The sequence below is a fragment of the Sulfitobacter sp. F26169L genome, from assembly GCF_026410285.1.
Lineage (GTDB): Bacteria > Pseudomonadota > Alphaproteobacteria > Rhodobacterales > Rhodobacteraceae > Sulfitobacter.
In genome coordinates this window covers 1-111,605 of record NZ_JAPMLP010000003.1, presented here as the reverse complement: position 1 = coordinate 111,605, position 111,605 = coordinate 1, and the positions used below count along the sequence as shown (strand labels likewise).

General features: G+C 58.0%; 116 protein-coding genes, 2 tRNA genes and 2 pseudogenes (1 of these 120 running past the window's edge). 58 read left to right on the top strand and 62 right to left on the bottom strand.

Annotated features, from left to right (window positions below; genetic code table 11):
* The 8 genes in view from OS189_RS07365 to OS189_RS07330 are tightly spaced (at most 18 nt apart) and all read right to left on the bottom strand, a layout consistent with a single transcriptional unit that may run on beyond the window.
* Window positions 1-727: the 5' portion of an NnrS family protein gene (locus OS189_RS07365; protein ID WP_267166652.1), read on the bottom strand. 482 nt of this gene lie to the left of the window's left edge; only the first 727 of its 1,209 coding nucleotides appear in the window; its start codon is at window positions 725-727; the stop codon falls past the left edge of the window.
* Window positions 724-969 (bottom strand): DUF6522 family protein, encoded by a 246-nt coding sequence (locus tag OS189_RS07360; RefSeq protein ID WP_267166651.1) that lies wholly within the window; start codon window positions 967-969, stop codon window positions 724-726. The genes OS189_RS07365 and OS189_RS07360 overlap by 4 nt, the downstream gene beginning before the upstream one ends.
* An 8-nt stretch (window positions 970-977) precedes the next feature.
* Entirely contained in the window at window positions 978-1,217 is a 240-nt protein-coding gene (locus OS189_RS07355) for an NnrT protein (RefSeq protein ID WP_267166650.1), read from the bottom strand.
* The gene (locus OS189_RS07350; protein ID WP_267166649.1) at window positions 1,214-1,387 is read right to left on the bottom strand and encodes a protein NnrT; all 174 of its coding nucleotides are present in this window, start codon (window positions 1,385-1,387) and stop codon (window positions 1,214-1,216) included. Before OS189_RS07350 ends, OS189_RS07355 begins: the two co-directional genes overlap by 4 nt.
* Before the next feature lies 1 nt (window position 1,388).
* On the bottom strand, window positions 1,389-3,272 hold the full coding sequence (locus tag OS189_RS07345) for a nitric oxide reductase activation protein NorD (protein ID WP_267166648.1): 1,884 nt from the start codon (window positions 3,270-3,272) through the stop codon (window positions 1,389-1,391).
* 12 nt (window positions 3,273-3,284) lie between these two features.
* Window positions 3,285-4,082 (bottom strand): CbbQ/NirQ/NorQ/GpvN family protein, encoded by a 798-nt coding sequence (locus OS189_RS07340; RefSeq protein ID WP_267166647.1) that lies wholly within the window; start codon window positions 4,080-4,082, stop codon window positions 3,285-3,287.
* Between the two features lie 2 nt (window positions 4,083-4,084).
* Window positions 4,085-5,434 (bottom strand): cbb3-type cytochrome c oxidase subunit I, encoded by a 1,350-nt coding sequence (locus OS189_RS07335; RefSeq protein WP_267166646.1) that lies wholly within the window; start codon window positions 5,432-5,434, stop codon window positions 4,085-4,087.
* Window positions 5,435-5,452: 18 nt separating this feature from the next.
* Complete coding sequence (locus OS189_RS07330; RefSeq protein WP_267166645.1) at window positions 5,453-5,905, bottom strand: c-type cytochrome; 453 nt, start codon at window positions 5,903-5,905, stop codon at window positions 5,453-5,455.
* A 123-nt stretch (window positions 5,906-6,028) separates the two neighbouring features.
* Here OS189_RS07330 and OS189_RS07325 point away from each other — a divergent pair, with 123 nt between their 5' ends.
* Window positions 6,029-6,238 (top strand): DUF1858 domain-containing protein, encoded by a 210-nt coding sequence (locus OS189_RS07325; protein ID WP_267166644.1) that lies wholly within the window; start codon window positions 6,029-6,031, stop codon window positions 6,236-6,238.
* On the opposite strand, the gene OS189_RS07320 is transcribed toward OS189_RS07325, so the two are convergent.
* Entirely contained in the window at window positions 6,228-6,950 is a 723-nt protein-coding gene (locus OS189_RS07320; protein WP_267166643.1) for a Crp/Fnr family transcriptional regulator, read from the bottom strand. The genes OS189_RS07325 and OS189_RS07320 overlap by 11 nt on opposite strands.
* 142 nt (window positions 6,951-7,092) lie before the next feature.
* Between OS189_RS07320 and OS189_RS07315 the strand changes: the two genes are divergently transcribed.
* The 3 genes from OS189_RS07315 to OS189_RS07305 all read left to right on the top strand — a co-directional run bounded on the left by OS189_RS07315 (window position 7,093) and on the right by OS189_RS07305 (window position 9,632).
* Complete coding sequence (locus OS189_RS07315) at window positions 7,093-7,524, top strand: pseudoazurin (protein WP_267166642.1); 432 nt, start codon at window positions 7,093-7,095, stop codon at window positions 7,522-7,524.
* Between the two features lie 68 nt (window positions 7,525-7,592).
* Window positions 7,593-8,810: a copper-containing nitrite reductase gene (nirK, locus tag OS189_RS07310; RefSeq protein ID WP_267166641.1), complete on the top strand. Its 1,218-nt coding sequence runs from the start codon at window positions 7,593-7,595 to the stop codon at window positions 8,808-8,810.
* Window positions 8,811-8,828: 18 nt separating this feature from the next.
* The gene (locus OS189_RS07305; RefSeq protein WP_267166640.1) at window positions 8,829-9,632 is read left to right on the top strand and encodes a formylglycine-generating enzyme family protein; all 804 of its coding nucleotides are present in this window, start codon (window positions 8,829-8,831) and stop codon (window positions 9,630-9,632) included.
* On the opposite strand, the gene OS189_RS07300 is transcribed toward OS189_RS07305, so the two are convergent.
* The 3 genes from OS189_RS07300 to OS189_RS07290 all read right to left on the bottom strand — a co-directional run bounded on the left by OS189_RS07300 (window position 9,599) and on the right by OS189_RS07290 (window position 11,529).
* On the bottom strand, window positions 9,599-10,654 hold the full coding sequence (locus OS189_RS07300; RefSeq protein WP_267166639.1) for a YeeE/YedE family protein: 1,056 nt from the start codon (window positions 10,652-10,654) through the stop codon (window positions 9,599-9,601). The genes OS189_RS07305 and OS189_RS07300 overlap by 34 nt on opposite strands.
* 50 nt (window positions 10,655-10,704) lie before the next feature.
* On the bottom strand, window positions 10,705-11,013 hold the full coding sequence (locus tag OS189_RS07295) for an ArsR/SmtB family transcription factor (protein WP_267167006.1): 309 nt from the start codon (window positions 11,011-11,013) through the stop codon (window positions 10,705-10,707).
* A 135-nt stretch (window positions 11,014-11,148) separates the two neighbouring features.
* Window positions 11,149-11,529, bottom strand: a complete 381-nt coding sequence (locus tag OS189_RS07290) for a thioredoxin domain-containing protein (RefSeq protein WP_267166638.1) — start codon at window positions 11,527-11,529, stop codon at window positions 11,149-11,151.
* 69 nt (window positions 11,530-11,598) lie between these two features.
* On the opposite strand from OS189_RS07290, the gene OS189_RS07285 reads away from it, so the two are divergent.
* The 14 genes from OS189_RS07285 (at window position 11,599) to OS189_RS07220 (ending at window position 24,230) form a co-directional block, all read left to right on the top strand.
* Window positions 11,599-12,339, top strand: coding sequence for a cytochrome c biogenesis CcdA family protein (locus OS189_RS07285; protein WP_267167005.1), 741 nt, complete (start codon window positions 11,599-11,601; stop codon window positions 12,337-12,339).
* A gap of 14 nt (window positions 12,340-12,353) precedes the next feature.
* Window positions 12,354-12,917 (top strand): thioredoxin family protein, encoded by a 564-nt coding sequence (locus OS189_RS07280; protein ID WP_267166637.1) that lies wholly within the window; start codon window positions 12,354-12,356, stop codon window positions 12,915-12,917.
* 119 nt (window positions 12,918-13,036) lie between these two features.
* Window positions 13,037-13,513, top strand: a complete 477-nt coding sequence (soxX, locus tag OS189_RS07275) for a sulfur oxidation c-type cytochrome SoxX (RefSeq protein ID WP_267166636.1) — start codon at window positions 13,037-13,039, stop codon at window positions 13,511-13,513.
* Between the two features lie 33 nt (window positions 13,514-13,546).
* Window positions 13,547-13,963, top strand: coding sequence for a thiosulfate oxidation carrier protein SoxY (gene soxY / locus OS189_RS07270; protein WP_267166635.1), 417 nt, complete (start codon window positions 13,547-13,549; stop codon window positions 13,961-13,963).
* 20 nt (window positions 13,964-13,983) lie between these two features.
* Window positions 13,984-14,313, top strand: a complete 330-nt coding sequence (gene soxZ, locus OS189_RS07265) for a thiosulfate oxidation carrier complex protein SoxZ (RefSeq protein WP_267166634.1) — start codon at window positions 13,984-13,986, stop codon at window positions 14,311-14,313.
* 25 nt (window positions 14,314-14,338) lie between these two features.
* Window positions 14,339-15,184 (top strand): sulfur oxidation c-type cytochrome SoxA, encoded by an 846-nt coding sequence (soxA, locus tag OS189_RS07260; RefSeq protein ID WP_267166633.1) that lies wholly within the window; start codon window positions 14,339-14,341, stop codon window positions 15,182-15,184.
* A gap of 96 nt (window positions 15,185-15,280) precedes the next feature.
* Complete coding sequence (gene soxB / locus OS189_RS07255) at window positions 15,281-16,984, top strand: thiosulfohydrolase SoxB (protein ID WP_267166632.1); 1,704 nt, start codon at window positions 15,281-15,283, stop codon at window positions 16,982-16,984.
* Between the two features lie 29 nt (window positions 16,985-17,013).
* Entirely contained in the window at window positions 17,014-18,297 is a 1,284-nt protein-coding gene (soxC, locus tag OS189_RS07250; protein WP_267166631.1) for a sulfite dehydrogenase, read from the top strand.
* On the top strand, window positions 18,281-19,363 hold the full coding sequence (locus OS189_RS07245) for a c-type cytochrome (RefSeq protein ID WP_267166630.1): 1,083 nt from the start codon (window positions 18,281-18,283) through the stop codon (window positions 19,361-19,363). The genes soxC and OS189_RS07245 overlap by 17 nt, the downstream gene beginning before the upstream one ends.
* 46 nt (window positions 19,364-19,409) lie before the next feature.
* Window positions 19,410-20,072, top strand: coding sequence for a c-type cytochrome (locus OS189_RS07240; protein WP_267167004.1), 663 nt, complete (start codon window positions 19,410-19,412; stop codon window positions 20,070-20,072).
* A 27-nt stretch (window positions 20,073-20,099) separates the two neighbouring features.
* Window positions 20,100-21,368: an NAD(P)/FAD-dependent oxidoreductase gene (locus OS189_RS07235; protein WP_267166629.1), complete on the top strand. Its 1,269-nt coding sequence runs from the start codon at window positions 20,100-20,102 to the stop codon at window positions 21,366-21,368.
* Between the two features lie 99 nt (window positions 21,369-21,467).
* Entirely contained in the window at window positions 21,468-21,905 is a 438-nt protein-coding gene (locus tag OS189_RS07230) for a DUF302 domain-containing protein (RefSeq protein ID WP_267166628.1), read from the top strand.
* Complete coding sequence (hemA, locus tag OS189_RS07225; RefSeq protein ID WP_267166627.1) at window positions 21,905-23,125, top strand: 5-aminolevulinate synthase; 1,221 nt, start codon at window positions 21,905-21,907, stop codon at window positions 23,123-23,125. The genes OS189_RS07230 and hemA overlap by 1 nt, the downstream gene beginning before the upstream one ends.
* 37 nt (window positions 23,126-23,162) lie before the next feature.
* The gene (locus OS189_RS07220) at window positions 23,163-24,230 is read left to right on the top strand and encodes a YeeE/YedE family protein (protein WP_267166626.1); all 1,068 of its coding nucleotides are present in this window, start codon (window positions 23,163-23,165) and stop codon (window positions 24,228-24,230) included.
* A 6-nt stretch (window positions 24,231-24,236) separates the two neighbouring features.
* Here the strand turns inward: OS189_RS07220 and OS189_RS07215 are convergent, their stop codons facing one another.
* The 3 genes from OS189_RS07215 to OS189_RS07205 all read right to left on the bottom strand — a co-directional run bounded on the left by OS189_RS07215 (window position 24,237) and on the right by OS189_RS07205 (window position 26,683).
* Complete coding sequence (locus OS189_RS07215) at window positions 24,237-25,181, bottom strand: MBL fold metallo-hydrolase (protein ID WP_267166625.1); 945 nt, start codon at window positions 25,179-25,181, stop codon at window positions 24,237-24,239.
* 2 nt (window positions 25,182-25,183) lie between these two features.
* The gene (locus OS189_RS07210) at window positions 25,184-26,104 is read right to left on the bottom strand and encodes an MBL fold metallo-hydrolase (protein WP_267166624.1); all 921 of its coding nucleotides are present in this window, start codon (window positions 26,102-26,104) and stop codon (window positions 25,184-25,186) included.
* A 78-nt stretch (window positions 26,105-26,182) separates the two neighbouring features.
* Window positions 26,183-26,683, bottom strand: a complete 501-nt coding sequence (locus tag OS189_RS07205) for an RNA polymerase sigma factor (protein WP_267166623.1) — start codon at window positions 26,681-26,683, stop codon at window positions 26,183-26,185.
* Between the two features lie 261 nt (window positions 26,684-26,944).
* Here OS189_RS07205 and OS189_RS07200 point away from each other — a divergent pair, with 261 nt between their 5' ends.
* Window positions 26,945-27,193: an EF-hand domain-containing protein gene (locus tag OS189_RS07200; protein ID WP_267166622.1), complete on the top strand. Its 249-nt coding sequence runs from the start codon at window positions 26,945-26,947 to the stop codon at window positions 27,191-27,193.
* A gap of 182 nt (window positions 27,194-27,375) precedes the next feature.
* Here the strand turns inward: OS189_RS07200 and OS189_RS07195 are convergent, their stop codons facing one another.
* Window positions 27,376-28,914 (bottom strand): trimethylamine methyltransferase family protein, encoded by a 1,539-nt coding sequence (locus OS189_RS07195; RefSeq protein ID WP_267166621.1) that lies wholly within the window; start codon window positions 28,912-28,914, stop codon window positions 27,376-27,378.
* A gap of 378 nt (window positions 28,915-29,292) precedes the next feature.
* Here OS189_RS07195 and OS189_RS07190 point away from each other — a divergent pair, with 378 nt between their 5' ends.
* Window positions 29,293-29,880, top strand: a complete 588-nt coding sequence (locus tag OS189_RS07190) for an outer membrane protein (protein WP_267166620.1) — start codon at window positions 29,293-29,295, stop codon at window positions 29,878-29,880.
* A 66-nt stretch (window positions 29,881-29,946) separates the two neighbouring features.
* Here OS189_RS07190 and OS189_RS07185 read toward each other — a convergent pair whose 3' ends face one another.
* Window positions 29,947-31,125 carry a pyridoxal phosphate-dependent aminotransferase gene (locus OS189_RS07185; protein WP_267166619.1) on the bottom strand — a complete coding sequence of 393 codons (1,179 nt, stop codon included), beginning with the start codon at window positions 31,123-31,125 and terminating at the stop codon, window positions 29,947-29,949.
* A 231-nt stretch (window positions 31,126-31,356) separates the two neighbouring features.
* Between OS189_RS07185 and cysS the strand changes: the two genes are divergently transcribed.
* From cysS to OS189_RS07160, 5 genes are all read left to right on the top strand, one after another.
* Window positions 31,357-32,808 carry a cysteine--tRNA ligase gene (gene cysS, locus OS189_RS07180; protein WP_267166618.1) on the top strand — a complete coding sequence of 484 codons (1,452 nt, stop codon included), beginning with the start codon at window positions 31,357-31,359 and terminating at the stop codon, window positions 32,806-32,808.
* A 120-nt stretch (window positions 32,809-32,928) separates the two neighbouring features.
* On the top strand, window positions 32,929-34,542 hold the full coding sequence (gene cimA, locus OS189_RS07175) for a citramalate synthase (protein WP_267166617.1): 1,614 nt from the start codon (window positions 32,929-32,931) through the stop codon (window positions 34,540-34,542).
* A 3-nt stretch (window positions 34,543-34,545) separates the two neighbouring features.
* The gene (locus OS189_RS07170) at window positions 34,546-35,523 is read left to right on the top strand and encodes an alpha/beta hydrolase (protein ID WP_267166616.1); all 978 of its coding nucleotides are present in this window, start codon (window positions 34,546-34,548) and stop codon (window positions 35,521-35,523) included.
* Window positions 35,513-36,241 carry a class I SAM-dependent methyltransferase gene (locus OS189_RS07165; RefSeq protein WP_267166615.1) on the top strand — a complete coding sequence of 243 codons (729 nt, stop codon included), beginning with the start codon at window positions 35,513-35,515 and terminating at the stop codon, window positions 36,239-36,241. Before OS189_RS07170 ends, OS189_RS07165 begins: the two co-directional genes overlap by 11 nt.
* A complete protein-coding gene (locus OS189_RS07160) occupies window positions 36,238-37,002 on the top strand; it encodes a phytoene/squalene synthase family protein (RefSeq protein WP_267166614.1) in 765 nt (254 codons plus the stop codon). The genes OS189_RS07165 and OS189_RS07160 overlap by 4 nt, the downstream gene beginning before the upstream one ends.
* 5 nt (window positions 37,003-37,007) lie before the next feature.
* On the opposite strand, the gene OS189_RS07155 is transcribed toward OS189_RS07160, so the two are convergent.
* Entirely contained in the window at window positions 37,008-38,213 is a 1,206-nt protein-coding gene (locus tag OS189_RS07155; protein ID WP_267167003.1) for an MFS transporter, read from the bottom strand.
* 105 nt (window positions 38,214-38,318) lie between these two features.
* On the opposite strand from OS189_RS07155, the gene OS189_RS07150 reads away from it, so the two are divergent.
* The 5 genes from OS189_RS07150 (at window position 38,319) to OS189_RS07130 (ending at window position 42,381) form a co-directional block, all read left to right on the top strand.
* The gene (locus tag OS189_RS07150) at window positions 38,319-39,077 is read left to right on the top strand and encodes a precorrin-6A/cobalt-precorrin-6A reductase (RefSeq protein WP_267166613.1); all 759 of its coding nucleotides are present in this window, start codon (window positions 38,319-38,321) and stop codon (window positions 39,075-39,077) included.
* Entirely contained in the window at window positions 39,074-39,700 is a 627-nt protein-coding gene (locus tag OS189_RS07145; RefSeq protein WP_267166612.1) for a DNA-3-methyladenine glycosylase family protein, read from the top strand. The genes OS189_RS07150 and OS189_RS07145 overlap by 4 nt, the downstream gene beginning before the upstream one ends.
* Complete coding sequence (locus OS189_RS07140) at window positions 39,697-40,362, top strand: alpha/beta hydrolase (RefSeq protein WP_267166611.1); 666 nt, start codon at window positions 39,697-39,699, stop codon at window positions 40,360-40,362. Before OS189_RS07145 ends, OS189_RS07140 begins: the two co-directional genes overlap by 4 nt.
* 113 nt (window positions 40,363-40,475) lie before the next feature.
* Window positions 40,476-41,060 (top strand): HNH endonuclease, encoded by a 585-nt coding sequence (locus tag OS189_RS07135; RefSeq protein WP_267166610.1) that lies wholly within the window; start codon window positions 40,476-40,478, stop codon window positions 41,058-41,060.
* A gap of 130 nt (window positions 41,061-41,190) precedes the next feature.
* A complete protein-coding gene (locus OS189_RS07130; protein WP_267166609.1) occupies window positions 41,191-42,381 on the top strand; it encodes a DegT/DnrJ/EryC1/StrS family aminotransferase in 1,191 nt (396 codons plus the stop codon).
* Here OS189_RS07130 and xth read toward each other — a convergent pair.
* Both xth and OS189_RS07120 read right to left on the bottom strand, forming a co-directional pair.
* A complete protein-coding gene (xth, locus tag OS189_RS07125; protein WP_267166608.1) occupies window positions 42,378-43,187 on the bottom strand; it encodes an exodeoxyribonuclease III in 810 nt (269 codons plus the stop codon). The two genes, OS189_RS07130 and xth, sit on opposite strands and share 4 nt — an antisense overlap.
* Before the next feature lie 72 nt (window positions 43,188-43,259).
* On the bottom strand, window positions 43,260-43,583 hold the full coding sequence (locus OS189_RS07120) for a HesB/IscA family protein (protein ID WP_267166607.1): 324 nt from the start codon (window positions 43,581-43,583) through the stop codon (window positions 43,260-43,262).
* A 56-nt stretch (window positions 43,584-43,639) separates the two neighbouring features.
* On the opposite strand from OS189_RS07120, the gene OS189_RS07115 reads away from it, so the two are divergent.
* From OS189_RS07115 to OS189_RS07080, 8 genes are all read left to right on the top strand, one after another.
* Entirely contained in the window at window positions 43,640-44,857 is a 1,218-nt protein-coding gene (locus tag OS189_RS07115; RefSeq protein WP_267166606.1) for a deoxyguanosinetriphosphate triphosphohydrolase, read from the top strand.
* A gap of 3 nt (window positions 44,858-44,860) precedes the next feature.
* Entirely contained in the window at window positions 44,861-45,466 is a 606-nt protein-coding gene (locus OS189_RS07110; protein ID WP_267166605.1) for an SDR family oxidoreductase, read from the top strand.
* Between the two features lie 68 nt (window positions 45,467-45,534).
* A complete protein-coding gene (gene argS, locus OS189_RS07105; RefSeq protein WP_267166604.1) occupies window positions 45,535-47,280 on the top strand; it encodes an arginine--tRNA ligase in 1,746 nt (581 codons plus the stop codon).
* 73 nt (window positions 47,281-47,353) lie between these two features.
* On the top strand, window positions 47,354-48,325 hold the full coding sequence (locus tag OS189_RS07100) for an SPOR domain-containing protein (protein ID WP_267166603.1): 972 nt from the start codon (window positions 47,354-47,356) through the stop codon (window positions 48,323-48,325).
* Window positions 48,322-49,341 (top strand): beta-N-acetylhexosaminidase, encoded by a 1,020-nt coding sequence (nagZ, locus tag OS189_RS07095; RefSeq protein WP_267166602.1) that lies wholly within the window; start codon window positions 48,322-48,324, stop codon window positions 49,339-49,341. Before OS189_RS07100 ends, nagZ begins: the two co-directional genes overlap by 4 nt.
* Window positions 49,334-50,116, top strand: a complete 783-nt coding sequence (locus OS189_RS07090) for a segregation and condensation protein A (RefSeq protein WP_267166601.1) — start codon at window positions 49,334-49,336, stop codon at window positions 50,114-50,116. Before nagZ ends, OS189_RS07090 begins: the two co-directional genes overlap by 8 nt.
* A 4-nt stretch (window positions 50,117-50,120) precedes the next feature.
* Window positions 50,121-50,777 (top strand): SMC-Scp complex subunit ScpB, encoded by a 657-nt coding sequence (gene scpB, locus OS189_RS07085; RefSeq protein ID WP_267166600.1) that lies wholly within the window; start codon window positions 50,121-50,123, stop codon window positions 50,775-50,777.
* A 62-nt stretch (window positions 50,778-50,839) separates the two neighbouring features.
* Window positions 50,840-51,112 carry a hypothetical protein gene (locus OS189_RS07080; RefSeq protein ID WP_267166599.1) on the top strand — a complete coding sequence of 91 codons (273 nt, stop codon included), beginning with the start codon at window positions 50,840-50,842 and terminating at the stop codon, window positions 51,110-51,112.
* 66 nt (window positions 51,113-51,178) lie between these two features.
* Here the strand turns inward: OS189_RS07080 and OS189_RS07075 are convergent, their stop codons facing one another.
* From OS189_RS07075 to OS189_RS07040, 8 genes are all read right to left on the bottom strand, one after another.
* Window positions 51,179-52,255: a 2'-deoxycytidine 5'-triphosphate deaminase gene (locus OS189_RS07075; protein WP_267166598.1), complete on the bottom strand. Its 1,077-nt coding sequence runs from the start codon at window positions 52,253-52,255 to the stop codon at window positions 51,179-51,181.
* Between the two features lie 79 nt (window positions 52,256-52,334).
* Window positions 52,335-52,411: transfer RNA gene (locus tag OS189_RS07070), tRNA-Pro, on the bottom strand.
* 67 nt (window positions 52,412-52,478) lie between these two features.
* On the bottom strand, window positions 52,479-54,128 hold the full coding sequence (locus OS189_RS18700) for a MerR family transcriptional regulator (protein WP_267166597.1): 1,650 nt from the start codon (window positions 54,126-54,128) through the stop codon (window positions 52,479-52,481).
* 4 nt (window positions 54,129-54,132) lie between these two features.
* Window positions 54,133-54,435 carry an integration host factor subunit alpha gene (ihfA, locus tag OS189_RS07060; RefSeq protein ID WP_260000780.1) on the bottom strand — a complete coding sequence of 101 codons (303 nt, stop codon included), beginning with the start codon at window positions 54,433-54,435 and terminating at the stop codon, window positions 54,133-54,135.
* A gap of 96 nt (window positions 54,436-54,531) precedes the next feature.
* Window positions 54,532-55,503, bottom strand: a complete 972-nt coding sequence (locus OS189_RS07055; RefSeq protein WP_267166596.1) for a beta-ketoacyl-ACP synthase III — start codon at window positions 55,501-55,503, stop codon at window positions 54,532-54,534.
* Window positions 55,500-56,576, bottom strand: a complete 1,077-nt coding sequence (gene plsX / locus OS189_RS07050; protein WP_267166595.1) for a phosphate acyltransferase PlsX — start codon at window positions 56,574-56,576, stop codon at window positions 55,500-55,502. The genes OS189_RS07055 and plsX overlap by 4 nt, the downstream gene beginning before the upstream one ends.
* A gap of 39 nt (window positions 56,577-56,615) precedes the next feature.
* A complete protein-coding gene (rpmF, locus tag OS189_RS07045) occupies window positions 56,616-56,822 on the bottom strand; it encodes a 50S ribosomal protein L32 (protein WP_267167002.1) in 207 nt (68 codons plus the stop codon).
* 203 nt (window positions 56,823-57,025) lie between these two features.
* Window positions 57,026-57,580, bottom strand: a complete 555-nt coding sequence (locus tag OS189_RS07040) for a YceD family protein (RefSeq protein WP_267166594.1) — start codon at window positions 57,578-57,580, stop codon at window positions 57,026-57,028.
* A 98-nt stretch (window positions 57,581-57,678) separates the two neighbouring features.
* On the opposite strand from OS189_RS07040, the gene OS189_RS07035 reads away from it, so the two are divergent.
* From OS189_RS07035 to OS189_RS07025, 3 genes are all read left to right on the top strand, one after another.
* A complete protein-coding gene (locus OS189_RS07035; protein WP_267167001.1) occupies window positions 57,679-58,134 on the top strand; it encodes an outer membrane protein assembly factor BamE in 456 nt (151 codons plus the stop codon).
* Between the two features lie 64 nt (window positions 58,135-58,198).
* Complete coding sequence (locus OS189_RS07030; RefSeq protein ID WP_267167000.1) at window positions 58,199-58,921, top strand: GNAT family N-acetyltransferase; 723 nt, start codon at window positions 58,199-58,201, stop codon at window positions 58,919-58,921.
* Between the two features lie 35 nt (window positions 58,922-58,956).
* A complete protein-coding gene (locus OS189_RS07025; protein ID WP_267166593.1) occupies window positions 58,957-60,765 on the top strand; it encodes an ABC-F family ATP-binding cassette domain-containing protein in 1,809 nt (602 codons plus the stop codon).
* Window positions 60,766-60,816: 51 nt separating this feature from the next.
* Here OS189_RS07025 and OS189_RS07020 read toward each other — a convergent pair whose 3' ends face one another.
* From OS189_RS07020 to tyrS, 3 genes are all read right to left on the bottom strand, one after another.
* The gene (locus OS189_RS07020) at window positions 60,817-61,572 is read right to left on the bottom strand and encodes a 3-hydroxyacyl-CoA dehydrogenase (protein WP_267166592.1); all 756 of its coding nucleotides are present in this window, start codon (window positions 61,570-61,572) and stop codon (window positions 60,817-60,819) included.
* A 36-nt stretch (window positions 61,573-61,608) separates the two neighbouring features.
* Entirely contained in the window at window positions 61,609-62,394 is a 786-nt protein-coding gene (locus tag OS189_RS07015) for a GNAT family N-acetyltransferase (RefSeq protein ID WP_267166591.1), read from the bottom strand.
* Between the two features lie 89 nt (window positions 62,395-62,483).
* Window positions 62,484-63,734: a tyrosine--tRNA ligase gene (gene tyrS, locus OS189_RS07010; protein WP_267166590.1), complete on the bottom strand. Its 1,251-nt coding sequence runs from the start codon at window positions 63,732-63,734 to the stop codon at window positions 62,484-62,486.
* Window positions 63,735-63,803: 69 nt separating this feature from the next.
* Between tyrS and OS189_RS07005 the strand changes: the two genes are divergently transcribed.
* On the top strand, window positions 63,804-64,931 hold the full coding sequence (locus OS189_RS07005) for an anhydro-N-acetylmuramic acid kinase (RefSeq protein WP_267166589.1): 1,128 nt from the start codon (window positions 63,804-63,806) through the stop codon (window positions 64,929-64,931).
* Window positions 64,932-65,294: 363 nt separating this feature from the next.
* Here the strand turns inward: OS189_RS07005 and OS189_RS07000 are convergent, their stop codons facing one another.
* On the bottom strand, window positions 65,295-65,807 hold the full coding sequence (locus tag OS189_RS07000; RefSeq protein WP_267166588.1) for a GNAT family N-acetyltransferase: 513 nt from the start codon (window positions 65,805-65,807) through the stop codon (window positions 65,295-65,297).
* A gap of 180 nt (window positions 65,808-65,987) precedes the next feature.
* Here OS189_RS07000 and OS189_RS06995 point away from each other — a divergent pair, with 180 nt between their 5' ends.
* On the top strand, window positions 65,988-66,416 hold the full coding sequence (locus tag OS189_RS06995; protein ID WP_267166587.1) for a PRC-barrel domain-containing protein: 429 nt from the start codon (window positions 65,988-65,990) through the stop codon (window positions 66,414-66,416).
* Between the two features lie 47 nt (window positions 66,417-66,463).
* On the opposite strand, the gene eno is transcribed toward OS189_RS06995, so the two are convergent.
* From eno to OS189_RS06980, 3 genes are all read right to left on the bottom strand, one after another.
* Entirely contained in the window at window positions 66,464-67,738 is a 1,275-nt protein-coding gene (gene eno, locus OS189_RS06990) for a phosphopyruvate hydratase (RefSeq protein WP_267166586.1), read from the bottom strand.
* Window positions 67,739-67,793: 55 nt separating this feature from the next.
* Window positions 67,794-68,684, bottom strand: coding sequence for a DMT family transporter (locus OS189_RS06985; protein ID WP_267166585.1), 891 nt, complete (start codon window positions 68,682-68,684; stop codon window positions 67,794-67,796).
* Between the two features lie 66 nt (window positions 68,685-68,750).
* Window positions 68,751-69,455: an NYN domain-containing protein gene (locus tag OS189_RS06980; protein WP_267166584.1), complete on the bottom strand. Its 705-nt coding sequence runs from the start codon at window positions 69,453-69,455 to the stop codon at window positions 68,751-68,753.
* Window positions 69,456-69,747: 292 nt separating this feature from the next.
* Between OS189_RS06980 and OS189_RS06975 the strand changes: the two genes are divergently transcribed.
* Complete coding sequence (locus OS189_RS06975; RefSeq protein ID WP_267166583.1) at window positions 69,748-71,070, top strand: DEAD/DEAH box helicase; 1,323 nt, start codon at window positions 69,748-69,750, stop codon at window positions 71,068-71,070.
* A 66-nt stretch (window positions 71,071-71,136) separates the two neighbouring features.
* Here OS189_RS06975 and OS189_RS06970 read toward each other — a convergent pair whose 3' ends face one another.
* The gene (locus tag OS189_RS06970) at window positions 71,137-71,958 is read right to left on the bottom strand and encodes a DUF533 domain-containing protein (protein ID WP_267166582.1); all 822 of its coding nucleotides are present in this window, start codon (window positions 71,956-71,958) and stop codon (window positions 71,137-71,139) included.
* Window positions 71,959-72,083: 125 nt separating this feature from the next.
* Here OS189_RS06970 and OS189_RS06965 point away from each other — a divergent pair, with 125 nt between their 5' ends.
* On the top strand, window positions 72,084-72,971 hold the full coding sequence (locus OS189_RS06965) for a DMT family transporter (protein WP_267166581.1): 888 nt from the start codon (window positions 72,084-72,086) through the stop codon (window positions 72,969-72,971).
* On the opposite strand, the gene OS189_RS06960 is transcribed toward OS189_RS06965, so the two are convergent.
* The 3 genes from OS189_RS06960 to OS189_RS06950 are packed head-to-tail and all read right to left on the bottom strand — an operon-like array spanning window position 72,968 to window position 75,776.
* Complete coding sequence (locus tag OS189_RS06960) at window positions 72,968-74,383, bottom strand: protein adenylyltransferase SelO (protein WP_267166999.1); 1,416 nt, start codon at window positions 74,381-74,383, stop codon at window positions 72,968-72,970. The genes OS189_RS06965 and OS189_RS06960 overlap by 4 nt on opposite strands.
* 5 nt (window positions 74,384-74,388) lie before the next feature.
* A complete protein-coding gene (locus OS189_RS06955) occupies window positions 74,389-74,838 on the bottom strand; it encodes a GNAT family N-acetyltransferase (RefSeq protein ID WP_267166580.1) in 450 nt (149 codons plus the stop codon).
* On the bottom strand, window positions 74,835-75,776 hold the full coding sequence (locus tag OS189_RS06950; protein WP_267166579.1) for a nucleoside hydrolase: 942 nt from the start codon (window positions 75,774-75,776) through the stop codon (window positions 74,835-74,837). Before OS189_RS06950 ends, OS189_RS06955 begins: the two co-directional genes overlap by 4 nt.
* Before the next feature lie 109 nt (window positions 75,777-75,885).
* Between OS189_RS06950 and OS189_RS06945 the strand changes: the two genes are divergently transcribed.
* Entirely contained in the window at window positions 75,886-76,773 is an 888-nt protein-coding gene (locus OS189_RS06945; protein WP_267166578.1) for a hypothetical protein, read from the top strand.
* Here the strand turns inward: OS189_RS06945 and mazG are convergent.
* The gene (gene mazG, locus OS189_RS06940) at window positions 76,770-77,582 is read right to left on the bottom strand and encodes a nucleoside triphosphate pyrophosphohydrolase (RefSeq protein ID WP_267166577.1); all 813 of its coding nucleotides are present in this window, start codon (window positions 77,580-77,582) and stop codon (window positions 76,770-76,772) included. The two genes, OS189_RS06945 and mazG, sit on opposite strands and share 4 nt — an antisense overlap.
* 56 nt (window positions 77,583-77,638) lie before the next feature.
* Between mazG and OS189_RS06935 the strand changes: the two genes are divergently transcribed.
* From OS189_RS06935 to OS189_RS06920, 4 genes are read left to right on the top strand one after another with little or no spacing between them, the layout of a single operon-like run.
* Window positions 77,639-78,805 carry a M20 aminoacylase family protein gene (locus OS189_RS06935; RefSeq protein ID WP_267166576.1) on the top strand — a complete coding sequence of 389 codons (1,167 nt, stop codon included), beginning with the start codon at window positions 77,639-77,641 and terminating at the stop codon, window positions 78,803-78,805.
* Entirely contained in the window at window positions 78,805-79,770 is a 966-nt protein-coding gene (speB, locus tag OS189_RS06930) for an agmatinase (protein WP_267166575.1), read from the top strand. The genes OS189_RS06935 and speB (OS189_RS06930) overlap by 1 nt, the downstream gene beginning before the upstream one ends.
* Window positions 79,767-80,714, top strand: coding sequence for an agmatinase (gene speB / locus OS189_RS06925; protein WP_267166574.1), 948 nt, complete (start codon window positions 79,767-79,769; stop codon window positions 80,712-80,714). Before speB (OS189_RS06930) ends, speB (OS189_RS06925) begins: the two co-directional genes overlap by 4 nt.
* A gap of 41 nt (window positions 80,715-80,755) precedes the next feature.
* The gene (locus OS189_RS06920) at window positions 80,756-81,169 is read left to right on the top strand and encodes a DUF1499 domain-containing protein (RefSeq protein WP_267166573.1); all 414 of its coding nucleotides are present in this window, start codon (window positions 80,756-80,758) and stop codon (window positions 81,167-81,169) included.
* Here OS189_RS06920 and OS189_RS06915 read toward each other — a convergent pair.
* Window positions 81,095-81,409: a hypothetical protein gene (locus OS189_RS06915; protein ID WP_267166572.1), complete on the bottom strand. Its 315-nt coding sequence runs from the start codon at window positions 81,407-81,409 to the stop codon at window positions 81,095-81,097. The two genes, OS189_RS06920 and OS189_RS06915, sit on opposite strands and share 75 nt — an antisense overlap.
* A gap of 63 nt (window positions 81,410-81,472) precedes the next feature.
* Here OS189_RS06915 and prfA point away from each other — a divergent pair, with 63 nt between their 5' ends.
* From prfA to OS189_RS06900, 3 genes are all read left to right on the top strand, one after another.
* On the top strand, window positions 81,473-82,522 hold the full coding sequence (gene prfA, locus OS189_RS06910; RefSeq protein ID WP_267166571.1) for a peptide chain release factor 1: 1,050 nt from the start codon (window positions 81,473-81,475) through the stop codon (window positions 82,520-82,522).
* Window positions 82,519-83,355, top strand: a complete 837-nt coding sequence (prmC, locus tag OS189_RS06905) for a peptide chain release factor N(5)-glutamine methyltransferase (RefSeq protein ID WP_267166570.1) — start codon at window positions 82,519-82,521, stop codon at window positions 83,353-83,355. The genes prfA and prmC overlap by 4 nt, the downstream gene beginning before the upstream one ends.
* Before the next feature lie 197 nt (window positions 83,356-83,552).
* Window positions 83,553-84,158 carry a DUF4167 domain-containing protein gene (locus OS189_RS06900; protein ID WP_267166569.1) on the top strand — a complete coding sequence of 202 codons (606 nt, stop codon included), beginning with the start codon at window positions 83,553-83,555 and terminating at the stop codon, window positions 84,156-84,158.
* 135 nt (window positions 84,159-84,293) lie between these two features.
* Here OS189_RS06900 and rsmA read toward each other — a convergent pair whose 3' ends face one another.
* The 6 genes from rsmA to lptF are packed head-to-tail and all read right to left on the bottom strand — an operon-like array spanning window position 84,294 to window position 91,659.
* A complete protein-coding gene (rsmA, locus tag OS189_RS06895) occupies window positions 84,294-85,136 on the bottom strand; it encodes a 16S rRNA (adenine(1518)-N(6)/adenine(1519)-N(6))-dimethyltransferase RsmA (protein WP_267166568.1) in 843 nt (280 codons plus the stop codon).
* Window positions 85,133-86,092 (bottom strand): 4-hydroxythreonine-4-phosphate dehydrogenase PdxA, encoded by a 960-nt coding sequence (pdxA, locus tag OS189_RS06890; RefSeq protein WP_267166567.1) that lies wholly within the window; start codon window positions 86,090-86,092, stop codon window positions 85,133-85,135. Before pdxA ends, rsmA begins: the two co-directional genes overlap by 4 nt.
* The gene (locus OS189_RS06885; RefSeq protein WP_267166566.1) at window positions 86,089-87,306 is read right to left on the bottom strand and encodes a peptidylprolyl isomerase; all 1,218 of its coding nucleotides are present in this window, start codon (window positions 87,304-87,306) and stop codon (window positions 86,089-86,091) included. The genes pdxA and OS189_RS06885 overlap by 4 nt, the downstream gene beginning before the upstream one ends.
* Window positions 87,294-89,435, bottom strand: a complete 2,142-nt coding sequence (locus OS189_RS06880) for an LPS-assembly protein LptD (RefSeq protein WP_267166565.1) — start codon at window positions 89,433-89,435, stop codon at window positions 87,294-87,296. Before OS189_RS06880 ends, OS189_RS06885 begins: the two co-directional genes overlap by 13 nt.
* Entirely contained in the window at window positions 89,435-90,532 is a 1,098-nt protein-coding gene (gene lptG, locus OS189_RS06875) for an LPS export ABC transporter permease LptG (RefSeq protein ID WP_267166564.1), read from the bottom strand. Before lptG ends, OS189_RS06880 begins: the two co-directional genes overlap by 1 nt.
* Complete coding sequence (lptF, locus tag OS189_RS06870; protein ID WP_267166563.1) at window positions 90,529-91,659, bottom strand: LPS export ABC transporter permease LptF; 1,131 nt, start codon at window positions 91,657-91,659, stop codon at window positions 90,529-90,531. The genes lptG and lptF overlap by 4 nt, the downstream gene beginning before the upstream one ends.
* 140 nt (window positions 91,660-91,799) lie before the next feature.
* Between lptF and OS189_RS06865 the strand changes: the two genes are divergently transcribed.
* On the top strand, window positions 91,800-93,275 hold the full coding sequence (locus OS189_RS06865; protein WP_267166562.1) for a leucyl aminopeptidase: 1,476 nt from the start codon (window positions 91,800-91,802) through the stop codon (window positions 93,273-93,275).
* A 4-nt stretch (window positions 93,276-93,279) separates the two neighbouring features.
* Window positions 93,280-93,738 carry a DNA polymerase III subunit chi gene (locus tag OS189_RS06860; protein WP_267166561.1) on the top strand — a complete coding sequence of 153 codons (459 nt, stop codon included), beginning with the start codon at window positions 93,280-93,282 and terminating at the stop codon, window positions 93,736-93,738.
* Between the two features lie 36 nt (window positions 93,739-93,774).
* On the opposite strand, the gene OS189_RS06855 is transcribed toward OS189_RS06860, so the two are convergent.
* From OS189_RS06855 to OS189_RS06840, 4 genes are all read right to left on the bottom strand, one after another.
* Entirely contained in the window at window positions 93,775-94,449 is a 675-nt protein-coding gene (locus tag OS189_RS06855; protein ID WP_267166560.1) for an MgtC/SapB family protein, read from the bottom strand.
* Between the two features lie 173 nt (window positions 94,450-94,622).
* Window positions 94,623-95,204 (bottom strand): retropepsin-like aspartic protease family protein, encoded by a 582-nt coding sequence (locus OS189_RS06850; RefSeq protein ID WP_267166559.1) that lies wholly within the window; start codon window positions 95,202-95,204, stop codon window positions 94,623-94,625.
* Window positions 95,205-95,249: 45 nt separating this feature from the next.
* Window positions 95,250-95,888, bottom strand: coding sequence for a MarC family protein (locus OS189_RS06845; RefSeq protein WP_267166558.1), 639 nt, complete (start codon window positions 95,886-95,888; stop codon window positions 95,250-95,252).
* Entirely contained in the window at window positions 95,885-97,747 is a 1,863-nt protein-coding gene (locus tag OS189_RS06840; protein ID WP_267166557.1) for an ABC-F family ATP-binding cassette domain-containing protein, read from the bottom strand. The genes OS189_RS06845 and OS189_RS06840 overlap by 4 nt, the downstream gene beginning before the upstream one ends.
* A 104-nt stretch (window positions 97,748-97,851) precedes the next feature.
* Here OS189_RS06840 and ndk point away from each other — a divergent pair, with 104 nt between their 5' ends.
* The gene (ndk, locus tag OS189_RS06835; RefSeq protein WP_267166556.1) at window positions 97,852-98,274 is read left to right on the top strand and encodes a nucleoside-diphosphate kinase; all 423 of its coding nucleotides are present in this window, start codon (window positions 97,852-97,854) and stop codon (window positions 98,272-98,274) included.
* Between the two features lie 69 nt (window positions 98,275-98,343).
* Here ndk and OS189_RS06830 read toward each other — a convergent pair whose 3' ends face one another.
* The 10 genes from OS189_RS06830 to OS189_RS06785 form a co-directional block, all read right to left on the bottom strand.
* Window positions 98,344-99,585 (bottom strand): DUF1501 domain-containing protein, encoded by a 1,242-nt coding sequence (locus OS189_RS06830; RefSeq protein ID WP_267166555.1) that lies wholly within the window; start codon window positions 99,583-99,585, stop codon window positions 98,344-98,346.
* A gap of 4 nt (window positions 99,586-99,589) precedes the next feature.
* Window positions 99,590-100,975 carry a DUF1800 domain-containing protein gene (locus OS189_RS06825; RefSeq protein ID WP_267166554.1) on the bottom strand — a complete coding sequence of 462 codons (1,386 nt, stop codon included), beginning with the start codon at window positions 100,973-100,975 and terminating at the stop codon, window positions 99,590-99,592.
* 124 nt (window positions 100,976-101,099) lie between these two features.
* Window positions 101,100-102,047, bottom strand: coding sequence for a ribosome small subunit-dependent GTPase A (gene rsgA, locus OS189_RS06820; RefSeq protein ID WP_267166553.1), 948 nt, complete (start codon window positions 102,045-102,047; stop codon window positions 101,100-101,102).
* 183 nt (window positions 102,048-102,230) lie between these two features.
* A complete protein-coding gene (locus OS189_RS06815) occupies window positions 102,231-103,160 on the bottom strand; it encodes an AEC family transporter (RefSeq protein WP_267166552.1) in 930 nt (309 codons plus the stop codon).
* 68 nt (window positions 103,161-103,228) lie between these two features.
* Entirely contained in the window at window positions 103,229-104,032 is an 804-nt protein-coding gene (locus OS189_RS06810) for an MBL fold metallo-hydrolase (protein ID WP_267166551.1), read from the bottom strand.
* Entirely contained in the window at window positions 104,029-104,835 is an 807-nt protein-coding gene (locus OS189_RS06805) for a TatD family hydrolase (RefSeq protein ID WP_267166550.1), read from the bottom strand. The genes OS189_RS06810 and OS189_RS06805 overlap by 4 nt, the downstream gene beginning before the upstream one ends.
* A 16-nt stretch (window positions 104,836-104,851) precedes the next feature.
* Window positions 104,852-105,967, bottom strand: coding sequence for a DNA polymerase III subunit delta' (locus OS189_RS06800; protein ID WP_267166549.1), 1,116 nt, complete (start codon window positions 105,965-105,967; stop codon window positions 104,852-104,854).
* Window positions 105,968-106,055: 88 nt separating this feature from the next.
* Window positions 106,056-106,691 carry a dTMP kinase gene (gene tmk / locus OS189_RS06795; protein WP_416237463.1) on the bottom strand — a complete coding sequence of 212 codons (636 nt, stop codon included), beginning with the start codon at window positions 106,689-106,691 and terminating at the stop codon, window positions 106,056-106,058.
* On the bottom strand, window positions 106,688-107,866 hold the full coding sequence (locus tag OS189_RS06790) for a D-alanyl-D-alanine carboxypeptidase family protein (RefSeq protein WP_267166548.1): 1,179 nt from the start codon (window positions 107,864-107,866) through the stop codon (window positions 106,688-106,690). The genes tmk and OS189_RS06790 overlap by 4 nt, the downstream gene beginning before the upstream one ends.
* Before the next feature lie 17 nt (window positions 107,867-107,883).
* The gene (locus OS189_RS06785) at window positions 107,884-108,810 is read right to left on the bottom strand and encodes an SPOR domain-containing protein (protein WP_267166547.1); all 927 of its coding nucleotides are present in this window, start codon (window positions 108,808-108,810) and stop codon (window positions 107,884-107,886) included.
* A 152-nt stretch (window positions 108,811-108,962) separates the two neighbouring features.
* Between OS189_RS06785 and OS189_RS06780 the strand changes: the two genes are divergently transcribed.
* A tRNA-Ser gene (locus tag OS189_RS06780) sits at window positions 108,963-109,052 on the top strand.
* Window positions 109,053-109,621: 569 nt separating this feature from the next.
* A pseudogene (locus tag OS189_RS18695) lies at window positions 109,622-109,777 on the top strand (HGGxSTG domain-containing protein); the annotation flags it as partial.
* Window positions 109,778-110,076: 299 nt separating this feature from the next.
* Here the strand turns inward: OS189_RS18695 and OS189_RS06775 are convergent.
* A pseudogene (locus OS189_RS06775) lies at window positions 110,077-111,044 on the bottom strand (IS5 family transposase).
* Window positions 111,045-111,605: the final 561 nt, after the last annotated feature.

The window sequence follows — 111,605 nt, the reverse complement described above, 5'->3', positions numbered from 1 at the left end:
GGGCCGCAACGCTCCACCCCAGCAGGGCAGCAAGGGTGACCAGAACGGTCGCTTTGTCAAACCTCTGCATAGGAGGTGTGGGTAGCTTGCTCACCTGTCGTTTGACCAGCCAGTTGCGGGTAAATGACGGGATGATCCTGCCACCGATCAGCGAAATCAGCACCAGAACCAGCGACAGTCCCAGACGCATCCCAAGCCCTTGGGCGGCGCCACCGCCCTGTGCGGCTTCCAGATGGAATAAAAGGTTCGCGATAATCAAGGCGCTAACCAATGCCAGCACGGGCAGGTTGCGCCAGTTTTTTCCGGCGATGATTTCACGTAGAATAATCAGGCTCAGCACCGCTAGAAAGGCCAGATCAAGCGTGCTCATCAGCCAGACGGGAAGGTAACCGGATACGGCAACCGCTAGCCGCCCCAGCAGCCAGAGTGCGGCCAGCCCGCCAAGCGGCCAGCCGACCACCGGCAGGCGGCCTGTCCAGTTGGGCACTGCAGTCAGTAGAAATCCGGCGATCACGGCGCTTAGGTATCCGAACAGGAATTCATGGGCATGCCATGTCACGGGATCAAATCGGGTCGGCAGGTCCAGCAGCCCCGACAGCATCGCAATCCAGATTACCATCGCGCAAGCAGCCCAGACAGCAGCAAAAAGGAACATCGGGCGGAACCCGAAACTGAGAAGGGCAGGGCCACGCCACTGGCGCATTTGTTCGGCGGTTGAAAGGGTCATGTCTGTTTTCCAACGGGTGTACGAATTGTCGAGAGCACAGTGCCATCCGCTGCGCATGTCAGCCGGATGCGTCTGTTATCGTAAAAAAAGGTCAGCCGGTAACGGCCTGCATCTTCATCAATGCCTGTTTCGAAAAGGCTGGTGATCTGGCCGCTGCGCATCTTCTGCGGCACCGCTGCGGGCTCAATCCCCAGCAATGGCCCCAGATCCTCTGCGTCAACAGTGGCTTGACCGTCTGTCATTGTAATTTTCACTGACCTGCCTCACCTTCTGCCTGATCCATCAGCCGCCGGATATGTCGTGCAAATGCAATCGATGCAGGCACGCCGATGACGCATCCAAGCGCAAATGACCAGCCCGTTGCCAACACAGGGCCACCCATCCAGCTGCCGATAAGGGCGGCGAAGAATACATTTACCCCCGCAGCCCCAGCGGCAAACGGGTAAAGCACCAGCGCAATCTTGCGCGAGGACCAGCCTTCTTGGGTCATTTTCGCATCACCAGGTAGTTCACCAGCGCCAGCGCGGCAATCAGCATGATTGATGCAAGTGCGAACCACATCTCGGCAGTGGCGGATTGGGCCTGAGGGATGGGACGTTCAAATCCGGCAGCCCAGACGGGTGAAGCGATAACCATGAGGAAGGGAGTAAGATAGCGCATTTCAGGTCTCCTGAGTGAGTGTGCGGTAAATATCGGGGAGGGCGCGGGGCAGGCGGGCGGGATCGGGCAGCAGGCTGAAGCCGCCCCGCCCGAATATACGCGCAAACCAGTCCTGGCCGTCTTCATCGATGATGACGCCGTGCAAGCTCTGCCCCGCGCTGCGTGCTTCGCGCACCGCCATACGGCTGTCTTCGACACCGTGCTGGCCCTCGTAGTGGTCCAGATCGTTGGGTTTGCCGTCTGTGAGAACGATCAACAGCTTGCGGGTGGCGGATTGCTCGGCCAGCATGGCAGAGGTGTGGCGGATCGCAGCCCCCAGACGGGTGTAATGCCCGGGGATAAGGGCGCAAATGTTTGCCGTGATCGCCGGTGACATCTTGGTTTCAAACCCTTTGCATCGGGTCAGGAACACGCGGTCACGGCGCAAAGAGGAAAATCCCCAGATGCCCAGACTGTCACCGGCTGCGTCAATGCCAGTGGCAAGCGCGGCCAGCGCCTCGCGCGCCACATCGATGACGCAGGTATCGCCCACCGCCGCCTCGGTCGAGCGGGATGTGTCAATCAGAAAGGCAACAGCCAGATCGCGTTCTATCTGACGTGCGGATTGCCAGATGCGGTCGCTGCCGTGTCCGGTGGCCTTCAGGTTGGCCTGCGCGCTGATCAGCGCGTCAAGATCCAGCTCGCTGCCGTCAATCTGGCGCGGACGCAGGATGCGTCGGGGGCGCAGTGTTTCGAACTGGCGACGCACCTCACGGATGCGCGCGGCGTTCGGGGTGAATGTGTTCTTTTCATCAGGCACCGCAGGAGCATCAAGAACGCGGCAATGTGCATCCATATAGCTGCGGCTGCGATGGTTCCACTCGGGGTAGGTAAACTCGCCAGCGAGCTTTTCATGGTCTGCGTCAGAGGGCGACAGATCAAGGTGCAGGCGCAGACGGGTTGCCGCTTTCTTGTCGACCTTCGACAGGGTGATATTGTCCTGATCGTCTGCCGCTTTCTGGGCGTTTTCGTCATCGTCATCGTCAACGCTGCGGTTGAGATTCATGGATTCAACCCATGACAGGATCGATTCAAAGCGGTGCAGGATGAAGCTGTCCTTGCGGTTCACCTCGTCGCGGTCCTTACGCTCGCCCAGTTTACGGCTGGTTGTGGCGGCGGTGGGGGGCGGTGCTGCGGCTTCTTCTGCTTCCTCGACACTGGCGGATACACCCGATCCTGCCGCATCAAAACGTAGCCAGAACGGGACGGGGGCAAATGGCATATATTGGCGGTCACTCGCGACATCCTGCACATCTGCTCCGGCGCCGCTCAACCAGTCGCGCACCGCTTGTTCGATTGCCGCTTCGGGCGCGGGCAGGCGCGGTGTGCTGCGTGCTGCAAGGGTCAGTTCAACCATCCGGCGATAGGCGTCACGCAATCCTGCGCATGCGGCCAGCGCCTTTACGGTGGCCAACCCGTTCGCGCGGATGTTGTCGCAATCGGCGGCGTGGGGCGTGGGGGCGGCCGCGGGAATATGCGCATGTGCCGCCAATGCAACCAGCCAGAAATAGGTTGCACGATTTAGTGCACGTTCGGGATAGGTTGCGATGAACGGGGGCAGGCGCAGGCGTTCGCCATCAAAGCTGGCGATGTATTCCTTCTCCCGCTCGGATCCCAGTTTGCGCTGTAACGTGCGGCGGTGGCGGACCAGCGTGGCGGGCGCTTCGCCGAACTCCACACCGGCATCGCCACCAAGGGCACGAAACAGCACCGCAAGGCTTGGCCTGACATCTGCCAGCATCACAGCCGCATCGGGATAAAGCGTATCCGTGCCCATCCCGTGCGCCATGTTGTGCCACAGGTTGCCAACGGTTTCTTCCGGCTCCATCAGGTCAAGCAGATGCATTGCGTAAATTCCTTATCCGTAAACCGTGGCGACCAGATCGCGCAGGGCGGTCTGGATGTCTTCGTCATCGCTGAGCGGTTCGATGATTGCAGCCTCGATCGCCTGATCAACACCCATACCAGCAGCCAGCAGGGTCGCGGCATAGATCAACAGACGGGTTGAAACGCCTTCCTCAAGGTCCATCCCCGACAGTGCGCGGATGTGTCCCGCCAACCGGACAAGAGGGGCGGCGCGCCTTTCCTCAAGCCCGCTTTCACGGACCACAACGGCAAGTTCCAGATCCGGTTCGGGGAAATCGAAGGTAACGGACAAAAACCGCTGCCGTGTTGACGGCTTCATCCGCTTCAGCACGTTCTGGTAGCCGGGGTTATAGCTGGCCACCAGCATGAAGTCTTTGGGCGCGACCAGTTCTTCGCCGGTGCGGTCGATCATCAGGGTGCGGCGGTTGTCGGTCAGCGGGTGCAACACAACTGTTACGTCCTTGCGCGCCTCGATCACCTCGTCGAGGTAACAAATCCCGCCGGTCCGCACTGCGCGGGTCAGCGGCCCGTCAACCCAGACGGTTTCGCCCCCCTTGAGCAGGTAGCGCCCGATCAGATCAGCGGCGGAGAGATCGTCATGGCAGGCCACTGTATACAGCGGCTTGCCCATCTTGGCGGCCATATGTTCGACGAAACGGGTTTTGCCGCAGCCGGTCGGCCCCTTCAAAAGAAGGGGCAAACCGTTTTCATGGGCCATCTCGAACAGCTCGCATTCGCGGCCCGAGGGGGCGTAGTGTGGTACATCGTGGAGGGTGACGTGATCTTTCATCATCATTCTCCCGCCACAGGGATACGTGGACCCGGCTCGATGATTTCACGTTTGCGCACGACCAGTTGTGAATAGATGAACAACAGTGCACCCAACACCACCGCTACACCGGAACCGAAGCGCATTATGTAGAACAGGGACAGGCTGTCCTGAACTTCCATATAGTAGTCGCCAACGACCCGTTGCATGTGGGTCTGGATTGTTCCTGCGAAGGTCAGCACGAAGGTCATAAACGCCATCCCGCCTGTCATCAGCCAGAAGCTGGCCATGTTGAGCACCTGATTATAGGGCTGGCGCTGGCGCAGCAGAGGCATTGCATAGGTGAAGATTGCAAGGTTCAGCGCCACATATGCACCGTAGAACGACAGGTGCCCGTGTGCGGCAGTGATCTGCGTGCCGTGGGAATAGAAGTTAACCCCGTGCAGCGTGTGCAGAAAGCCCCAGACACCCGCACCGAAGAAGGCAACAGTGGCAGAACCCAGCGACCACAACAGCGCGGCCTTGTTGGGGTGGTTACGCTTGCCTTTCCAGACCATGACAAATGCAAAAGACATCATCAGGAAGAACGGGATCACTTCGAAGGTCGAGAAAATGGAGCCGATCCACAGCCAGTAGCTGGGCAGGCCGATCCAGTAGTAGTGGTGTCCCGTGCCAAGAATGCCCGAAAACAGTGCGGTGGCGACGATAACGTACAACCATTTTTCGATGATCTCGCGGTCCACACCGGTCAGCTTGAGCAGCAGGAAGGCGAGGATGGAGGCCATGACCAGTTCCCATGTGGCTTCGACCCACAGGTGAACGACAAACCACCAGTACATTTTGTCCAAGGACAGGTTGTCAGGGTTGATGAATGCGAAAATCCACAGCAGGGACAGCAGCCACATGCCCATAAGCAATACGTTGGTAATGGCTGTCTTCTTGCCCGCCAGAACCGTCATGGAGATGTTGAACAGGAAGATCACGGCAGCGACGAGAATACCGAATTTCACCCAGAGCGGTTGTTCGAGAAATTCGCGCCCCCCGTGGATACCCACCAGATAGCTGCCCACCGCGCCAAGTGTACCGACCACAAGAAGGATCAGTTGCAGATAGGCGAGCTTGACCGAATAGATTTCACGCTCTGATTCTTCGGGAACCAGAAAATAGGCGGCCCCGAAAAAGCCGAGCAGCAACCACACAATCAGCGCGTTGGTGTGAATCATCCGGATGACGTTGAACGGCAGTATTTCGGACAGGAAGTTGGGAGAGACATAAATCCACCCCGCCAGCAGCCCGCCGATAACCTGAATGGCGAACAGGCCCATTGCGCAGATAAAATACGCGTAGGCGATTTTTTGTGTTTCATATTTCATGATTGTTATCCTTTCCCCTTAACCCGCATCATTGGGCGGCCAGCCCAACGTGTCGGTTTGGTCTGCCCAACGCAGAAATTCTGCCAGCCCGCGGATTTCCTCATCCGTCAGGTCATAGCTGGGCATCTGGCGACGTCCTTCGATGCCGCTTGGTTGTGCTTCGATCCAGCCTTTCAGAATTTCAAACGCGGCCTCGGGATCGTCCAGCACACCCCAGCGGGTCATTACGTTGCCGACCTCGGGTGCAAAATACGCGCCTTCGCCGTGTAGCGAATGGCAGTTCACGCATGAAAAACGCTCCCAGACGTGTTTGCCGAGGATCACCTCGTCAGAGAGCGGCATTCCTGCGGTTGATGTCTTGACCACGTGGCGGTGGCTGTCGACAGCGAGCACGATGAAAATTGCTACGAAGAAAAGTGATCCTGCGTAGAATATGTTTCGTGCCCTCGATTTCGTTAAGATTTCAGCCATTTTTTAGGCCCCTAGTGGTTATTGGATACCGCGTTGTAACCGGAGCCGCGTTTGGGGAGTTTGTGCCAGCGCAATGTTTGATGCTGTTTGCCGTGCTATTTCTGACGTCAGAAGGAGGCAGCAATGAAAGCCAGAAAACTTGATGATCCTGATTTACCACTAAGTGAATTACTGGCTGAATGGCCTGAAACCATTGTCGTATTCATGCGTCACAGGATGTTGTGCGTGGGGTGTTTGATCAACCCGTTCCATTCTGTGCTGGACGCCTGCACCGAATACGGGCTGAACATTGATAGCTTTTACGAAGAGTTGCGGGAGGCAGTCAGCCTGTAGCGCCAGACAGCAGCACAAGCCGGTGCGGATCACAAACGGTTATGCGTTTGCGCCCGCTGGATATCAAACCGTGCTTTTCCCACCCGCTCAGGGTGCGGCTGACGGTGTGCAGGGTGCTGCCGGTCATTTCGGATAAATCCTGTCGAGTGATCGGGAAATCAATCTCGATCCCGCCCTCTACCTTTCGGCCGGTTTGGTTGACGAGGCGCAATATTGCGTTCGCGATGCGCTGTTCCACCTGCTGGGTCGCCATCTCCATAATCCGGTTATTCATCTCACCCAGACGTGTGCCCACTGTTTTGTATGTCTCGGTTGAAAAGCCTTCATACTGCGCCACAAACGTATCCCAGAGCCGTGTCGGCCACGACAGGGCGAGCGATTCTGCTGCTGTAACGGCAGTTGCGGGGTAGGTTGTATGCCCCAATGCCTTGGCAATCCCGAACAACTGGCCGCCAGGGATATGCATAACGATCACCTGCTCCCCACTGGGGCTGATGCGCACAACGCGGATATAACCATCCAGAAGCATGAAAAACCGTTCGGCACTGCGACCTTCTTCGAACACAGCGCTGCCTTCATCATAGCGGCGCGCACTGGCCTGATCCAGAATTTCGCGGATTTGGCGGCTGTCGAGTTTTGAAAAAGGCGGAAGGCCCGTCAGCAGGCTTTCGTCGAGTCGAAAATGTGGTCTAGCGCGCTTTGCATTTCTCATAGGGGCATATTGCACAAACTTATTCGCGTGGCCATCAGTTTGATCTGGATCAAGAAAAGGCCACTATTTTGGTTGTCCCAGCGCAAAGTAGGGCGCCTCCGCAACGCTAGTATATGGGCAACTGAAATCGAAAGGACATACCATGTTTCGTAAATCGCTTATCACTCTTGCAGTTGGCCTTAGCTTCGCAGGCGCGGCATATGCCGAAGTTCACGAGGTGAAAATGCTGAACAAAGGTGAAGAGGGCACCATGGTTTTTGAACCTTCGTTCCTCAAGATTGCAAGCGGTGACAGTGTCGTCTTTCGCGCAAGCGACAAAGGGCACAACGCCGAAACTGCAAAGGGGTTGATACCAGACGGGGCTGAGGGCTTCAAAGGCAAGATCAATCAGGAGATTGAAGCCACTTTCGAGGTGGACGGTGTTTATGGCGTGATCTGCAAGCCGCACTTTGCCATGGGCATGGTGATGACCATTGCCGTTGGCGATGTCGAAGCCGCCCCGAGTGATTTCCTTGAGGGGCGTTTGCCGAAAAAGGCAAAAGAACGCTTCGAGGCGCAGTTGAGCAATTTCTAACACAAAAACTTTCAGTGGTGCTGGACCGGCAGGTGCAGACCGCACATTCCCTTCCAATGGAGGACACAATGACCAAATTTGTAAACCCGGGCCTCATGAAAACCAGCCGTCGTAACGTTTTGCGCGGATCCGTTCTTGCCGGTGCGGCAGCACTGACAGGCAGTGGCGCACTGGCCGCTGCACGTGCGCCCAAAATGAGCATCGCTAACGCAACATCGGAAAAGCTTTATAAAGCAGCAGCTAAGCAGGCCGCCGATAGCAAGGCAAAACCTGCAGATCTGTCGGGCTACACCCGTGTCAAGCAAGAGATGGTTGCGCCGCCCTATGCGCCGGTTCACGAACAGGTTGCAACCGGCGGGCCGAAGATCATCGAAGTGACAATGGACACCACTGAACGTTTGATGGTGGTGGATGAGGATACCGGCGCAAGCGTGTGGGCGCTGACCTACAATGGCTCTGTCCCCGGTCCGCTGATCATCTGCCACGTGGGCGACATGGTGGAGCTTACTTTGCGCAACCCAGCCGACAGCCAGATGGAACACAACATCGACTTTCACGCCTCGACCGGCGCGCTGGGCGGTGGTGGTTTGACCCACGTTTACCCTGGTGAGGAATGTGTCCTGCGCTGGAAAGCAACAAAGCCCGGGTGTTTCACATATCACTGTGCCCCCGGTGGCGCGATGATCCCGTACCACGTTTGCCACGGCATGAACGGCGCGGTGATGGTGCTGCCGCGGGAAGGCCTGACAGACAAGGACGGCAACCAACTGAAATACGACAAAATCGCCTACATCGGTGAGCAGGATTACTATCTGCCTATGAACGATGACGGTACCTATAAGGAATACGCCGCCGCCGGTGATGATTACTCTGACAGTCTGGATGCGATGCGTACTCTGGCACCGACCCATTGTGTCTTTAACGGGGCGGTAGGGGCGATCACCGGTGAAAACGCAATGAAATTCAACGTGGGTGAAACCGTGCTGATGATCCACAATCAGGCCAACCGCGACTCGCGGCCACACCTGATCGGCGGACACGGTGACTTCGTCTGGGAAACCTCGTTCGCCGAAGCTCCGATGACTGGTGTCGAGACATGGTTTGTACGGGGCGGAACAGCTATGGCTGCGATGTACACATTCGAGCAGCCCGGTGTTTATGCGTACGTGAACCATAACCTGATCGAAGCAGCCCTTCTGGGAGCAACCGCACACTTCATCGTTGAGGGTGAGTGGAACAATGACCTGATGGAACAGGTCGTAGCACCACGCGCGTTCGCAACCTGATGCGTTAGGAGAAAGAGAATGACTGTCGCCAGTTCCCGCATTGTGATGATGCAAAGACTTGGACGTCTGGCTGTGCTGGTTGGCTTGGCGGCAGTTGGTGTCACTGCGGTGCAATACTACAAACGCGGGGCGGATTTATTGCCGCCCCCGTTGATGGCTGAAAAACCGGTTGTCATGCCCGATGGTTCAGCGCTTTACGTCCAGAAATACGAAGTAACAATTGCCGAGTGGAATGGGTGCCACGCCGCCGGAGCCTGTAATCAGGTTTTGAAATCGCAAGCCGGAAAGCCCGACGACAGGATGCCGGCCACCGGCCTGTCTTATGTAGATGTCGGTGAATATCTGCTATGGATCAGCGAAGCCACCGGTCATGATTTTCGGCTGCCCACACTGCCTGAATGGCAGTATATGGCCGCCGAAGTCTTGCCAGAAGAGCCTGACCCGATTTTTACCTCGCCCGAGCTTACATGGGCCTCTGCCTATCTGACAGCCCCGCAAACGAAGCGGACGCTGAGAGAGCAGGGCACCTTTGCGACCACCTCGCAGGGGATCGTTGATCTGAACGGCAGCGTTTGGGAATGGACCTCGGAGTGTTACGCAGGGGCGTCGAATGGCTACATCACGCCTGATCGGTGCCCCGCTTTCTTTCTGGGCGGTGAACACGTGGCCGCCATGTCATTTCTGGAGCGTGATCCCGCACGGGGGGGCTGTGCCGTTGGTGTGCCGCCCGCGCATCTGGGAATGCGGCTGGTCAGCGATAGGGCACCCGGATTGCATCGGAGACGGGATCAGACAGGTGGTGCAAAGCCCCAGATCAATTGACGCAATCCCAGTGCCGCACCTGCCATAATGCATATTAACGTCAGCGGCGCGCTGTAGGACAGCACCGAGAACGCTGATAGACCCTGGCCAATGCTGCATCCGACAGCAACAACCGCGCCAACGCCCATCAGCGCCGCCCCGAGAATCTGACGGCGCAATTCGCGCGGATCATCACAGGCTTCCCAGCGAAAATGCCCTTTGATCAGGCTTCCCGCCAGCGCGCCCAGCACAACGCCGATGATTGATCCGGTGCCAAAACCGATCGTGTTGCCCGACGATGTCATCACATACAGAATGCTTTCTCCGATGGGGGCGGAAAACGTGTGGCTTACCACCGGAATGGCGTCAAAGCCCCGGCTTGCAATCCATTGCGTGCCAGCCCAGCCCGATACAATCGCAACGCCCGCCACTGCCCCCCACAGGATGTGGCCGGGCGCGTGGCGCAAACTGCGGCTGAGCAGTGTCAGCACAAGGATCAGACAGCCAATCGCGATCCCGGCAGTGGGCGTTGAAACCCCGAGGATTTGCGCCGTGCTAAAGGCAAATCCATCTGGCGCAGGTGCCGGTTGCGTTTCGCCAAACAGCCACAGGCGCAGCGTGGACAGGGGGCCGCCCAACGTCACATAAGCGCTGATCCCCATGACCAGAACAATCAGAAGCGAGCGTAGATCGCCGCCCCCAACACGCGCCAGTGCGCCATAGCCGCAGTTGCCCGCCAGCGCCATGCCATAGCCGAACAACAATCCGCCAACGATGCTTTCCATCGGGTTCCACATCCGCCCGATATAAAGCGTCTGCTGAAAATCCAGCAGCCCCAAAGCAGACAGACCGAACGTGCCGATCACCGATACACCGATCGCGACGCCCCACATACGCAATCGCAGCGGGCTTTCGCCGTAATACAAATCCTCTATCGCGCCGAGCGTACAGAAGCGGCCAATGCGCGCGGCCAGCCCCAGCAGGACGCCGCCGAACATGCCGACAAGAGCGGCCAGCACCGGCTCTGATACAAAATCAAACATAGCAGGGCGCGCGCACAGGCGTTATCGGGCGGTCAAAGGGGCGGACCGGATCAGGAATTTCGGCAAAACAGTTCATAGACAACTTCCATGATCTGTTTGGGCCGCTCGTCCGTCAGGCTGTAGTAAATCGTCTTGCCATCCCGGCGCGGAGTGACCAGCCCTTCAAGGCGAAGCCGTGACAGCTGCTGCGAAACGGCTGCCTGACGGGCGGATAACAGTTGTTCAAGCTCTGTGACGGATTTCTCGCCAGAGGCGAGGTGACACAGGATCATCAGTCGCCCTTCATGGCTGATTGCTTTCAGAAAGTTGGACGCCTCGACAGCACTGGCCGCCATTTTGTCCATATCATCCGGACACATGTTAACATCAAAAACAGGCAATCCCGTTTTTTCACCTACACCGGAATCCGTATCGGCATCTATCGCCGCAGCATGTGTATCCATTAACCTATATGTCCTTTCGCGCATGTTCAGGCGCGGTCCGATTATAATTTGTTACTCGGTCAAATCAACGTTGGCGCGTTGTAACATCTGTTTCAACAGCCCCCAGAAGAAATCCTCACCCGGGTAGCCTTCGATACGTGATGCTTCCTTGCCGTCGACGACCAGCACAAATGTGGGGGTAAAAAAGAACGAGCGCTCGAACTCGATATCGTCGGGGCGGGGGCCGTGAATATCGATCCGGCGCAACGGGGCGGCGCGCCCTTCAGGGGTTTTGGGGTAAATTGGTGATACTTCCTCATTCCAGCGGGCGCACCAGATACAGCCGTGTTCCTCCACCATGACCAGGTTGGCCTGAGCAGGGTTTTGTGCGGACACGACTATCGCGCCGGTGAGCACCAGCAACACGCTGAAGAAGAAGGCTCGTAATGACATGAAATTTGACCTTTACTTATCAGATAACGTAATATGAATATGTGAATGACACAAGGGCGGGACGTTGCGATGATGGACATTACCTTTGCCGGGGCTGCGTTTGCGGGGCTTCTTTCGTTTCTGTCGCCCTGTATCCTGCCGATTGTCCCGTTTTATCTGAGCTATCTTGCCGGTGTCGGCATGAACCAGATTTCGGCCGATGCGACAATCGACGGCAGGACACGCACCCGCGCCGTGCTGGCCGCGTGTTTCTTTGCTGCGGGTGTGATTACCATCTTTATGGGGCTGGGCGCTGCGGCCAGCGTGTTCGGACAGGTTGTGCGCGAATACTTTGACATTCTGCGCTGGATCGCCGCGGCGATCATCATTGCTATGGGGCTGCATTTTCTGGGGGTCATCCGTATCGGCATACTCTATCGCCAGATGCGCGCGGATTCCGGCAACACCTCAAACGTCAGCCTTATGGGCGCTTATGTGATCGGTCTGGCGTTTGCCTTCGGGTGGACGCCCTGTGTGGGGCCGGTGCTGGCGGCGATCCTGTTCACGGCGGCGGGAGCGGATACCGCCTCGACCGGCGCGTGGCTGCTGTTTGTGTACGGGGTTGGTATGACCGCACCTTTCATTCTGGCGGCCCTGTTTATCGGCCCCTTCATGCGCTGGATGCAGAAGTTCCGTAAACATCTTGGAAAAATTGAGAAAATCATGGGTGTGATGCTGATTGTTTTTGGTTTGTTGATCGCCACGAATTCGGTGAATTACATCGCGCAATGGATGCTGGAGGTGATGCCCACCTTTGGCACAATAGGATAACGGGAGGAAATCAGATGAGACAACTGTTCACAGCCGGTATCGCGGTTCTGATGATGGCAACCGGTGCCCTCGCAGCAGGGCTGGGGGATGACGGCCTGCACAAAGCCCCGTGGATGCGCGACACGTTCAAGGACCTTGGCGAGGATCTGGAAGAAGCCAATTCGGAGGGCAAACGCCTGATGGTAATGATTGAACAGCGTGGCTGCATCTATTGCAAAAAGATGCACGAAGAAGTGTTTCCGGTCGAGGAAATCGCCAATTACATCGACGAGAATTTCTTTGTTGTGCAGATCAACATGTTTGGCGATATCGAAGTCACGGATTTTGACGGCACAACCTTGCCGGAGAAAGACATGGTGAAACGATGGGGGGCGCTGTTTACGCCCACAATCCTGTTTTTCCCTGAAGAGGCGGGGGATGACCTGCCTGCATCACAGGTGGCTGTCGCGACAATGCCCGGTGCGTTCGGGCGGCACACAACGTTCAACATGCTGAATTGGGTGGTCGAGCACGGCTATGAAGGCGAGGAAAGCTTTCAGAAATACCACGCGCGCAAATTCGCGGAACAAAGCCAATAACGCGCGACGATGAACGTTGCGGATGCATCAGATAATATAATTCAGTTTATTGAATTTGTTGTTGCGTCCCGGCAAAACTGTGCGCTACGGTATGCAGTACACAGTCTTTGGGAGGACTTATGAGGATTTCTGTCATCACAGCCATAACGGCGGGTGTCGTAGCATCGGGTGCATTCGCACAGGAGGTCGCGCCAACCGACGTCAGCTATACCGAGGGCGCTGTAGAACAGTCCCTGACCGGCGTTGCAGGTGACCCTGCAAACGGCCGCATCATCGTGGGCGACAAGGGGCAGGGCAACTGCGTTGCATGTCATATGGTCACCGATCTGGCCGAAGAAGTGCCGTTTCACGGTGAAATCGGCCCGATGCTTGATGGCGCGGGAGAACGGTGGAGCGAGGCTGAATTGCGCGGGATCGTCGCGAACGCAAAGATCATGTTCGAAGACAGCATGATGCCGTCCTTCTACAAGACGGAAGGGTTTGTCCGTCCCGGAAACGCCTATACGGGCAAGGCTGCGGACGAGACATTCGGCCCGCTTTTGTCCGCGCAGCAGATTGAAGATGTTGTCGCATACCTTGCGACGCTGAAAGAATAATCAAACCCCACGGGGGATGAAGGAGACAACACAATGGAAATGACCAGACGCAATGCGATTGCAATGGGGGCAGGTGCCCTTTTGATTGCAGGTCTGCCTGTGCGCGTATTCGCGGCAGCAGAAGACCTGATTGCAGAGTTCACGGGCGGTGCCGAGGTGGGTGCCGGCGATATCACACTGACTGCGCCGGAAATCGCTGAAAACGGTAACACAGTGCCGATCGAGGTTTCCTCGGAAACCGCTGCGGAAATTCTGGTTCTTGCGATGGGTAACCCGACGCCTGCGGTCGCGACATTCAAATTCGGCAAACTGGCGGCGTCCCGCTCTGCATCCACACGCATCCGCCTTGCGGGTACGCAGGATGTAGTTGCAATCGCCAAGCTGGATGACGGCACATTTGTGCAGACATCAAGCACTGTCAAAGTAACAATCGGCGGCTGCGGCGGCTAAACTCTTCAAGGAGAATTAACATGGCATCTGGTGTAAAACCTCGCGTCAAAGTACCCAAAAAGGCAACAGCCGGTGACTCGATCACCATCAAAACGCTGATCAGCCACAAGATGGAATCCGGCCAGCGCAAGGATAAAGAAGGTAACGTAATCCCGCGCTCGATCATCAACCGCTTTACCTGTGAATTTAATGGTGAAAACGTGGTCGATGTGACGCTGGAACCCGCGATTTCGACAAACCCGTATCTGGAATTTGAAGCCATGGTCCCCGAGGCCGGTGAGTTTAAGTTCACATGGTACGACGACGACGGCTCGGTCTATGAAGAAACAAAAGAAATCACAGTAGGCTGAACGCAGACTTCTTGGGAGGGATACTATGCGGATATTAACGGGCGCCGTTATGGCGGCACTACTTTCGACATCGGGCGCGTTTGCGGATCCGGTTGACGATAATTTGGTCCTCAACGAAGAGACGGAAATGGTGGTGCGTACTGCGGCACCTGATCATGTCTCCGAGGCGCTGGACGAAGTGATGTCGGGCTGGTTGTTCCGCGGGACAGAAACTCGTGCGATGCAGATGGACGATTTTGACAACCCCGGCATGATTTTTGTCGAGCAGGGAATGGATACATGGTCCAAGGTGGACGGAAGCGAAGGTAAATCCTGCGCATCCTGTCACAACGATATCGACAGCATGGCGGGTGTCAAAGCCACCTATCCCAAGTGGAACGAAGCAGCCGGTGAAGTTCGCACCTTGCAGATGCAGGTGAACGATTGCCGGACGGAGCGCATGGGCGCGGAAGCGTGGAAATACGACAGCGGCACAGCGATCAACATGGAAGCAGCGCTTGCGTCCGTCTCCCGTGGGGTGCCTGTGAATGTTGCCATTGACGGTCCTGCGCAATCGACGTGGGAAAAGGGCAAGGAAATGTACTATACCCGTACAGGTCAGTTGGAATTGTCTTGCGCTAACTGTCACGAAGACAGTTACGGCATGATGATCCGTGCAGACCACCTGAGCCAGGGCCAGATCAACGGTTTTCCTGTTTATCGTCTGAAAAACACCAAGCTGAACGGCTCTCACTCCCGTTTCAAAGGGTGTATCCGCGATACGCGCGCCGAGACATACAGCCCCGGCAGCCCCGAATTTGTTGCGCTTGAGTTGTATGTTGCATCACGCGGCAACGGCCTGAGCGTTGAGGGCCCTTCCGTCCGCAACTAACAGTACGCGTAAACCCCGCCCGAGCGATCGGCGCGGGGTTTTTCGCATCCAACCCATTCAATCATGCGCATATGTATGCGTGACAGGAGCCTTGAGATGATTTCTCGCCGTGATTTTTTACAAACCAGCATGGCCGCCGCCGCTCTTTACGGCACTTCGGGTTTTGGCAATTGGGCGCGGCTGGCGGCACAGCAGGCGATGACGCAGGACAAGCTGCTGGAGTTTGACACCTTCGGGAATGTCTCGCTGATCCACATTACGGATATTCACGCGCAGCTAAAGCCGATCTATTTCCGCGAACCGTCGATCAATATCGGGGTTGGTGGCAACAAAGGTGCGGTGCCGCACGTCACAGGCGCGGATTTCCGCAAGCTGTACGGCATTGATGACGGCAGCCCGTCTGCTTACGCCCTAACATACAACGATTTCAGCGCACTTGCGCAAAGCTATGGCCGCGTCGGCGGGTTGGATCGTGTTTCAACCGTAATCAATTCTATCCGCGCAGACCGTCCTGATGCGCTGCTGCTGGATGGTGGTGATACATGGCACGGCAGCTATACCTGCTACCACACCCAAGGTCAGGATATGGTAAATGTGATGAACGCGCTGAAACCTGACGCGATGACATTCCACTGGGAATTCACGCTGGGATCGGAGCGGGTAAATGAAATCGTTCAGGGGCTACCCTTTGCCGCCCTTGGCCAGAATATTTTTGATGCGGAGTGGGACGAGCCGGCAGAGCTGTTCCCGCCGTATAAATTCTTTGAACGTGGCGGCGTCAAAATCGCCGTCATCGGTCAGGCCTTCCCCTATATGCCCATCGCCAATCCGGGTTGGATGTTTCCGGAATATTCTTTCGGTATTCGCGATGAAAACATGCAACAGATGGTTGATGATGTCCGTGCGCAGGGTGCCGAGCTGGTTGTTTGCCTGTCGCACAACGGCTTTGACGTAGACAAACAGATGGCGGGCAAAGTGACAGGCATTGATGTGATCCTGTCGGGCCACACCCATGACGCGCTGCCCGAACCGGTGCTGGTGGGCGATACGATCATCGTCGCCTCAGGCTCCAACGGGAAATTTGTCAGCCGTGTTGATCTGGATGTTCGCGACGGGCGGATGATGGGTTTCCGGCACAAGCTGATCCCGATCTTTTCCGACGTTATCACGCCGGACCCCGAAGTGACCAAGGTGATTGATGCACAGCGCGAACCATATGCAGACGCATTGAGCGAAGTGATTGGCCGCACAGCAGATGATCAACTGCTTTATCGCCGCGGTAACTTTAACGGCACGTGGGACGATCTGATCTGCGATGCGCTGATTTCCGAGCGTGAGGCGGATATTGCCATGTCGCCAGGTGTGCGCTGGGGGCCGTCGATCCTGCCCGGTCAGGACATCACGCGCGAAGACATCTGGAACGTAACCTCGATGAGCTACGGCGAAGCCTATCGCAACGAGATGACAGGCGAATTCCTGCATGTCGTGCTGGAAGACGTGGCCGACAATCTGTTCAATCCCGATCCCTACTACCAGCAGGGCGGTGATATGGTGCGCGTGGGTGGCCTTGGCTACCGGATCGATGTGAGCAAGCCGCAGGGCGAGCGGATCACCGAAATGACGCTGCTGAAAACAGGCGAGGCGATTGATCCGTCCAAAACCTATCAGGTAGCGGGCTGGGCCTCTGTCAACGAGGGCACAGAGGGGCCTGCGATCTGGGATGTTGTCGAAGCGCATATTGCCAAGCAGGGAACAGTCTCGCTCGATCCCAACAACAGTGTGAAAGTGGTTGGCGCGTAAGCGGACCGCAGAAGAAGGAGTGTATTCCCATGTCAGACCATGACACACCGAATGGAACATCACGGCGCGCGTTCTTGCGCGGTGCCGCCGCAGCGGGGGCAGGCGCGTTAACCGCGACGACAGCCAAGGCAGCAACGCCTGATCCGCTGATCACAGAGCTACAACCATGGGCACAGTCGTTTGGCGACGGTGTCGATGAAACACCCTACGGCCTGCCGATCCGGTTCGAGGATGACGTGGTGCGCCGCAACGTGGAGTGGTTGACGGCGGATACCATCAGTTCGATCAACTTCACGCCGATCCACGCGTTGGACGGAACGATCACACCGCAAGGCTGCGCGTTCGAGCGTCACCACTCCGGCGCGATCGAGTTGAGAAAAGAAGATTACCGGCTGATGATCAACGGTCTTGTGGATACGCCCCTTGTGTTCACCTACGCTGATCTGGAGCGGTTTCCGCGTGAAAATCACGTGTATTTCTGCGAGTGTGCCGCGAATTCGGGGATGGAATGGGCAGGTGCGCAGTTGAACGGCGCGCAATTCACCCACGGTATGATTCACAACATGGAATACACCGGCGTGCCGCTGCGCACCCTGCTGGAAGAGGCGGGTCTGGATACGGCTGGCGATCTCAAGGACAAGTGGGTGTTTGTCGAGGGTGCGGATGCGTCCTCCAACGGCCGCTCGATCCCTATGGAAAAAGCTTTGGACGATGTGCTCGTCGCGTTCAAGGCAAACGGCGAGGCATTGCGTAAAGAGCACGGGTATCCAGTACGCCTCGTCGTGCCCGGTTGGGAAGGCAACATGTGGGTCAAATGGATCCGCCGGATCGAAGTGACTGACCAAGCTGTTGAAAGCCGGGAGGAAACGTCGAAATACACCGACACGATGGCGGACGGGACAAGCCGCAAATGGACGTGGGCGATGGACGCGAAATCTGTTGTGACCAGCCCCAGCCCGCAGTCCCCCATCACGCACGGCAAAGGGCCGTTGGTGATTTCCGGTCTGGCGTGGTCGGGTAACGGTGCGATTACGCGTGTCGATGTCTCCAAGGATGGTGGCATGACATGGGAAACTGCGCGACTTTCCAAGCCCGGAGAGAAAATGGCGCTGACGCGCTTCTATCTGGACACCGAATGGGACGGTTCGAAAATGATGCTGCAAAGCCGCGCCATTGACGAAAGCGGATACATCCAGCCGACAAAGACGCAATTGCGTGACGTGCGCGGCCTGAACTCAATCTATCACAACAACGCAATCCAGACATGGCTGGTACGCGAGAACGGTGAGGCGGAAAATGTCGAAGTATCTTAAATCAACAGCACTCTTGACCGCTCTGTCACTGGTGGCCAGCCCCGCCATGGCAGATAAATTCGGCCTCGGGCGTACAGCCTTGCCCGAAGAAATTGCTGCGTGGGACGGTGATGTCAGCCCTGATGGTATAGGATTGCCCGCAGGCTCCGGCGATGCGATTGACGGCGAGGTTCTGTTTGCCGACAAATGCGCCGCCTGCCACGGTGATTTCGCCGAGGGGATTGACAACTGGCCGAAACTGGCAGGCGGGGCAGATACGCTTGACCGCGAAGACCCGCTAAAAACGGTCGGGTCGTATTGGCCCTATTTGTCAACTGCGTTTGATTACATCAAACGTTCGATGCCGTATGGTGATGCCGGTACGCTGACGGATGATGAAACATACGCGCTTGTCGCCTACATCCTTTATTCCAATGATCTGATTGAAGACGATTTTGTGTTGTCAAAAGAGACGTTCTTTAACGTGGAAATGCCAAACGCCGACGGTTTTTTTGTCGATAACCGCCCGCAGACGGAATACGCGCAATGGTCGGGTGAGCCATGCATGGAAAATTGCAAGGATGAACCGGTAAAAGTCACCATGCGCGCCATGGTGCTGGACGTAACGCCGCAGGACGAGGGAGAAGCCGCCGCTGCGGAAGAAGAGGCGGCCGCGGCGCAGGAGCCTGAATCAGTGGTTGCCGAAACCCCCGCTGCCCAACCCGAGCCAGAGGCGGAACCCGCTGTTGCGGCTGCATCATTTGACGCAGCGCTTGCCGCGGACGGTGAAAAGGTGTTTCGAAAGTGCAAAGCGTGCCATCAGGTCGGTGACGGGGCCAAAAACAGGGTTGGTCCAATCCTCAATGGCATCGTCGATCATCCGGCAGGTGCGGTCGACGGTTTCAAATATTCCAAACCGCTGATGGCCGCTGCGGAAGACGGTCTGGTCTGGTCCGAAGCGGAACTGGCCGCATTTCTTGAAAAGCCAAAAGACTATTTGAAAGGCACAAAGATGTCTTTCGCTGGCCTCAAGAAAGAAGAAGACCAGCTGGCCGTGATTGAATATCTGAAATCATTTGCGGACTAACCCCGTGAAAGCAATCTGGCCCATAAATGTTACTCTTGCCGCCGTTATGGTGGCAGGGGCCACGCTTGCCAGTGAAGACGGTGACCGCGAAAGAGGCGAACAAGTATTCAGGCAATGCGCATCCTGCCACGAAGTCGGCGAGGGCGCAAAGAACCGCGTCGGTCCCCATCTTAACGGCGTTTTCGGGCGGACGGCGGGAACCATTGAGGGTGTTAAATACTCGAAAAACATGATCCGCATGGGCAATGACGGATTGATCTGGACCGACCGGACGCTGGACGCCTATCTTGAAAATCCCCGTGCGCTGGTATCCAAAACACGGATGAGCTTTCGCGGTATCAAGGATGCGCAGGAGCGACGGGATGTTCTTGCGTATTTGCGGGTGTATTCGGACGATCCTTCAAATATCCCTGAGGCAGAACCGACCGCGCGCGGCACCGATCATGATCTGGACCCTGCCATTCTGGCCCTGAAAGGGGATCCTGAATACGGTGAATACCTCGCCAGTGAATGTCAGACCTGTCACCAGTCCAGCGGCGCAAATGACGGTATCCCGGGCGTAAGCGGATGGCCGGAAGAAGATTTTGTTGTTGCGATGCACGCTTACAAGCGCAAACTCAGACCGCACCCCGTCATGCAGATGATGGCGGGACGTTTGTCTGACGAAGAGATCGCAGCGCTGGCTGCGTATTTCAAAGACCTCGAATAGCAGGTCGAACTCTGGGAGGAGAATACGATGAAACTGAACAGACGCATTTTCTTGGGCACCGGTGCTGCGGCTGCGGCCAGCCTGTCTGCACCAACTGTATTTGCCGCAGGAAGCGGCAAACCACGGGTTGTTGTGGTTGGCGGCGGTGCGGGCGGGGCAACTGCCGCGCGCTACATCGCGAAAGACAGCAAAGGCGAGATCGACGTGATGCTGATCGAGCCTTCGCGTGAGTATTATACCTGTTTCTTTTCAAATCTATATCTTGGCGGTCTCAAAGAGATGGACGATCTGGGCCACTCTTACGGCGGGTTGGCTGCCGGCGGTGTGAATGTGGTGCATGACTGGGCCATCGGCGTGGACCGTGATGCAAAAACCGTTGCGCTCGCCAGTGGCGGATCAGTGCCCTATGACAAGCTGATCCTTTCGCCGGGGATCGATTTTGTAGATGGTGCCGTTGAAGGCTGGGACCTGTCCGCACAAAACGCCATGCCGCATGCCTATAAGGGCGGCTCCCAGACCGAATTATTGAAAGCGCAGCTGATGGCGATGCCCGAAGGTGGCACATTTGCCATGGTGGCACCGCCGAACCCCTACCGCTGCCCACCTGGACCATACGAGCGTGTTTCGATGGTTGCGCACTATCTCAAGGCGAACAACCCGACCGCCAAGATCATTGTGGCAGACCCGAAATCCAAATTCTCCAAACAGGCGCTGTTTCAGGAGGGCTGGGCGGATATCTATGGCGGCATGATCGACTGGATCGGTCAGGACTTTGGCGGCGGTAATGTGTCTGTTGACCCTGTGGCGATGACCCTCACCATTGACGGGGAAGCCAACAGCGTAGACGTTTGCAATGTCATCCCCGCAATGAAAGCGGGCCACATTGCAGAACTGGCCGGCGTGACGGAGGGCAACTGGGCACCGGTAAATGCTGCTGACATGTCTTCCAAGGTGGACGCGGATGTCTATGTGCTGGGCGATTCCGCCAATCAGGGTGATATGCCGAAATCGGGCTTTTCGGCCAATAGTCAGGCCAAGGTTTGCGCCAACGCCGTGCGCGGCGCGCTAACCGGATCGCGCGTGTTCCCGGCCAAATTCTCCAACACCTGCTGGTCGCTGATCGATACCAACAACGGTGTGAAAGTGGGCGCAACCTACGAAGCGACGGACGAAAAGATTGCCAAGGTTGACGGCTTCATTTCTGCGACGGGTGAAACGGCAGAGCTGCGCAAAACTACCTATGAGGAATCCGAGGGCTGGTACGCAGGTATCACCGCCGACATGTTCGGCGCATAAAGCCGGATTTATACGCAAATGAAGGCCGGAGTTTGATCTAGGACAATGTCCGGCCTTTGAACATCGGGCATCATGCCTGAAACTTGAGGGGATATTCCTATGCGTTCTACTTTTTTGGCCGGTCTGGTACTTGCATTGTCGTTTGGTGCAGCGCGGGCAGACAACACATCAACTGTCTATGATTTCGACGGCAGTTTTGATGACGCGACCTTTAGCGTGGAAAGTGCGATTGTCGGTAAGGGACTTGTCATCGACTATGTCAGCCACACGGGCGATATGCTGAACCGCACCGGCGCAGACGTAGGCAGCACCGAGCCGCTGTTCGAGGCGGCGGATATCTTTGTATTCTGTTCGGCTGTTCTGTCGCGCAAGGTGATGGAGATCAATCCGATGAACATCGCCCATTGCCCGTATGGTATTTTTGTTGCCGAACGGCAGGGCCGCGTGATGATCGGTTACCGGAACTATCCCGAAGGCCCGATGCAGGAAGTGCAAGCACTGCTTGACGATATCGCGCGGGAGGCGGTTGGCGAGTAATGGATTATCAGGGCTTTTTCAAATCCGCGCTGGATGATCTGCGCACTGCGGGAAACTACCGCGTCTTTGCACAGCTAGAGCGCCATTGCGGCGCGTTCCCGCGGGCAACATCGCGCGGGGGCGAAACGGCAGATGTGACAATCTGGTGTTCGAACGATTATCTGGGCATGGGCCAGCATCCCAAAGTGCTGAGCGCCATGCACGAAGCGCTTGACCGCTGCGGCGCAGGGGCAGGCGGGACGCGCAATATCTCCGGCACCACGCACGACCACGTGCTGCTAGAAGCGGAACTGGCCGATTTGCATGGAAAACAGGACGCGCTGTTGTTCACGTCCGGTTATGTCTCGAACTGGGCGGCGCTTGGCACGCTGGCGGGGCGCATCCCCGACTGTGTCGTGCTCTCGGACGCGCTGAACCATGCATCGATGATCGAAGGCATCCGCCATTCCAAAGCCGAGCGGATGATCTGGAAGCACAACGATCTGGCCGACCTTGAGGCCATGTTGGCCGCATTGCCGCTTGAACGCCCCAAACTGATCGCTTTTGAAAGCGTTTATTCAATGGATGGGGATATCGCCCCGATCAAGGAAATCTGCGATCTGGCCGACAAATACAACGCCATGACATATCTCGACGAAGTGCATGGTGTGGGGCTTTACGGGCCGCGCGGCGGCGGTGTAGCCGAACGCGAGGGCCTGATGGATCGTATCACGGTTATCGAAGGAACACTGGGTAAGGCATTCGGCGTTGTCGGCGGCTATATCGCTGCCTCGGCCGAGCTGTGCGATTTTGTGCGTAGTTTCGCCAGCGGGTTTATCTTTACCACTGCACTGCCGCCAGCGGTGGCAGCGGGGGCTGCGGCCTCTATCCGCCATCTAAAGGACAGCAGTGTGGAGCGTGATACCCAGCAGGCAAAGGTTGCCGAAGTGCGCGCGCGTCTGGATGCCATCGGCATTCCGCATGTGGAAAACCCCAGCCATATCATTCCCGTAATGGTGGGCGACCCGCACAAGTGCAAATTCATCTCGGACATGCTGCTGCAAGAGTACGGTATTTATATCCAGCCGATCAATTATCCGACCGTTCCCAAAGGCACGGAGCGGCTGCGCATCACGCCGTCCCCTGTGCACAGCGCAGCAGATATCGATCATCTCCTCGGCGCGCTGGAGGAGTTGTGGGGCCAGTGCCAGTTGGCGCGTATGCCTTTGGCGGCGCAATAGCCGCCGGCGTTCTGGCCTGCAAACGCAGGAATGAAACATGCTGGAAGCACTGATAGACAACTGGGGTGACGGCGCGGTTCTGGCCGTCGCCGGTGGTGTAACAGGGCTGGTTTTTGGCGCTGCTGCGCAACATTCGCGTTTTTGCCTGCGTGCCGCAACGGTAGAGGTTGCGGGTGGTGTGTTCGGGCCGCGTCTGTCGATCTGGCTGATCGCGTTTTCGGTTGCGGTTTTTTTTGTACAAGGTGCCATTGCGGCAGGTCTGCTTGACGTATCCCAAGCGCGTCCGCTGGCGGCAACCGGTAGCCTTTCGGGAGCTATTATCGGTGGCTTGGTGTTTGGCTGTGGGATGATCCTTGCGCGGGGCTGTGCCAGCCGGTTGCTGGTTCTCAGCGCCACCGGAAATCTGCGCGCCCTGATCACCGGTCTGGTATTGACGCTTGTGGCCCAGGCATCGCTGCGCGGTGCGCTCTCTCCATTGCGGGAGGATCTTGCAGGCCTCTGGCTGCTTCAGGGCGGGGAGGAACGCAACATCCTGTCCCACATCGGGATGGGTTCTACGCTCGCAGCCGTGCTTGCTGCTGCGGGCACTGTCTGCGCCTTTATATTCGCGCGTCGCCGCGCCATCCCCACCAGCGAGGCAGTGGCGGCGGCAGGTGTCGGCATCGCGGTGGGGCTTGGATGGTGGCTGACATACGCGATTGCGCAAGCTTCTTTCGATGTTGTGCCGATCTCGTCTGTCACTTTTACAGGTCCATCCACCGACACGCTGATGGGGCTGGTCAATGCCGCCGAAATTCCGCTGGGTTTTGGCGTCGGGCTGGTGCCGGGTGTGTTTGTTGGTGCAGGCGGCATGGCATTGTTGCGCCGCGAAGCAAGAATAGAACGTTTTGGCCGTGATACACCGATGGAGCGTTATTTGCTTGGCGCTGTGCTCATGGGGTTTGGCAGTATGCTTGCTGGGGGCTGCGCTGTCGGCGCGGGCATGTCTGGCGGATCGATCTTTGCGCTGACCGCGTGGGTTGCCCTGTTCTGTATGTGGATCGGCGCGATGCTGACCCATGTAACGCTGGCGCGGCGGATGTCGCCGCGCCCTGCCGGTGCTTGATCCGCTTTATTCGAATTCCATCTGTTCGTAAACGCGGCCTGCATTTTTGGTTGCCAGTTCCTCGAAGGTGTCCAGATTTTTGTAAGGGGTCTGGTCGACGTAATAGGCGTCGGCCAGATCACCGCCATCATCGATATGCGCGCCGATCTTTTCGCGCAGATACAGCAAGTAATCACGGGTATAGCGGCGAACCTGATCCATATTTGTCGGGTGGCCGTGGCCGGGGATCACATACGTAGCGCCCAGCGGTTCGAACTTGGTATCCCATGTCTCGATCCAGTCGGCGGCAATGGTGTGGGCAAAGATCGGCAACATGCGTTCATGGAACGCCATATCTCCGGCGATGACCATGCTTTGTTCGGGCAGCCATACAACGATATCACCGGGACTATGCGCAGGGCCAAGATAGCGGGCCTCGATCTGCATATCGCCCATTTCGACGATATAGCTGTCTTCGAATGTGGTGGTCGGCAGGACGATGCGGGTGTTGTCCGCACGCTCTTTCACGGTTGCCTGCGCAGCGCTCAGCGATTGGGGACCGTATTCCTTGAACTCGGCAGCGGCATCCACATGGGCGACAATCTCGACACCTTGATCGGCCCAGTAGGAATTGCCCAACATGGCGTGCCCCTGACCGTTTTCGTTGATCACCAGCTTTACGGGCTGGTCTGTCACCACTTTGATTTCCTGGTGCAGAGCCTCGGCCAGTTGATAGGACGCGCCGCCGTTTACAACCACGACGCCATCACCGGTGACGATGAAGCTGAGGTTGTTGTTGTGGCCCGCGTTCTCATAGGTGGGCGGGGCAGTGGCCCCGATTGCAGAGAACACATGGGGGATCACTTCGACAGGTTTGGAATACAGCACCGATGCCGGATATTGATCGGCTATGTCTTCGCTGGCGAGCGCGGGAAAGGCGGCGAGGGCGCAGAATGCGGAAATATATCTCATGCTCATGCCTCCGCCACAAAATGATAACCGGACGCGGTTTTGTCGACGTATCCGGTGCCGCCATCGGTCAGGTGAAACCCGATGATGCGGGTTTTTTCGGCGGCCAGCTGGTCCAGCAGGCGCAGCCGCGTTTGTGCAGCTGTTTCGCCGTCCTGATCCGAACCGGAAATCCATGCGGGCTGCTCGAAGGCCACGTGGTGGTTGCCGATGCAATCGCCGACTATCATCGCGGACTCCGATCCGTCACGTATTTCGAACGCCATATGGCCGGGGGTATGCCCGAAGGTGGCGCGTGCCGCTACGCCGGGAATGATTTCGTCACCGTCTTTGAAAAAGCTCATGGAATCCTCTATCATTTCAAGTCTGCGTTGTGCCCCTACGGCAAAAGACGCGCGCGCTTCGCCGATTTCATTTACCGTGTCGGGGTCCATCCAGTAGTCCCATTCGGTTTTGCCCATCATGTAGGTGGCCTGGGTGAAGAGCGGGTCGTCGAAATCATCCAGCAGCCCCCACAGATGATCGGGATGGGCGTGGGTAAAGATGATGTCGGTTACATCATCTGGCGACACACCAAGCGCGTCGAGAGACTCCAGCAATTTACCGGCATTCGGCGTGAAATCGGGGCCAGAACCGACATCGAACAGAATTGTGCGATCGCCGTGGCGCATCAGGGTCACGTTACACGGCGGTGTCAGCACCTCGGATGACAGATTGTATTTTTCGATGATCGGGGCCAGTGCCTCTTTTGACATCGTGCCGAAGGTGAAATCGGCAGGAATGGTGAGCGAGCCGTCACTGACCACATCCAGTTTGATTGCGCCCAGCCCGATCTGGGCATGGGCCTGTGTATATGTAAGCCCCAGTGCAGTGGCCGCAGTCAGACCCGCGCCCCCCGCCAAGAAATTGCGCCTTGAATATGGCATCACAGCCTCCCTTAAATTCCTGTTTTGGAATATGAGGCAAGTTGCATCACACAGCAAGCAATCTTCTGTAAATGCCTGCTACAGCAGCTCGGCAACAGGTGTGTCTGTCTCCATCCCGATATGTGCGCGGAGTTTTACCCGCGCGCGCGCAAGGCGCGACATGACAGTGCCTTGCGGCAGGTCCAGCTGTTTGGCAATACTGGCGGGGCTGAATTCTCCCTGCATTACAAGCTGCATGATCTGGGCCTGTCCGGCGGGAAGGGCAGAAATGGCGCGTTGCAGATCGGCGAGCGCAAGGCGACTGTCTGCCACGGGATCTATGGTGGCATCATCTTCGTCCAGTTCGACCATCTCGACCCCAAGGGCGCGCCAGCGCGCGCGTGCCAGATTGTGCAGGATGACCATCGCGTAATGCTCGGGGGCATCTACCTTTGTGCGGCGCATCCTCTGCATCAGGCGTAGCACGGTTTCCTGAGCCATATCTTCGGCATCGCCGGTTTGCGCGCCAAGCCGCTGCGCGCGGCGGCGCAGACGCAGCAACAGGGCCGTCATATCTGCGGGGGTATCAAACATACTCATCTAGAGGTCCTGTCATCATTGTTGTTGTGATCGTTCTCGTCGTCACAATGACGGGTTTGTAAGGTTCAACCAGAGGGGGAGTTTCCGCCGATTGCAGGCAACGGGCCTTTTTGGGCGATGAGGCGCGCATTGGTGCTGTACGGATAGGCGGCTGGCCGCGCTTGCCAAAGGAAAGGGGGACGCAAAGGGGGGATGCGTGCTCTTACTGTATGAAGGCGCCGGACGGTGCGTTCATATAATTGAATTGAATGGAGACACCAAATGACACATCTCAAAACTTTCGCTCTGATCGCCACTGCAACTCTGTGCATGCCAGCCTTTGCCATGGGTCAGGACGCAACGCAGGCGGATGCAAACGAGGACGGTGTGCTGAGCCTTGCCGAAGTGCAGGCCGTGTTCCCCGACATGACAGAGGAACAGTTCGCTACCATCGATTTGAATGGTGATGGCGTTCTGGAGGATGCCGAAGTGAAGGCCGCGCAGGAAGCAGGCCTGATGCCAGCCAGCTAAGCCGGCATCCGCACCAGCGCGCCTGTGGCAGCAGTGCGCGCTGGTCATCTCGGGTCCGGTTGCCCCCAGCGCCGGGCCCGTTCTGATTCTGCTGTGTACCACCGCGAGGGTGGTCTATGGGTTGGCGTCGGATTTTGGATATTTAGAGCCAAAAGAAGTCGGGGTATTGCCTGATCTTTCGCCTATGCGGTCAGATGGATGTTGAATTTTTCGCGAATTGCGCGGTCGGTTACCGGATCAAGTGCGGCCGCGGAAGGTGAGGACAGGATTTCCAGTTTTCGCGCAGTTGCGGTGGCAATCAGATCAGGCTTATCCATCTCTACCCATTCCTTTGGTGACATGCGATTTCCGCAGGCGGGGTAGACGTGATCGCTTTGCATACGGCTGAGGGTGCCTGCGGTGCCAAGGTAGTGACCAGGACCGCCGAGGCAGACCTCTGCCATCTGGTCAAGCGCTAGGGTTTCGTCGTTTACCTCTATGCCACGCACACAGCGCAAGGCCTGTCCGATGATATCATCGCCGAGGATCAGGCTTTCCAGACAGAAACCGAGTAGTGAGGCGTGCATGCCTGCTGCTTCGTAGATCATGTTGCAGCCTGACAGACCTGCCATGACGTTGGAGCACATCTGCTCCCAGCCGGCCTGCATATCGGGCAGCTTGCTGTCTGCGATGCCCGCCGCCGCACCGCCCGGCAGGCCGTAAAAGCTGTGCATCTGGGCGCATCCTGCTGTCAGCAGCGCCTGTTCGCCCGAACCGCCCGTCATGGCACCTGTGCGCAGATCGAGCCCGAAGGGCCATGTGCCGAAAACTGCGGGATGTCCGGGTTTGACGGCATTGACATAAACAAGACCTGCCAGACATTCCGCCACCGCCTGTACGATCGCGCCCGCCGTGGTGGAGGGCGCCGTCGCCCCTGCCATTCCTGCGGATAAGAGCAGTACCGGCATGCCGTGCCTGATACATTCCTCCATTACCTGACACGACTCGGTTGCGAATTTCATCGGGGGGACAACAAAGCAATTGGAATTGGAGATGAAGGGGCGCTCGCGCCATTTATCCTCGCCGCCTGCGATCATGTGCAGCATTTCAACTGCGGGGGCTACAAAGCTTGGATCCGTGAAGGAGGTACCGATGTGTTTGGTAGTGCCGGACACACAAGCGAAGATTGAATTGTAATCCATTTCCAGATTGTCAGGGATGTCGCGACAGACCATGGGACGCTGGCAGAAATGCACATTGTCGAGGGTGTTCACGATTTTTGCAGCATCATGCAAATCCTGCACGCCACATTCGCGATAGTTCTTTCCGTCTACTTCGACCAGATGCACGGCAGCACCGGCTGTGCCGTAATGGACACGCGTGCCGGACAGATCGAGATCGTTGTGCCCGTCACGGCTCATTAACGTGATGGAGCGGTTTGCCTTTGCAAGCATGTCCTCTACCAGCGCGCGGGGAAAGCGGATGCGTCCGTCATCGCCGCGTATAGCACCAGCTGCCGTTAGATAAGCCACGCCCGAAGCAGGTGCATCGGCCAGACCGATATTTTCGAGCGCATCAAGTGCGGCGTGATGGATTTTTAGAACATCGGTTTCGGTAAGGGGTTTGTATTGGCCGCCCGAGAGGCCCGCGCGTACAGGGCGCAGATTGTCGGGCAGAGCGGTAGAGCGGGCCGCACGCCGCGCCGCGCGACCACCTGAGCGAGAGGAAGATTGCATGTTCATGGTTATGACTTTCAGCAGGGGATCAGGGAAGGGGGGCTTGAATTCCTTTCGGATCGCCGCGCGCTGCACGACCGCGCTCTGCGCCAATCGTACGGATAACCAGTATCGCAGTGCAGGTGCTGTGCTGCATGTCAGTGCTCCCTCTTCTTCCAGATTGGAAAGGAAAAGCGGCTAAATCTGTCCTGTTAGCGACGCGGCGTTTTGGTCACATTTTCGTGCCCATCAGCGCAACTCTGCCGAGATGCGTCGATATCGGCAGAATAGTGCGTATTGCCGCCGGAAAGGGCAGCGGGACGGAACCAATCACCCTATCTGGATGTTAGCTCCGTGAAAGGCAGGCATTCTGCCTTACGAGCTATGTTACTATAGGAGACACAAATGAAAACGCTATATAAAATCGGTGCTGCAACTGCCTTGTCCACATCTCTTTTTGCGAGTGGTGCGTTCGCGGGAAACCTTGCTGAACCGGTTGTCGAACCTGTTATCACACCCGTGTACAGTCCAGCGCCAACAGGCGAGTGGACAGGCTTTTACAGCGGTCTGAACCTCGGCTACGCCGACATTGACGGTGATGGTGCAGTCGACGGAAACGACACGTCCTACGGTATCCATCTCGGGTATGACTACGACTTCGGCAAATTTGTACTAGGTGGCGAACTTGAGTATGATAAAGCAGATGTTGATCTGAATGGATTGGCGAACGCAGATAGCATTGCCCGTCTTAAAATCCGTGGTGGTTACGATCTGGGTCGCACGATGATCTATGCAACCGCTGGCGCCGCCCGTCTGGATACCAATGTTGGTAAGGACACTGGCGAGTTCATCGGTGTGGGCGTGGCATATCAGGTTACCGACCGTTTCACCGTTGGTGGCGAGCTGTTGGAACATCGCTTTGACGATATCGGAGGCACAGCGCTGGACGCAGATGCAACCACGTTCAACCTGCGCGGTTCGTACCGGTTCTAACGCGGAAAGCCACGACCGATAATCTATGCAATGATAGCGCGCCCCAAAACGGGCGCGCATTTTTCGTTAAGTTTCGTCTGACAGCGTTTTAGCGAATTGGCAGATTGTCGCTAGCGCTGCCGCGAATGCGTTGTCCTCGATCGTCATGGCAACGCGGATATGCCCCCCCGCCGCCGCACCAAAACTTTCACCGGGCATGACGGCGATGTGATGCGACTCGAGCAGCGCAAAAGCAAACTCCTGTCCGCTGAGGCCCGTGGCGCTGATATCGAGCATCATGTACATCGCGCCGCCGTTTGGGATCATGCCGACAACGCTTTGTTGCGCAAGCTGCGCGTAGGCGAGCGCACGGCGCCGACGGAAGGGTTCGGCAATCTCTGTTTCGAAATCATCCCCCAGTCGCAGCGCGAATAACGCCGCCTCCTGAACAAATCCGGCCACGCCGTAGGTTGTATGGGTCGCCAGATTAATGAGATGTTCGATAATGTTTTCCGGCCCGATAATCCAACCGATGCGCGACCCCGTCATCGCGTGGCTTTTGGACATAGAGCCAACGACAAGTGTGCGCTTTGCCATGCCGTCCAGAGCGCGTGGTGAAATGTGTTCGCCTTCCCAGATCTGGGTATCGTAAACTTCATCAGATATAAGCCAAAGATCATGTTTGTGACAGACATCGGCAATGCTTTTCAGAGTGTCGCGACTGTAGATGACACCCGTGGGGTTGTTGGGGGTGTTGATCAACAGGGATTTTGCACCTTGTGCGGCGGCGGCGATGTCGGCGGCGCGCGGCTGGAACGCATCGGTAGCATGGGCCTTGATCGCCACGGGCTTGGCGGACACGCCGCGCAGTGTTCCGGGGTAGGTGGCATAGTAGGGATCAATATACAGTGCGGTGTCTCCGGGATCGAGGACAGCAAGATGGGTGGCAAAAAGCGCCGCTTGCCCGCCGGGGGTGATCATTACGTTTTCGGGTTTAGTCGGAACACCCGTGCGCGCGCTGACGCGGTCGGCAATCTCTTTGCGCAGGGGGTCAATGCCCGGAATAGCAGCGTAGCCTGTATGGCCTGCCATCGCCGCGCGGTGCATATCCTGCAAAATGGGGGCAGCAGTGCGGATGTCATGTTCGCCGATGGTCAGTTCGGTAACGAGCGTTCCGTTGGCAATCATCTCTCTCGCGCGCAGGAATACTTCCCACCCGTCAGAGCCGCCTTCCAGAAGGGTGCTGATACGTTTTGATGCTTGCATGGTCGCCTCCCGCAGATTGTCGCGCGCAGGGACGCAGAGGGGGGGTGATTTGTCAATCAGCCTTGACCGCCGCGGTATTGCTGCGCTAGGCATGTGCAATGAAAACAATGATGATCTTTACAAGCTGTATTACCCCCTGCTGAGACTTCCTCGCGGGCCTTGATCACGTTGTTTTATTTTCCTTGAAACTGTGCCATGTCCCGCGCATCCCGCGCTGATAGGACATATGCCATGACGACCTCCAAACCGACGATCAAACTGCACAATACCAAAACCCGCAAGCGTGAGGTGTTCACGCCGATTGATCCTGAAAATGTGCGGATGTATGTCTGTGGCCCTACGGTGTATGATCGCGCCCACCTTGGCAACGCGCGGCCCGTGATCGTGTTTGACGTGCTCTACCGCTTGCTGCGCCATGTCTACGGGGCGGATCATGTAACCTATGTGCGCAATTTCACCGACATTGACGACAAGATCAATGCGCGCAGCGCCGCCACAGGCCGCCCGATTGGCGAGATAACTGCCGAGACGACGCAATGGTTTCTGGATGATATGGCCGCCGTTGGTGCGCTGGAGCCTGATCAGATGCCCCGCGCCACCGCATATGTGCCGCAAATGATTGCGATGATCGAGAATTTGGAACAAGACGGTTTTGCATATGAGAAAGAGGGCCATGTCTTGTTTCGGGTGCGGAAATACAAGGAATACGGCTCCCTGTCAGGTCGCTCGCTGGATGATATGATTGCCGGCGCGCGGGTAGAGGTTGCACCCTACAAAGAAGACCCGATGGATTTTGTCCTCTGGAAGCCTTCAGATGCCGATACGCCGGGTTGGGACAGCCCGTGGGGCCGTGGCCGCCCCGGCTGGCATATCGAATGTTCCGCCATGGCGCATGAACTGCTGGGCGCACATTTCGACATTCACGGCGGCGGCAACGATCTGATGTTTCCCCACCACGAAAACGAAATCGCGCAGAGCTGCTGCGCAGGGGATGAGTTTGCCAACGTCTGGCTGCACAATGAGATGTTGCAGGTGGAGGGCAAGAAGATGTCCAAATCCTTGGGCAATTTCTTCACCGTGCGGGATTTGCTGGAGCAGGGTGTGCCGGGTGAGGTGATCCGCTTTGTGATGCTGAGCACGCATTACCGAAAACCTATGGACTGGACGGAGAAGAAGCGGGAAGAGGCGGAGAACACTCTTGATATGTGGGCCGCAAAAGTCAGTCTCGACGCAGACCTGCTAAACGAACCTGTGAACATCGAGTTGGTTGACCCTCAAATTATTGAAGCTCTCAGCGATGATCTTAATACTTCACTTGCTCTAACTAAGCTCAAGACGCTAGGGCGTTTTGTAGATAATAGTTTTGAATTCTTGGAACTTCGTGAAGAGGACCAGATGCTCAAACTAAAGAGCTTTATAGCAAGTGCGGAATTTCTAGGCATTGGTGTAGTCAATATGGCGCGTAAGATTGCCGAGACTCCTCTCGTTAGAGACTTGGAGTATTACCAGCTTGAACTTATTTCTCTGAGAATAACTGCGCGGGAAACCAATGATTACAGTGAATTGGATGCGCTCAAAGCTTCATTGAAAAATGCGGGTGTAGAAGTGCAGATGTCCAAATCAGAGGTTTACCTAAAGCCGTCGTCTAACTTTGACCCCGCCAAACTTGAGGCCCTGAAATGATCCGCCCCACAACACAGATCTGTTCCCGTCCGAGGGGGGGCTTGTCTCCGACCGTGGGCGCGGACGGGGACAGGGCGTGCTGCGCGCACGACCTAAAGAAGAAAGAGAAGAGGCGAGCCGATGACTAAAACCCGCCTCTCACTCTACGACACAACGCTCCGTGACGGGCAGCAAACCCAGGGTGTGCAATTCTCGACCGAGGAAAAGCAGATCATCGCGCAATCCCTTGACGCGCTGGGCGTGGATTACATCGAGGGCGGCTGGCCGGGGGCCAATCCGACGGATTCCGCGTTTTTTGAACAGGCGCCGCAAACGCGCGCGCGCATCGCCGCATTCGGCATGACGAAGCGTAACGGCATGTCGGCGCAAAACGATGACGTGCTGGCGGCTGTGATGAATGCGAACACCAAAAGCGTCTGTCTGGTGGGGAAAACCCACGAATTTCACGTGCATACCGCGCTGGGCATCACGCTTGCAGAAAACACCGACAACATTGCCAAATCCATCGCCCATCTGGTGGCAGAGGGGCGCGAGGCGCTGTTTGACGCCGAACATTTCTTTGACGGTTACAAATCCAACCCCGCCTACGCGCTGGAGGCGATCAAGGCGGCCTATGACGCCGGCGCACGCTGGGTTGTGCTGTGTGATACCAACGGCGGCACGCTGCCAGCCGAGATCGGGCGCATCACCGCCGAAGTGATCGCGGCAGGCATCAGCGGCGAGCGTCTTGGCATCCACACCCATGACGATACGGAAAACGCTGTGGCCTGCACGCTGGCCGCCGTAGATGCAGGCGCGCGCCAGATACAGGGCACGCTGAACGGGCTGGGCGAGCGTTGCGGCAACGCCAACCTGACCACCGTGATCCCGATCCTGAAGCTGAAAGAACCCTACGCCAGTCTTTATGAGACTGGTGTGAGCGACGAGGCGCTTGCCGGATTGACGCGCACTTCGCGGATGCTGGACGAAATCCTCAACCGTGTGCCGCACAAACAGGCCGGATTTGTGGGCGGGTCGGCCTTTGCCCACAAGGCGGGGCTGCACGCCAGCGCGATCCTGAAAGACCCCAGCACCTATGAACACATTGATCCGGCGCTTGTCGGCAATACCCGCATTATTCCGATGTCAAATCAGGCGGGCCAGTCCAATCTGCGCCGTCGCCTGACCAGTGCCGGGCTGGACGTGGCAAAGGGCGATCCGGCGCTGGCGGTGATCCTTGATGAGGTGAAATCGCGTGAGGGCCTCGGCTATAGCTACGACACCGCGCAGGCCAGCTTTGAATTGCTGGCGCGCAAGGTTCTGGGCCAGATGCCCGAACTGTTCGAGGTCAAACGCTATCGTGTGACAGTGGAGCGGCGCAAAAACAAATATGACCAGATGGTCAGCCTGTCCGAAGCTGTTGTTGTGGTAAAGGTTGACGGCGAAAAACGCCTGTCCGTATCCGAGAGCATGGATGAAACCGGCAGCGACCGCGGCCCTGTAAACGCGCTGTCACGCGCATTGGTCAAAGACCTCGGTCAGTATTCGGCGCAATTGGAAGACATGCGGCTGGTGGATTTCAAAGTGCGCATCACCCAAGGCGGCACAGAAGCGGTGACGCGCGTGATTATCGACAGCGAAGACGGGCAGGGGCATCGTTGGTCCACTGTTGGCGTTTCGGCAAACATCGTTGATGCCTCGTTCGAGGCGCTGCTGGATGCAATCCGGTGGAAACTGATCAGGGATAAAGGCTGAACCATGCTGTTAAGTATCCTGAAGCGCGTCGCGATTTCCATCGTCATCACACTGGTTGTCGCGGTTATACTGGTGTTCAGCCAACGCACAAAACCTATGAGCGGTGAAGGCGGGCTTGATTTCAGCCGACAACTAGCAAGCGGCGATGGTGCAGTGGCACCGTTGCAAAGTATTCCCATGCGTGACGGTTACGATTTGCAAGTTCGCACCTACGGCGGCGCTGATAACGTGCCGCTGCTGGTGCTGGTGCACGGGTCCGGCTGGCACGGGATGCAATTTGACCGCCTTGGCAAGGCGTTGCAGGGCAGTGCGGATATTATCGCACCTGATCTGCGCGGCCACGGCACGGCACCGGACCGTCGCGGTGACATTGATTACATCGGCCAGCTGGAGGACGATCTGGCCGATATGATTGCCGCAGTTGTGAAGCCGGGGCAGAAGGTGATTATGGGCGGCCACAGCTCTGGCGGGGGGCTGGTGGTGCGCTTTGCCGGTGGGGAGCATGGCAGCCTGCTGGACGGGGCCGTGCTGCTGGCGCCGTTCCTGAAATACAACGCACCCACCACGCGGCAAGACTCGGGCGGGTGGACGCGGGTGTTGACGCGCCGGATCATCGGTTTGTCGATCCTCAACACCTTCCGCATTTCAGCGCTGAACCATCTGCCGGTTATCCAGTTCAACATGCCGCAGGCAGTGCTGGAAGGGAACTTGGGCGACACAGCTACGCTGGTCTATTCCTATCGTCTGAACCAATCCTTCGCCCCGCGCAGCAAGTATCTGGACGATGTTGCAGCGCTTCCTCCGTTTGTCCTGCTGGCCGGCGGCGCGGACGAGGCGTTTTTTGCGCAGGAATACGCGCCGACGATGGGCGCAGTGACGGACAAGGGCCGCTATGAGCTGATGACCGGCGCCTCGCATCTCGACATTGTGAACGATCCGCGCACCATAGCAATTATTAAGGCGTTTTTGGATGAGTACTGATCTGGCAACCGAAGCATTTTTCAAACTGCACCGTGATCTGCCCCGTGAAGGGCCGGGAGTGGCGCAGGACGTGGCGTGGGCGGCATCGCGGCTGGATCTGCCCGTAAATGCGCGCATCGCCGATGTGGCCTGCGGCCCCGGAGGGGATATCGCCGCTCTGCTGGATCAAGCGCCCAAGGGGCATGTGACGGCGGTTGATGCGACAGCGCATTTTGTGCAGGCCGCGCGGGATACGTGGCGCAATGATGATCGCGTGACCGTGCTGAAAGCGGATATGAAGGTGATCGCAAACCTTTATGATCTGATCTGGTGCGCAGGGGCTGTCTATTTCATGGGGGTGGAGCCGGCATTAAAATCATGGCGCAAATCGTTGTTGCCGGAAGGTGCAATCGCGTTTTCCGAAGCGTGCTGGTTTACCGATGCTCCGTCCCGGCGCGCGCGCGCGCATTGGGCAGATGAAAAACCCGATATGACGGATGAGGCGGGGGTAACTGCGCAAATCCGCTCGGCAGGGTATGAAATTCTGGGCCAGCGTCGTCTGCCGGATGCGGCGTGGGAGGCATATTATACCCCGCTGGACGCGCGCATCGCCTCGCTGAGTGAGGGGGCGGATGCGGCCTTACAAGCGGTGCTTGATGCAGCGCAGAAAGAGGCCGCCTGCTGGCGTGCGCACCGTGATGAATATGGATATCTGCTGAGCGTGGTGCGCCCTTTATGAACTGGACAGATGATCTCACCGCCTGCGCGGCCTTGGTCGAGCGGGGCGATCCGCTGCGGTTTCGCACCGCGATGCTGGCTCCGGTTGCAAAGCGCGGAGCGTTGTTTGCGCTATATGCCTTCAACGTAGAGGTCAGCCGCGCACCGTGGGTCACAAGCGAGACGATGATAGCAGAAATGCGTCTTCAATGGTGGCGCGATGCGCTGGAGGAAATTGCGCAAGGAGCAACCGTGCGCCGCCACGAGGTTGCCACGCCACTGGCGCAGGCGATCACGCCGGGGCAGGCGCAATTGTTGGATGAACTGGTTGCAGCGCGGCGGTGGGATATCTACCGCGACCCGTTCGAGGATGATGCCGATCTGGATCGCTATATTGACCAGACTGCAGGTCACCTGATGCAGGTTGCGGCCGAGGTGCTGGGGCAGGCGGATCAGGCAGCTGTGCAACGTGCCGGATATGCCGCAGGCATCGGCGCGTGGTTGCGCGCTATTCCCGCGCTGGAGCAGGCTGGCCGTGTGCCGCTGCTGGATGGCACACCCGACGGTGTGGCCCGCCTTGCCGCGAAGGGGCTGAGTGCGCTGGATAACGCGCGGCGCGCGCGTGCGGACATTTCACGCGCTTGTATGCCGGCACTGTTGCCTGCCACCGCAGCAGAACCCGGGCTGAAATATGCCCAGTCGCATCCGCAAGCGGTTGTTGAAGATCGTTTGCCCGATGCGGGGCTTTCTTTTACTCTAAGGGCGGCGACAGGTCGCTGGTAGCGGCCTCAGGCATTTGCGCGGCGTTCGTAAAACATCAGCCAGACCAGTGAACCGCCTGCAAGGATCAGGAACGGGATCATCGCATAGTTGACCGCCGCCCAGCCAGCCTCTGCCGCGCCGCCAGAACAGTTCATTAACCCGCCCGAGGCCAGCGAAGCCACGGTAACACCGCCAAACACCAGCAAATCGTTCAGACCCTGCATGCGCCCACGCTCGTGCGGGGCATGTGCCCCCGCCAGCATCGAGGTCGCGCCGATAAAGCCGAAGTTCCAGCCAAGGCCCAGCAGGATCAGGGCGATATAGAAATTCTCCAGCTGGACGCCCTGCAAGGCGACAATACCTGCGGCCCCCAGAATTGCGATGCCAGTGCCGACGATCCGTTCAACCCCGAAGCGGTTGATCAGATGACCGGTGAAAAACGATGGCGCATACATCGCCAGAACGTGTCCTGTTACAACGAACCCCGCGTCCTTTTGCTCGAACCCGCAGCCGACAACCGCGAGCGGTGTCGAAGTCATTACGAGGTTCATAAGCGCGTAGGATACCATTGCACAGATCACAGCGACTGCGATGCGCGGCGTTGTGATCAGTTCAATCCGGCTGCGACCGCGTGGCGCATCGATCGATGGTACGGGAGGTTTGGGAATATCCACAAAGAAGAACAGCAGACAGCCCACAACGTTCAGCGCCATGACTGCCAGATATGTGCCGACAAACGGGGTTACAAAAGCAAATGTGGTTGCTGTTGCCAGTTGCGGACCCAAAATCGCTGCCACCAATCCGCCCGCCATCACATAGGAAATCGCCTTTGGCCGGAATTCATCCGATGCCGTATCGGCAGCGGCAAAGCGGTAGAAACCGTGAGCCGACATATAGAGACCCGTCAGGAACGAACCGATCAGAAAGATCGGGAACGATTGTATCATCAGACCGTAAGCGCCCACCGCGCCGCCCAATGCCCCACCAAGCGCACCAAGGAAAAACCCCGCGCGGCGCCCGAAGCGCTGCATGATGGCGGACACCGGCGTCGCCCAGAACATCGAGCCCAGAACAATCATCGAAATCGGCAATGTGGCGAGGCAAACGTTGGAAGCCAGTGATTTTCCTGCAAGCCCGCCGACAAGAAAGATCATCGGCATCTGCGCGCCCAGAAAGGCCTGCGCCAGAACCAAAACTGCTACGTTGCGCTTGGCGCGTGAGTCGTCGATCATCATATCGCCCTCTTTGAATGTCTTATCGCTACCCTTCCGCGTTGAGGGGGGCAACCCCTGCCAAGCTATTGAGGGGCAACGGCTCCTCTTGTGTCCGGCGCGGGGGTGGCTAAAGCTGTGGGCATGGTAAACGGTGGTCATATCCTATTGCTCGCAGGGAGTTTCGAAGCGCGGCGCGTGGCGCAGCGCCTGAGGGGGGCTGGCGTGCCATTTGATGTGTGGGTTTCCGAACAGCCGCGCAGCGGTACGCCGGAGCCTGATTTTGCGCATCTGCGCAGGTTTGAAACGACGCAGGATATGCAAACAGCTATCGCAAAGGGTGGCTTTTGCGCGGTGCTGGATGCAAGCCATTCCTATGACAGCACCGTTACGGCGCAGGCATTTGCCGCATCCGCTGTGTTGAAATTGCCCTATCTGCGGCTGGACAGGCCTGCATGGCACTGTGAGGACGCGCTTTGGCAGTGTGCTGCCGATGTGGCTGCTGCAAACGCCATGATCGGGCAGGGCGCGCGGGTGTTCTGCACCACGGGGTGGGACAGCTTGCGCGATTACGCAGTCTTTGCAGGCGAGGTGTTGATGTTGCGCCAGACGCGGCACCATACCCGCGCCGCCCCCTATCCATTTGTTGAACTGGTTTTTGGCGATCCGCCTTTTTCCGTCGCAGACGAACAGGCGCTGTTTTTGCAAAAGCGGGTTGATACGCTGGTCAGCCGCAATCTGGGCGGGCAACGCAGCCGCCCCAAGCTTGACGCTGCGACAGCGTTGGGTCTGCGGGTGATACTGATCGACCGGCCGCCCCAGCCGGATAATTTACCAACGGTTTTTGACATCGAAAAAGCGCTGGATTGGGTCGGGGCGCAATGACACAGCATATCAGAACGGATGCCGACGTGGCGCAAGGGGCCGCATGGCTGGCACAGGCCGAGCCGCGCTTTGCCGCCGCCCTTGCACAGACGGGCCCCTTGCCGCTGCGGCTGTCGCCGGACGGATTTGGCGCGCTGTTTAACAAGATTGTAAGCCAGCAGGTATCAGTGGCATCGGCGAGGGCAATTTGGGGCAGGGTTGTTGCGGCGGGTCTTGATACACCCGACGCAGTGCGCCGTGCATCACAAGAAGATCTGAAAAGCGTGGGGTTAAGCCGCCCCAAGATGAAGTATGCCCGCGCGCTTGCGGATGCCGCGATAGATTATGACCGCCTTCGCGATGCCAGCGATGCGCAGGTGATCGAAATCCTTACCGCAGTTTCCGGCATCGGCGTCTGGACTGCGCAGGTGTACGCAATGTTCAACCTCGGGCGCGCCGATGTCTTTGCGCCGGGTGATCTGGCCCTACAGGAATCCGCGCGGATGTTGTTTGATCTGCCCCAACGGCCCACGCCAAAACAGCTTGAGGCGATGGCCCTGCATTGGTCGCCGTGGCGGGCGGTTGCGGCGCGGTTGCTGTTCACATACTACCGTATTGCAAAAGACCGGGAAGGAATAACATGACACGAGTCCTCAATTCGGAACGCCGCGAGCCTAAATCAGGGGAAACCCGATCTGTCGTTGTGTTTCTGCATGGCTACGGTGCAAATGGCGCTGATCTGCTCGGCCTTGCCGATCCGCTGGGGGAACACCTGCCCGATACGCTGTTTGTTGCGCCCGATGCGCCGGAGACGGTTGCAGGCATGCCGAACGGGTTTCAGTGGTTTCCGATCCCGTGGATTGATAATTCAAGCGAGGAAGAAAGCGCGCGGGGGATGGCGCAAGCGGTTGAAGATTTGAACGCCTTTCTTGATGCATTGATGGTGGATGAAGACGTGCTGCCCGAACAGGTGGTCCTTTTCGGCTTTTCCCAAGGCACGATGATGTCGTTGCATGTGGCCGCGCGCCGCGAGGACGAGCTGGCAGGTGTTGTGGCGATTGCAGGCCGGTTGCTGGCCCCTGAAACGCTTGTGGACGAGGTGGTGTCGCGCCCTCCGGTTCTGTTGATCCACGGGGATCAGGACGATGTCGTGCCGCCCCAATCATTGCCAGAAGCCGCCGAAGCATTGCAAGGCGCGGGGTGGACCGATGTTTACGCCCACATAATGAAAGACACAGGCCACGGGATCGCGCCTGATGGTCTGTCAGTTGCACTGGCCTTTATGCGGGATAAACTGGGCCTTTAACCTTTCGGCAAAGCGTGGCTTGCTTCGCGCGCCGCATCGCGCAGCAACGTGAGGCTTGCCAGCTTCAAATCACCGGATATAGTCGTATCAGATGGCAAACGGGTGGTATGTGGATGGACGGTGATTTTAGAACCGAATTTACGCGAAGTCCGGCGGGGTTGAAGCATAGCCCCGCGCTGGTGTTAAACGCGGATTACCGTCCGCTCAGCTATTACCCGCTTTCGCTGTGGTCATGGCAGGAAGCGGTAAAGGCCAAATACCTCGACAGGGTGGATATCGTGGCGGAGTATGACGAATGCGTACATTCTCCCACCACAACGCTGAGAATACCGTCTGTGGTGGTGTTGAAAGATTATGTGAAACCTCAAAAGCGCGTGGCTTTCACGCGCTTTAATTTATTTCTGCGGGATGAATTTTGTTGCCAGTATTGCGGCGCCAAGGGTGATCTGACCTTTGATCATGTGATCCCCCGTGCATCCGGTGGTGTGACCAGTTGGCAAAATGTGGTTGCAGCCTGTTCGCCGTGCAATCTGCGCAAGGGATCAAAAGCGTTGCACCAGACGGGATACCGGCTACGCAAGCCCCCGCGCATTCCCGGCGCTGAAGAGCTTCGCAATATCGGTCGTAAATTCCCGCCCAACCACCTGCACGACAGCTGGATGGATTTTCTGTACTGGGATGCAGAGCTGCTGGCCTGAGCAACCAACATTCGTGTGGCGATCGTTTCAACCTTTGTGGTGTTTCCGTTTAGCCCTTGATAAGAGGGCGCAATCGTTGTGCCTGCACGGAACTGTGCTGTCCCGTTAAAATGTAAGTCTAGAGGGTAATATGCCTGAGCTACCAAACCTGACCGCAGCAGAAAGTATTCCCGACGCCGCCATGGCCGAGGTTGAGCGAATTCTGAGGACTGGTGATCTGTTCCGCTATGGTTCCGAGCAATCGCCCGTTGCACTGTTGGAAAGTGAATTTGCCGCAGCACTGGGCAGCAGGTTCGCGCTGGCGGTTTCGTCGTGTTCGGCAGCACTTTTCCTGTCTCTCAAGGCACTTGGCCTGCCGCGTGATGCGAAGGTTCTGATCCCTGCGTTTACCTTTGCTGCGGTGCCTTCATCGGTGATTCATGCGGATTGTGTTCCGGTGCTGTGCGAGTGCGGCAGCAACTACCGGATCGACCTTGACGATTTCGCGCGCAAGCTGCCTGAATGTCAGGCCGTGATCATCAGCCATATGCGCGGTCATACATCCGATATGGATGCGATCATGGCGCTGTGCGATCAGGCCGGTATTGCAGTGATCGAAGACGCCGCACACAGCCTTGGCACCACTTGGGCGGGGCGCAACATCGGGACCATCGGCAAGGTGGGGTGTTTCAGCTTTCAGTCCTATAAATTGCTGAACGCCGGTGAAGGCGGCATAATGATCACCGATGACGAAGACCTGATTGCGCAGGCGGTCATCATGTCGGGCGCGTATGAGCATAACTGGAAAAAACATCCAGTCCTGCACGACGCCTTTGCAAAATGGCAGAACAGGCTGCCGCTGTACAACCTGCGGCTCAACACCCTGTCGGCCGCGTTGATCCGGCCCCAACTGGCGGTGCTGGCGCAGCGGGTACAGAAGGGCCGGCGCAACCATGATTACGTTGCTGATATCATCGGGGCTTCGGCGTGGGTCGACGTCCCAGCGTCCCTTCCGTCTGAGCAGCGCGCACCGGATTCGATCCAGTTCAATCTGGTTGATATGACGGATGCGCAGGTTGACACGTTTGTTGCAACGGCGGCGGGCAAGGGTCTAAAGGCCGAGGTCTTCGGCCGCTCGACAGACAATGCGCGCGCCTTCTGGAACTGGAACTTTCTGGCAGACAATCCCGACCAGCCAAAGACACGCGCGATGCTGAACCGCGCATGTGACGTTCGCCTTCCGGCGCGGCTCTCCCTTGCGGAATGTGACGTGGTGGCGTCCACTATTCTGGACGCATTGTCAGAGACTATGGCGTCCGAGAAGTTGGCGGCGCGGGGCTAAAGGTCCAGTTCGACCCAAACTGGCACGTGATCGGAGGGTTTCTCGCGCGCGCGAACGTCTTTGTCGATCTGGCAATCCACCAGCCTGTCGGCGGTGTAGGGGCACATCAAAAAGTGGTCGATGCGGATGCCGTTATTGCGGTTCCACGCGCCGGCCTGATAGTCCCAAAAGCTGTAATGCCCAGCTGCCTGTGTCCGTGCGCGGAATGCTTCCGTCAGGCCGAGGTTCAGCAGCGCACGCCATTTTGCAAGACTTAGCGGATGAAACAGCGCATCACCACGCCAGCTGTCTGGTTTGGCGGCGTCTTCGGATTGTGGGATGATGTTATAATCGCCCGCCATCAGAAACGGTGTTTCCTCTGCCAGCAGTTCTTTCGCACGGGCCTGCAAACGATCCATCCACGCGAGTTTATAGGCAAATTTGCCGCCCGCGACAGGCACGCCGTTCTCGCTCACCTCCACAGGGTTGCCGTTGGGCAGGTATAATCCGCACAGCCGGACAGAGTGGTTTTCGCCCACGACTGTCGCCTCGATGTAGCGCGCCTGTTCGTCGTCGTCATCACCTGGCAAGCCGCGGGTCACGTCCTCCAGCGGGAGTTTTGACAGGACGCCGACACCGTTGAATGATTTCTGCCCGTGGACTTCTACGTTATATCCACGCTCTTCGAAAATTTCGCGCGGGAAGGCTTCGTCAATCGACTTGATTTCTTGCATCAGCACAACATCGGGTTGCGCTTCATCCAGCCAGTCGGGCAGGGCATTGATGCGGGCCTTGATGCCGTTGATGTTGAATGTGGCGATCTTCATGGCGCAAGGCTCCTTTTCACGGGTGCCTTTGATATCGCCTAATTGACGGGGCAGGGCAAGCGCGCCCCGCCGTTACATTGAAAAGGACGTGCCACACCCGCACGACGACGATGCGTTGGGGTTTTCAATGACAAACCGCGCGCCGATCAGTTCTTCGCTGAAATCAATCACCGCGTTCGCCAGAAACGGCAGCGAGACGCTGTCGATCACTACGGTTTCGCCGCCGCCTTCCAGCAACAGATCATCATCCTTGGCTTCGTCCAGCGCAATTTCGTACTGGAAGCCCGAGCATCCGCCGCCTTCAACAGCCACGCGCAGCACCTTGCCCTCGGTGGCTGCGCCGATCTCGCTCAGGCGTTCAAAGGCGCGTTCGGTCACTTTCGGGGGCAGGTTCATGGGGTCACTCCGCAGTGTGTTTCCATTAGGGCGTATGCGTAATATAGAATTGCACCATGCAGTGTACAAGCACCGCGTTACAGGAGACTTTGCAAATGCGCGCATCCTACGCCTGCGAACCCGATCTGGCCCGTGGCCGGCGTGTACCGGAGGAGGAGAGCAGTTTCCGCTCGTGCTTTCAGCGTGACCGTGACCGGATCATCCATTCCAGCGCGTTCCGCCGGTTAAAACACAAGACGCAAGTGTTCGTCGAACATGAGGGCGATTACTACCGCACCCGCCTGACCCATTCGATCGAGGTTGCGCAGGTCGCGCGCACGATTGCAGGGGCGCTGCACCTTAACGGCGAGCTGACCGAGGCTGTCGCGCTGGCGCATGATCTGGGACATCCGCCGTTCGGTCACACGGGCGAGGATGCGTTACATGCGCTGATGGCGCCCTACGGCGGGTTTGACCACAATGCACAGGCGATCAAGATCGTCACCTCGCTTGAGCGCCATTATGCAGGTTTTGACGGGCTGAACCTGACATGGGAGACGCTGGAAGGCATTGCAAAGCACAACGGCCCTGTTGTGGGGGATCTTCCCCATGCGCTGGCCGATTATAACCGCCTTCACGATCTGGAACTGCACACACATGCCAGCGCCGAAGCGCAGGTCGCGGCGCTGTCCGATGATATCGCCTACAACAACCACGATCTGCATGACGGGCTGCGCGCGGGACTGTTCTCGGAGGATGACATTGCGCAATTGCCGTTGATCGGTGCTGCCTATGCCGAGGTTGACGCGCTGCACCCCGATCTGGATGGGTATCGCCGCCGCCATGAAGCGCTGCGGCGCGTATTTGGCGTGATGGTGGCGGATGTGATCGAAACGTCGCGCGATTTGCTGGAAAGCTCCGGTGCGGCCAGTGTTGAGGATATTCGCACCCTTGGTCGTCCCGTGATCCGGTTTTCCGCATCTGTCTGGCAGGATTTGCGCCAGATCCGGCAGTTTCTGTTCACCCGCATGTACCGCGCGCCTGCGGTGATGAAAATCCGTGCCGAAGTGACCGGCGTGGTAGAGGAATTGTTCCCCTTGTTTCTGGAGCAGCCCGGGTTGATGCCGCCGGATTGGTCAAATTATATTGCCGATGCTGCCGCAGACCGTACAATGCTGGCGCGGATCGTTGCGGATTATATTGCAGGCATGACAGACCGTTTTGCACTGCAGGAACACAGGCGTTTGATTGGCGGTACGCCGGACGCAGGTGTTCAGATGAAACATGGGGGATAGGATATGCTAGATACGGATACAAAAGTCGTGAGCCGCCCCGCAGGAATACTGCAAGGCCAGCGTATTATTGTGCTGGGGGCGTGTTGCGGTTTTGGTCGGGCGATGGTGCGTGCCTTGCGCGCCTCCGGTGCGCGGGTGGTTGCCGCCGATACCGATGCGCAGACACTTCGCCAGATCGAACATGCCGTGCCGTTGACGCTGAAAGAGCCACCGGAAGAAGCGCTGCGCCGTGTGGGCCGCCAGTGGGGTGAAGCGCGTCTTGATGCGGTGCTGAACTTGATGCCGCTGCGCAATCCTGCGCGGATCGATCAAAACGTGGCCATCCTGCAAGGCATCGTGCAGGGCTTCATGCCCGCATTGTCCGCCCGCGAAGGGCAGATCGTGACCGTGGTTGCCCGCCCCGAACAGGCGCTTGATGTGGCCACGGGAGCGATGGCGCCCGCGCTGGTGTCGGCGCAGGCCGCGTTTGCGCATGCCTTGCGCCGTGACGGATTGACGCTGAACCTGATTAACGTCGGTGAAGGGGCGGTAAAGCCTGCGCGCACCGCTGTCGTCGGCCTTTTGGCAAAGTCTATGGGCACGTTGACCGGCGCAGAGTTGCGCCTGTGATTGACGTGCCGCGTTCAAGTGGTAAATGAAAGCCAATTAAATCACCCAAAACCGTCGAAAGCCCTGACATGAACTTATTTGCCGATATCCGTACTCTTGTGGTCAGCGCGCTGGACGCAATGGTTGCCGCTGGTGATTTGCCTGCGGGCCTGTCCACCGATAACGTCACCACAGAGCCGCCGCGCGATCCCGCGCACGGTGATATGGCAACCAACGCGGCGATGGTGTTGGCCAAACCCGCAGGAATGAAGCCGCGCGACATCGCGGAAAAGCTGGCGGCACATCTCGCAGATGATCCACGGATAACATCCGCTGATGTAGCCGGGCCGGGGTTTTTGAACCTACGCCTTGCGCCTTCTGTCTGGCAGAATGTTGCGCTCGACGTGCTGAACTCTGGCACGGATTATGGCCGTGGTGATCTGGGTGCGGGAAAATCGGTTAACGTCGAATATGTCTCGGCCAACCCGACTGGCCCTTTGCATGTGGGTCACACCCGCGGCGCGGTTTTTGGGGATGCGCTTGCATCACTGCTGGAATTCGCAGGCTGGGACGTGACGCGCGAATATGTAATCAACGATGGCGGCAACCAGATCGATGCTTTGGCCCGCTCGGTCTACCTGCGCTATCAAGAGGCGCACGGTCAGGATGTGGCCTTCCCCGATGGCACCTATCCGGGAGATTACCTGATACCGGTTGGTGAAAAGCTGAAAGACGAAGTCGGAGACAAATACCTGGGCCAGCCCGAAGAGGTCTGGCTTGAACCGATCCGCAATTTTGCGACCGACGAAATGATGGACCTGATCCGCGCCGATCTTGCGCAGCTTGGCGTCAAGATGGACCGCTTCTTTTCCGAAAAGTCGCTTTACAACACCGGCAAGATCGAAGCCTGCCTGAAAAAGCTGGACGATATGGGCCTGATCTATCGTGGCACGCTCGAGCCGCCAAAGGGCAAGCTGCCCGATGATTGGGAGGCGCGCGAGCAAACCTTGTTCAAATCCACCGAGTTCGGCGATGATCAGGACCGCCCGATCCAGAAAAACGATGGCGCGTGGACATATTTTGCGCCCGATATCGCCTATCACAACGACAAGGTCGAGCGCGGCTATGATGCGCTGATCAACGTGTTCGGCGCGGATCACGGCGGCTATGTCAAGCGGATGAAGGCCGCGGTGCATGCGTTGTCGGGGGGGAAGGTGCCGCTGGATATCAAATTAACGCAGCTCGTTAAGTTGTTCAAAAACGGCGAAGAATTCAAAATGTCCAAACGGGCGGGTAACTTTGTCACCCTGCGCGATCTGATTGACGAGGTCGGCAGCGATGTCACCCGTTTTGTCATGCTAACGCGCAAAAACGATGCGCCGCTGGATTTCGACTTTGACAAAGTGATGGAGCAATCGCGCGACAACCCTGTGTTCTACGTTCAATATGCACATGCGCGTGTGGCGTCGGTCATGCGTAAAGCTGCCGATGCCGGTATCGACGTCAGCGAAGCTGCGCTGAAGGCGGCGGACCTGTCAAAGCTGGATCACACCGCCGAGCTTGCCTTGCTGCGCAAGGTCGCCGAATGGCCCCGTCTGGTCGAAACAGCAGCGCGCACCAACGAACCCCACCGCATCGCCTTTTATCTCTATGAACTGGCCGGCGATTTGCACGGGTTCTGGAATCTCGGCAATGCCGAAACAGGCCTGCGGTTCATCCAGGAGGACGATCCTGCAACATCACAGGCGAAAATTGCGCTTGCGCGGTCTGTTGCGATTGTAATTGCAGCGGGCTTGGGTATCCTTGGCGTAACACCTGCGGAAGAGATGCGTTAAGCAACCCCGCAAGGGTGCAGGCAACTGGAATATGATCCGCGCGGCATTGTATCGCGCGGGCAGAGAGGCAAAAATGGCAGATTACACACAAAACCCTCAGGAGGGGTTTGCAGGGCATCAACATCCCGAATATGCGGTTTCGTCGCGTGGATCGCTGGGCAAGCTGACCAATCTGATGGGGGCTGCGGTATCGCTTGTGCTTGTGGTTGGTGTGGGCGTCTGGGGGTACAAACTGCTGGTGCGTGATGTTACCGGTATTCCCGTTGTACGCGCCGCCCAAGGTGAAATGCGCGCGCGCCCCGAAGATCCGGGCGGGCAGCTTGCGCAGCATCAGGGGCTATCGGTTAATACCGTGGCGGCAATCGGATCGTCAGAAGCATTGGCCGAAGAACTGCGCCTTGCCCCGCAGCCCACGGATCTGGACGACGAAGACCAGCCGATGCCGGAAATCGAAGATGCCGCCGCTGCGCCTGCCGTCACACCACAATCTACCCAGCCGGATGAACAAGACTTTGCCGAAGCGCTTGAATCGGGTTCGGTGGACAGCATTGTTGCGCAACTGACCAACGGCGTTGCGCCGCTGGAACCGATGGAAGATGAGAGTGTTCCTGTGCTGGCGTCTGTCGATACACAAGACATGGCTGACATGTTCGACGGGGACGGTATGCGCATTTCACTGCGCCCGACAGTACGGCCAAAACGCGCTGTCGCAACCGCCGCCTCTGCCGCAGTAGCACCCGTTGTCGGGGCCGCCAGCACAACCTCGCTTGATCTGGATGCGGCAAGCCTGCCCGCTGGCACGCGTCTGGTGCAGTTGGGAGCGTTTGACACACCCGAAATCGCGCGCGCCCAATGGGGCAAGCTGAACGCGCGCTTTGCTCCGTTTATGGAAGGCAAGCAGCGCATTGTGATGGAGGCGAAGTCCGGCGGGCGGACCTTCTACCGCCTGCGCGCGCACGGATTTGAAGACATCGGCGATGCGCGCCGGTTCTGTTCGGCGCTGGTTGCGGAAAGCGTGGATTGCATCCCGGTGGTGACACGGTGAGCACTGCATCAGCGCGTTTCGGCGCAACTATCCTTGATGCGGCAGGCCACCGCCTGACGGTCGATGAAACAGCATTGTTCCGCGATGCGAACCCGTTCGGCTTTATCCTTTTTGCGCGCAACATCGATACCCCTGATCAGGTACGCGCGCTGTGCGATAATTTGCGCAACGCTGTCGGGCGCAATGCACCCATCACGATCGATCAGGAAGGCGGGCGTGTGCAACGTCTGCGCGCCCCGACCTGGCGCGAATGGTTGCCACCGATGGATTTTGTGCAAGCTGCAGGTGATAACGCCGCCAAAGCAATGTATATCCGTTTCCGTCTGATCGCGCACGAACTTTACGCCTTGGGCATCGATAGCAATTGCGCCCCGATGGTCGATGTGCCCTGTGCCGACACCCATGAATTTTTGCTAAACCGCTGCTATGGTCAGACCGCGCAACAGGTTGCGTTGATGGGGCAGGCGGCGAATGACGGTATGCTGGCAGGCGGCGTATTGCCCGTGATCAAACATATTCCCGGACATGGCCGCGCAACCGCCGACAGCCACTTCGAACTTCCCCGCGTCTCTGCCAGCCGCGATGATCTGGAGCGCGTCGATTTTGCACCCTTCAAGGCATTGCGGGACACACCAATGGGAATGACAGCGCATGTTGTCTATGACGCTATTGATCCAAGTCCGGCAACGCTCTCGCGCCCGATGATGCAGGTGATCCGAGAGGACATCGGGTTTGACAACCTGATTATGACCGATGACATCTCGATGAAAGCGCTATCCGGTTCGCTGACCGATCTAAGCAAAGCTGCATTGGCAGCAGGGTGCGATGTGATCCTGCATTGCAACGGCACACTGGCCGAGCGGGGCGAGGTGGCCACTGCCGCAGGAGAAATGTCGGAGCCAGCACAGCGGCGCGCATTGCGTGCGCTCAGCTATCGCCAGACCCCCGATGACATTGACATTCCCGCCCTTGAAGCGCAGCTTAAGACGCTGTTGGGCGAGGGTGTGAATGGCTGACAACATTTTCGAGGAAGACAGCACAGCAGTTGCCGACAGGCTGGCCGCCGAAGCGCTGATCGTGGATGTCGAAGGCTTTGAGGGGCCGCTTGATCTGCTGCTTACGCTCAGCCGCACGCAAAAAGTTGACTTGCGCCGCGTATCGGTGTTGCAACTCGCGCGGCAATACCTCGCGTTTGTTGAAAAAGCCAAAGAACTGCGGCTGGAACTGGCGGCGGATTATCTGGTCATGGCCGCTTGGCTCGCCTTTTTGAAATCGCGCCTTCTTCTGCCTCCAGACCCTTCCGAAGAAGGCCCATCGGGAGAAGAACTCGCCGCGCATCTGGCTTTTCAGCTTGAACGCCTGTCTGCCATGCGAGACGTCGCCGCGCGTCTGATGGCGCGCGACCAGCTGGGGCGTGATTTCTTTGCACGCGGCCAGACCCAAATGGTCGAGCGTGTGCGCCGTGTGACCTATACGGCCACTTTGCTGGACCTGATGCAGGGCTATGCCCGTATCCGCACCCGTGATGAATTCCGACCGTTTGTGATGGATCGTGAATCGGTCTTCACAATGGAACAGGCCCTTGAGCGGATGCGGGGCCTGATGGGCTATGCAGGCGACTGGGGAGATCTGATGAGCTATCTGCCCGAAGGATGGGAAAGCGATCCGGTCAAGCGGCGCTCGGCCACGGCCGCGACATTCGCCGCCTCCCTTGAACTGGTTAAAGAGGGGCACATGGAAATCCGCCAAAGCGAAAGCTTCGCACCTATCCAGCTGCGCAAAAGGACCTAAGCCTATGTCGACAGATACCGATCCCGCAGAAGAAAGCCTGTTTGCAGCGCCGCCGATGGAAGAGCAGGAGCGCATGATCGAAGCGATCCTCTTCGCCAGCGCCGAACCGGTAACGCTCAAAGACCTCGAAAGCCGAATGCCGCACGGCTGCGATGCAGCAGAAGCAATGGTACACCTGCGACGCCGCTACGACGGGCGCGGCGTTCAGGTCATGAAAATCGGCGATGCCTACGCCCTGCGCACGGCCGTCGATCTGGGCTACCTGATGCAAAAAGAAACCGTCGAGGTGCGCAAACTCAGCCGGGCTGCCATCGAAACCCTTGCGATCATCGCTTACCACCAGCCGGTGACACGCGCAGAAATCGAGGAGATCCGTGGCGTTTCCGTGTCACGCGGCACGGTTGACCAGTTGCTGGAGCTTGAATGGATCCGCCTTGGCCGCCGCAAAATGACACCGGGGCGGCCTGTGACTTTTGTTGTTACAGAAGGTTTCCTCGATCACTTCGGCCTTGAAAATGCCCGTGATTTACCGGGCCTAAAGGAACTGCGTTCTGCCGGCCTGCTTGAAAACAGACCGCCGCCAAGCCTGCTACCTCAAGTCGGAGACGGCGAGGACGAACCAGAAAGCAGCGAAGGTCAAAGTGAACTTTTTGAGGACTAAACCTCAAAAATGCCGTAGTTATCGCTATATTGTAGTCAACGCCTAACTCCGAGGAGAGCAAAATGAACCAGATTTTCAACATGGTCATGCGAATTGTTATGCGCAAAATGCTCAACAAAGGCATCGACGCAGGTTTTAACAAAGCGGCATCCATGCGCGGTGGCCGCAAACAACAGCAACCGCAGGGTGAAATTGACGATTTCGGTAATCCGGTGCAGTCAGGCCCAAGCCAACAGGAAGTGCGCGCTGCCCGTCGCGCCAGACGTCAGGGCGGCCAGAGCGCGCAACAAACCAAACAGGCCATGAAAATGCTCCGCCGTTCAGGTAAATTCTAAACTATTTCTTTTGGCTGAAAATATCCCGGGGGAGTCCGAAGGACGGGGGCTGGCCCCCAATTGTGCCTAGGGCGCTTTGAAGTGCTTTGACAGCTTAAGCCCTTGCCCCTGATAATTTGACGCAATTCCCGCACCATAGAGCTGGGTCGGCGCTTCACTCATTTTCTCGTAAACCAACCGGCCCACAACCTGACCATGCTCCAGCACGAATGGCGCTTCATGACAGCGCACTTCCAGAACACCCCGTGATCCGGCCCCACCAGCAGCGTCATAGCCGAAACCGGGATCGAAAAAGCCGGCGTAATGTACTCGAAACTCGCCAACCATTGCCAGATAGGGGGCCATTTCTGCAGCATACTCCGGCGGAATTGTTACGGCTTCACGGCTAACCAGAATATAGAATGCACCGGGGTCCAGAATAATCTGACCGTTTTCGGTGTGTACCTCTTCCCAATACTCCGCGGGCGCGTAATGTCCGATCCGGTCAAGATCAATCACGCCAGTATGGGGTTTTGCGCGGTAGCCGACCAGTGTTGTATCTTTCAGCTTCAGATCAACAGAGAATCCAAGCCCGTCGTCAATGACGGCTTCACCGTCCACCAGCGGCGTGCGGGCATGAAGCGCGCGCAGATCGGTATCGCTCAGCGCTGTGCTTCCACTGCCAAATCTGATTTGGTTCAGCCGCATTCCCGGACGCACCAGAACAGAGAACGAGCGGGGACAGATTTCGGCATAAAGAGGCCCGTGATACCCAGCGCCGATCCGGTCGAATTCGGTGCCGCCATCGGTGATCGTGCGGGTCAGCAGGTCCAGACGTCCGGTCGAGCTTTTTGCGTTGGCAACCGCACTTATGCCTTCGGGTAGGGCCAGATGCTCCATTAACGGCACAACATAAACCGCCCCTTTTTCCAGCACCGCTCCTTGTGTCAGGTCAACGCGGTGCATTTCGAACTCTTCAAGCCTGTTGGCAACCTTGGCACTGTGACCCGCAAGGAAAGATGCGCGCACGCGGTAGGCGATATTCCCCAGCCTCAGATCAAGACTGGCGGGCTGTATCTGTGCGCCGTCCACGGAGGGCTCAGCCGTAATTTCGCCTCTGGCAATCATCTGTTCAAGCTGCTGGTTGGGAATTACGCCGGGCATGAAGCGTCCTTTTGATATTCTGTCTCTTGATGCACAAAACGCCCGCACCTGACAGGATGCGAGCGTTTTGTGTATGTCGTGGTCGGGCTAGCAGGACTCGAACCTGCGACCTTCCGTCCCCCAGACGGACGCGCTACCAGGCTGCGCCATAGCCCGACATGGGGCTGTTCATACCGCATAAACGGGGCGGCGCAAGAGGCAATTGCCGCATTTGGTACAGCGTTCAGGATTTTGGCTGTTGGTTGCTGCGCCGTGCCGCCATCTGATCACGCAGGACGCCGAGTTGAGCCAGAAGTGGGCGCATTTTCTCTGCTGTCGTCCGGTCCAGCCTGCGGGTGCGACAGGCGCTCGTGAGGGCGGCGGGAGTGGCGTGAATGTCTGCTTCTGCGCTGACGTCAGGCATGCCGATGTCGCGGGCTTTTGGCGCGTGCACTTCCGGCTCTGGTGCTTCCTCAGGCTGGGGGGATTGCACGGGCTCTGTTTTGTCCGGCGAAACTTCCGAAGACGCTGGTGTCGCTATGTCTTGCGTCGAATTGCGCAGGAATGAGGGCAGGGGCGACATGGCCTCAATCGCCGGTTCGCCTTCACCTGCTTCATCGGCCTTGTTGGCAGGAGCTTCTCTGGTCTGATCCGCGAACAGACCTTTCCTGATATCTTCCGATTCGTCAGAGTTCTCCGATCCCTCCGCGAGGACGGGTTGATCCGGTTCCGGCGCGGTATCAGCCACCGTTTCAGTGTCGGAAGGTTCTGCATCAACGGGCGTTTGCGCATCTACCTGTTCAGCGGACGCGGTCACACTTTCCCGTGCGCTGCCCGTGGTTGTCTTTGGCGCCTCTGCCTTGGCGTTTACTGTATCTGCGTTTTCAGCAACAGGAATATCGTCGGCGGCAGATATCTCGCCCGCTTCATCCGCTACATCCGCGTCGGTGCCATCTGATAAATCAGCAGTTTCCGGCTCAGTTTGCTCAGAAGGTACTGGTTTCGGCTCAGACGATTCGCCTGTTTGGACGGGACCATCTGTGGAGGCCATCTCTTCGATTGCAGACGTTTTGTCTGGATTACGTTCGACGGCTTCGCCTTTGTTGCCCGCTGCTTCGGCTGTATGCGTTTCTTCTGCGGTAGGTTCATCTGTCTGCGTAACTGCGTCCGCGGCAGAGGGCTCTTCTGTAACAGACATGCTCTCGGGCTCGTTCGAAACTGCCTCACTTTCCAAAGCATCGGCGGTTACAGCTTCGGTTACTTCGAGTGCAACTTCTTCAACCTGCGTCGGCTCGTCAGTTTGCGGAGCTATTCCAAGGTCAGACGATTCGTCTGTTGCCGACGATGTAGCGCCTGCTGACTTGCTCACTGCTTCTTCGACATTACCCGGTGTATCCGCGGAGTGGGTATTTTCTGTTTCCGTTAGTTCCGGTTCGCCAGCTAGTGTCGGTTCATCCTTAACGGTCGTATCAACAGCCGCAACTTCAGACGCTATGTCCTGCGGTTTGGCATCTCTAGGCGCTTCGAAAGGCAAGACCACTGCTTCCGGCTCCACCTTGGGTTCCGGTTTTGGTGCGGTAGCCGGAGTCCCGGCGGCAACCGGATCAATGTCGGCATCCTCCAGCGGTGTCGACATGGCCGCAACGTGGCTCATCCCTTCTTCGCGCAGCAGCTTTTGCACGCCCTTAATCGTCAGGCCGTCATCGTGCAGCAGCTTTTTGATGCCGCCCAGCAACAGCATATCCGCAGGGCGGTAATAGCGCCGCCCGCCCGCGCGTTTGATCGGTTTCACTTGTGTGAATTTACTTTCCCAGAACCGCAGAACATGGGCTTGGATGCCAAGCCAGTCTGCGACCTCTGAAATCGTTCGGAATGCGTCGGGCGATTTGGACATCAGATCAAGACTTGTTGCCGTCCGCGACACGGTCTTTCATCAGATGCGAGGGGCGAAACGTAAGCACGCGGCGCGGATTGATCGGCACTTCCTCACCGGTTTTAGGGTTGCGGCCGATGCGCGCTGATTTATCGCGTACAGAAAATGTGCCGAAAGACGAAATTTTTACCTGCTCGCCACGTACCAGCGCATCAGACATTTCTTCCAGTACTGTTTCGACCAATTGCGCGCTTTCATTGCGCGACAGGCCGACTTCGCGGAACACTGCTTCGCTCAAATCCATGCGTGTCAATGTGTTGCTTGTCATATTATTCTCCCCCTAGTGTGGTGCGACATTGGCCAGATTGACGGTTCAAGTCAACAACTTCGCGTATCGCGCGCAGGTTGTAGGCGGTTGCTGCGCTTACCAGCGCAGCACAACTGCACCCCACGCCAGACCGCCACCAATCGCTTCGGTGACCAATAGATCGCCCTGTTTGATCTGGCCACGTGCCACACCGACGGACAGGGCAAGCGGAATGGACGCGGCGGATGTGTTGCCGTGATCCTGTACGGTGACAACAACCTTATCCATCGGCAGGCCCAGCTTTTTCGCGGTTCCCTGAATAATTCTGATATTTGCCTGATGCGGCACGATCCAGTCTACATCCGCACTGTCTACGCCTGCCCTTGCCATGGCGGTGGTAGCTGTTTTGCTCAGCTTTTCGACAGCATGGCGGAATACCTGATTGCCCTGCATCCGCAGATAACCTGTTGTCCCGGTAGAACTGCCACCGTCGACATACAAAAGGTCGCGGTGCGTGCCGTCCGAATTCAGGTCGGTCGAGAGGATGCCGCGATCCGCCGAGGTGCCGTTGCCATCCTGCGCTTCAAGCAGCAGCGCACCAGCGCCATCGCCGAACAATACGCATGTGCTGCGGTCGCTCCAGTCCATGATGCGGCTGAATGTTTCCGCGCCGATCACCAGAACGCGGCGCGCCTGACCCGACACAATCAGCGCGTTCGCATTTGACAGCGCAAAGACAAAACCGGCGCAAACCGCTTGAATATCAAAGGCAAAGCCGCGCGTCATACCGAGTTCGGCCTGCACCATCGTGGCCGCGGAAGGAAAAGTCAGATCAGCGGTAGAGGTCGCTACAACCAGAGCATCGACATCATCGGCCTGCAGGCCCGCCATATCCAGCGCCGCTTGTGCTGCGGCTGTTGCCATGCTCGATGTGGTTTCACCTTCACCGGCGAAATGGCGCCGCTCAATACCGGAGCGGGCGCGGATCCACTCATCGTTTGTCTCAAGGCTTGCCTCGAACTCGGCGTTTTCGACAACACGGGTGGGCAGGTAATGGCCAACCCCTTTTACAACGGCGCGCACGGTCATTCCGGTTCTGCCTCCTCGGTGGGCAAGGCGGCAGCGACGCGCGCCGCCAGCTTGTCATTGAATCCGTTTTCGGCCAGTTGCGCAGCCAGTTTTATGGCGGCGGAAATGCCCGTGGCATCGGCTGAGCCGTGTGATTTTACAACAGTGCCGTTCAGCCCCAGAAAGACGCCGCCATTCACACGGCGTGGATCAATTTTTTTCTGAAGCCGCATGAGCGAGGTATAGGCAAGCAATGAGGCTAGCTGTGACAGGACCGAGTATTTGAACGCCTCACGCAGACGCTGCCCGATCAGGCTGGCCGTGCCTTCACCGGTCTTGATCGCAACATTTCCGGTAAAACCGTCTGTTACGATGACATCTGCCTTGTTGCCGGAGATATCGCCACCTTCGACGAAGCCGACAAAGGTATAGGCGGCATCGGCCTGATGGTCGCGAATCAGATCATGCGCCTCTTTCAGTTCGGTGCGGCCCTTGTGTTCTTCGGTGCCGACATTCAGCAGGCCGATGCGCGGGGTTTTCACGTTCAAACCGTTGCGCGCATATGACATGCCCATCAGCGCATAGCGCAACAGATCATCGGCATCCGCGCGGATGTCTGCGCCGACATCCAGCATCACATTGAACCCCTGGGTGTTGGAAGAGGGGTAGAGCACGGCGATGGCGGGGCGGTTCACACCGGGCAATTTGCGAAGCCGGATCATAGACAGCGCCATCAGCGCGCCCGTGTTGCCACATGATACTGCGACGCTTGCCTCGCCGGTGCGCACAGCCTCGATCGTGGACCACATGGAGGTGTCCTTGCCGCTGCGCACCACCTGGCTGGGCTTGTCGTCCATTGTGACAACGCCAAGGGCATCGCGAATCTGCACACGGCCCCGCAGTTTGGGGTGCTTGGCGACAAGCGTCTGCAATTCAGCCTTAGGGCCGTGCAGGATAAATGAGATGTCGGGGTTCAGCTTGGCCGAGATAAGGCAACCGGCAACTACTGCTGCCGGCCCCTGATCACCCCCCATCGCATCGACCGAGATGAGGGTGCGGGCGTTCGCTGTTTTGTGATCGGTCGCGGCCGTCATCGGTTGCGAATGCCTTTAGTTGTGAATGCTCGCGGCAGCTTAAGCCGCGTCGTCGTCGAGATCAATCTCGTCCATCTGTGCGACAACTTCTTTTTCTGCGTAGTGGCCGCAGGATGCACAAATGTGGTGGGGGCGCTTCAGCTCGCCGCAGTTTGAACATTCGTTCGGGTTCGCCGCAGACAGCGAATCGTGTGCGCGGCGATTGTTGCGGCGTGATTTGGATACTTTGTTCTGCTGGACAGCCATATCAGGTGCCTTTGTATTCGGGGCCATAGCGCGCAGATCGGCTGCGTCGGGCCGTGTTTCGGATCAACTCCCGTACGGGTGTGTCGTGCGTTTAGGCAAGTGCTGCGCGCTTGTCCAACCCTATTTCGTGCAGATGCAGCAAAACACGGTGGAAATCACACAATCCAAGCCAGATTTTGCCGGTTTTGCCGACCTGTTCGGCATCACTCCTCTGAATTGTCGCCCAGTTGATTCTTCAGGGCGGCCAAACCGGCAAAAGGACGCGCATCTTCATCGGTCATAGGTTTCTTACCGGGTTCGGTCACACGTATTGTTCCTGTGGTGGCATCTTCCTTACGCGGATATTCAGGTACGGCGAGGGCCAGCGCTTCTTCCATGATCTGCGCGGGGTCAATCCAGGTGCCAAGCGGCTCTACGGTGTCGTCTTCGGGCATCTCTATCTCAGGTGCATCCGCCTCGGTATAGTCGCGGACGAATTTGCGGATGACATCGATATCAATCCGCGTGGTGACCGGCTCAAGTGTAACCACACAAGGTTGCACCACCGTGGCCCCAAGCCGCGCGACGACTCGCCAGTCCGTATCTGCGAAGGGTTCGATATGTCCCTCAAATGATAATTTGCGCAAGCCGCTCAGTTCGAGTGATTGCGCCAGTTCGGCTAGAGTTGCAGCATCGGGACGCAGTGAAAAAGGCGTTTTGCCGGACTGTGACAGGCTTGAAACGCGCAGGCCGGTTGTGCTTGGGGGCTGTGGAGACATTTGCTATGTGCTTTCGTTTCTTGAACCATGGGGCGCATTTGGTATATGCGAGATAAAAGCCAGACAGGTTAAGGGCAAGGGGCAGCACCATGGGTATTATGAATAACACAGGCGGTGTGCGGCGGGTGCTGCTTGCGGCAACGCTTGGTGGTGGTCTGCTGGCCTGTACGCCGCAGTATGTCAACCACGGCTATATCCCGCCCGCCGAAGACCTTGAACAGATTGTTGTCGGTGTGGATACGCGCGCCTCGGTCGAGGAGGCAATTGGCACACCTGCAACAGCGGGTGTGGTGAATGAAAGCGGCTTTTACTATGTACGCAGCCGCAAACGCACATTCGGCGCGCTGGCGCCCAAAGTGGTCGAGCGGGAAGTGCTGGCGATCAGTTTCGACAATGCAGGTGTTGTGCGCAACATCGAACGTTTCGGGCTTGAGCGCGGGCAGGTCGTACCGCTGGCGCGGCGTGTAACCACATCGGGCGTAGGCGACACCGGCTTCCTGCGCCAGTTGCTGGGCAATATCGGCCGCTTCAACCCTGCCGGACTGGCGGGCTGATCCTGCCCCCTTGCATCGTGGCTTGTTGGCTTCCAACACTGGTGGGCAGGGCCGCGCAATTGCCATGATATCGATGGCCAAAGGGAACTATGCCGTTCGCCCTGTGCATGGCAGCGCAGACATGCAAGCCGTTCTAGATCTGCGGGCGCAATGTTTCGGCGCGGCGAGCGGGCAGACGGACCGCTTTGATGCAGTTTCAACGCAGGTGATGGTTACGTTAGGGCAAGGCGGCGCACTGGTTGCGGCATTTCGGATGTCTATCCTGCCTGTGGCCAAAATTAACGATAGCTATGCGGCGCAATTCTATGATCTTGAAGCATTATCCACCTTTCAGGGAACTCTGCTGGAACTGGGGCGCTTTTGCATCCACCCCGATCACAAAGACCCCGACATCCTGCGCATTGCATGGGCGGCACTGACAGCATTTGTGGACGCGAATGATATCAAGTTGCTGTTCGGCTGTTCGTCATTTGCGGGCACGAAGCCTGAACCCTACCTGCATGCTTTCGGCGTGCTGAAGGCGCGACATCTGGCACCGCCACAGTGGATGCCCGAAACCAAGGCAGGTGATGTGTATCCCTATGCCGAACTGCTTACCGATCCACCCGATCTGAAGGAAGCCGCCGCAACCATGCCGCCGCTGCTGCGCACCTATCTGTTGATGGGCGGCTGGGTGAGCGATCATGCGGTCGTGGACCACACAATGAATACGCTGCATGTGTTCACCGGACTGGAGATTGATGCAATCCCGCCCGCGCGTAAAAAACTGCTTCGCGCACTTGTCTGATTGACGTTTCAACCCGCGCGCAGTAGGCGACAGACATGGCACGCGCACCCCTTCTCCAGCTCTCCGATATCGCCCTTACATTTGGCGGCGATCCTGTATTTGAAGACCTCGGTCTTGTCGTCCAGCAGGGCGACCGATTGGCATTGGTGGGGCGCAACGGCTCTGGCAAATCGACGCTAATGAAGGTCATGGCGGGCCTTGTCGAGGCGGACAGCGGTATGGTCACCGCAGGGCCGGGGGTCAGTGTCGGCTACATGGAGCAGGACCCCGACTTGACCGGGTTCGAGACATTGGGCGATTTTGCTTCACACGGTCTGGAGCCGGGGGAGTTGTACAAGGTCGAACGCGCGGGCGAAGGCCTGAAGTTTGATCCCGAACGCCCTGTTGCCACTGCATCAGGCGGCGAGCGACGGCGCGCGGCACTGGCGCGGTTGATGGCGCTTGAGCCTGAGTTGATGCTGTTGGACGAGCCGACAAACCACCTCGATATCGAAGCGATTGCATGGCTTGAGGACGAGCTGAAATCGACCCGTGCCGCCTATGTCATCATCTCTCACGACCGCGCATTCCTGAACGCGCTGACCCGTGCGACCTTGTGGATTGATCGCGGTGCTGTACGCCGCCAAGAGATCGGCTTTCAGGGGTTTGAGGCATGGCGTGATGCAATCTGGGAAGAAGAGGACATGCAGCGCCACAAGCTGAACCGCAAGATCAAGGCCGAGGCGCGGTGGGCCGTTGAGGGAATTTCAGCACGGCGCAAACGCAATCAGGGCCGTGTGCGCGCCCTGCAAGAACTGCGCGCCGAACGCGCGGGCCAGATCAAGCGGCAGGGCACCGCCGCCATGGCCCTTGAAGCCGGGCCGAAATCGGGCCGCAAAGTGATCGAAATTGATAATATATCAAAAGCTTACGGCGATAAGATCATCTTGCGTGATTTTTCGCTTACCGTTAACCGCGGTGACCGGATTGCGCTGGTGGGGCCGAACGGTGTTGGTAAAACAACGTTGCTTAACATGCTGATTGGCAAGGAAGAACCCGACAGCGGCACCGTGAAGATCGGCACCAACCTGGCGCTGGCGCTGTTTGATCAGGCACGTGCGCAGCTCGACGCAGACATGACCCTGTGGGACAGCCTGACGGGGGATCCCGACATGCGGGTTTCTGGTAAGGCAGACCAGATATTAGTGCGCGGCAACCCCAAGCACGTCGTCGGATATCTCAAGGAATTCCTTTTTGACGAAGCGCAGGCGCGCGCGCCCGTTCGCTCGCTTTCGGGCGGGGAAAAAGCGCGGTTGCTGCTGGCCAAGCTGATGGCGCGCGAAAGTAATCTGCTGGTGTTGGACGAACCGACAAACGATCTGGATGTAGAAACGCTGGACCTGTTGCAGGAATTGCTGGGCAGTTATGACGGTACGGTTATTCTGGTTAGCCACGACCGTGATTTCCTTGACCGCGTGGCCGCTACAACCATCGCCATGGAAGGTGACGGCAAAGCGACAGTCTATGCAGGCGGGTGGAGTGATTATCTCGCGCAGCGCGGGATGGAGGATTTCTCGGAAAGTGTCGTGAAATCAAAAAGCTCCGGCGCAAAGGTGCAAGCCAAAGCGAAACCACAAAGCGGCCTCAGCTTTACCGAGAAACACCGGCTTGAGGCATTGCCCGCCGAGATCGAACGGCTGGGCGCAGAAATTGCAAAACTGGAAGAACTGCTTGGCGATCCGGCATTGTTCACGGAGCAACCGGCGAAATTCCAGAAGGCCAGCGATGCGCTGGTGCAGCGGCATGAAAAGCTGGCCGATGCCGAGGAAGAATGGCTGATGCTGGAAGAAAAGGCGGAAAAGTAATTCCGCCTTTTTGGGGTGCAGGGCGGGCCAGCTTACCCGCCGTGCAGGTGATCAGCGCATTCTGAGCGCACCATCGAGGCGGATCACTTCGCCGTTCAGATACCCCATTTCGACAATAAACGCCGCCAGACGGGCATATTCATTCGGGTCGCCAAGACGCGCGGGATTGGGCACTTCGGCGGCAAGGCTGTCCTGCACGTCCTGCGGCAGCCCCTTTAGCATGGGTGTGCCGAAAATTCCCGGTGCGATTGTCATCACTCGGATACCGGATTGCGCCAGATCGCGCGCCATCGGCAGCGTCATGCCCACAATACCACCTTTGGAGGCCGCATAGGCAACCTGACCCTTTTGCCCGTCATAGGCGGCAACCGAGGCGGTGTTGATGATCACACCGCGCGCGCCTTCGCCGTCGGGTTCGTTCTTTGCCATGGCGGTCGCTGCAAGACGGGCCACGTTGAAGCTGCCGGTGAGATTGATATCAATCGTTTTCTGAAACGCCGGCAACGGGTGCGCGCCATCGCGGCCCGTGGTTTTGATACCCACAGCGATACCTGCGCAGTTGACGGCCGCATTCAGGGCGCCCATCTGCTCTTGCGCCTGTGCAATCGCTGCCTCGACAGAGTCTTCGCGGGTTACGTCGGTTTCGATAAAATGCCCGCCGATCTCTTTGGCGACATCAGCACCGCGCGCGGCGTCACGGTCCAGCAGGGTTACTTTCGCGCCTTGCGCGGCAAAGTGACGGGCGGTTGCCTCGCCAAGGCCCGATGCGCCTCCGGTGATGACAGCGGCGGTGGTGGACATCTGCATTCAAAACACTCCCTATTTGAACATGTGTTCAGATAATCACGTAGGTCTGACGCGCGCAAGAGGGGACCACCGCAACCAAGTGCCGCCGGTCGGCACCACCCGCGCGCCCGCTCGGCGTTTGAAACGATCAATGGCGGGGGTGGTGAGCGGGCCGAGATCAAGGAGTGTGATCCCGTGACGGGATAAATGGCGCATTGCGCCCCACAACAGGAGGTTATGCGCGCAGGCATTACGCCCTGCATCGCTGGTATGCCCGATGTGATAGGTAGCGCGGGTGCCGTGAAGGAGAAACAGCATATGCGCCACGGGGTGACCGCGCAAGTGTGCGGTGAACAGGCTGGTTTGTGGTGGTGCAGTCTGTGCAAAAGCAGCGGTCAGCGCGCTAGGCCAGTTCTGGTAGCCGCGCGCCTTCGCTTGCTTGGCCGCCAGTGCCAGCAAAGGGTGATCCGGCGGCAATCTGCTTTGGCGGACGCGAAGATATGACTGTTCAGCGCGGCGAAGCTGGTTACGCCATTTCTGGTGCAGTGTAGCGCGCAGAACTGTTTCAGGGGGGCAAAGATCAATTTGCAACATCTTACGCTGACCCGTGATGGGCAGGGCGCGCGGCATCGGGCAAGGAGCCTCGGGAGAGAGCAGCAAGGGCAGCCGCGCAAGCCCTGCAAGCGCGAGTTGATGTGAAAGATCATCCGGCGGGTAGGCGCGTGGCAGCATGAGCACCCTAACACCCGCAAGCCGCCGCTTTAACAACACTAATCCTGAAGGCAGAACAACAGGCCGCTCACCGCAAAGGCGAAGTGCGGCGGCAAAAGCGGGGTCTTGCATCAGCGCGTGCGTTGGATGGGGAGTGCTGGCGTCAAACATGCCAACACTACGCGTGCAGCAGGGTTAAGGACGCCTTAACCCCGCTGTTATTAACCAAGCTGAATCAGTGCATGGCGCTTTTTGCCCGCAGACAGCTTAATTGGCGACGCAAGATCATTGGCAGTAATCATCATGCCCGCATCCGTAAGCGGCGCATCATCGATCCGTGCGCCGTTTTCCGCAATCAACCGCTTGGCCTCTTTGCCCGAGCCCGCAAGGCCGGATTTCACGATCAGCTGAACAACGGAAACGCCATCGCCGATCTCGTCCTGTGTCAGCACCAGTGTGGGCAGATCATCGCCAACACCGCCCTTTTCAAACACTTCGCGCGCAGTGGCTTCGGCATTTGCCGCAGCTTCGGAACCGTGCAGCAAAGCCGTAACTTCGTTGGCGAGCCGGATCTTGGCCTCGTTCACCTCGGCCCCTTGAAGCGCGCCGAGACGTTCACATTCATCGACGGGCAGTTCAGTATAGAGCTTCAGGAACCGGCCCACATCGGCGTCAGTGGTGTTGCGCCAGAACTGCCAGAATTCGTAGGGCGACAGCATGTCGCCGTTCAGCCAGATTGCCCCGCCCTGCGATTTGCCCATTTTTTTGCCGTCAGACGTGGTCAGCAGTGGCGAGGTCAGGCCGTAGACCTCGCCGTCGATCACACGGCGCGTGAGATCAATACCGTTCACAATATTGCCCCACTGATCGCTGCCCCCCATTTGCAGGATGCACCCATAGCGGCGGTGAAGCTCCATAAAATCATAGGCTTGCAGGATCATGTAGTTGAATTCAAGGAACGACAAGGACTGCTCGCGGTCCAGCCGCGATTTGACGCTTTCAAAGGCCAGCATGCGGTTGACGCTGAAATGCCGCCCGATATCGCGGAGGAAATCGAGGTAGTTCAGCCCGTCAAGCCATTCGGCATTGTTAAGCATCATCGCATCAGACGGGCCATCGCCGTAGGTCAGATATTTTGCAAAAACCTGCTGCATACCGTCGATATTCGCGTTGATCTGATCGGGTGTCAGCAAGGGGCGCTCGTCCGCGCGAAAGCTGGGGTCACCCACCTTTGTAGTGCCGCCGCCCATCAGGGTAATCGGCTTGTTACCCGACTTTTGCAGCCAGCGCAGCATCATGATGTTCAACAAGTGGCCCACATGCAGCGATTTTGCCGTGGCATCATATCCGATGTAGGCAGGCTGCGCACCTTTCAGCAGCGCCTCGTCCAGCGCCTGATAATCGGTACAATCGGCCAGATAGCCACGCTCCATCATGACTGAGATAAATTCGGATTTGGGGTGGTATGTCATGGCGCTTGCCCTCGGATCAAATTGCAGGGCATCTATAGGCGCAGTGAGGCCAAAGGAAAAGGCAAGATTATGGGCGAACCCGGCAAGAGCAGTGCCATTGCAAAGACAGGTGTCGTCACGGCGGCAGGCGCGATGTCCGGCACATCACTGGACGGGGTGGATGTGGCGGTGCTGCGCACCGACGGGCGCGACATCACCGGTTTCGGGCGCACTGCCTATCGCGATTACAGTGCGGCAGAGCGCGCGACAATTGCAGCAGGTTTCGGCCAGTGGTCCGGCGCGGCAGTAGAAGCAGCGGCAGAAACCATCGAAGCCGCCCATCTGGAGATTTTGCGCGATTTCACCGATGTTGATCTGATCGGGTTTCATGGCCAGACACTGGCCCATGCGCCGCGTTTGCAGGGCACGTTACAGGTGGGCAATGGCGCGATGCTGGCCGAAGCGCTTGGGGTGCCGGTGGTCTGGGATTTCCGCAGCGCAGATGTCGAGATGGGCGGCGAGGGCGCGCCGCTGGCGCCTTTCTTCCACCACGCCTGCGCGCGTTACATTCAGGCTGACGGGCCTGTGGCGTTTCTCAATCTTGGCGGGGTCGGAAACCTCACTTGGGTTGATCCGCGCATCGCAGAACCGCAGGCCGAAGGCGCGCTGCTGGCGTTCGACACCGGGCCCGCGAACGCACCTGTAAATGATCTGATGCAGGAGCGGCTGGGGCTTGCCTATGACAAGGACGGCGGCGTGGCACGGCGTGGCGTGGTTGAAAACGGCGCGCTGGAGCTGTTTCTGGCAGAGCCCTATTTCGCAAGAATACCGCCCAAATCACTGGACCGGAATGATTTTGCCGAAATGGTGGCGCTGGTGCGCGAGTTGTCTGACGCAGATGCAGCCGCCACGCTGACAGCGATGTGTGCTGCAGGAGTAGCAGAGGCGATGCAGCATTGCCCCAGCCCGCCCAGCCGCGTTCTGGTCACCGGGGGCGGGCGGCGCAATCCGGTGCTGATGCAGATGTTGCAGGTTTCGCTGGACTGCCCTGTTGTGCCTGTCGAAGATGTCGGACTGGACGGTGACATGCTGGAGGCGCAGGCATTTGCCTATCTGGCGGTACGGGTGGCCCGTGGGTTGCCGACATCCTGCGCAGGCACAACAGGCGTGCGTGCGGCAGTGGGCGGCGGCACGGTCAGCGTACCAAACGCGACCTGACGGAGCGCGAGCGCGCAAGACATGATTTATCCGGTGCGCGCAACCGAGGTTACGCACCGGATCAGCAGGAGGTGTCGGAAGATATCTGAAATTTAGGCCACGCCCAGCCCCGTTTGTACACGCAGACACAACACGTATCGCCAAATTGTAATGTAGGGCGGACGTCAAGCGGCCCAGTATGTTATTCGTTGCGATCAGACAGCTCGAAGGCGATTCACTATAAATCCGGCCCCCTGTCAGGTACAACAGGTGACACCGTAACTACAGCTGCAGGCACAACAGCATTCATACGGGTAGCGTTATCGACCAGCGCGGGAATGGCAAGAACGCTTTGGTCCGCGAATGCGACCATGCGTTTGCGGTTTATAATCCAGCCTCGAAAAAGATGAGGTGCGGCAAAGCTATTTCGGGGATATCCTGATAGGGGCCACGCTCAGTAAAGCCCAAGTCGGCGTAGAGTGCGCGCGCGGGAGTAAGATTGACCGAGGTGTCGAGCACAACGCGGCTGAATCCATCGGCGCGGGCCTGATCCATCAAGGCAGTGACCAATTTGCGCGCAGCACCAAGGCCCCGCGCGTCAGGGCCGACAAACAGGCGTTTAATTTCAGAGGTTTCCGGATCCAGCGCATGGGTCATCGCGCAGCCGACCGGACGACCAGCAAGCGCTGCCAAAAGGATAATACCCTGAGGGCGCGCATGTTCGACCGCAAGATTATCCATAAGGGTGGTGTATTTTGGTACGGGGTAAAACGTCTGCGTAATTTCTGCCTCAACTGGCGAAACGGAAATTAGATGAGCGCGATAATCCCAGCAGAGCTGTCTTACAGCATCCAGATCAGCAGAGGTGGTGGCAGGGCGGATTAACAATTGTGTCATGTTTGAACTCTTCGCGGAAGGTCGCTGCGTTTGTTTAGGTTGCACGATACCGGTTGTCACGGACTACTCGGGTTTTATCCAATGCTGCAGGGCAGAAAGAAATCCGGTTTCGGGGTGAACCAAACGGACGATTGGACGTTAATTCAGTGAAACCAGTGAGAAGTACAAGGAGCTTGAACGATGAAAACCCGTATTCTGGCGATGACCACCGCACTTATCGCAGCGACATCTACATTTGCCACAGCGCAAAGCACGTTAAACCCGAATGATTTGATCTCTGCTGACCAGATTGCTGATGGTGATATCTACCGTCTTGAAGTCACCTCTGAAGATCCCGCATGGATTAGTGGCGAGCCGTACACCCGCGTTGAGGCCAATTGGAACAAGGTCGGAGATATCTCCGATGTGCTGCTCGACAAAAACGGTCGGATGGTCGCGGTTCTCGTTGAAATCGGTGGATTTCTCGATATCGGGGACCGCGATGTAATTTTGCCTTTGGACAGCGTCCGCTTTACCATCGGGGAAGGTGGCGAATACCACTACGTTACAAACTTGACCGAAGAAGAATTGAACAATCTTCCAGAAGTTGACGAAGATATCTGGGATTAACTCCGCTGGGGTGGACGGTAAAGGGAGGGCAATTGCCCTCCCTTTACTTATTTCAGAATGCTGCGGCCTGCGTATTGCGCGCTTTCGCCGAGTGCTTCTTCGATACGGATCAATTGGTTGTATTTCGCCAACCGGTCCGAGCGCGCAAGCGAGCCGGTTTTGATCTGGCCACAATTAGTGGCGACTGCCAGGTCTGCAATCGTGGCATCTTCGGTTTCGCCCGAACGGTGCGACATTACATTCGTGAAACCTGCGCGGTGCGCCATGTCGACAGCTTTAAGAGTTTCCGTCAAGGTGCCGATCTGGTTGACTTTTACCAGCATTGAGTTAGCTGCGTGACGGGAGATGCCATCTGCCAGACGGGCAGGATTGGTCACAAATAGATCGTCTCCGACCAGTTGTACCTTGTCGCCGATAGCCGCGGTCAGTGCGATCCAGCCGTCCCAGTCATCCTCGTGCATGCCGTCTTCAATGCTGATGATGGGGTAGTCGTTTACCAGCGCCTTCAGGTAGTCGACGTTTTCGTCAGAAGACAATTTTTTGCCTTCGCCACCAAGGACATAAGCGCCGTCCTTGTAGTATTCCGATGCCGCGCAATCGAGAGCGAGGTGAATGTCGTCGCCCGGTTTGTATCCTGCTTTTTCAATGGATTTAAGAATGAAATCAAGAGCATCGCGGGTTGAGCTGATGTTTGGTGCAAACCCGCCTTCATCGCCAACGCCCGTTGCAAGGCCCGCATCGGAGAGCTCCTTTTTCAGTGTGTGAAACACCTCGGCACCCATGCGCACGGCATCGCGGATGTTGTCAGCCGCCACCGGCATGATCATGAATTCCTGAATGTCGATCGGGTTGTCGGCATGTTCGCCGCCGTTGATGATGTTCATCATCGGGACGGGCAGGATGCGCGCAGAAGTGCCCCCGACATAGCGATACAGCGGCTGTGTGCAGAAATCTGCAGCCGCTTTGGCGGTGGCCAGGGAAACGCCCAGAATGGCGTTTGCACCGAGGCGGGATTTATTGGCGGTGCCGTCCAGTTCGATCATCATCTCGTCAATGTCGACCTGTTCGGTCGAGTCCATGCCGATCAGCGCGTCGGCAATCTCGCCGTTTACCGCTTCGCAGGCTTCCAGGACGCCCTTGCCGAAATAGCGTGACTTGTCACCGTCGCGCTTTTCCACCGCCTCGTGCGCGCCGGTGGACGCCCCCGATGGCACTGCCGCGCGGCCCATTGTGCCGTCCTCAAGGACCACATCAACCTCGACTGTGGGGTTGCCACGGCTGTCCAGAATTTCGCGTGCGTGGATGTCGATGATGGTGCTCATGGGGCATATTCCTTGGGGCAGATCGGTGAATTTGCGCTCGTCTTATAGGGCGCTGTCAAGCTTGGGAAGGGCTGCGAACGGCTTTGGCACGGTGTTTGCGCTCACGTAGAACGGTATATATGCCGGAGGCGACAATCACCGCTGCGCCCAGCAAGGTCATCATGTCGGGGCGTTCGCCAAAGAACGTGATTCCAAGGACAAGCGCAAAGATCAGGCGGGTATAGCGGAACGGGCTGACAAAGCTGACCTCGCCCACACGCATGGCGGCAACGATGGCGTAATACGCAAAAACACCGATGCTGATTGCCGAAACCATCAGCACCATCAACCGCGCATCAAGCGGGGCAAGCCGCTGTCCGGTGAGGGGCAGCAGGATCAGTCCGGCAGGGACAAGCACAAGAAACCCCAGAAAACTGAGCTGCATTGTGGAAAGGTCCGGCGAAATCCGGCGCGTCGCCACATCGCGCGTTGCCAGACCGAATACGCCGCACAGCGCAAAAAGCGACAGGGGCGAAAACCCCTCCAGCCCCGGACGGATGATCATCATCACACCGATAAATCCAACCGCGATGGCCGCCCATCGCCGCCAGCCCACAGTTTCGCCCAGAAACAGTGCCGCGCCCAATGTTACAACCAGCGGCGTGGCCTGCAGAATCGCGGAAGCTGTCGAGAGCGGGGTAAACACGATGGCCGAGATGAAACAGACCGTGCCGACAATTTCACCGATCCCGCGTACAATCACGGGGCCGCCCAGCATCGCGGGTTCAAACAATGCGCGCCGCTGTAACAGGACGATCACCGCAAATACGACCGATCCGCCTATGCCGAGCATGATCAGGATCTGGCCGACGGGCAGGGCATCACCCATCAATTTTATAAAACTGTCCTCGATGGCAAAGCCGAGCATGGCCAGCACCATCAGAATCGCGCCGCGCAAGTTATCCATTCACATTCTCCGGTGATATTCTGACGTTTGATGCGCGTTTGGGAGAGGACGTGCAAGAGGCGCGCATTAAGGTTTCAGCCTGACCTGACCGTTGTTGTTCTTGCGGTATTCCAGCATCGGGATCGCCTGTACCAGTTGGGACAGCTTGCTGTGGCCGTAGGTGCGGGTGTCAAAATCGGTATGTGCAGCAATAATGATGTTGCCTAAATGCCCCAGACTGTACCAGTCATCGACTGGTTCCATCTTTTTCATGGCCGCTTTGATCAGCGGCAGGGCTTTCTCGCTTTTCTCGGCACCTTCGCGCGGGGTGTTTTCCGGCGAATCCTCAAGGTTTTCGATAAAGATGAAACGGTTAACCACGTTGCGCAGCGCCTCTGGCGTTTTCTTCTCGCCGATGCCGATGACCATCAGACCGTTTTCGCGCAGACGGTTTGCCAAGGCGGTGAAATCACTGTCGGAACTGACTAAAACAAATCCGTCAAAGCGGCCACCGTGCAGAATGTCCATCGCATCAATGACCAAGCCGATGTCGGACGCGTTCTTGCCCTTTGTGTTGGCTGTTTCCTGCACTGCCACAAGGCCCAGCGAAAGCAACTGGTCATTCCACGGCTTGAGGCGCGCACTGGCCCAATCACCGTAAACCCGCCGCAGGGCAGGCTCGCCGATTGAGGTGATCTCGCGCAGGATGGCGCCTGCGTGTTTGGCGGGGACGTTATCAGCGTCGATCAGGACAGCCAGCAGGGGGCGTTCGCGGGACGGGTTCTGTGACATGAGGGGGCCTTTTCGTTTTGTCCCTGCATAGAACGTAACGTTGACGGTGACCATGGTGCGTTGACTTATCCGTCGCCAGCCCCCATGTGGGGGTCAGAGCGTACCTTCTGCCGCGTGAGCAGGTGACCGGATTGTCCGGTAGTGCAAGGTTGCTCGTTGTTCCCAAAATCACGCGTGGGGCAGACGCATGCCGACAGGTGCCGGACGTTTGGTCCGTTCCTGTGATCGCGTTGTGCGCACCCTGATGACAAGCGCGCGGGAATTCTCCGTCGCGCGGAAGACGAGTTATATAATGAGCGATTTTGACATGATGGAGCTGCCCGCAGCTCTGGTAAAACGACTGGCGGCAATGGGGCTGAAAGAACCCACGCCGATCCAGAAACAGGCGATTCCCCATGGTTTGAACGGCCGTGATGTTATGGGCCTTGCCCAGACCGGCACCGGTAAGACGGCTGCCTTCGGCATTCCGCTGATTGCGCGGATGCTGGAAATGGAAGGCCGCCCCAACCCCAAATCCGTGCGCGGCCTTGTGCTGGCACCCACCCGCGAACTGGCAACACAGATCAGCGTGAACCTGCGCTCCTTTGCCGAAAGCACACCGATCAAGGTGGCGATGGTTGTCGGCGGGCAGAACATCAACACACAAATCAAACGCCTGCACGGCGGCGTTGACATTCTGGTGGCGACACCTGGGCGTCTGCTGGACCTGATGGACCGGCGCGCCGTGCGTCTGGACGAGGCAAAGTTCCTTGTGCTGGACGAGGCCGACCAGATGCTGGACATGGGTTTCATCCACGATCTGCGCAAAATTTCGCAAGTGATCCCCAAGCAGCGCCAGACATTCCTGTTTTCGGCGACGATGCCCAAGCTGATGAACGAGATCGCCAACAGCTATCTCAACAGCCCGATCCGCATCGAAGTCGCCCCTCCGGGCAAGGCGGCGGACAAGGTCACCCAAGAGGTGCATTTCATCGCCAAGGCGGAAAAGAAGAACCTGCTGATCGAACTACTGGCAAAGCACAAAGGCGAACGTGCGCTGGTGTTCGGGCGCACGAAACACGGCTGTGAAAAGCTGATGAAGGATCTGGTCAAAGAGGGTTTTGATGCGGCCTCTATCCACGGGAACAAATCCCAGGGGCAGCGTGACCGTGCGATTGATGCGTTCAAAAAGGGCGATATCACGGTTCTGGTGGCCACAGACGTTGCGGCGCGGGGGCTTGATATTCCCGATGTGAAGCACGTCTATAACTATGAACTGCCAAATGTGCCCGATAACTATGTCCACCGGATTGGCCGCACGGCGCGTGCAGGCAAGGACGGTGCGGCGATTGCGTTCTGTGCACCTGATGAGATGGGCGAACTGATCGACATCCAGAAAACCATGGGCATCCGTATTCCTGTCGCATCCGGCCGGGCATGGGAAAGCCATGAAATCCCCGACAAGCCCAAGCAGAAAGGCCGTGGTGGCCGTGGCCGCAGCGGCGGTGGCGGTCGTCCCCAAGGGGCAGGCCGACCGCAGGGCAGTGGCAGACCACAAGGTGCTGCAAAACCCGGTGGTAATGGCGGACGGAGGCGTCGCAGTGGCGGTGGTGCCAAAACGGGTGGCGCCGCTTAGAGCGATCAATACAAAGAAAAAGGCGCCCGTTCGAGGCGCCTTTTTTTGTCAGCAACTGACGGTTGCTCAGGTGTAAAGTGATGGCACGCCGATTTGTGCGTGAATATCGTTCACTTCTTGCGGTTGCATACCATATGCCGTCGCCAATTTATGAAGGTACTGCGCTTCGTCCTGTGTATCGAGGTCAATCGCCATCACGCTCATTGCGTAAACCTGCGGGCCCATGCCTTGCGGCGTGTTGGCGACAAGGCTGTCAATATCGACAGGGGCTTTCAACTGCGCATGCACAAACGCTGCTTCTTCGGCGTCAACGTCGCCCAGATGGCCCAGCAGCTTTTCTTTTTCGGCATCATCGAATGTGCCATCCGATTTGGCGGCCTGTATCATCGCCGACAACATCAGGGCCGCAACCGCTTCCTGATCCTGTGAGGGGGTGATTGCAGGTTCCGGTGTCTGGTCGAACTGCGAGTTCAGAACCGCGCCAAAGCTTGCGTCATTCCGGGCGGGCGCCTTGTCCATTGCGCCACTTAGGCCGCCCAGCAGGCCGCCTGCACCCGCCGCACCGGCAAGGCCGCCCAAAAGGCCGCCAAGGCCACCTTGCGCGCCTGTGCTGCCGCTTTTGCCGCCGCCCAGACTCTCCAGCATGCCGCCGAGCCCACCGCTGCCTACGCCGCCCGCTGTTGCGCCGCCCCCCAGCAAACCGCCCAGCATATCCTGAAGCCCGCCGCCACCTGTGGATGCGCCGCCACCTGTCAGGCCGCCCAGCATACCGCCCAGACCACCGGCCTGGGACGTACCGCCCTGCTGGCGGCGCTTCATCATTGCGCCGGCACCCTTTGCGACCGCAACCCCGATGGCCACTTTGGCCAGTGTTTTCATAAGGCTCATTTAAAAGCTCCCCCTGTTTTGATTCACTATTTCATCATCATGGCATATTTGCGCGGTCTGTGTCGGGGGAAAACTGCGATCCCGGCTGCATTGACATTCGCGCTCACAAGGCGATTGGTTAAGTCATGGAACGTAAAACAGATATGGACGCCTTTGGCGCAGCGGCTCTGACAGCATTTGCGCTGCATCTGGCCTTCAATCAGGTGGTGATCAAGGTCACGGGGGGCGGCTTTGGCCCTGTGTTTGCTGCCGGTGTACGTTCTGCCGGGGCGGTGGTTGTGCTGTTGCTGTGGATGCGCCTGCGCGGTGTGTCGCTGCGCATGCCGCGCGCGGCCTATCCTTGGGCTGTGGTGTCGGGGCTATTATTTGCGTTCGAATTTGTGTGCCTTTACACGGCGCTTGATATCGGATCGGTCAGCCGCTCTTCGGTGATATTCTATTCGATGCCCCTGTGGCTGGCGCTGGCCAGTACAGTGCTGATCCCCGAAGAACGTCTGACGCAGCGCAAGGCGCTGGGGCTGGTGTTGGCATTTGCGGGTGTGGTTGTGGCCCTGTCGGATCGCAGCGGCGGGCACGTAAGCTGGACAGGTGATTTGCTCGCGTTATTCTCGGCACTGGCATGGGGCGGCATCGTTCTGGTGATACGGATCACGCCGCTGGCATACGTGCCGCCAGAACAGCAGTTGATTGGTCAGGTGGCTGTGTCCGCGCCGGTGCTGTTGCTGATTGCGCCGCTGTTGGGCCCGCTTTTGCGCGATGTACAGCCGATCCACATTGCCGGCATGTTGTTCCAGATTATCGCGGTGGCCAGCTTGGGCTATCTGGCGTGGTTCTGGCTGATCAAGCGGTATCCCGCCAATTCCGTGGCCTCGTTCAGCTTTATCTCACCCGTGGCGTCGGTCCTCATGGGCTGGCTGCTGTTGGGAGAGCAGATCGGCCTGTCGATCTGGTTGGCGCTTGCGCTGGTGGCGGTAGGAATAACGCTGATCAACCGCCGCCCCCGCACGCTTTAGGTCCCGCAGAATGTGGCAGGCACAATTTCCGACTGCGAAGGCGGTCTGGCCAGATCAGCATCGCTGAGGCTAAAAGGCGTTGCAAAGGCGCTCATCAGCCGCTGGAAAGGTGCCATATCACCGGCGGTGGCTGCGACGATCATTTGCTCTATCCGGTGGTTGCGCGGTATCACGGCGGGGTTGGCGGCGTTCATGGTCGCTACCGCGTCCGGCTCGGCGGCGGTGCGCGCGCTGTGCTCTTGCGTCCAGGCGTCAAACGCGGCGCGGTCGCTGAACTGGTCACGCGCTGCGGCGGTTGGCAGGGCGCGGAAGGTGTTGGTGAAATCCGCGCCGTCCTTCTGCATCAGGTCCAGCAGGCTCTGGATCAGATCGGTATCTGCCGAATCCGGGTTCGAAATGCCGATCTTGGCGGCAAAGCGCTTTAACCACGCCGCTTCGATTTGGTCGGGCATGGCATGGATGATCGCCGTTGCCTCTTCCAGCGCAGCTTCCTTGTCGTCGCGCAGCGTCATCAGGGCGGTGGCAAACTGCGCCATGTTCCAGATCGCCATGTTGGGCTGATTCCCAAAGGCATAGCGCCCCTGTTGATCAATCGAGGAAAACACGCGGCCCATGCGGAAATCATCCATAAACGCGCACGGGCCGTAATCAATCGTCTCACCGGAAATCGAACAATTGTCGGTGTTCATAACACCGTGAATGAAGCCCACAGACATCCAAGCGGCGACCAGATCAGCCTGCCGTGCGCAGACCGCGCGCAGCAGGTCCATCGGGCCCGATGCATCGGGATAGTGGCGCGAAATCGCGAAATCGGTCAGCGTTTGCAGATCATCTGTCTGGCCGCGATGGGCAAACACCTGAAAAGTTCCGACGCGCAGGTGGCTGGCGGCAACGCGCGTCAAAACCGCACCGGGCAACAGGCCTTGCTCGCGCAGGATATCTTCGCCGGTGGCAACAGCAGCAAGAGCGCGGGTGGTGGGGATGCCAAGAGCGTGCATCGCTTCGGATACCACATATTCACGCAGTACAGGGCCAAGCCATGCACGCCCGTCACCGCCCCGCGAATAGGGGGTGCGGCCTGAACCCTTTAGCTGAATGTCGCGCCGTAGGCCGTTGGTATCAATGACTTCTCCAAGTAGTATCGCCCGCCCGTCACCAAGTTGCGGGTTGTAGTTGCCAAATTGATGACCCGCATAAAGCTGTGCCAAGGGATCAGCACCTTGGGGTATCTTGTTACCCGCAAAAGTCTCGGCAACCTCGGCCATCTCGGGGGCAGATAGACCCAGAATCTTTGCAAGATCGCCGTTGAATGCCAATAGTTTGGGGGCCTTAACGGGTGTTGGGCTTACGCGTGTATAGAACGCATCGGGCAGGGCGGCATAGCTGTTGTCGAAGGGGATGTGCATTACAATCTCCGTCAGAGGCGTTTTGACATGAACGCATAATTTTCGCGCAGGGCAAACCCAGCGCGGCGGTACAGTTTCAGCGCCTGCGCGTTGGTTTTGTCCACTTCCAGATGCATGGCGCGCAATCCGGCACCGGCCAGCGCGCGGGGCAATGCGATCAGCGCTTCGGAGGCGATACCGCGTCCGCGTACACCGGGCCTGATGTACAATTCGTCGATGATGCCATCCAGACCGCCAAATTCAACCGACCAGCCAAAAGTAATCACGATATAGCCGATCGGCGCGCGGGGAGGGCCGATCAGATAAGCGCAGCCGTGCGGAATACCCTCCAGTAGCGGGGTAATCCCGGCGCGGCGGGACTCGTCAGTGGAACTGATGCCTTCCTCGGCGTGAAAAGACGTGACAAGTGCCAGCAGTTTCTCAAGGTGATCGCGACCACCAAGGGTAATAACCGCGCTCACAATCTGGCCAGACGCTCGGTCAGGAGGGTGAAAAAGCCGTCAGCGTCGATGTCGTTCATAAACGTTGCGTTGGGGGCACGGTCGGTTACGCGCCACCAGTCGGCGACGGTCATGCCCATGGTCAGCTCCGATGTGGTTTCGATCTCGACATTGATGTGGCGGCCTTTGAACAGATCAGGGCGGATCAGATAAGCGGTGACACAGGGATCATGCAGCGGCGCACCTTCGGAGCCGTATTTTTCCTTGTCGAAACGCTCGAAAAAGTCGGTCATCTGCGCCACGGCAATGCCTTGGGGTGTGCCAAGCGCGCGGAACGCGTCATTGCGCGGTTTTGTGACCAGCGCCTTATGCGTGACATCCAGCGGCATCACAACAATCGGCACACCGGATTTAAAAACGATGTCAGCAGCTTGCGGATCGACATAGATGTTGAATTCGGCTGTGGGGGTAATGTTGCCCCCCTCGAAATAACCGCCGCCCATCAGGACGATCTCGGCAATGCGGCTGGCGATTTCGGGCGCTTTTTGCAAAGCGGTGGCGATGTTGGTCAGCGGGCCCAACGGACAAAGCGTAATTGTCCCTTCGTCATGCGTACGCAGCTGATCGATGATGTAATCTACCGCGTGTCCATCTGCCATTGGCATGGTCGGTTCGGGCAGTGACGGGCCGTCAAGGCCCGTTTTGCCGTGCACATGCTCCGCCGTTACCAGATCGCGGCCAAGCGGGCGATCACATCCAGCATAGATGGCCATTTCCGAACGACCGGCAAGCTCGCAAACGATGCGCGCGTTTCTGGTGGTGAGCGGTAAAGGCACGTTACCCGCTACACAGGTAATGCCCAGCACGTCGATTTCTTCGGGGCTGGCAAGGGCCAGCAGAATGGCAACGGCGTCGTCCTGTCCGGGATCGGTATCGATAATAATCTTGCGCGGCGGCATGTGGTTTTCCTTGCAGGCGTGTTTTGCGCACCCTCGCAAGGTGCCGGTCCATTGTCCAGTCATCAGCGGCGCTTGCGCAAGGGCGCGCTGATTGGGTAAGCGTTGTCCTATGATCACCGGAAAACCGCTTTATCTGCATCTGGGTGCCCACCGCACCGGCACTTCATCGTTCCAGATGATGCTGGCCGAAAACCGTGATGTGCTGGCGGGCGCGGGGTATGATGTGGCCTATCCGGGACGTGATGATATTCCGCAGGGGGATCTGGGGCTGCGTTTGCCCAGTCCGCGCACGGCGGATCAATGGGAAAACAGATTTGTGCCTGCAGTCGCCCAGGAATTGCAGCGCATCGCGACACCTGACAGCCACGCAATGATCCTGTCCGAAGAAAACATCCCCGGCCGTATGATCCACTTTGCTGCCGGACAGTTCTATCCGGCCGCCGAGGCGCGGCTGAAAACGCTGGCGGCAGCAGCAAATGCGCCGGTTTTACGTGCGGTTCTGGTGGTGCGGGCGTATACTGAATTATTTGTGTCAGCGTGGCGCAAACGCGCAGAAGACAACGCATCTGACCCGTTCAAGGCGGGACATCAGAACATGTTGCATATGACGGGCGGCTGGCCTGATCTGCTGCGTCTGGTGATCAGTCACCTTAATGTTCAAGAACTGGTGGTGGTCGAATACGCGCAGCGTGGGCGCAGCGTGGATATGGCGCGGCTGCTGGTGCCGGACTTGGCGGATGTGCCGCTGCGCGAGCCTGCGCGCCGGATGAACCATTCCGCCACGGATGCAGCCCTGATTGCGTTGCAGGAAAAGTACCACAGCGGTGAAACGCTGGAGCGTGCCTCGTGGCAAAGCATCATTGCACAACACCGCGGCGATAAAACCTCACATGGCGTGTCAGAGTTTACCAAACGCCAGATCCGCATTCTTGAGGGGCGCTACAACAGGCATCTGGACGAGATATCGCAGATGCCTGGCGTTGTGCTGCTGCGTTAGGATTTTTCGTCGGCCTTGACGGCATCCCACAGGGCGTCCATCTCTGCCAGATTGCTTTGCGCGGGGGTCTTGCCGATTTCTTCCAGCTTGGCTTCGACCGCTTCGAAACGGCGGGTAAACTTGGCATTTGCGGCGCGCAGGGCGGCCTCGGGCTCAATCCCCAGATGTCGGCCCAGATTGGCCATAACAAACATCAGATCGCCAAACTCCTCGAATTGCTCGGCTTCGCTCAGGGTATCGCGCGCCTCTACCAGCTCGGCGGCTTCTTCGCCTATTTTCGCGATCACATCGCCGGTGTCGGGCCAGTCAAACCCCACACGCGCGGCGCGTTTTTGCAGCTTGTAGGCGCGCAGCAATGCAGGCAGGCCAACGGCCACACCGTCCAGCGCGCCTTTTTGCGCTTTGCCTGCGCGCTCTGCCGCTTTGATCGATTCCCAGTCTGCGGTTTGTTGTTCGGCGGATTTATCGCGGGATTCATCGCCAAAAACATGCGGATGCCGCGCCACCATTTTGTCAGCGATATTGCGCACTACCGATTGAAAGGAAAACAAACCACGCTCTTCCCCGATGGCAGTGTGATAGACCGATTGCAGCAACAGATCGCCTAATTCGCCCTCCAGTTCGCGCCAGTCGCGACGCTCGATCGCGTCGGCAACTTCGTAGGCTTCCTCGATTGTATAGGGCGCGATCGTGTCGAAATCCTGTTCGATATCCCAAGGGCAGCCGGTTTCGGGGTCACGCAAACGGCGCATGATTTCCAGCAGGCGTTCAATGCCTGCATTTTGGTCGTTTATCAGGTCTTCTGCCATTGCGGGTCCTCTTCGTCTGGTGTCAGATAAGGACAACACCACAAAGGAGTCCACCCATGCCCGTCATTAACCGTATTGCCGATTTTGCCGAAGACATGACCACCTGGCGCCAGCACCTGCACACCATCCCCGAGTTGAGCTTTGATTGCCCCAAAACGGCGGCATTCATCAAAGAGCGGCTGGAGGAGTTCGGTGTCGATGAAATCCATGATGGCATCGCACAGACCGGCATCGTGGCGATCATCAACGGCAAAGGTGCTGGTCGCACCGTCGGGCTGCGCGCCGATTTTGACGCGCTCCCCATCGAAGAAGAAACAGGTGTTGAGTATGCCTCTACTCATGCTGGGAAAATGCATGCCTGCGGCCACGACGGACACACGGCAATGTTGCTGGGCGCTGCAAAGTACCTGACAGAAACACGAAACTTTTCCGGCCGCGTGGCGTTGATTTTCCAACCTGCCGAAGAAGAAGGCGGCGGCGCGCAAGTGATGTGCCAGGAAGGCATAATGGACCGTTTTGAGATTGCCGAGGTTTACGGCATCCACAACATGCCCGGGTCAGATTTTGGAACCTTCCACACCACACCGGGGCCGATCATGGCGGCGGTGGATATGTTCACGATCAAGATCAACGGGCGCGGTGGCCATGGCGCGATGCCCCATGAAACCGCTGATCCTGTTGTTGCTGCCTGTGGTATTGTGCAAGCGATCCAGACCATCAGCAGTCGGAATGTGCATTCCGCGGAAGAAAAGGTGATATCGGTCACGCAAATCCACACCGGGACAGCCAGCAATATCATTCCCGACACGGCCATGATCAACGGCACCGTGCGCACCTTCAGTAAAGAGGTGAAGACGCTTATCCGCAAACGGATGGAAGAGATTGTTCAGGGGCAGGCGGCCAGTTATGGCGTCAGTGCCGAACTGGATTACGAAGAAGGCTATCCGGCCACTGTGAACGCGCCGACCGAGACAGAGTATGCGGCAAGGATTGCGCGGGAAGTTGTTGGCGAGGCGAACGTCGATGCTGAATCGCCCAAGGTCGCAGGGGCGGAAGATTTTTCCTACATGTTGGAAGAGCGGCCTGGTGCCTATCTGTTCCTCGGTGCCGGTGAGGGCGCAGGGCTTCACCATCCTAAATACAATTTCAACGATGAAATTGCACCGATTGGCGCGTCGTTCTTTGTACGGCTGGTAGAACAGATGCAACCGGCGGCGAACTGATGGCGCTGGAAGATGCAAAAACACAGGTAGATCAGGCATTTACCCGTGATGATCTGAAGGGGCCGAGCTTCGAGAACGCCTTTGGCGGGGCTACGTCCTTCATGCGCCGCAAATACACCAAGGATTTGCGCGGTGTGGATATTGCGGTGACGGGTGTGCCGTTTGATCAGGCGGTTACCAATCGCACAGGCACGCGGCTCGGCCCGCGTGCGATCCGCGAGGCAAGCAGCCTGCAACCCTATGATCCGCCCTTTGGTTGGGATTTCGACGTTATGTCGGAATTTGCCGTTGTGGATTACGGCGATCTTGCGTTTGATTATGCGCAGGTGAGCGAGTTTCCGGCAACTTTGACGCGCCATATCAAGGGCATCCTGGACGCAGGGGCGGCCAGTGTTGCCTTGGGCGGTGATCACTACATCAGCTTCCCGATCCTGCGCGCCTACGCCGAGAAATTCGGCCCCCTAAGCCTGCTGCATTTCGATGCCCATTCCGACACATGGGTTGACGATGATATGGAGCGGATCGACCACGGCACCATGTTCTACAAGGCGATCAAACTGGGTTATATCGACCCCGCGACATCGGTGCAGGTGGGGATACGCACGCATAATGACGACACGATGGGCGTCACCACGATCGACGCGCGCGAAGTGCACGAGCGCGGCACAGCAGCGGCAGTGGAGAAGATCAAAGCGGTGCTGGGGGATAATCCGACGTATCTCACGTTCGATATTGATGCGCTTGATCCCGCCTTTGCGCCCGGTACGGGTACGCCCGTCTGGGGCGGATTGGCCAGTTGGCAAGCGGCTGCAATGCTGCGCGATCTGGCAGGTATCAACATTCAGGGCGGTGACATTGTCGAAGTCTCCCCGCCGTTTGACACAACAGGCGCCACAGCCATCGCAGGCGCGCATGTGGCCACGGAGATCTGCTGCCTTCTGGGCGCGAGGATGCGCAACACATGAGCACGAAGAACCAACCGATTGGTGGTAACGAACTGGCGCGCTTTTCCGGTCCGGGGACGTTTATGCGCCTGCCTGCAGTCAATGATCTCAAGGGGCTGGATGTGGCGGTGCTGGGTGTCCCAATGGATATCGGTACATCGTGGCGCTCTGGCACACGGTTCGGCCCGAAACAGATCCGAGCCGAAAGCGCGATGCTGCGCCCTTACAACCTTGCCACGGGGGCTGCGCCCTTTGACAGTTTACAAGTGGCTGATATTGGTGATCTGGCGATAAACACGTTCTCGCTAAGCGATAGTTTATCAATCATCAAAGATAGTTACGACGAGATTTTAAAGTATGACGTGATGCCGATGGCCATGGGCGGCGATCATTCGATCACCCTGCCGATCCTGCGCGCGATTGCCAAACGTCACGGGCCCGTGGCGCTGGTGCATATTGATGCGCACGCAGACGTCAACGACGAGATGTTCGGCGAAAAGGAAACCCACGGCACCGTGTTCCGCCGCGCCTATGAGGAAGGGCTGATCCGCCCTGAAAAAACCTATCAGATCGGCATTCGTGGCACCGGCTATGCCGGCACCGATTTTGCAGAAGCGGCGGGATGGGGTTTTCAGCAGTGGCCCGCAGAGGAGCTATGGCATCGCAGCCTGTCGCAACTGTCAGGTGAAATCCGCAGGGATATCGGCGATACACCCACATATATAACCTATGATATCGACAGTCTCGATCCGGCATTTGCCCCGGGCACCGGTACGCCTGAAATCGGCGGGCTGTCCACACCGCAGGCGCTGGAACTGATACGCGGGCTTAGGGGGCTGAACATCGTAGGCTGCGATCTGGTCGAAGTGTCACCGCCCTATGATCCTTCGGGCAATACCGCCCTGACAGCGGCGAACCTGCTGTATGAACTGTTGTGCGTCCTGCCCGGAGTTGCGTACAGGTAACTCAACACCCTGAAATTGGGATTAGCAAAAAGGTGCGCAAAATGATCTGGTTTATTCTGGCTGCGGCGATTGTTTCAGGCGTTCTGTTTGTCAGGCTCGCGCCGACGGACGTGTCCCGCTGGCACAAACCGATTGGTGATGCCGATAATTCCGACGGGGCGGGCTGGTCAGCACGGGTTATTCAGGCCACGCCCGGCCTGTTGTCGGACCTACATCAGGGGATGCTGGCCGTGCCGCGCACCGAGCTGATTGCAGGCAGCGTGACCGAAGGCCGACTGACGTATATCACCCGCTCCAAAGTGGTGGGGTTTCCGGATTACACAACGATTGAGCAGGACGGTGACCACATCAAGCTTTATGCACGCTTGCGGTTTGGCAAATCAGACTTCGGGGTGAATGGCAAACGTCTGGACGGGCTGGTCAGTTCGGTGCGCGCCCGCCGCGTCGACCGGTGAGATCAGGCGCGATTGCAGGCACCCTTCCTGCGTTTCGCGCCACATGGGCACATTCAATGACATCTGGCATTGCGCCATAAACATACGCCCGCTGACCGTCAGGCAGATCGTTTCGCCCAATTCGATCCGCGCGCCATCTGTATCGGTACAATAACAGTCAACCGTGCGACCTTGCGGGGTAAGCACATCGGCGTTCGCCGCAACCGGTAACATGGCAAAAATCAGGGCCAAGCGTATCATGTCATCTATCATAACATATCGCGGCTCTTGACCAAAGCGCTTTGATCGGTCACTTCCACGGAGATGATACCGATGGACCGCCTTGCCCAGATTACCGCCCGTTTCGAATACCTCGAAGCGGCAATGTCTACTGCGGGCGGCGATATTTCAAAGCTGGCGAAAGAATACAGCAGTTTGCGCCCCGTTGTGGATGAAATAACTGCCTATCGCACCATGCTGGAAAATCTGGAAAGCGCGCGCGAGATGTTGGATGATCCCGACATGAAAGAACTGGCGCGCGACGAGATTGCCGAAATCGAAAGCGCGCTGCCCGCTGCGGAAAGCTCTCTGCAACTGGCGTTGCTGCCAAAGGACGAGGCGGATGCGCGCCCCGCGATGCTGGAAATCCGCCCCGGTACGGGCGGCGACGAGGCGGCGCTGTTTGCCGCTGATCTTTTGCGCATGTATCACCGTTATGCCGAGGCGCGGGGCTGGAAACTCGACGTGATCGAAGAGCAGACCACTGAATTGGGCGGGATCAAGGAAGTTGTCGCGCATATCACCGGTGAAAATGTTTTTGCGCGCCTGAAATACGAAAGCGGGGTGCATCGCGTGCAGCGTGTGCCCAGCACCGAAAGTCAGGGGCGCGTTCATACCTCGGCAGCCACGGTTGCGGTATTGCCGGAAGCAGAAGATGTGGACATCCAGATCGCGCCCAATGACATCCGCATAGATACCTACCGCTCCAGCGGGGCAGGCGGGCAGCACGTAAACACCACCGACTCTGCCGTGCGGATCACCCATATCCCGACCGGAATTGTGGTGACCAGCAGCGAAAAATCCCAACACCGCAACCGCGAAATCGCGATGCAGGTGCTGAAGACGCGTCTGTATGATGCCGAACGCCAGCGCATTGATACAGAACGCTCTGACAGCCGCGCCAGTCAGGTCGGCAGCGGCGATCGCTCTGAGCGGATACGCACCTATAATTTCCCGCAAGGGCGGATGACGGACCACCGGATCAATCTGACGCTGTATAAGCTCGATGCGGTTATGCAGGGGGATCTGGACGAAATTGTTGATGCGCTGACGGCGGATGCGCAGGCAAAAATGCTGGCGGAGATGGGCCAATGACAACTGCGGCTGTGGCAATGGCCACGGCCACGGCACGCCTGCGCGCTGCCGGTGTTCCGGATCCTGCGCGCGACGCCCGTCTGCTGTTGGCCCATGCCGCCAGCGTTGATGCTGCGCGGGTGACGCTGATCGCCCCCGAAGAAATTGCACCCGAAATATCCGAACGCTACGAAAACCTGATTTCATTGCGCGCAGTGCGTGTGCCAGTCTCGCATCTGGTGGGGGAGCGTGAATTTTACGGGCGTCCCTTCAAGGTCAGCCGCGAGGTGCTGGACCCGCGCCCCGAGACGGAAAGCCTGATTGAGGCGGCGCTTGGCGCTCCGTTTGATCGTGTGCTGGACCTCGGGACCGGATCGGGCTGTATCCTGGTGACATTGCTGGCAGAGCGTGCGCAAGCCACAGGTACAGGTGTAGACCTTTCGGAAAACGCGTGTTTGCAGGCCAGTGCAAATGCGGTTTTGCACGGTGTTGCCGATCGTGCGGAAATCCGCCAATCGGACTGGTTTGCGGCAGTCGACGGGCGATATGATCTTATCGTCAGCAATCCACCCTATCTTGCACAGGCGGAAATGCGCGATATTGCGCCCGAGCTTGCCTTGCACGAACCATCTATGGCCCTGACAGACGGGGCTGACGGACTGAGTGTCTATCGCCTGATCGCACAACAAGCCCAGGGGTATCTGAGCGCTGAAGGCCGTGTGCTGGCCGAAATCGGCTGGCAACAGGGCGATGTCGTGCGTGAGATATTTAAAGCCGCAGGCTGGGCCGATGTGGTGATTCTACCGGATCTGGACAGGCGCGACCGTGTTATTTGCGCAAAAAACCCGGCTTAAACGGTATTTCGGAGTTTTTTATTTCTATTGCCCCTTGCCCCAGAGGGCCAGAGAAGGGTAAGAAATACGTGTTGCAGCGGTGAAAGTTCATTACGGTCCCGCGCGGCGTTATGCCCAACTTCATCCAGTACCGACCGGACGCGCACTGCGCACCCATGGTATGAACGAATAACAGCACCAAAAGGCTGACCCTTTCTATGAAACCTCAAAGATCGCGTTCGCGTAACAACAAGAACCGCAACCGTAGCGGTGGCAACCAGAATCAGGGCGGCAATGTCGTCAACCGTGTCTTCGACAGTTCTGGTCCCGAAGGAAAAGTACGTGGCACGCCCAGTCAGGTCATTGAAAAATACAACCAGCTGGCCCGCGATGCACAGCTGAGCAATGATCGCGTTGCGATGGAGAATTTCCAGCAACACGCAGAGCATTACCTGCGCCTGCTGTCCGAAGCGCAGAAAGAGCAAGAAGCCAAGCGCGAAGAGCAAGAGCGCCAGAACCGCGAACGCCAAGCGGAGCGCGACGAGCAGGAGCGCCAGAATCGCGAGCGGCAGGCCGAGCGCGACCGCGAGCGCAACGAACGTCAGGAGCGTGAAGCAGAGCAACCCGTGGAGGAGACTGCAGCAGCGGACCCGTCCGAGCAGCCGCAGCCTGTCGCCGAGGAAGAGGCCAGTACGCTGGTAGATACACCTGAAACCAAGCCGAAAACGCGCCGCGCTCCGCGCCGGAAGGCAAAACCGGTTGAGGAGGCAGCTGATGCGCCGAAAGCCGGGAATGGTGAGCAGCCGCCGGAAGCCGCAGAGTAAATCGCGGAAAATGATTTGGGGGCCTCGCGGATGCGGGGCCTTTTATTTTGCGGAGGCGTTGCGCAGGGGGCCAGCCCCCGTCTTCGCTGACGCGAAGCCCCCCCCGGGATATTTTGGGCCAAAAGAAATAACGGACTACGGTTTTGCAATCTCGCGGGCGAGGGCGCAGAAACCTTCGAGCGGGATCTGCTCTGCGCGATCTGTTGGTTTGATACCTGCTGCGGTCAAACGATCTTCTATATCGGGTGCTGTTCCTTTCAGCGCGGCGCGTAGCATTTTGCGACGTTGATTAAATGCGGCGGCAACTATGCGAGACAGGATTGCGGCATCTGCCGGAAATCGCGGCGCGGGCAGGGCTGTGAGGTGGACCACCGCGCTGGATACTTTTGGCGGCGGGGTAAATGCCTCTGGTGGCAGGTTAAGGACAATTTTTGCATCCGCGCGCCACTGCGCCAGAATGGCGAGGCGACCATATGCTTTGGAGCCCGGCTGAGCGACGATGCGCTCGGCCACTTCACGTTGGAACATCAATGTGAGGCTCTGCCAGAATGGCGGCCAGTCTTGTGGCGTGAGCCAGCGGACCAGGAGTTCTGTACCAATGTTATAGGGCAGGTTGGCCGCGACACGGATGGGGGGGGTCAGATGCGCGAGGGGATCAACCTCCAGCGCGTCGCCCTCGATGATCTGCAGGCGACCGTCATAGGCGGCGGCGATCTGATTGAGGGCGGGGATGCAGCGGCTGTCTTTTTCGATGGCCAGTACGCGGCGCGCGCCTTCGGCCAGCAGACCACGGGTCAGACCACCGGGACCCGGGCCGATCTCGAGGACATCGCATTGGCGTAGATCGCCCGCCTGCCGTGCAATTTTTGCTGTGAGGTTAAGATCAAGCAGGAAGTTCTGACCTAGTGATTTGCGTGCTTGCAGATCGTAATCGTTGATGACCTGACGCAGAGGCGGAAGAGTGTCTATGCTGCTCATGCGGTTGCCATGTGGTGGGCCATGCGGATGGCTTCGATCATGCTGGAGGGATTGGCAAGGTCTTTGCCCGCGATGTCGAAAGCGGTGCCGTGGTCCGGTGAGGTGCGGATGAAGGGCAGGCCAAGGGTGATGTTTACACCCCTGTCGAAGTCCAGCGTTTTGATGGGGATCAGTGCCTGATCGTGGTACATTGCAATTGCAACGTCGTAGCCAGCCCGAGCCGCAGGGTGAAACATTGTATCCGCAGGAAGCGGGCCGCGCAGATCATAGCCCTCTGCAATCATGTCGCTGACAAGGGTGTTGATCCAGTCGCACTCCTCGCTCCCCATTGCGCCACCCTCGCCTGCATGCGGATTAAGGCCGCAGACGGCGATACGCGGATTTGTAATCTTGAATTGCTGTTGAAGGCTGTTTCGGGTGATTTCGATGGTGCGGCGTAGCAGTGCGGGGGTGAGGGCGGCGGGGACATCACCCAGCGGAATGTGGATTGTGGTGGGCACCACGCGCAATTGTTCCGAGGCCAGCATCATGACCACATCGGTTTGCCCTGCCAATGCCGCGAGGTATTCCGTATGTCCGGGGTAGGCGAAGTCGGCACCGTCTTTCAGCGCCTTTTTGTGAATTGGGGCGGTACAGATGGCCGATGCTTCGCCGGATTGCACCAATGCGACAGCGCGCGCAATCACCTCAATCACGCCGGAAGCATTCGCCGGATCGGGGATACCTGCGGTAGCTGATCCGTCAAACGGGTGGTGAAGGACAGGTAGAGCGCGCGCGCCGATGGCACAAGCGTCGGCCAGATTTTCAACAACCACTACGGGCGTTCCGTTGGGCAGGTGGCGCGGATCACCGATCCACACCATAGGCACGCGATCCGCAAGTGCCGCCCAAGCACGGGCAGCGATTTCGGGCCCTATGCCTGCAGGTTCGCCGCAGGTCAGTACAACGGGTTTCATTTTATGTTAATGCGGGCTTCGGCGCGCAACTGTGACAGCAGGCTGTCGGCAAAGCCGGACAGGCGTCGCTGGCGGATCGATGCGGCGACTTCCTCGCGGCTGACTTCTGCGTTCTGCGCAGCGGTGCGGCCACACAACATCAGAAACACAAGCGCCTGACCGTCAGAGCGTGTCAGCGCGGTCGAGACTTCGCCTTCGTCCATTTTACTGAGTTCCATTGCAAAATCCCTTGGCACTTCTGCGGGAGTGCGCGTTTCGCGGTCCAGCACGCTTTCGGGTTGGCCTTTTGCAAAGGCATAAAGATCGTCGCACACGTCAACCTGCGCCTTCAGGTTGGCGGCCTGCTGCAATGTCTCTGCAGAACGTCCCCCTGCCATATAGTAGGCGGCGTATTCGATTGCCGAATATGTCTTTTCCGGCTTTCCGGTTTCCTCAATGTCGCGCAACTGGAACAGCGCGACGGCATTGGGGATGTTGAGGGGCTGTGTCACTTCACCCGGCGCCAGAGACAGGATCAGCGGTTGCAGCGCCGGGGGCAGATTGCTGAGCGATTGCCACGGCAGCCGCCCTCCTGCGCCGCGGGTGGCGGTTGCAGAATACTCGCGCGCATAGTCCGAAAACTGGGCGGTTGAGGTGCTTTCGGCGATTTCTTCGGCCAGTGCGGCAACACGGGCTGCTTGTGGCGGCGGGGCGGGAATGATGATTTCGGACACCAACACGCGAATGTTTGATCCGCCGCCGCTCTGGCTGGACAGGGCGCGGTCAATCTCGGCCTCTGAGATTGTTACGCGTGAACCGTAGCGCGCGCGGATCAGGTCACGCCATGCGATACCGTTGAGAACAAAATCACGATATGTCTCGGCTTCGACACCAGCACGCGCCAGTGCCGAAGTGAATTCGGCGCGGCTGAGGTTCGCACGTCCTGCGAATTCTTCGAGTGCTGCGTTGATGCCTTCATCGGACAGGACCAGCCCTGCATCGCGGATCGCTTCGCCGCGCAAGCGTTCGTTAATCAGGCTTTCAATGGCGGCCTTGCGGGTAGCACCGCGCGCATTGAGAATTTGCAAAAAACGCACCCGCTGCTGCACTTCGAATTCGGTTACAACGCTATCGTTCACTGTGGCCACGGGGGCGAACAGGTTTTGCGCAGTGACAGGGCCGGCAAGAGCAGCAATCAGACCGAGAGCGGCAAGGGCAGGTTTTATTTTGAACATGAGCGGACGTATCTTTCTGTTCCTGTATCAGCGGCAAAGCCCCGCAGACCGACGTTAAATCCGAAATCGGTCGAGGGCTCAATACTTGTTGAGGTTGTATAGCGGCGCTTGACCTTAAGATCGAGGGTCACACACTCGTTTTCGTAGCGCAAGCCGAGACCCGCTGTTGCGGCACGGTCGGAAGATACATCGTAGCGCCAGTTGGCCGAAGCGGTCCAGAACTGGTTGATCTTGTAGCTCCCGTCCATCGTAAACTCGGATACCTCGCGGTCACGGTTTTCCATCGCGTCTTCCTGTAGCCAGACGTAAGAGCCGCCGACGCGGCCGCGGCGGAAGGCGAAATCGCCCCGTAATTCTGCTTTTGAAAGGGTCAGGTCGTTTTCAAACAGGCTGCGGCCTGTCAGATACACGTTGTCATGGGCGATGATCTGACCTGCCAGCAAAAAGTCCGACGAAAGCGTGTTCAGGCCCGAAGTGGTGGAAAAGGACGTGTCGCGATCTTCGCGAAATACTTGTCCTACGCTTATATGCGCGTCCCATCCCTGCGGGTTGAAGCGGGACCACCCGACCCCGATTGCCGCCATTGCACCACGTTCGCGCCGGTCTGCGCGCGGAAACCGCGACAGGCTGAGCAGGTTCCCCTGATCGAATTCGACCTGTGTACTCTCCTCATTGGGGATTTCGAGACGTGTACCGCCTGTCCAGCTCAGTTGTACCACAGGTTCCAGAATATGGCTGATGCCCGTACGGGTGGTCTTGGCCAATGGATAGCGCAGTGTGATTGCCGCGTGGGGTGTTACTTCGGTCGGATCAATGGGGGTGGTGTCGTCTTGCTGGATGTTGAAGGTATTCAGCGTAACGCCGATGCGGGTATCGGTGCGCAGGCCACCGCGCAGCGTATAGCTGCGCAGCCAGTCGATCTGTGCGTTCAGGCGTGCCACATCGCGGCCATCGACGATGGTGTCGGGATCGGTGCTGTCCACGGGTAAATCCGAAATCCGGCTGTGGCTGTGGGCCACCAGACGTGCGCGCACTTCACCACCCAAAGCCTGCGGGAAAAAGCGGCGATCATATTCGCCATCCAGCACAAGGGTAGGTAGCGTTTCGTTTACCTCGTCGTCGCGCAGGGATTTGAAGTTGTAAAAACTTGCGCGGATGTATTCATCACGGCGCGTACGGCTGACTGTCAGCTCAGATCGCAGCCGGTCGGCGCTGGAATAGCCGTAGTTTTCCAGGTAGCCGTCATCGCTGACGGTTTCGATTGAAAACGCGAGGACAAAATCGCGCGGCAGTGCAAAAAGACCGCTGCCGAACAGGTAGCCGCGTGTTTCGTCAGGGCGCAAATCATCGCGTGTAACAGCCGCGTCAAACTGGATGCGCCCATTGCGGTACGCATGACGGTAGCGCAGCTCCAGCGTGCTGGTCGAGCTGGACAGATACGGCGTGAGTGTCAGATCACGTTTATCGCTCAGCTTGATGAAATAGGGAATTTTCAATCCCACACCAAGGCTGGATGTTGACCGGATGGAAGGGACCAAAAAACCGCTGGCGCGCTCGACAGAGGGGCCGGGCAGGCGCAGACGTGGCAGCCAGAACACGGGAACTCGGCCAATGCGAAATTGCGCCTCGTCAAAGTATAGCTGCTGTTCGACCTCGTCGTGGATCACACGCTTGGCCCGAATTTGCCACAGCGGCGCACGACCGTCATCGCAGACGCGGCAGGAGGTAACAGCGGTTTTATACAACTGATTATAGCGCCCGTCGACGCGGTCGATCTGCACGGCAGCCAATTGAAGCTGCTGGTTCAGGACCATCCGCGCGCCTTTCAGGATTCCATTGCGCAGCTCTGCATCCAGTTCGGCGGCGTTGGCCAGAATGACGGTATCTTCCCCCTCGCTCAGGGTGATCGGCCCTTCGATAGAGAGCGCGCCGCTGTCCTGATTATAGCGGATTGCGCTGGCTTGCAGGCGGATGCCATTCTGGAAGGCTTCGACGTTGCCGGAGGCGACCAGTTCACGATCCCGTGTGATGTATAGCTGGTCGGCCACCAGCAGGGCGGCTTTCTGGTCCTGGGCGACGGCGCGCAGGGGCAGCAGTATTACGCAGAGAAGGATCATCAGCCGCAGCATCAGCCATCCTCGCGGTGGAGTAGCAGCCCAAGGGCGAGCATAATCGCGGCCAGCGGCGGTGCCCAAGCGGCAAGAAGCACGGGAATCTGCCCGTTTTCACCAAGAATTTGGGCAAAACTACGGATGAAATACAAACCAAACCCCAACAAAACAGCACTTAGAACGGCAATGCCTGTCCCTCCCGATCTGGTATGGCGCATGGTGAAGGCGCTCGCAACCAGAACCATTGCAATCAGGAACAGGGGGCGCGCCAGTTCCGTCTGCAGCCAGACCTTGTGACGGCGTGGTGAAAAGCCGGAAAACTCAAGCTGCTGGATAAACGCGGGCAGATCGTAGATCGATATCGCTCCGGCCTTGCCGAAACTGTCTCGGATACGGGCAAGGGTGAGAGTTGACGGAATGGTCAACGTGTCATGGATTTGCGCGTTGCCCTCGGCGTTGACACCTGTTTGCAACGGCCATGATTTGGCATTTTGCAGCCGCCATCCCTTCGGCCCCAACGCGGCGCTTTGTGCTTCGATCCGCCGGAAGGGGTCGCCGTCCTGTGTGTAGGAAATGAACGTAACATCATACAATACCGACCCGTCATCGTTGGACCGCCACGCACGGATCACGGTCTGGCCTTCTGCGGTGCCCTGACGCAACCACAGCCCTTCTTCGGAGATCGAAAGCGTCGATGCACCAACGCTGCGATAGCCTTGGGAAACCTGTTCGTAGCGTTTGGATGTGGCCGCAACAATCGGGTTAAACATGGCGACAACCATCAGCCCGATCAAAAAAGCGACCACCAGCGGCGATGTCAGCGTTTTCAGCGCAGAGCGACCGGAGGCGCGCGTGATTACCATTTCCGACGAGCGCGCCATACCAAGAAACAGAACAACCGTTGCCAGAACCATGTTCAACGGTAGGATCAGATTGATCTTTTGCGGCGCGTCCAGCAGCGTCAGCTTAACCAGATCCGCGAATGTAACGGCATCGATGTAGTCTCGGCGCGTTTCTTCCAGCAGTCCGGTCAGAACAATTAGAACGAACAAAATTGCTGTGATCAGCAAAAAGCTCATCGCGAAACGGCGCGCGAAGTACAGATGCAGGATCATGCGGTTGCCCCGCGCCGCTTCAGCCTGGCGCGCCAGCTTGGGTGGGCAGCATGCGTCAGCATCAGTGCCGCAAGGGACGCGCCAACCAGCGACGGAAGGTAAAGCACAGGCCAAAGATTGGCATTTGCTGTCACTTCGGATGTCAGCGAGCCGCGCAATCCGTCCAGCACAATTAATAAACCAAAGGCGATCACAATTTCGCGCCAAACACCAAATCGTGAAAACCCACCGATCAGCAAAGTGGTGAATCCGATCAGGGCTGCAACAATACAGAACAGGGGCTGTGCGAAACGGGTGTGGATCTCCTCTGCGACAGCGCCTGCGGATTTGCCCGAGCGTTCTGCGATGGTGTTATAGTCTGCCAGCAATTGCGGCGTTGTCGTGTTGCCCAGATTGATCGTTTCGGACTTTTCACTGCGCACAAGCGACGAAATATCAAACGAAAAATCCGCAAATTTCGCAGTCGCCAGACGCAGGCCGTCCCGCTCAAGCCTTTGGGCAAGACCGTCCACCATGATCAACGTGGTAGCATCGCCATTGCGCACCATATAGGCTTCGGCGGCTGTGTATATTATGCCTTGGTCCGGATTGCGCCGATCGGATAGAAACACATCGCGCAGGACGCCATCCGCATCGATCTGGCGGGTATAGAAGGTGACCTGTTTTGACGGATGCAGAAACGTCCCTTCGGTCAGCAGACGTGCGGTGACGTTCTGCGCAATTTCCTGCTCACGCTCTTTTAATTGGGCCTGCGCCATGGGGACCAGAAAATTGCTGAGCATCGACATGCCAAGCGCAACGCACAGTCCGAACACCAGCACAGGGCGCGCCATGCGCCATGGTCCTGTGCCTGTGGCCTGCAACACAGTCAGTTCGCTATCCGATGTCATGCGGTTGGTCACGTAAACAGCGGCAGCAAATGTGGCGATCGGCAAAACAGTAGCGATCAGTTTCGGCAGACCGAGTGCTGTAAATTCCAGAAAAACAAGGGCGGTCTGACCGTCGCCGATTAGGCGGTCAAACAAAACCACAGCGCGGTTGATCCAGAAAATTGCGACAAGAACCAGCGCAAAAAACCCGAAAAGAACCAGCAGCTGTGACAGCATATAGCGGTCAAACTTGGCCACCCGATTCCCTCCTGTTGTGCGTGCTCTGACGGCGATTGGCGTTACATTACCCCAAAGCGGCGGGGCATAAAACTCATATCTGGTCATGGGGGCCGGGGCGCGTTAGGTCTTGGGCAATATCTGACAAAAAGGCACATGACATGAGCACACTCACCCCGATCACATTTGCAGCCACCGATCTGGACGCTATCGCCACGCAAACGGGCCGTGTTGCCGTGTTTGTCGATGCTGCGGGCAAGCTTGATCCCGGTGCGCGGCGTGTGAACCGCCTGACCAAAGGATCGGTCGCACGGCTGATCGAAAGCGACCGGTGGGGCAAGATGAAAGACGGCGAGATTGCAAGCATCGGCTATCCTGCGGGAATGGCAGCGGAAGCTGTGGATGTCGTCCGGCTTGAGCGTAACGCCAAGGGTATGATCGCACGAAAAGCGGGGGCGGCACTGGCAAAAACACGCGCCGGCAAGGCTGATATGCTGCTTCTGTGCGCGCCCTTGCGTCACGCGTCAGAGGTCGTGTTCGGCCTGGCAATGCGGGATTACGCGTTTGAGCCTCATAAAAGCGCCGACAGTACCCGCACAGGTGCGGTGCAGGTAATGCAAGGCAAGCCCGAGGAACTGGAAGCCGCCTGCGCGCCGTTGCTTGCCGTTGCCGAAGGCGCGCACATGACCCGCGATCTGACAAATGAACCGTCCAATGTGCTGACCACCACCAACTATGCCGAGCGGCTGAAAGAGATGGAAAGCCTTGGTTTGAAAGTTGAGGTGTTGGATGAAAAGGCGTTGGTAAAGCTTGGAATGAGAACGCTTTTATCCGTCGGGCAGGGGTCTGACAGCCCGTCTTATGTCGTGGCGATGCGCTGGGACGGTGGCGAGAAGGACGCGGCCCCGCTGGCGCTGGTTGGCAAGGGTGTGGTGTTTGATACCGGCGGGATCTCCCTGAAACCAGCCGCCGGAATGGAAGACATGACAATGGACATGGGCGGCTCTGCCGTTGTGGCGGGCGTAATGCGCACGCTGGCGTTGCGCGGTGCCAAGGCCAATGTTGTGGGCATTGTCGGCATTGTCGAAAACATGCCATCTGGCAAAGCGTCCCGCCCCGGTGATGTGGTGAAAACCATGAAGGGTGACACGGTCGAGAACATCAATACAGACGCGGAAGGGCGTTTGGTGCTGTGTGATGTCATGTGGTACGCGCAGGAACACTACAAACCTGCGGCGATGATTGATCTGGCCACGCTGACAGGGGCGATCATCATCGGCTTGGGACATGAAAACGCCGGAGTCTTTTCCAACAACACCTCGTTTTGCAACGATTTCCTGAAAGCGGCCGAGGCCGAGGGCGAAGGGGCATGGCGAATGCCCATGGGTCAAGCCTATGATGACCAGTTGAAAAGCCGCATCGCAGATATGAAAAACGTAGGCGGGCGGCCCGCTGGCTCTATCACGGCGGCGCAATTCCTGCAGCGGTTTGTGAAAGAGGACTGCCCTTGGATTCACCTTGATATTGCCGGTGTGGCATCTGTCAAATCCGAGACCGCTTTGGCACCTGTAGGCGCAACAGGCTGGGGTGTCGCATCTCTTAACCGTTTGATTTCAGATAATTACGAGACGGAGTGAATCCATGGGCGCGGTGATGTTCTATCATCTGACGCAGCGGCCCTTGATGGATACGCTGCGCATGCTGGTGGAAAAATCGCTAGCGGCCGGCTGGCGTGTGTCGGTGCGTGGCACCGACCGCGGGGGCCTTGAGGCGCTGGACACGGCCCTGTGGCTGGGGCCGGAGGGCAGTTTTCTGCCGCACGGAATGGATGGGACGGCGCATGATGTCTTGCAGCCCGTATTGCTCGGCACAGCAAGCGCCAATGCAAACGGCGCGCAATGTTTGATGGCCGTACACTCCGCTGAAATCACACCCGAGGATGCCGCGGCAATGGAGCGGGTGTGCATTCTGTTTGACGGCTACGACGACGCCGCGCTGGCCCATGCGCGGGGTCAATGGCGTGCCCTGACAGGCGCAGGCGTCAGTGCGCAATATTGGTCCGAGGAGTCGGGGCGCTGGGAAAAGAAGGCGCAAACCTAGCAGATGCGCCGTCCCGGCTCGCAGCTAGCGTAACACTTATTCGAAATCGCTTTCAGCATCCTCAGCTATTGACCACGCCGCCAGGAGCAGAGCAGAGTCGCGAGATATCCTTGTGATAACCCGCTCGACCCGCGTTTCAGCATCGTCTGTACCGCTTACCTTCGCGCCGATTTTAATCGCATCGCTGCCTTTGCGGCTGGCAATACGGCACAATTTCAGCGACTCTTCCGTCAGGGTTGCCATCAGGATTGCGCGAAATTCTTTTTCATCATCTGGTCTGCATTCAAACGTCAGATCGAAATACTGTTCGGAATCGTAGGATCGTGCGGATGCGGCTTTTAACCTGCGGACAATCGGGCGCAGTCCCAAATTTGCAAATACAATCAGGGAAGTGAGTGCGACTGCATACAAGATGTGACCAGTGCCGGCAATCATGCCGACAGCGGCGGCGCACCACAAGGTTGCTGCTGTATTGATCCCTTGAATGTTGAAACCGTCACGGAAGATAATACCTGCGCCCAGAAATCCGATGCCAGAGACAATCTGTGCGGCAACGCGTGTCGGGTTGATGTCATCCGGAAAAAGCGCGGCAAAGGTAACAAATGCCGCCGCCCCAAGCGCGACCAAAGCATTTGTGCGCAATCCGGCCATCCTGCCGCGAAATTGGCGTTCCGAACCGATGATAGCGCCCAAGGTGAGCGCGACAGCCATGTTGATGCTCGCAAATAACAGGGACAGATCAATGTCTGCAAAAATATGTACCAACGGACGGACCTTTTTGATTTTGTAGGGTTATTAATACTGAACCTGCGCTAAAACAGGCTGGCGGCACAGTCGGTTTAGGGGGCTTTCGCGACATTGCAGCGGATTAAACGCGCACGTGTTTATCGTGTCAGGCGCAGCTCTCCACCTGAAATTTCGATGCGGCCCCATTTTTCCAGATAGCCCATGCCAAGCAGCGAGCCGTCCATCTCGCCGCCGTTTACAGAAGCACGCACATCGGTATCGGTGATGTCGCCCAGTTGCACGGTGTCGATCCGAACTGGTGCGGTGCGAACCCGGCCGTTTGCCGTGTTGGCTGTACCGATGAAGTTCAATGTGGCGGGGTCAAGGCCAGCACGCTGCGCATCTTCGCGGCTCAGCACCATGTCGGTGGCCCCTGTATCAACGACAAAGCGGATGTTTTCGCCATTCAGCCTTAGCGTAAGGTAATAATGCCCGTCCAGTTGGCGCGGTACGCTGATCTGTCCGTCGCCAAGTTGCAGCATCTGGTCGTTCATTGTCTGCCGCTGCACGTCGTTCCACAGCCCGTAAGCGGCAATTACCCCAAGGAACAGAAAGCCCCAGATCATGGCTTGCTGCAACATTTTGCCAAGGCCACCGCGATTCTGCACAAAGAACCAACCTGCAATGGCGCAGCCCAGCAGGGCGAGGTAGATCAGGCTTGCGGTGTCGTCTCCGGTCATGGGCAGCTCCTTTTCGCTAATAACTAATATAGGAGCGGGGCGCTGTTATCCAACAGGGGTGACGAACCCGAATTCTGCCAGACCGTCGAGAACAAACTGCACCGACAAGGCCGCAAGCAACATACCGAAAATGCGGGTAAACACGTTAATGGCAACCTTGCCCACGCGCTTTTCCAGATTGCTGGAAACCCGCAGCATCAAATACATCATCAGCAAAACAACAGCCAGAATGCCAAACACCGTGACCAGGCCTTCACCGCCTGGCTTTTCACCAACCAGCAGGATCACGGATGCAATTGCACCGGGGCCGGCGATCAGCGGGATGGCGAGGGGGAAAACGCTTGGGTCTTCATGGGCTGGGTCCGGCTCACTGGAGCTGTCTTCGCGCCGCTTTGTGCGCCGCTCGAACAACATATCAAGGGCGGTCAAAAACAGCAAAACACCGCCTGCCACACGGAATGCAGCCATCGAAATGCCGATGAAATCCAGTACAGCTTCTCCCGCCAGCGCAAACACCACAAGGATCAGCCCACCGACCAGAACCGCGCGCCGCGCGATGCGCTCCCGCTGGATAGAGGTGAGGTTTGGCGTGATCGCAATGAAAATCGGCGCAATCGCGATCGGGTCGACAACTACCAAAAGCGTGACAAACGCGGTGATCATATAGGCGGTGTCAAATATCACGCTTGGGCCTTCTCTAGCTTCTCTTCGGCGGCCAGCCAGATGCTCTCGGCCCGTTCAAGCGCCTGCATCACTTCGGCATATTTCTTGTTCCAGACTTCCAGCTCGCCCACTTTGTCTTTTTCATAAAGCGCGGGATCGGCCAGCTTTTTGGCCAGCTTGTCCCGCATTTCATTGATCTTGGATACACGCGCTTCGGATGTACGCACCTCGCTGCGCAGGGCAAGGATATCCTCGCGGCTGGCGCGCTTTTCTTTTGGGACTTCTACCTTGGGTTTGGCGTTCTTGCTGACCGGTTTTTCCACGGTCAGCAGCATCTTGCGATAGGCTTCCAGATCGTCCTCGTAGGGTTTTACCGTGCCGTCGGACACCAGCCAAAGACGGTCTGCAACCATCGACAAAAGGTGCATGTCGTGGCTGACCAGAATTACCGCGCCGCTGTAACGGGTCAGCGCCTCAACCAGCGCTTCGCGGCTTTCGATATCAAGGTGGTTTGTCGGCTCGTCGAGGATCAGCAGGTGCGGCGCATCAAGGGTGGCCAGCAACAACGACAAACGCGCCTTTTGCCCACCGGACAAGCGGCCAACTGCGGTATCGGCCTGATCTGGGCCAAGTCCGAAGCCGGCAAGCTGTGCGCGCAGCTTGGATTGCATCACACCGGGGCGTGCAGCAATCATGTGCTGTAGCGGGGTTTCGTCGATCATCAGCTCGTCAACCTGATGCTGGGCGAAAAAGCCGATGCGCAGTTTGTTGGAATTGACCTGCTTACCTTCGAACAGAACCAGACGGTTTGACAGCAGTTTCGAAAGGGTCGATTTGCCCTGACCGTTTTTGCCCAGCAGGGCGATGCGGTCATCCTGATCAATCCGCAGGTTCAGGCGCGACAGAACCGGAACGCCGTTGTCATAACCGGTTGATCCCCCCTCGATAGAGATAATGGGCGGCGACAATTCATCCGGTTGCGGGAAGGTGAATACCTTGCGCGCGGCTTCTTCCGGCGGCGTGATGGTCACCATCTTTTCGATGGCTTTCATCCGCGATTGCGCCTGTTTGGCCTTTGATGCCTTGGCCTTGAAGCGATCGACAAAGGCCTGCATGTGCGCCTTGTGCGCTTGCTGTTTCTTGGCGGCGGCGCTCAGCTGTGCGCGCTTTTCGGCGCGCATTTTGGCGAACTGGTCGTAGTTGCCCTGATAGTAGGTCAGCTTGCGGTCTTCCAGATGCAGGATGCCGCCAACGGCGCGGTTCAGCAGGCCACGGTCGTGGCTGATGATGATGACTGTGTGCGGATACTTGGCGAGGTAGTTTTCAAGCCAAAGTGCGCCTTCAAGGTCGAGATAGTTTGTCGGTTCGTCCAGCAGCAGCAGATCAGGCTGCGCAAACAGCACTCCGGCCAGCGCCACACGCATACGCCACCCGCCCGAATAGGCCGAGCAGGGCTGTTGCTGGTCATAATCATCAAACCCCAACCCCTTGAGGATGGATGATGCGCGTCCTTCGGCGGTCCATGCGTCAATGTCGACAAGACGGGCCTGAATATCGGCGATGCGCGCGGGGTCGGTGGCGGTTTCCGCCTCTGCCATCAGGCTGGCGCGTTCCACATCGGCGGCCAGTACCGTATCAATCAGCGATGTCTCCGAGCTTGGCACTTCCTGCGCGACGCCCCCGATCCTCGCACGGCTGGGCAGCGAAATCTCGCCTGCGTCTAGCCCCAGCTCCCCGCGGATGATGCGGAACAGCGTGGTTTTGCCAGCCCCGTTGCGCCCGACAAGGCCCACTTTGTGGCCATCGGGAATGACGGCGCTTGCCTCTTCAAAGAGAGGACGGCCTTCGACGGAATAGTTGATCTCTGATATACGTAACATGGGCTGCGTTTGAACCATGTAGCGTCGCGCGTCAATCGCCGCTTTTCACGGGGCGGGGGCCATGCTAGGGAGCGGCCAAATCAACACTTACACGGAGACGACCCATGGCTCTTGAGCGCACATTCTCGATCATCAAACCAGATGCAACAAAACGCAACCTTACCGGCGCGATTGCAAAGAAATTCGAAGACGCGGGCCTGCGCATTGTCGCATCCAAGCGTATTCACCTGACAAAAGCACAAGCAGGCGAGTTCTACAAAGTACACGCCGAGCGTCCATTCTATGACGAACTGTGCGAATTCATGGCCTCCGCGCCAATCGTTGCGCAGGTTCTGGAAGGCGAAAACGCCATCGCGAAAAACCGCGAAGTCATGGGCGCAACCAACCCTGCAGACGCAGAAGCCGGCACAATCCGCGCCGAATTTGCTGAATCAGTTGGCGAAAACTCGGTTCACGGCTCAGACGCGCCAGAGACTGCAAAGGAAGAAATCGCGTATTTCTTCTCCGGTCTGGAGCTGGTGGGCTAAGCCAACCTGCTGATTGACGGATGGACCAGGGTCGCTTTCGGGCGGCCCTTTTCTTTTCCGATTGTGGCGCTAGCGCAGCAGGGCCGGGTTATAGCCCATATCGAGCTTGGGAAAAATTTCTGTCTCGAGGGTGGTGCGCTCCAGTCCGAACTGGCTGTGCAATAGCCACGCAAGATAGGCGCGCACGTCACGGGTGGGCATCAGATCGCGGCGCGCATAAAGCTGTGCTTCATCCAGTCCGGGCCAGTCGCCTGCCACTTGTCTACCCCGCAATGCGCCCCCTGCCAACACCATCAACCCGCCGGTGCCGTGGTCGGTGCCACCTGATCCGTTGATCCGCGCGGTTCGGCCGAATTCGGTCACTGCGACAACGGTTGTTTTGTTCCAGACGGGGCCGCGCACAGTTTCCTGTAGCGTCAGAATTGCATCTGCCAGACGTTTTAGCGTTTTGGGCAAGGTGGCGTTCTGGGTCTGGTGGGTGTCCCAGCCGTTGATAGAAAACGAGGCGATGCGCGTATCTGCGCGCAAACGCTTGCCTGCAAATTCCGCAATGCGTTGTTCAAGCGAGCCGTTCTTGCCGCCCCCTTGCGCGCGGTTCTTGTTAACCATCGACATCATGTCATCGGGTGTGCCGGTGATCGCCACGGCATCGCCGTCACCGTCCGACAAGGCCAGCGCCTGCTGGAACGCTGCGTCAAACAGCGGATCATCTTTCATGATCATGCCCGCCAGCTTGATCGCCTGCGGGCTGAGGACCAGATCAGCTTCGGGTGTCCAGCGCTGCACGGGCGCCGCACCGCCCAGAACCCCCAGCGGATCGCGGCCGATGGCATAGGCTGTCTCGGAGCGGCTGTCGGGCAGGTGTTGCAGAACGCGGTTTAACCAGCCGTCACGCGATGTCCCCGCACCCAGATCGCTCAGGCCGGCCTCCAGCAAATCCTGGCCGTCGAAATGGCTGCGCTTGTCGCGGTAGGGGGTAGAGACGGCGTGGGCAAAGCCAAGCTGCCCTTGTTGCCACAGCGGCATCAGCGGGCGCAGCGCAGGGTGCAGCGCGAAATATCCGTCCAGATCAATCGCACCTTCCGGTCCTTCCAGCCCCGCATCACCGCGCAGGGCGGCATACGCGGGGTCACCATACGGGCGCACAACATCCAGCCCGTCCATGCCACCGCGCAAAATGATCACCACAAGACGATGATCACCGGGGATGGCGGCAAAACTGACGGGCGTCAGCAGCGGGCTGGCCGCCAGCGAGCAGCCGATCAGGGCGGAGCGTGCCAGAAACGTGCGGCGGTCGAGGGACTCTGTCATGCGCTCAACTCCTCTGAAACGCGGGCGAAGCCAACACAAGGCCAACGCCGTCCCAACGGCTTTCGGCGGCTTTGGCGGCAAATTCAACCGCGGGCGTGGTAAACCTACCCAGCGCGGTATGCACAAACTCACGCGGATCGGGCAGATCGCTCAGCAGCAGTTGTGGCACGGTTATTGCCCATTGCAGACGTGCGGCGATGCCTTGGGGCGCAATCCATGCGCTGTCTTCTTCGGGCAGGCCATCCGGCCCGTCGGGTTTTTCCCAGATATGGCCCATCTCGCCCATTGGCAAAATAATCAGCCGCCGTGCAAGGCGCTCTTCCAGCGATGATATCCCATCGGGCGGCACAGCAAGGGCGCGCATTGCTGATCCCATGAAATGAAACGCGGGTTTCACATTGCTGCGCGGTGTTTCCCATGCGGCGGGATGTGTCAGCAATGCTTCGTTCACCGCGCCCAGATCGCCACCGGTTTCAAGGAAACGCGCCTCCAGCGCGCTGACCAACGCTGGATCAGGTGTATCGGATGTGAAATGCACGGCCAGCTTCCACACAATGTGGCGCGCTGTTGCGGGATGCTTCGCCAGATCGCGCAGCACCGCCTGAATATCGCGGATATGCGCAGGGCCACCGCCATAGGTCTTGCCCAGTACTGTCTCGCTGCCCGGTTCGGCCTGATCCTTTCGGAATTTCAACTGCATCGGGCGGCCGAAGGTGAGGCCGCTTAGCAACTCTGCCAGTTCGGTCACGTCCGTCTGGGTATAGGGTGCATTTGCGCCCAGCGTGTGCAGTTCCAGCACCTCACGCGCGAGGTTTTCGTTCAGGCCGGTGAGTTTGCCACCTTTCGCCGCGCGCGGCGAGTTCGCCCCGATAGAACGGTCCTGATCAAGGTAGTGGATCATCAGCGGATGCAGGATGGCGGCCTGTAACAAATCTTCGAACGGGCCGTTGATATGGGGGCGAATTGCGCTTTCCATATAGGGGGATGCGGCGCGGCGCACCAATCCTGCCTTGCCGGTTGCGGTGAAATGATCGGCCCAGAACATCGACAGGCGTTCGCGCAGGGGGGCGTTGGTGTGGGCCCAGCGGTTCAGATGTTGACCCAGCCAGCCGACCTGTGCAATTCGCGCTTCCTTGTTCAACACACGGCGGTCTTTCTTGGCGGTCAGTGCCTCGGGCGAGCCGCGATTTTGCTTGCGGATCTTTTGCAAATCCTGCGCCGTGCTGATCCGCGCCTGAAACGCATCGAATGTTTCGATTGGAAAGCGTTTGGCAATGGCATCGGGCGATTTCAGCGTGGCAAGCATTTGCGCAACAGATGCAGGCGGCGCCACATTGGGCGACAGACCGCAGCCGAACCGAATGTCTGCCAGTTGTGGATCGAAACGCATGTGCAATATCCTTGGCGGGTGGTGTGACAGATCATAGCGTCTGCGTGGCGGGAATACAGGGTCACCGGAGGGCCGAGCGCACAATTGGCGGTTCATCGCTGTTGTCTGGCGCGCGCGCCGCGCGCTAACGTTTTTTGCCGCGCCCTCGGGGCGCTGCGTTGCCCTTTGCGCCGTTAGGATCGGGTGCGTTTGCATCGTTTTCGTCGCGCAGTTTTCGCCAGCGGTCCAGCCGCGCGGAATCAATGCGGCCAGCGGCGACAGCAGCGCGCACAGCGCATCCCGGTTCATGCGCATGGGTGCAGTTGCGAAATTTGCAATCGGGTGCGGTTTCAGTGATTTCGGCGAACAGGATATCCAGACCATCGGATAAATCCCTAACATGCAGCGTGCGGATACCGGGGGTGTCGATCACCCAGCCGCCGCCCTTTATGGCATGGAGCGAACGCGAGGTTGTGGTGTGCCGGCCCTTTGCATCATCCTCGCGGATACCGCCGGTAAGCTGCGCATCTTCGCCGGATTTTTCGGTCAGTGTGTTCAGCAGCGTTGATTTCCCAACGCCCGACGACCCGACAAGCGCAACGGTCTGTCCTATGCCGCACCACGGGGCCAGCGTATCAACAGCCGAATGGGCCTTTGCATTCAGCGATACTACCTTCAGCCCACGCTGCAATTTCGTCGCGGCGTCCTTGAAGGGGGTCACGTCATCGACCTGATCCGCCTTGGTCAGTACGATCACGGGGTCGGTGTCTGCCTCGTTTGCGAGGGCAAGATAGCGCTCCAACCGTGCGGGATTGAAATCATCGTTGCACGACGTCACGATAAACAGTGTGTGCAGGTTGGCGGCGATCAGTTGCGGCACACGCGCGCCTTCGGGGTTGCGTTGCAGTAGCGCATGCCTGTCGAGCCTGCGCACCAGCAGATTTGTGCGCGGCTCCGCCAGTATCCAATCACCAACGGCGAACCCTGTGGTTTTCGTCTTTGCCGGCAGCGTGACCCTGACCGGCCCGTCAACAGATTGCGCGGTCATGCGCGCGCGGTGCACGGTTGCGATGCGCAACCGCTCCAGCGGCATTTCATCCGCTGCAAGCTGTTCTTCGAAAAATGGGGACCAGCCCAGTGTGGTCAGAGCAGCAGTGCTTTGGCTAGGAGTTTCTATCGCAAATATCCTGAATCTGTGCGGTGATCATCTATCGCAAGGGGCGCGGTCTATCGCAAGGCCGCAGATAGGTAACCGCCATGAAATTTCTGCGCTGCACTATCCCAGAACTGTCAACCAGACCCAGACCGTGAGGATAGACGAGGCCGTAGCGATTAGTACGGACGAGGCGGCAACACGCCTGCTGCGACCGTACATATTCGCGAAAATATAGGCGTTGAACCCCGGCGCCATAGCGGCTGTCAGCACGCCCGCACGAAACAGGTCAGTCGGAACAGATAGCGCGCTGCCCATCACCCATACAATTGCCGGATGAGCGATCAGCGCGATACAGCAGACCATGGCGATGGCTTTCATATCGCCCTCGGGTTTGTACTGGATCAGCACGCCACCCAATGCAAACAATGCCGCAGGCAGGGCCGCGCGCACGATCAGCGACAACGCGTCATCAACAACTGCGGGGATCGGCAAGCCGGTGAAATTGACAGCAAAGCCTGCCATAATGCCAATCACCAGCGGGTTGTGAAACATGGCACGGGTGACTGAGCGCGCAAAGACCCCACCGCTTTGTCCGCGATTGCGCACAAATTCCATCACCGTGATGCCCAGCCCGTAGCAAAACGGGGAATGTATTGCGATGATCATGTAGTTGCCCGTCAGGTGATCCGCGCCGTAAGCGCGTTCGGATATTGGCAATCCCAACAGGACCGAGTTTGAAAACAAGCAGCAAAAGCCGATTGCAACGCAATCTTCCCAATCGCGTTTGAAAAACAAGCGCGCGCCAAAGGTGCCAAGGGCAAAACAAATAGCCGCGCCGCTGTAAAAGCTGAACAGCAGCCGCGCATCAAAAGAAGCCTCAAGATCAAGGTTGGCAATGGCTTGAAACAACAGGCACGGCACAGCAAAGCTCTGTGCAAAGCGCAGCACACCATCAACGCCTGATACCGGAAATAGCCCACGCCAGACCGCGACATAGCCAAAGCCGATGACCAGAAAGACCGGAAGAATGACTTCTAGAAGGGTTTGCATGGCGGGTGGGTCCGAACAGGAATACGTCTTTGCCTACACCGCCGTGTCCAGGGACGAAAGGCGCGATGTTAGTCCAGCGCGAACTCCATGATCATGCCGTCATAGGCGGGGCTGACGTGATCGGGGGTTTCGGCCAATAGAGTGGCGTAATCCAGATCGGTGTGCATGTTGGTCAGTACCGCACGTTCCGGGCGCATCCTTTCGATCCAGTCCAGCGTCTGTGACAGGTGGCTGTGGGTAGGGTGTGGATCACGGCGCAAGGCATCAACAATCCAGCAGCGCAGACCTTCCATATGATGCCATTTATCATCTGGAATGGTTGCAACATCAGGTAGATAGACCACATCGTTCACCCGAAATCCCAGCGCGTCCATACCGCCGTGCGGCACTGAAAACGGCGTGAATTCCAACCGCCCGCCAGCACCGTCAATCACCACGTCGCCCTGCATCAGGTTCATTTCCAGAATGGGCGGATACATGGACCCTTCGGGCGTCACAAAGGCATAGCCGAACCGGTCCATCAGGGCATCGCGGGTAGGCTGGTCAGCCCAGACAGGCAGCCGTTTGCGCATGTTGATCACGATCATGCGCAGATCATCCATGCCGTGCACATGGTCTGCATGGGCGTGGGTATACAGCACGGCGTCCAGTCGCCCCACCTGCGCATCCAGCAACTGGCTGCGCATGTCGGGTGACGTGTCGATCAGCACGGCGGTGGTGCCGGAATTGCGCACCCGCTCCACAAGGATCGAGCAGCGGCGGCGCGCATTGCGCGGCTCTGCCGGATCACAGGCCCCCCACACACCACCGAGGCGCGGCACCCCGCCGGAGGATCCACAGCCAAGTATAGTAATGCGCATCACATCGCTCATGCGGTCTCCTTGTAGGCAGCGGCCTTGGTGAAAAGGCGCTCGAAATTGGCCTCCGACTGTGCGGCGAATGTCGCAAAATCAATGCCGAATGTCTCGGCGGCGCGGCGCGCGGTATGGGCGGTATAGGCAGGCTCGTTGCGCTTGCCGCGGTGGGGCGGGGGCGCCAGATAGGGGCTATCGGTTTCGACCAACACACGCTCTAGCGGGGCGGCGGCAAAGATATCGCGCAACTCCTGACTTTTCGGGAACGCCGTAATGCCCGACATGCTGAGATAGAACCCCAGATCAAGGGCGGTGCGGGCCAACGCAGCTGTGGAGGAAAAGCAATGCATAACGCAGGTATAGGCGCCTTTTGCATATTCATCGCGCAGGATATGCGCCATATCCTCATCCGCATCGCGGCTGTGAATGATCAACGGCAGGCCGGTTTCACGCGCGGCGGCGATATGGATGCGCAGGCTGTCCTGCTGCAATTGCGCGCTTTCGGCGGTGTAGTGATAATCCAGCCCCGTTTCGCCGATCCCCACCATTTTGGGGTGCTGCGCGATGGTGAGGAGCTGGTCCAGCGTTGCCATAGGTTCACTTGCCACACTCATCGGGTGGGTGCCTGCGGCATAGAAAACCGAAGGATGGCTTTCTGCAATGGCGCGCACGTCCGGCTCGTTCTTGAGTTTGGTGCAAATCGTGACCATGCGCATGACGCCTGCGGCATGGGCGCGGTTGATCACCTCTGGCAATTCCTCGATCAGTTGGGGGAAATCGAGGTGGCAGTGGCTGTCGGTGATATGTGGTGTGTCGGTCATAATGCTCCGTAGGCGCTTAGCGTGGGGCGGCTTTGGCCATCTTTGTGAAGGTATCTAGAACCAGCGCAGCAGGGTCAAGGTTGACCGCGATACCATGCCGCGCGCGTGCGCCGATTTCGCCAGCCAGATCAGCCCAGATGCGCGCTTGATGGGGGTTAGGTGAGAGGCGCTGCAGGATCTCTGCCTCATTCGGTGCGGCCTGTGGTTGCGGTGGCGTGCCAGTGACACCGGTGCGCGCCAACCGGCTGAACAGCAAATCAATCAGCGTAAACATCAAATCGCGCTTTGCCTCGCCCCCGCGCGCAGCCGCCATTTCCGCTAGTTTCAGCGCCGCTGCGCGGTCGATACGGGGCAGGCTGCCCATTAATGCGACCAGATCGGCATAGAGCGCCGCGCCCCCAAGAAGGGACAACCGCATCGCGCCGCCGACAGAGCCACCCGACAGCGCGGCAAGCGCATCGGTATTGGCCGCCTGAACATCGGCTTGCGCCATCGCCTCCGCCACTTCTGCGGCGTCAAGCGTGCGCAAGGGCAGCGTGCGACAGCGCGAGCGGATTGTAGGCAGCAAGCCCGACGGCTGGTGCGAAATCAGGATCAAAAGCGCGCGGGCAGGCGGCTCCTCCAGCATTTTCAGCAAGGCGTTGGCTGCGGTGACGTTCATCTGGTCGGCGTCATCGATGATGACCACACGGTAACCGCCATCCGGTGCGGACATCTGGAAAAACCCGTTCAGCGCGCGGATATCATCTGCAACAATTTCCTGGCGCAATTTTTTGGTGGTGGGGTTGACGGTGCGCGTCACATTGCGAATGCGCCCTTCACCCCCAGAGGCCACGCGCAGGGCGATAGGATGATCCAGTGGAATCGGCAGGGTCGTGGCTGGTTGCGTTGCAAACATCCCGCCGTCATCAGGTTCGGGCGTGGCCAGCAGAAAGCGTGCGATCTGCCATGCCAACGTCGCCTTGCCGACACCGCGCGGCCCCGTCAGCATCCATGCATGGTGCAAACGACCTGTATTAAATGCATCGACAAAAGCGGTTTGCGCGGCCTCCTGACCAATCAGGCGCAGCGTGTCGCGCGGATGCGGCGCACCGTCGAGCCGTTCAGGTTGGGGAGGGGGTTCATCGCTCATATGCTGGGTTTAGCGGGGATCGGGCAGGTTGGAAATGGGGCGCGTAATTTTTCAAAAATTACGTTCGTTTTCCTTTCGGGGAGAACGGTTAGGGCTGCGATTTCAGTGCGCCTGCAACGACCGAGCGGATATCGGCGGCCACACTGTCCATATCTTTCGCACCGTCGATCACGCAAAAACGCTCGCTGAACTCTTCCGCTAGGGCCAGGAATCCCGCGCGCATCGCCGCTTGCAGGTTTTCGCCAAAATCCTCGAAACGCTCTTCGTCTCCCTGTCGGCCTCTGGCGCGCTTCAACCCTTCAGCGGGGTCCATATCGATCAGGATTGTCAAATCTGGTTCAACCCCGATCATCATGGCATGCAGGCTGTCGACTGTACTGCGCAGATCGCCACGGCTTAGCCCCTGATACATGCGCGTACTGTCGGCGAAGCGGTCGCAGATGACGATTTTTCCCTGTGCAAGGGCAGGGCGGATCAGTCGCTCCAGATGGTCACGGCGCGCGGCAGTGAACAGCAGGATTTCGGTTTCGGCGGACCAGCGGTCAGGGTCGCCCTGCAAGACCAGCGCGCGAATCTCTTCTGCACCTTGCGAGCCGCCCGGCTCACGGGTGAGGACAACGTCATGACCATTCGCACGAAGATTCTCTGCCAAGCGCTTGACCTGCGTGGATTTTCCCGAACCGTCGATGCCTTCAAAGCTGATGAACAAGCCTTGTTCGCTCACGATGCCTCAGACTCGGGTACGGACTCGGGATTAATCCGTGCAGCCACATGTTTTGCGGCCGCCAAAACCCGCGCGACAAATCCGTGCGGCGCAATCGTGCGATCGGCAAACAGTGGCACGCGGGTTTCGGGCAACCCTTCGGGGGTGATGATCAATTCTGCAATCTGCTCACCCTTCACCGCATGTTTCGCCTTGATCGGTCCGGAGTATACAACTTCGGATTTAAGCGGCGTCATGGGGTTGACCGGCAACAACAGGCTGAGATCTTCGCCCAGTACCAGACCCACAGTCGGTTCGGCACCAATCGCTACTTCGGCTTCGGCAATCTTTGTACCTGCCTTGCCCAGATCGGTCTGGGCAAACTGGCGGAATGCCCAGTTCACAACTGTTTCAGATTCACGTGCGCGCGCTTGTGCCGATTCTAGCCCCGACAGGACAAATATGATCCGTCTGTCGCCCTGCTTGGCGGAGCCGACAAGGCCGTAGCCCGCTTCCTGCGTGTGACCGGTTTTCAGACCGTCCGCACCGATGCCAAGACCCAGCAGCGGATTGCGATTCATCCTGTTGGCCGATTGTTTCGGATCGTACAGGAATTCCTTTTCTGCGAACATCGGGTAGAACTGTGGATAATCCCTGATCAATTTCGCCGCGATCAGGCCCAGATCACGCATCGACATGCGATGCCCCGCTTTGGGCCAGCCGTTGGAATTTGCAAAGGTTGAATTGGTCATACCCAGTTGCTGCGCGCGCATCGTCATCTGGCGTGCAAATGCGGCCTCTGTACCGGCCAGCGCTTCGGCGATAACAACACAGGCATCGTTGCCCGACAGCACGATAATTCCGCGCAACAGGTCTTCCACGGTGACGCGCTCACCGGCCTCCAGAAACATGGTAGAGCCGCCATAGGCCTGCGCGGCCTGTGACACGGGCAGTTTGGTATCCAGCGTAAATGTGCCTTGAGTATCGAGGGAGAGCGCCTCGAACGCCATGTAGAGGGTCATCAGTTTTGACATTGACGCAGGCGGCAGGGGCACGTCAGCCTCTTTGGCCAACAAAACAGTGCCGGTGTTGAAATCCATCACATAGGCCGAACTTGCCCGCGTATCGAACGCTTGTGCGCTTACGGATGATGCAAGCAGCGCAAGTGCGCTAAGGGTCAGTTTTAATCCGCGCATAAATGAACCTCTACGTATCAGCTGGAAACGGCGTAGGCATCGGTGAAGCCTTCCGATTTGATGGTCGATAGAATTTTTGACTGCTCGGCGCTGGTTGTGGCAGGGCCAACAACGACGCGCCAGAAAGTTTTTCCATTGATCTGGCTTTGCTTTACAGTCGGGGAGAGGCCCGCGCTGCGCATCTGTTTGGCCGCGCGGTCAGCGTTGGCCTGAATGCTGAAAATACCAATCTGGATAAACGGTTTGGAAAGACGGGATGCTTTTTGGGCCGGTGCAGGCTTTGGTGCCGGCGGTGTGGGTGCCGCAGCAGTAATCGCGGCGTCTGCTGTTGCTGTGACGTTATCCAGCGGCGCAGCAGTGACCTGTGCAGGGCTTTCGATTGCAACATCGGTCGCTGTTTCGCCGCCGCTTGTGTCCGGCTCTTCTACCTTGCGCAGGGCAGTCACATTCAGCTTTGTCGGCGCTCCGGCCAGAATACCCAACGCCACTGCCGCATCCGAGGATATCTGAAGGCTGGGTCCGGGAATGTCGCGCTCACGGCGGAACAGGGCACCTACAACAAACTTACCGTTGTCCTGGTTGCGGATGATCACCCGCTCGGGGTCTGTCACGTCAGGGTGCGCCACCCAGACACCACCAAGGCTTGGGCGGCCATCCCACAATCCCTGATCGGTAACCGAGAAGATCTCCGGCGCTTCGACGTCCCGCTCAATTGTCGGGCCTGTCACCGCCTTGGCCTGCGTGTCTGTTTTTCCCGCTCCGGCGGAGGGGAAGGCAAACTGACCCTGCTCGTCGCACCCTGCAAGCAGCGTCGCCATCAGCAGCGTGCCTGCCAGCGCGTGCAGCGGCCTGCGAAAAGCCGTCGTGTGTGTTTGATTGATCTGACTGCCCATGTGTCCCTCGTTCTTGCCTGTGCGCGGTCCTGTGTTCAGGCCACAACGCATCACCCCGTTTGCGGAGCATTTGCGCTACTGTAACGCGCCAGAGCCCCGCGCGACAAGACACGCAAAGAGCAATAGGCAATTTTCCCCGTCACATCGCGTGAATTTTGCCCGATTGCAGAATCATTTCGACCGTTTTAGGAAGCCATTACAGCGGAGGTTTGGCAGAGTGGTCGATTGCACCGGTCTTGAAAACCGACGGGCGTGAGAGCGTCCCCAGGGTTCGAATCCCTGAGCCTCCGCCATTTCAACTTTTCGTTTGTTTTCGATTTATAAATTCCGGATGTATGCGCTCTAGAATACATTCATGGATACACTTCTTTCTCCGCGTCCTAGAAATTTGATTAGGAAGCCTCCCACAGGTTTGCCAGTGGTTTCGAGAACTCTGGTACAAAGACAGATTGACCAAACACATCAAGGTGGTTTTTGGACCTAAGTCCTGAGATGTCGAACGTCACGTTGGACTGGTAAGAGTTAAGTGTATAAAATTCAAAAAACGGAGATTAAGTCTCTGTTATAGTTTGGTTTATGTGTGGTTTGGGCATTACTATCCTGCGTAGAAGCGATTGCATTAAATTGATAAACGAAAGGCCCCTAGATACCATTCGATAACGATAGATCGGCAGGGGACGTAAGTTTTGATTTCTATGGCAATGCGAATTGCATTTGCTCTGCAGCGCTCGATCAATATGTTGACTTCCAAAATACGTGCTCGTCGTGATTTGTAACAGGTTGCAACAGGCTAAGAGCCACTGGTCTCAGACATTATGGCGAACCGCTTCCGCTTGAACGCCGCCCAACCTGCGGCGCAAAAACACGTGATGGACTTGAGTGTCGTGAGAAAGTCGTCCTTAGCAAGACTAAGTGCCGGCTGCACGGTGGGGCATCGACGGGCGCCAGAAGAGAGGCGGGGAAAGAACGCATAGCACAGTCCCAGCGTTACCGCTGGGCAGCTTCTGGCATCTCGTAAAAGCAGCATCCAATACCCCTATATTGCAGATACGCAAAATCTATACTTTCCCATGGGCTTTAACGACGAAACTGTCTTAGATTTGGTCGCGAGCAACTTCCTTCGATCTATGCTAAAATGTTGTTCGCGGCGCGACTAGGCAGCATGTTGAACTTGTTTGACCTCGTTTTTAAATGCAATTCATAGGATTGATGCTCCAGCATACATCCGGCTCCACCTAGGTTGCGTCATTTTGCGTGCGCGGGGGCTTTGTTCCACAAACCCGCTTGAGGACGGGCTTCCCCTCTCCCCGGACGGATTTAGCCCACGGCCACGGTCTGGGCTCTGCCAAGAGTTGTGAAGCCATCGAGGATCGCTGCGCGGGTTTGGATCTCTGTAACCTGACGATCGAAGTCGCACGCCGAGAGGCGCTGGCCATGTAATTTTAAACAATGCTCCTTCGTTTTCGACGCGGCTCCGGCGGTGGTACCCGGTCAGATATCGCCACAGCGCGCGACCCAGGTACTTTGAGGATCGCACCGCTTCGTTGTGAGCTCTGGCCTCTGGCGTATCAGGCCTACACAACTTGGCATTCTTGCGCGGCGGGATAACGGCATACGCATTGCGGGCTGCAGTCGCGTCATGGCATTTGTGTGTGTCGAAAGCACCATCGGCAGTAACGCTGCCAAGCTCCTGATCCGGAGCAATCTGACTGAGAAGGCCGGGAAGCATCGGCACATCCATTGTCCGGCAGGCGCATGCGCAGCCTGCTGCCGAGAGAGGCTAATGCTGCTGCTCGTGACCTCGATTGCGCGTATCTAGAGGGTCTCCTCATCAATCCCTATGTGGACCTTGCGCCGTAGACGGCGTTTGGAGCCTACGTGCTTGCGAGCGTTCCACTCGCCTTCATCTTCAGCCTTTATGCCAGTGCTATCCCTTACCAGTGGCCAGCTGATCCCTTGTAAGGGATAGCGACGGCCAATGTCTTTTGACGCCGATACAGGGTGCTTAAATCTGACACCGGCCAGTCCAGCCCAACCCGCTTCAGCAGGTTCTCCACAAAGCCGGTCGTCTGTCTCAAAGGCGAACCGAAGTGGACTTGGAAGGTCGATCAGGCCTGAATGACCGCATCACTGTGGGTTTGTTGACATCCCCGCCGGCCAGAAGATGTCGCCTCCCACGCCATCTCAGGGTCGAACCAGACTGATAATAATCCGCGCCGCGTCAGCGAATGGTTATACTCTGGACAGCTTCGGGTCTTGTATGTCGTTGATGCCCAGCTGCGTATGAGCGCCAGCTATCACGCTGGATTAAGACAGTGATCCCTTTCAGAATGCGATTTTTGCAACATAGCTGTGCGCCGGGCATCGTCAATTCGAGTGCCGTGGCGAGGCCGATTTCGCGACTAAAGCATCCTTTGGGCGTTCCGGTTCGATGGCTGATGGTGGTGAATGTGCCTCTGGAGGCTTGGTAGTACCGACATGCTTCCCGTGGTCGGCATGGAAATTATAAAAGGCTAACAGCGCGTCGCGATCCTTGATCAATGCTGTCACAGTCTTGTCGTATACCATGCCTAGGTGCAGCCCATCACACAAGCCGACACTCTTGGGTATCCAATTTCATTCTGGTTGATTAACCAGACCGCCGCCCTCCTAAATGCAGCAAGCGGACACTCAGATTGAGCGGGTCGAGTGTCTGTTTTGCGGATATTCTGTTGAAAAACTCACGTTGATTTAGCCTCGTCTAACTGATTCAATTTCCTCATTGAGATGGGAGATTGTTGCGATGTTGGGACCACGGCAAGAAGCGCAAAGCGCTCTGTTTTACGATTTCTCTATCGAGGATCATG

Excerpts from the sequence above, each read along its gene's own strand:
- OS189_RS07360 (WP_267166651.1), bottom strand. The coding sequence starts at position 969 with ATGACAGACGGTCAAGCCACTGTTGACGCAGAGGATCTGGGGCCATTG.
- OS189_RS07355 (WP_267166650.1), bottom strand. The coding sequence starts at position 1,217 with ATGACCCAAGAAGGCTGGTCCTCGCGCAAGATTGCGCTGGTGCTTTAC.
- OS189_RS07350 (WP_267166649.1), bottom strand. The coding sequence starts at position 1,387 with ATGCGCTATCTTACTCCCTTCCTCATGGTTATCGCTTCACCCGTCTGG.
- OS189_RS07345 (WP_267166648.1), bottom strand. The coding sequence starts at position 3,272 with ATGCATCTGCTTGACCTGATGGAGCCGGAAGAAACCGTTGGCAACCTG.
- OS189_RS07340 (WP_267166647.1), bottom strand. The coding sequence starts at position 4,082 with ATGAAAGATCACGTCACCCTCCACGATGTACCACACTACGCCCCCTCG.
- OS189_RS07335 (WP_267166646.1), bottom strand. The coding sequence starts at position 5,434 with ATGAAATATGAAACACAAAAAATCGCCTACGCGTATTTTATCTGCGCA.
- OS189_RS07330 (WP_267166645.1), bottom strand. The coding sequence starts at position 5,905 with ATGGCTGAAATCTTAACGAAATCGAGGGCACGAAACATATTCTACGCA.
- OS189_RS07325 (WP_267166644.1), top strand. The coding sequence starts at position 6,029 with ATGAAAGCCAGAAAACTTGATGATCCTGATTTACCACTAAGTGAATTA.
- OS189_RS07320 (WP_267166643.1), bottom strand. The coding sequence starts at position 6,950 with ATGAGAAATGCAAAGCGCGCTAGACCACATTTTCGACTCGACGAAAGC.
- OS189_RS07315 (WP_267166642.1), top strand. The coding sequence starts at position 7,093 with ATGTTTCGTAAATCGCTTATCACTCTTGCAGTTGGCCTTAGCTTCGCA.
- nirK (WP_267166641.1), top strand. The coding sequence starts at position 7,593 with ATGACCAAATTTGTAAACCCGGGCCTCATGAAAACCAGCCGTCGTAAC.
- OS189_RS07305 (WP_267166640.1), top strand. The coding sequence starts at position 8,829 with ATGACTGTCGCCAGTTCCCGCATTGTGATGATGCAAAGACTTGGACGT.
- OS189_RS07300 (WP_267166639.1), bottom strand. The coding sequence starts at position 10,654 with ATGTTTGATTTTGTATCAGAGCCGGTGCTGGCCGCTCTTGTCGGCATG.
- OS189_RS07295 (WP_267167006.1), bottom strand. The coding sequence starts at position 11,013 with ATGTGTCCGGATGATATGGACAAAATGGCGGCCAGTGCTGTCGAGGCG.
- OS189_RS07290 (WP_267166638.1), bottom strand. The coding sequence starts at position 11,529 with ATGTCATTACGAGCCTTCTTCTTCAGCGTGTTGCTGGTGCTCACCGGC.
- OS189_RS07285 (WP_267167005.1), top strand. The coding sequence starts at position 11,599 with ATGATGGACATTACCTTTGCCGGGGCTGCGTTTGCGGGGCTTCTTTCG.
- OS189_RS07280 (WP_267166637.1), top strand. The coding sequence starts at position 12,354 with ATGAGACAACTGTTCACAGCCGGTATCGCGGTTCTGATGATGGCAACC.
- soxX (WP_267166636.1), top strand. The coding sequence starts at position 13,037 with ATGAGGATTTCTGTCATCACAGCCATAACGGCGGGTGTCGTAGCATCG.
- soxY (WP_267166635.1), top strand. The coding sequence starts at position 13,547 with ATGGAAATGACCAGACGCAATGCGATTGCAATGGGGGCAGGTGCCCTT.
- soxZ (WP_267166634.1), top strand. The coding sequence starts at position 13,984 with ATGGCATCTGGTGTAAAACCTCGCGTCAAAGTACCCAAAAAGGCAACA.
- soxA (WP_267166633.1), top strand. The coding sequence starts at position 14,339 with ATGCGGATATTAACGGGCGCCGTTATGGCGGCACTACTTTCGACATCG.
- soxB (WP_267166632.1), top strand. The coding sequence starts at position 15,281 with ATGATTTCTCGCCGTGATTTTTTACAAACCAGCATGGCCGCCGCCGCT.
- soxC (WP_267166631.1), top strand. The coding sequence starts at position 17,014 with ATGTCAGACCATGACACACCGAATGGAACATCACGGCGCGCGTTCTTG.
- OS189_RS07245 (WP_267166630.1), top strand. The coding sequence starts at position 18,281 with ATGTCGAAGTATCTTAAATCAACAGCACTCTTGACCGCTCTGTCACTG.
- OS189_RS07240 (WP_267167004.1), top strand. The coding sequence starts at position 19,410 with ATGGTGGCAGGGGCCACGCTTGCCAGTGAAGACGGTGACCGCGAAAGA.
- OS189_RS07235 (WP_267166629.1), top strand. The coding sequence starts at position 20,100 with ATGAAACTGAACAGACGCATTTTCTTGGGCACCGGTGCTGCGGCTGCG.
- OS189_RS07230 (WP_267166628.1), top strand. The coding sequence starts at position 21,468 with ATGCGTTCTACTTTTTTGGCCGGTCTGGTACTTGCATTGTCGTTTGGT.
- hemA (WP_267166627.1), top strand. The coding sequence starts at position 21,905 with ATGGATTATCAGGGCTTTTTCAAATCCGCGCTGGATGATCTGCGCACT.
- OS189_RS07220 (WP_267166626.1), top strand. The coding sequence starts at position 23,163 with ATGCTGGAAGCACTGATAGACAACTGGGGTGACGGCGCGGTTCTGGCC.
- OS189_RS07215 (WP_267166625.1), bottom strand. The coding sequence starts at position 25,181 with ATGAGATATATTTCCGCATTCTGCGCCCTCGCCGCCTTTCCCGCGCTC.
- OS189_RS07210 (WP_267166624.1), bottom strand. The coding sequence starts at position 26,104 with ATGCCATATTCAAGGCGCAATTTCTTGGCGGGGGGCGCGGGTCTGACT.
- OS189_RS07205 (WP_267166623.1), bottom strand. The coding sequence starts at position 26,683 with ATGAGTATGTTTGATACCCCCGCAGATATGACGGCCCTGTTGCTGCGT.
- OS189_RS07200 (WP_267166622.1), top strand. The coding sequence starts at position 26,945 with ATGACACATCTCAAAACTTTCGCTCTGATCGCCACTGCAACTCTGTGC.
- OS189_RS07195 (WP_267166621.1), bottom strand. The coding sequence starts at position 28,914 with ATGAACATGCAATCTTCCTCTCGCTCAGGTGGTCGCGCGGCGCGGCGT.
- OS189_RS07190 (WP_267166620.1), top strand. The coding sequence starts at position 29,293 with ATGAAAACGCTATATAAAATCGGTGCTGCAACTGCCTTGTCCACATCT.
- OS189_RS07185 (WP_267166619.1), bottom strand. The coding sequence starts at position 31,125 with ATGCAAGCATCAAAACGTATCAGCACCCTTCTGGAAGGCGGCTCTGAC.
- cysS (WP_267166618.1), top strand. The coding sequence starts at position 31,357 with ATGACGACCTCCAAACCGACGATCAAACTGCACAATACCAAAACCCGC.
- cimA (WP_267166617.1), top strand. The coding sequence starts at position 32,929 with ATGACTAAAACCCGCCTCTCACTCTACGACACAACGCTCCGTGACGGG.
- OS189_RS07170 (WP_267166616.1), top strand. The coding sequence starts at position 34,546 with ATGCTGTTAAGTATCCTGAAGCGCGTCGCGATTTCCATCGTCATCACA.
- OS189_RS07165 (WP_267166615.1), top strand. The coding sequence starts at position 35,513 with ATGAGTACTGATCTGGCAACCGAAGCATTTTTCAAACTGCACCGTGAT.
- OS189_RS07160 (WP_267166614.1), top strand. The coding sequence starts at position 36,238 with ATGAACTGGACAGATGATCTCACCGCCTGCGCGGCCTTGGTCGAGCGG.
- OS189_RS07155 (WP_267167003.1), bottom strand. The coding sequence starts at position 38,213 with ATGATCGACGACTCACGCGCCAAGCGCAACGTAGCAGTTTTGGTTCTG.
- OS189_RS07145 (WP_267166612.1), top strand. The coding sequence starts at position 39,074 with ATGACACAGCATATCAGAACGGATGCCGACGTGGCGCAAGGGGCCGCA.
- OS189_RS07140 (WP_267166611.1), top strand. The coding sequence starts at position 39,697 with ATGACACGAGTCCTCAATTCGGAACGCCGCGAGCCTAAATCAGGGGAA.
- OS189_RS07135 (WP_267166610.1), top strand. The coding sequence starts at position 40,476 with ATGGACGGTGATTTTAGAACCGAATTTACGCGAAGTCCGGCGGGGTTG.
- OS189_RS07130 (WP_267166609.1), top strand. The coding sequence starts at position 41,191 with ATGCCTGAGCTACCAAACCTGACCGCAGCAGAAAGTATTCCCGACGCC.
- xth (WP_267166608.1), bottom strand. The coding sequence starts at position 43,187 with ATGAAGATCGCCACATTCAACATCAACGGCATCAAGGCCCGCATCAAT.
- OS189_RS07120 (WP_267166607.1), bottom strand. The coding sequence starts at position 43,583 with ATGAACCTGCCCCCGAAAGTGACCGAACGCGCCTTTGAACGCCTGAGC.
- OS189_RS07115 (WP_267166606.1), top strand. The coding sequence starts at position 43,640 with ATGCAGTGTACAAGCACCGCGTTACAGGAGACTTTGCAAATGCGCGCA.
- OS189_RS07110 (WP_267166605.1), top strand. The coding sequence starts at position 44,861 with ATGCTAGATACGGATACAAAAGTCGTGAGCCGCCCCGCAGGAATACTG.
- argS (WP_267166604.1), top strand. The coding sequence starts at position 45,535 with ATGAACTTATTTGCCGATATCCGTACTCTTGTGGTCAGCGCGCTGGAC.
- OS189_RS07100 (WP_267166603.1), top strand. The coding sequence starts at position 47,354 with ATGGCAGATTACACACAAAACCCTCAGGAGGGGTTTGCAGGGCATCAA.
- OS189_RS07090 (WP_267166601.1), top strand. The coding sequence starts at position 49,334 with ATGGCTGACAACATTTTCGAGGAAGACAGCACAGCAGTTGCCGACAGG.
- scpB (WP_267166600.1), top strand. The coding sequence starts at position 50,121 with ATGTCGACAGATACCGATCCCGCAGAAGAAAGCCTGTTTGCAGCGCCG.
- OS189_RS07080 (WP_267166599.1), top strand. The coding sequence starts at position 50,840 with ATGAACCAGATTTTCAACATGGTCATGCGAATTGTTATGCGCAAAATG.
- OS189_RS07075 (WP_267166598.1), bottom strand. The coding sequence starts at position 52,255 with ATGCCCGGCGTAATTCCCAACCAGCAGCTTGAACAGATGATTGCCAGA.
- OS189_RS18700 (WP_267166597.1), bottom strand. The coding sequence starts at position 54,128 with ATGTCCAAATCGCCCGACGCATTCCGAACGATTTCAGAGGTCGCAGAC.
- ihfA (WP_260000780.1), bottom strand. The coding sequence starts at position 54,435 with ATGACAAGCAACACATTGACACGCATGGATTTGAGCGAAGCAGTGTTC.
- OS189_RS07055 (WP_267166596.1), bottom strand. The coding sequence starts at position 55,503 with ATGACCGTGCGCGCCGTTGTAAAAGGGGTTGGCCATTACCTGCCCACC.
- plsX (WP_267166595.1), bottom strand. The coding sequence starts at position 56,576 with ATGACGGCCGCGACCGATCACAAAACAGCGAACGCCCGCACCCTCATC.
- rpmF (WP_267167002.1), bottom strand. The coding sequence starts at position 56,822 with ATGGCTGTCCAGCAGAACAAAGTATCCAAATCACGCCGCAACAATCGC.
- OS189_RS07040 (WP_267166594.1), bottom strand. The coding sequence starts at position 57,580 with ATGTCTCCACAGCCCCCAAGCACAACCGGCCTGCGCGTTTCAAGCCTG.
- OS189_RS07035 (WP_267167001.1), top strand. The coding sequence starts at position 57,679 with ATGAATAACACAGGCGGTGTGCGGCGGGTGCTGCTTGCGGCAACGCTT.
- OS189_RS07030 (WP_267167000.1), top strand. The coding sequence starts at position 58,199 with ATGATATCGATGGCCAAAGGGAACTATGCCGTTCGCCCTGTGCATGGC.
- OS189_RS07025 (WP_267166593.1), top strand. The coding sequence starts at position 58,957 with ATGGCACGCGCACCCCTTCTCCAGCTCTCCGATATCGCCCTTACATTT.
- OS189_RS07020 (WP_267166592.1), bottom strand. The coding sequence starts at position 61,572 with ATGCAGATGTCCACCACCGCCGCTGTCATCACCGGAGGCGCATCGGGC.
- OS189_RS07015 (WP_267166591.1), bottom strand. The coding sequence starts at position 62,394 with ATGCAAGACCCCGCTTTTGCCGCCGCACTTCGCCTTTGCGGTGAGCGG.
- tyrS (WP_267166590.1), bottom strand. The coding sequence starts at position 63,734 with ATGACATACCACCCCAAATCCGAATTTATCTCAGTCATGATGGAGCGT.
- OS189_RS07005 (WP_267166589.1), top strand. The coding sequence starts at position 63,804 with ATGGGCGAACCCGGCAAGAGCAGTGCCATTGCAAAGACAGGTGTCGTC.
- OS189_RS07000 (WP_267166588.1), bottom strand. The coding sequence starts at position 65,807 with ATGACACAATTGTTAATCCGCCCTGCCACCACCTCTGCTGATCTGGAT.
- OS189_RS06995 (WP_267166587.1), top strand. The coding sequence starts at position 65,988 with ATGAAAACCCGTATTCTGGCGATGACCACCGCACTTATCGCAGCGACA.
- eno (WP_267166586.1), bottom strand. The coding sequence starts at position 67,738 with ATGAGCACCATCATCGACATCCACGCACGCGAAATTCTGGACAGCCGT.
- OS189_RS06985 (WP_267166585.1), bottom strand. The coding sequence starts at position 68,684 with ATGGATAACTTGCGCGGCGCGATTCTGATGGTGCTGGCCATGCTCGGC.
- OS189_RS06980 (WP_267166584.1), bottom strand. The coding sequence starts at position 69,455 with ATGTCACAGAACCCGTCCCGCGAACGCCCCCTGCTGGCTGTCCTGATC.
- OS189_RS06975 (WP_267166583.1), top strand. The coding sequence starts at position 69,748 with ATGAGCGATTTTGACATGATGGAGCTGCCCGCAGCTCTGGTAAAACGA.
- OS189_RS06970 (WP_267166582.1), bottom strand. The coding sequence starts at position 71,958 with ATGAGCCTTATGAAAACACTGGCCAAAGTGGCCATCGGGGTTGCGGTC.
- OS189_RS06965 (WP_267166581.1), top strand. The coding sequence starts at position 72,084 with ATGGAACGTAAAACAGATATGGACGCCTTTGGCGCAGCGGCTCTGACA.
- OS189_RS06950 (WP_267166579.1), bottom strand. The coding sequence starts at position 75,776 with ATGCCGCCGCGCAAGATTATTATCGATACCGATCCCGGACAGGACGAC.
- OS189_RS06945 (WP_267166578.1), top strand. The coding sequence starts at position 75,886 with ATGATCACCGGAAAACCGCTTTATCTGCATCTGGGTGCCCACCGCACC.
- mazG (WP_267166577.1), bottom strand. The coding sequence starts at position 77,582 with ATGGCAGAAGACCTGATAAACGACCAAAATGCAGGCATTGAACGCCTG.
- OS189_RS06935 (WP_267166576.1), top strand. The coding sequence starts at position 77,639 with ATGCCCGTCATTAACCGTATTGCCGATTTTGCCGAAGACATGACCACC.
- speB (WP_267166575.1), top strand. The coding sequence starts at position 78,805 with ATGGCGCTGGAAGATGCAAAAACACAGGTAGATCAGGCATTTACCCGT.
- speB (WP_267166574.1), top strand. The coding sequence starts at position 79,767 with ATGAGCACGAAGAACCAACCGATTGGTGGTAACGAACTGGCGCGCTTT.
- OS189_RS06920 (WP_267166573.1), top strand. The coding sequence starts at position 80,756 with ATGATCTGGTTTATTCTGGCTGCGGCGATTGTTTCAGGCGTTCTGTTT.
- OS189_RS06915 (WP_267166572.1), bottom strand. The coding sequence starts at position 81,409 with ATGATACGCTTGGCCCTGATTTTTGCCATGTTACCGGTTGCGGCGAAC.
- prfA (WP_267166571.1), top strand. The coding sequence starts at position 81,473 with ATGATACCGATGGACCGCCTTGCCCAGATTACCGCCCGTTTCGAATAC.
- prmC (WP_267166570.1), top strand. The coding sequence starts at position 82,519 with ATGACAACTGCGGCTGTGGCAATGGCCACGGCCACGGCACGCCTGCGC.
- OS189_RS06900 (WP_267166569.1), top strand. The coding sequence starts at position 83,553 with ATGAAACCTCAAAGATCGCGTTCGCGTAACAACAAGAACCGCAACCGT.
- rsmA (WP_267166568.1), bottom strand. The coding sequence starts at position 85,136 with ATGAGCAGCATAGACACTCTTCCGCCTCTGCGTCAGGTCATCAACGAT.
- pdxA (WP_267166567.1), bottom strand. The coding sequence starts at position 86,092 with ATGAAACCCGTTGTACTGACCTGCGGCGAACCTGCAGGCATAGGGCCC.
- OS189_RS06885 (WP_267166566.1), bottom strand. The coding sequence starts at position 87,306 with ATGTTCAAAATAAAACCTGCCCTTGCCGCTCTCGGTCTGATTGCTGCT.
- OS189_RS06880 (WP_267166565.1), bottom strand. The coding sequence starts at position 89,435 with ATGCTGCGGCTGATGATCCTTCTCTGCGTAATACTGCTGCCCCTGCGC.
- lptG (WP_267166564.1), bottom strand. The coding sequence starts at position 90,532 with ATGATCCTGCATCTGTACTTCGCGCGCCGTTTCGCGATGAGCTTTTTG.
- OS189_RS06865 (WP_267166562.1), top strand. The coding sequence starts at position 91,800 with ATGAGCACACTCACCCCGATCACATTTGCAGCCACCGATCTGGACGCT.
- OS189_RS06860 (WP_267166561.1), top strand. The coding sequence starts at position 93,280 with ATGGGCGCGGTGATGTTCTATCATCTGACGCAGCGGCCCTTGATGGAT.
- OS189_RS06855 (WP_267166560.1), bottom strand. The coding sequence starts at position 94,449 with ATGGCTGTCGCGCTCACCTTGGGCGCTATCATCGGTTCGGAACGCCAA.
- OS189_RS06850 (WP_267166559.1), bottom strand. The coding sequence starts at position 95,204 with ATGACCGGAGACGACACCGCAAGCCTGATCTACCTCGCCCTGCTGGGC.
- OS189_RS06840 (WP_267166557.1), bottom strand. The coding sequence starts at position 97,747 with ATGTTACGTATATCAGAGATCAACTATTCCGTCGAAGGCCGTCCTCTC.
- ndk (WP_267166556.1), top strand. The coding sequence starts at position 97,852 with ATGGCTCTTGAGCGCACATTCTCGATCATCAAACCAGATGCAACAAAA.
- OS189_RS06830 (WP_267166555.1), bottom strand. The coding sequence starts at position 99,585 with ATGACAGAGTCCCTCGACCGCCGCACGTTTCTGGCACGCTCCGCCCTG.
- OS189_RS06825 (WP_267166554.1), bottom strand. The coding sequence starts at position 100,975 with ATGCGTTTCGATCCACAACTGGCAGACATTCGGTTCGGCTGCGGTCTG.
- rsgA (WP_267166553.1), bottom strand. The coding sequence starts at position 102,047 with ATGCCGCTGGAGCGGTTGCGCATCGCAACCGTGCACCGCGCGCGCATG.
- OS189_RS06815 (WP_267166552.1), bottom strand. The coding sequence starts at position 103,160 with ATGCAAACCCTTCTAGAAGTCATTCTTCCGGTCTTTCTGGTCATCGGC.
- OS189_RS06810 (WP_267166551.1), bottom strand. The coding sequence starts at position 104,032 with ATGAGCGATGTGATGCGCATTACTATACTTGGCTGTGGATCCTCCGGC.
- OS189_RS06805 (WP_267166550.1), bottom strand. The coding sequence starts at position 104,835 with ATGACCGACACACCACATATCACCGACAGCCACTGCCACCTCGATTTC.
- OS189_RS06800 (WP_267166549.1), bottom strand. The coding sequence starts at position 105,967 with ATGAGCGATGAACCCCCTCCCCAACCTGAACGGCTCGACGGTGCGCCG.
- OS189_RS06790 (WP_267166548.1), bottom strand. The coding sequence starts at position 107,866 with ATGCGCGGATTAAAACTGACCCTTAGCGCACTTGCGCTGCTTGCATCA.
- OS189_RS06785 (WP_267166547.1), bottom strand. The coding sequence starts at position 108,810 with ATGCGTTGTGGCCTGAACACAGGACCGCGCACAGGCAAGAACGAGGGA.